Genomic DNA, 111,605 nt, shown 5'->3' with positions numbered 1-111,605 from the left:
CACGGCGGATGCGGTCACGCTGCGCCTCGAGTTGCGGTTTGTCGAGATTGATGACGGCGGCGACCAAGTCCTCCTTCGTCGGGAAGTGACGGTACAGTGTCCCCACGCCGACGCCGGCGGCCTTGGCAATGGCATCCATGGACGCGTCGAGCCCGTCGCTCGCGAATGCCTGGCGCGCGGCGTTGACCAGGAGTTCGCGGTTGCGTAGTGCGTCCCGACGGGGGCTTGCCGTGCGCGATCTGTCTGGCATGCCGCACCCTTCTTGAAAAGTGGAGGCTGTCTCCGTATCGTTTGATCCGGAGACAGCCTCCATTTTAGCTGCAGTCGAGAGGCAGCAGATGTTGTAGCGCGGGAGGAGCCATGGGGATCGGCATCATCGGAGCCGGGGCCATCGGCAGCGCCATCGCGCGCCTGGCCACCGGTGCGGGCATCGACGTCGTCATCGCCAACTCGCGAGGACCGGAGACTCTGGGCGGTCTGGTCGCCGACCTCGGCCCCACGGCCTCGGCGGGGACCGTCGCGCAGGCCGCGCAGGCAGGTGACGTCATTGTCCTGGCTGTCCCGCCCAACGCGATGGACGGCTTTCCGACAGGGCTGTTCGACGAACGGATCGTGCTCGACACGAGCAACTACTACCCCTACCGTGACGGGCGCATCGCGGAACTGGACACCGGTGAGGTCACCAACGCCGAGCGTGCCCAGCGAAAACTGCCCCGAGCACGGCTGATCAAGGCCTTCAGCAATATTCTCGCCCCGCACATCCCACTCCTTGCTCGCGAACACGGCGCCTCCGACCGCAGTGCCCTCCCGGTGGCCGGTGACGACGAAAAGGCCCGCGCGGTGGTGATGGAGCTCGTGGACCGCTTGGGTTTCGACCCGGTCGATGCCGGCACTGCTGCGGACGCCTGGCGCTTCGAACCGGAGACCGCCGCCTACACCCCGATTTACCTCGCAGCGCCCCTCAATCCGGGGGACGACATCTTCACGGCGCCCGTCTCGCCCACCTCCGCGACGCAACTCCGCGACGCCCTCGAACGGGCCGAGCGCGTCGATGTCGCCGCCCGCGTCTACTGACCAGCTCTCTGAATCCTGACGAAGAGGAGACCATCATGAGAATCGGGATCATCGGCACCGGTAACATCGGTGCCAGCCTCGTGCGCAAGCTCAGCGCTGCCGGTCACGACGTCAAGGTCGCGAACTCGCGTGGCCCCGAGACGATCCCGGCCGACATGCTCGCGCACGGCGCCTGTGCCGTCACCGCGCAGCAAGCGGTGCAGGACGTCGACGTGGTGATCCTGTCCGTGCCGCTGAGCGCTATCCCCATCCTTGCGCCGACGCTCTCGGTCCTGCCCGAGGACGTCACCGTCGTCGACACCACAAATTACTACCCGCAACGCGACGGCGCCGGTTTCCTGCCCGACGGCACCATCGAGAGCCAGTGGGTGTCGCAGCAGCTCGGCCGCCCGGTCGCCAAGGCCTGGAACGCGATCGGCTCCGCCTCACTGGCCACCAAGGGCACCTCCGCGGGAACCCCCGGCCGCATTGCTCTGCCGGTCGCCGCGGATCGCGCCCTCGACAAGCAACGCGTCATGGTGCTCGTGGAGGACACCGGCCTGGATGCCGTCGACGCCGGCGCCCTCGCCGACTCCTGGCGCCAGCAGCCCGGCAACCCCGCGTACTGCACCGACCTCACCTCCGACGAGCTTCTGGCCGCTCTCGACCGCGCCGATGCCGAGCACGCACCGGTGAGGCGTGACCTTGTCGTGAGCGTCTTCGCCGACTGGCTCGGGGCGGGAATGAACCCCGATGCCGAGTGGAGCCTCGCCGTCGCCCGCGTCATTTGCAGCGGCCCCGCCAGCAGCGCCAACGGCAACAGCCGCAAGGAGAACTGACATGAAGGCAGTCTGAGTCCACCCCGGAGACCCCACTCGCCTCGTGATGGGCATCGAGGCCGAGCCCGCCCTCGGCCGCCACGACGTGCTCGTCAGGGTTCGTGCCGCATCGGTCAACTACCGCGACCAGTCCCCGTGTGGTTTTCAGCGCGCTCGGCGACCTGGGTACCTGGATCCCCTTGTCCGACGGTGCCGGGGAGGTGGTCGCCGTCGGCGCGGAGTCCGGACTTTCGGGAATCAACGGCCGACAGGGCGGTGAAGGGTGAATCCAGACCGGTGATCAGCGCCGTTCTGCGCGAGAACCAGGCCGAGATCATCGTGGGGGGCCATGCTTCTGCTCGTCCTGATAACCCCGATCGGGCTGCTCTTCCCATGACACGGCAGCAGTGGATGACGGGTTCGGCGGGCTTGGCGCACCGGCGGCGCTCTCGAGCGTGCTCATCGCGATGATCGCATTCCTGCCCGAGGTCATCAGAGGATTCGTGCGGGGCTCAGGAGGTGATCAACTTCGCCCACGGTGCGTTCGTCAACCTGTGTCGGGCTCACCCTGCCTCGTGGTGCTCACCATCGGTCTACTCGTCGGACAGGCCGTGGTTCTGGTCGAGAACACGGCCCATCTCGTCCTGGTCGTGGCGAGCATGTTCCTCACCTCGCCACGCTCAGCGCCCGGCATGTGACCGCCGCCCACGGGGCGACGATCCTGTCCGTCGCCGTCCTCCACTGCGTCGGCCCGTTCCCGCTGTGACGCCGCGGCGGCTTGGCTCAGGCCTCGGTGCCGCTGCCTTCCCGGGTCGGGCCGGTGCGCACCCCGTCGAGGAAGAACGCGAGATGACGCCGGTACAGCTCGGGGGAGTCCGGGTTCGCGTCCATGATCCCCACGAGCGCGATCTGCAGATAGGCGATGTCGAGGGCGGTGCAGTCGGCGCGGAGGGTGCCCTGCTCGTGCGCGGCCTCGACCATGCGCTCGACGTAGGGGTTGATCACCGCCTTGCACTCGCGCACGGTGGGATTGGTCGAGCCGGCCGGGCACATGAGCGCGCGCAGGCCGCGGTTCGAGGCCTGGATGCGCAGGGTGTCCTCGAGGTAGTGCACGAGCCCGTTCCAGGCGTCCTGCTCCGCGGCCCCGGCGCGCGCCCGCTCGATCTCACGATCCAGCTGCTCGGCGAACAGCGCGCTGATGAGCTCGTCCTTGGTCGGGAAGTGCCGGTAGACGGTGCCGACGCCGACGCCGGCGCGCCGGGCGACGTCCTTCAGGGTGATGTCGAGTCCCCCTGCGGTGAACAACTGCTGCGCGGCCTCCAGCAGCCGTGCGCGGTTGCGTGCCGCGTCCTTGCGTGTGGGGGACGCCTGAGTCGTGGGCATGCACCCAGCCTAGCGGATGTGGACCACTTGTTTCGGTTTGTGCTATGGTCTTCAAACGGAACAAATGGTCCGCTTTATTGCTGCCTAGCAACCCGGCTCGTGAAGCGAACCTTGACCCAGACCATCCTGAAAGGTGATCCATGTCCATCGCACTCACCGGCGCCTCCGGCAACCTGGGACGACTCGTCGTCGAAGAGCTGCTCTCCCGCGGCACCCCGGCCGACCAGATCGTCGCGATCGTTCGCAACCCCGCCAAGATCGCCGACTTCGCCGCCCATGGCGTCACGGTCCGCCGGGGCGACTACGCCGATCCGGCGTCGCTGCGTGCGGCCCTCGACGGCGTGGACCGGCTCCTGCTCATCTCGGTCTCCGGCCCGGGGGCGAGCAGCGCCCACCGCAACGTCATCGACGCGGCTGTGGACGCGGGCGTCGGCCACATCGCCTACACCTCGATCCTGAACGCCGACCACACCACCAACCCGCTGGCCCCCGAGCACTACGCGACCGAGGGTCTTCTCGCGGCCAGCGGCATTCCGGTGACGATCCTGCGCAACGCCTGGTACCACGAGCTCTACACCCGCCTCATGCCCGGCTATCTCGCCACCGGCGAGGTGGTCGGTTCGACCGGCGAGGGCAGGATCAGCGGCGCGGCCCGCCCCGACTTCGCCGCGGCAGCCGCCACGGTCCTGCTCTGCGACGAGCTGCCCGAGGCCGGCGCGCCGCGCATCCACGAGCTCGGCGGTCCTTCCTTCACCCTCGCCGAACTCGCGCAGACGCTCTCCGAGGTCGCCGGCCGGTCCATCGCCCACCGCAATCTGACCGACGCCGAGTACACGGCCGAGCTCGAAACCTCCGGGGCTGGGGCGAGCGCTGGTCTCGTCGTCCGGACCGACGCCTCGATCCGCGCCGGCGAGATGCACACCGAATCCGACGACCTCGCCCGTCTCGTCGGACGGCCGTTGCGGCCCCTCGCCGAGTCCCTGCGACTGGCGCTCTGAGGGAGGACATCAGTGGACGCGCTTGAACGATTCGCCGGCAAGACCGTCGTCATTACCGGTGCGGGCGGGAACATCGGCAGCGGGATCTCCCGGAGGTTCTCCGCCGAAGGCGCCAACGTGGTGCTCCTGGGCCGCCGCCGCGACCGCCTCGACGGACTCGTCGCCGAGCTGGGGGAGCGACACACCCTCGCGCTCACGGCTGACGTCACCGTCCGGGACGACCTCGTGACGGCGATGGATGCTGCTGCCGGGCGCTTCGGCGGGATCGACGTGCTGGTCGCCAATGCCGGCACCAACATCCCCCGGCCCTTCGAGGAACTGACCGAGGACGACTGGCACCATCTCATGGACGTCAACGCGGGCAGTGCCTTCACGACGGCGCAGACCGCCCTGCCGTACCTCAAGGAGAGCCGCGGCAGCATCGTCACCATCGCCGCGACGAACGGACTCGGGGGCGACCGCAAGGGCTCGGCCTTCAACGCCGCCAAGGGCGCGGTCGTCAACTTCACGCGCGGCCTCGCCTACGAGCTCGGCGAGTTCGGGATCAGGGTCAACGCCGTCGCGCCGGCGCTCACGGTGTCCGACGAGTTCGCCCAGACGCCGCCCGTCAGCGAATGGGTCCGGCTCTCCGAGTATCGCCAGGCGCTCACGGGGCACGGCAGGCCCGAGGACGTCGCCGCGGCGGTGGCCTTCCTGGCCTCCGCGGACGCGCGCTTCATCACCGGGGCGATCCTCCCGGTCGACGGCGGCATCTCGGCGGCCAGCGGTCTTCCGGAATTCTTCTGACGACACGAGCGAGCCGTGCGGCCGTTCCCGCGATCCATCCCGGCGGTGAGACCCCTCCTTCGGTGGGGATGCGGCGGGTCCCGGCGAGCGGCCGCCGTTGAGGGGCACCGTCACCTGGTGTGTGCGACGGCGGACAGGGGGAGGCCTCCCCCTGTGGTCGGGGGCTCGATTCAGTCGAGCTGCTTGAGGGCTTCGAACATCCGCGGGTCGCGGTGGTCGAAGCCCGCATTGGGCTGCTGACGGTCCAGGCCGGCGACGGCCGCCATCTCGGCGCCGGTCAGCTCGAAGTCGAAGACGTCGATGTTGGCCGCCAGTCGTTCCGCGTGGGTGGACTTGGCTACGGCCGCCACGCCGCGCTGGACGTGCCAGCGGAGAATGACCTGCTGCACCGACTTGCCGTGCGCAGTCGCGGCGTCGACCAGGACGGGGTTCTCGAGGATCTCCTTGTTGCCCTGGCCGACCGCGCCCCAGGCCTGGAGAAGGGTGCCATGGGCCTTCGAGAACTCGAAGATCTCCTTCTGCTGGTTGAACGGGTGGATCTCGCGCTGGTTGACGGCCGGCGCGACGTCGTTGTGGTGTACCAGGTCCAGGTACCTGTCGGTGTAGAAGTTCGATACCCCGATGGCCCGGATCCTGCCCTCGGCGTGCAGCTCTTCCATGGCGCGGTAGGCGCCGTAGTAGTCGCCGAAGGGCTGATGGATGATGTAGAGGTCCAGGTAGTCGGTGCCCAGCTTGTCCAGTGACACCTGGAAGGCCCGCTTGGTGGCCTCGTAGCCGTGATCCTTGAACCACAGCTTGGTGACGAGGAACAGCTCGGAACGGTCGATGCCCGAGGCCTTGATGGCCCGGCCGACGGCCTCCTCGTTGTAGTAGCGCGAGGCCGTGTCGATGAGCCGGTAGCCCTGCTCGATGGCGAGGGGTACCGCCCGCTCGACCTCCTCGTCGTTCATCTGGAAGACGCCGAGGCCGATCGCCGGCATCTCGACGCCGTTGTTGAGGGTGAAGTTCTCCATGGTTCAGGCCTCCGGGATCTCGAAGAGCGGGTTCTTGGTGGACATGGTCGAGGGGTCGGGGCCGTTGCGCGTACCGGTGTCGAGCGCGTCGATCGCCGCGAGCTCCTCGGCGCTCAGCTCGAAGTCGAAGATGTCGAAGTTCTCGGCGATGCGGTGGGGCCTGACCGACTTCGGGATCGCGGAGCGGCCCTCCTGGAGGTGCCAGCGGAGCATGACCTGCGCGACGGACTTGCCGTGCTGCGCGGCGATCCGGGCCAGGACCGGGTTCTCGAGCGTCGAGGTGCGGTTCTCGCCCCAGCCCGGGTAGAACGTGATGCCGCCGATGGGCGACCAGGCCTGGACGACGATGCCGTCGCGCTCCCGGGCGCCATGGAAGTACGGGTGGTACTCGACCTGGTTGACCGCCGGGATGATGTCGGTGGCGGCCAGCAGCTCGTCCAGATCGCGATCCTGGAAGTTGGAGACGCCGATGGCGCGGACCCTGCCCTCGGCGAGCAGCCTCTCCAGCGCCTGGTAGGCCCCGATGGTGTCCGCGAACGACTCGGGGGAGGCGGAGGCCGGCTGGTGGAGGATGAGTAGGTCGATGTACCCGAGCCCCAGCTTGTCGTTCGACTTCTCGAAGCCGTGCCGGGTCTTCTCGAAGCCGTAGTCGCTGATCCAGATCTTGGTCTCGACGAAGACCTTCTCGCGCGGCAGGCCCGACTCGCGGATGGCCTGGCCGACCTCGCGTTCGTTGCCGTAGCCGGCGGCGGTGTCGACGTGACGGTAACCGACTTCCAGTGCGGTGAGGACGGCGTTCTTCGTCTCCGCCGGTTCTGTCTGGAAGACACCGAAGCCGATCTGCGGCATCTCGACGCCGTTGTTGAGTGTGATCATGAGTGCTCCTCCAAACGGAGATTTGATATCCGGTTAAAGTCTATAGTGTAACCGGATGCAGTCAATCCGTTTTGTATGGTGGAGGCATGAGGAAGGATGCCGTCGCCAACCGGGAGAAACTGCTCCGCGCCGGCCGCGAGGTCTTCGGCGGGCGTGGCCTCGGTGCGACGCTCAACGACGTCGCCCACGCCGCGGGCGTCGGCGTCGGCACCGCGTACCGCAACTTCGGCAACAAGCAGGAGCTGCTCGAGGCCATCTTCCTCGTGCAGGTCGACGAGCTGGAGGCCATTGCTCGGGCAGCGCTGGAGGTGGAGGACCCGTGGGAGGGGCTGCGCGCCTATCTCACGCAGGCGACCGCCCTGCAGTACTCGGACAAGGCGCTGGCCCAGATGTTCGCCGGCCGCTTCGTCTCCCGCGTCGCGCTGGACGCGAGCCGCGACCGCGTCGCCCCACTGGTCAACAGGATCGGTGAGCGTGTCGGCGTTCCCGGCACCGACCTCATCTTCATCCAGGTCGGCGTCCTGGCGATCGCCGATCTCGTCGGCGACGGCTACCCGCGCTACCTCGAGATCGCCATCAAGGGGCTGCAATCCGGGGGCGAGCTCGTCGGCCGGGCGCTGAGCACCGAGGAGACCCACGAGATCATGCGGCTGGACGGCGCCCGCGCCTCCACCTGATCCGATGTGGTGCGGATGTCCAGCGCAGTCTCCATGAGGTGAAACGCCCCGGGTCCTGTCTCGTGGGCAGGACGCAACGGGTGCTGCGTCGTGGTCGTGGGTGTCGGCGCCCTCGACCTGCGAGGGGTGCGGCAGTCGAGGGCCTGTGGTGAGCAGGTGTCCTGACCCTCAGGGGGTGTACCGCTGGGACGGTTCCCGATGTCTCCCGAGCCGGCGGGCCGGAACACGGCCCGGCACGCCACCCGTCGGGTTTACGAGTTCTCAGGCCCCATCGATGGAACCCGCCGGGCCCCGCAGTGGCTCCAGCGCCGGATGCTGCAACAGTCCTCCGACGCCGTGGGTCGCCCAGATCACGCTCACCGAGGCGATCAGACTCGCCGGTCCCTGCAGCCGCAGCGGTGAGGTGTCGTTGAACTCCAGGATCAGGGTGTCCTCGTTCAAAGCGGGGTAGACGCCCACGACACCACCGAACCAGAAGGACAGCCATTGGCCATGAGGATGGTGAATGAGAACGCGCTGATCCGTCACCAGGCACCTGGTGATCTGCGCCTCGCGCCACTGGGCCGCGGCTTGGCGCAGGGCGGCATTGCGGCGCGCCTGGTTGCCCAGTGCCGTCGCACCCAGGCCGACGGCTACGAACAGCGGAGAGCCGAAGAAGAAGCTGCTCGACTCGTAGTAGGTGACATCCTGCCCGTAGAACCTCGAGTAGTGCGCTGACCCGTTGAACAGGATTCGCTCGCCGCGGTCGAGGATGACGTCCCAGGCCGGACCGAGGTCGAAGGACTGCGTGGTGGCCAGGTCTGCGGCGACGGCACGCGCGTGTTCCACTGCCGTCTCATGGCCGCGGATCATCGCCAGTGCCTGCGCCTCCCGGCGCGTGGGATGCCCGTGTGCGAAGCGGTACGTACGCCAGTACCGCCAGATGCAGCGAAGCAGCCGACTCACCGTCTTGCAGACCAGGATGAGGAGCAGCAGCAGGGCGGCCAGCGTGAGCAGGTTCCGGCCTCCGTCGTCGGGTTTGGCGCTCACCCACGGGGCCATGACCAGGTTCATCAAGAACCACAGTGCGATTGCGGCCAACGCGTACCCGATCCAGTGGGCGTGATCACGCCAGACCGGGCGGGAGGGGAGCGGGGATCGAGGCGTACGGCGGGAACTACGCATCGGGTACCTCATGGTTGGAGCGGGTGGGGGTCGGGTACCAAGCAGGGATCTGTTGTGTGGACAGGTTCGCATCGTCCAGCACGGGGCAATGCTCACCCTGGCTGTCGTGGGTCGTGATGTCGTCTACGTCGACAACGTCACGACCCACAACAACAGTCGTTCATGCGGTCAGCCGCAGGTGGCGGTCATCTCGAAGCTTCGCAGCGGGGCGGATGGGTCCGTCGCGACCTCGGCGGGGGCCTCGCCGGTGACGGTGTAGGTCGAGCCGTCGACCGTCGCCTCGGCATGGCCCACGCCACCGGCATCCATGAAGGAGAGCACCAATTCGCTCCCCTTGCCGGCATTGACCATGACCACCTGACCATTCTCGTCAAGAGTCACCGTGAAGGAGCTGGGTGATGACGTCATCGACGCGGTGCGGACAGTGGTCATGCCGTCCTCCGAGCCGCACGTCACGACCGGCTGGTCGATGGTGAAGGGCTCGCCGTCGATCGTCGCCGAGAAGTCACCACCAGTCGTCACCTCGGGTGCGCTGCTCGTCGTGGCGGTCTCGGCGGGGGACGAGCTCTCGGTGGTGTTCGACTGGCCGCTGCACGCTCCCAGGCTCAGCGCCAGAGCCGTGGTCAGGGTCAGGGCCATGATGGTCTTCGTGGGGGTCTTCATGATTGCGTCCTCATCTCAACGCGGTCGTGATCGAAGGGGTGTCGGGTCCTGCACCGGGGCAGGACCCGATGACCGACGACGGGCATCAGCCCTCATCAGTATAGGAATCATCGCCCCCATCCCGGAAACAGGCCCAGGACCGCATCGTGATCCCGGCGGCCGGGCTACGGACGAGGCGGGGCCGGGGTTCCGCGCAGCCCTGCCGGCGTGCGCAGGCATGTTGCTGTGCCGGATGATCCGTCCAGCGAGACCACTCGGGCCCCGGCGTCGCCTCCGGGCCGGCTGCTCACGGCACCTCGTGCCCGGCCGCCCGGATGAGCCCGTACCACTCGCCGCGGGTGAGCGGGATGTCGGAGCCGGCTGCCGCGTCGGTGACGCGCCGCGGCGTCGTCGTGCCGAGGATGACCTGGATGCCGGCCGGGTGCCGGGTGATCCAGGCGGTGGCGATGGCCATCGGGGTGACACCGTACCTGGCGGCGAGCCGGTCCAGTTCCGCGTTCAGTTCCGGGTGATCGGGCGCGCCGAGGAAGACGCCGTCCCGGGTGGTCTTCTGGAACGGACTCCACGCCTGCAGGGTGATCCGGTTGATGCGCGCGTACTCGACGATGCCGCCGCCGTCGCGGGTGATCGCGTCATCGGTGGTGGTCATGTTCGCCGCCAGACCCTGGGTGATGATCGATGCGTGCGCGACCGACAGCTGCACCTGGTTGACGCTGATCGGCTGGGTCACCGCCGTGCGCAGCAGGTCGATCTGGCGCGGGGTGTGGTTGGACACCCCGAATGCGCGGACCTTGCCGCTGGACTCCAGGTGGTCGAAGGCCCGGGCGACCTCCTCAGGCTCGACGAGCGCGTCCGGGCGGTGCAGCAGCAGCACGTCGAGGTAGTCGGTGGCGAGCGCCCGCAGCGACTCCTCGACCGAGCCGACGATGTGCTCGTAGGACTGGTCGTAGCCCCACGGGTCGGCGACGATGCCGGTCTTGGTCTGCAGGGTGATCTGCTCCCGCTCGGACGGGCTGAGCCGCAGCGCCTGGGCGAAACGCCGCTCGCACAGGTGGATGCCGTCCGGGTGGTCGAACCCGTAGAGGTCGGCGTGGTCGAAGAAGTCGATGCCCGACTCGCGTGCCACCGCATACAGGGCACGGATCTGTTCGTCGGTGTCATCCGCGATGCGCATCATGCCCGAGATGACGTTGGGGACCATGGTGCCGGTGTTTCCGAAGGGGACGGTTCTCATGGGGTCTCTCCTCGTGCAGGTGACAGGGGCGCCGCGACGCCCATGAGAGGGGCGGTGCCCATTCGCATATATCCTATCCAGAGCGAGCATCGGTCGTCGTCAGGCCGGGAACGAGCCCACCCAGTCCCGCGGGGCCATCCGCCGCCCACCGATCGTGGGGAGCTTCCCGGTGCCCGATCCGGCCCCGGGGCAGAGCCGGTGTCCCTCAGGCGGCATCGGGGCCGCCAAGCCCGTCCGTCGCATCGGGGCTCGGCGCGTGCCCTGGCGCACCACCGCCGGGTGCCGGCTGTTCCCGACATGGCCCGGGCCGACACGCCACGCTACGGCCGGTCCGGGACGCATCCAGCCTCGTGGGCGATGATCACCAGCTGCGGCCGGTCGCGCGCGTCCAGCTTGGTGAGCAGGTGCGCGATGTGCGTCTTCAGCGTGCTGCGCGAGATGAACAGTTCACGCTCGATCTCGGCGTTGTTGAGTCCCCTGCCGATGAGCCCGAGCACCTCGCGCTCTCGGGCCGTGATCTGCGGAAGCTCCCGCACCGGGGCCCGCGCGGTCAGCGACTGCTCGATGACGCGCCGCAGCACCGACGGTGCGAGCAACTGCTCCCCGCCCGCCATCCTGCGGACAGCATCGGCGACCACCTCGGGCTCGGCGTCCTTGAGCAGGAAGCCCGACGCCCCGGCCCGTAGGGCGCCGAAGACGTACTCGTCCAGTTCGAACATGGTCAGCACGCAGACCCTCGTGTGCGCCAAGGCCGGTTCGGCGAGGATGCGCCGGGTGGCCTCCAGGCCGTCGACCCCGGGCATCCGAAGATCCATGAGGACGACATCGGGGCGGGTCGTCAGGGCGACCGCGACCGCCTGCTCACCGTCCGCGGCCTCGCCGACCACGTCGATGTCGGGCTCGGCGCCGATGAGGCTGGCCAGGCTGCACCGGACGAGCGCCTGGTCGTCGACGACGATGACACGGATCATGCGGCCGGCCCCTCGTCGGGGATGCTCGCCTCCACCACGAAACCGTTCCCGGTGGGGCCGTGCGTCAGCGTGCCGCCCACGACCTGGACTCGCTGTCGGAGCAGGCCGAGGCCATGGCCGGCGCCGGGGGCAGATGCTACCGGTCGATGGGGGCCCTCGTCCTCGACGCGGACGACGACGCGGTTTCCGCTGCGCGTGATGCTGCACTCGGCGCTCGTGGGACCGACGTGCCGGGTGATGTTCCGCAGTGCCTCGCGCACGACGTGATGGACGACGAGCCCGGTCGCGCTGCTGCACCTGGCGTCCAGCCCGCTGACCCGCAGCGCCACGCCGTGGCTCCGGGCCTGCTCGATGACCTCGGACAGCTCGGCGATCCCGGCCGTCGGCGACAGGGGAGCGGACGTGCCGGGCTCGCGCAGCACCGTGAGCACCTGGCGCAGTTCGGTCGTTGCCTGCTGGCTGAGCCCGATGACATCGCCGAGCGCCGCGTGCGCCTCGATCAGCTCGTCGCTGCGCGCACCGACCCGGGCCCGCAGCGTGATGGCCCCCAGCCCGTGGCTGATGATGTCGTGGAGCTGACCCGCGATGAGCAGCCGGTCCTTCAGGACGGCCTCGGCCGCGGCGGCCGAGATCATCTGACGGCGGTGTCTCCGCTGCTCTGCGAGCCCCATCATGGCCAGCCAGCAGCCCAGTGCGGCGACGGCAACCACGATGAGCAGGGTCACGACGCTGCCGGCATCGTTGTCAAGAGAGAGCCCGGTGACCATGAGGAAGAACGCGCCGAGGGCGGTGGCACCCAGGGCGAAGGCCCAGCGGCGCCAGGGCCGTTCCCGCTTCTCCATACGGAGATTCTAGGATCCGGCGCCGGGGTGCGCATCGGCCCTGGGGCCGAGTCCGGTGGGCCGATGCGCGCTCGCGCCCGACCGTTGAGCATAGGGGCATGATCACCTTCGACCACGTGGTGAAGCGCAGGGGCCGGGCAACGATCCTCGACGATGTCGGCTTCGAGGCCAGGGCGGGCCGGGTCACCGGTTTCGTCGGACGCAACGGCGCCGGCAAGTCGTCAGCGCTGCGCATCCTGCTGGGCCTCGACCGGGCCACATCCGGTGCGGCGACGATCGATGGCGTCCCCTATGCGTCACTGCGGCGACCACTCACGAGGGTCGGGGCGGCTCTGGGCGGCGCCGGCGCCCACCCGGGACGCACCGCCGCCGGGCATCTCGGCTGGCTCGCCTCGAGCAACGGCATCGCCCGCTCACGGGTCGGGCAGGTCCTCGACGAGCTCGGCCTGGCCGCCGCGGCGCGGCTCAGGGTCGGCGCGTTCAGCCTCGGCATGGCCCAGCGATTGGGGCTGGCTGCGGCCCTGCTGGGGGAACCAGAGGTCCTCGTCCTCGACGAGCCGGTCAACGGGCTCGACCCGGACGGCATCCGCTGGCTGCGAGGGCTCGTCCGCCGCCACGCGGACGGCGGCGGCACGGTGCTCATGTCCAGCCACCTCATCAGTGAACTGGCCGAGGTCGCCGACGACGTCGTCATCATCGACTGTGGACGGATCCGGGCCGCGGGCCCGGCGGCAGGCCTCGCCGCGGACCACGGCGGCCTCGAGGCGGCCTTCTTCGCGGTGACGGGGACGGGGCGGCCGGCATGAGGGCTCTCGTGACGGAGGCCCGCAAACTCCTCGGGCTGCGCCCGGCCGTCGGGGCGGTGGCCGCCGCCCTGCTGCTCACCCTGCTCCTGGCCTGGGTGAATGCGCGCAGCGTCCGGGCGGCGATCGAAGGGGTCCGCAACGATGTGGACCCCGACCCGGCCGGGCTCGGGGTGAGCGAGGCACTGCTGTCCGTCGCCGCGTCCGCCGCGCTCGGGGTCCTGGTGTTCTGGCAGGAGTACCGGCCCATGCCCGAGGACCTCGGTGGCGGACGGCAGGCCGCCACGAGCGAGCTGGCGGTGCCCCGGCGGGTCCGCCGCTGCCTCGCCAAGTACGTGCTGGCCGCCCTCGCCGGCGGTGTCGTGACGAGCCTGGCCATCGCGGAGAGCACCGTGGTCGTCCGGCGCGTCCTCGGCCCGCACGCCCCGCCCATGACCGCTGTGCAGTGGCAGCTGTGCGGGCGGGTGGTGCTCTATGCGACGTTCCTCTCGCTGTTCGGCGCCGGGGTGACGCTGGTCCTGCGCAACGGGCTCATCCCCATGGTCTACCTCGTCGCGAGTTCGACGGTCGTCTCGGTCGGTTTCCTCCTCGCTCTGCGCTGGTCGTGGGCCTGGTACCTGCTGCCGGACGCCCTCGGGCCGGCGGTGGTCCACGCCACCGAGCAACCCGGCATGCCGCCGATCGGGGCCGCGGTGGCGGCGATGACCGGGTGGGTCTGCCTCAGCTGCGGCGCGGGGATCGTGCTCGACAGACGCCGGGACGTCTGATGGCTGCCGTGTTCACCGAGGTCCGCAAGATCGGCACGCTGCGCAGGAGCTGGGTGTTGCTCGCCGCCTCCGTCGCCTGGGCCGTGCTCCTGGGTGCCGCCGTGCGCCGGGTGAACGGGGCCGGCAGTGCGTCCCTGGCCACAGTCATGCCGCTCGCCCTGGTCGGCTGCGTCGTGGGCGGGGCCGGTCTCGCCGGTCAGGAGTACGTCCGCCAGCACCGCAGCACCCTGCTGGCGACGCCCGATCGCCGGCGGTGGGCAGCTGCCCGCGCGGTCGTCCTCGAGGCCACGGTGCTGGGCTTCTCGACGCCGACCGGAACGGCACTCGCCCTCGCGCTGGGCTGCGCCGACCCGCGGCACGCCCTCGGCGCGGTCGCCCATCTGCTCCTCGTCTCGACACTGGCCTGGTTCGCCGCCGAGACGACCCGGTCGACGGTCCGGGGCACCGTCCTCACCCTGGCCGTCGTCTGGATCGCACCGGCCCTCATCCGGACCGCCGCGCCGCGCCTGGCCGGCTGGCTGCCCACCGGGGCGGCGGCCGGGCTCCTCGACGGAAACCGGATCTCGGCACGGGACCTGCTCGTCATGGCCGGCTGGCTCGCCTGCCTGGCCGCTGGGGCCCTCGTCTCGTGGCGGCGAGACTCCTGAGCCGCAGGCCAGCCGACAGGGGCGCCTACGATTCCGTGCCATGGCCAGATCATCTCGCTCTCCCAGCCCTACAGGGTCGAAGTCGGCGTGTCCAAAGAACAAGGTCAAAGCTCCTCAACGTCCGATCGGTCTGAATACCGGCTTGCCTGGCGGCTCTGCTCTTCTCTGCCGTGGGCCGGTCTCTCAGGACTTCTTCCGGAGGTTGTCGGACCGCATGTCCCCTGGGTAGGCCCTGTGCGAAAGGCTTTCCTATACGCGATGGCGCGAGCCCGCTCCCTGCCGACCGGATGAGCTTCTCATCCCACGACGAATACCTTGGATAGGTAAGAAGGGTTGCCTACACTCGCCGCATGCCTCACGACCGTGCTCTGTCCTCGGGTCCCTCGGACGTCGCCGCCGCGGCGGAATGGGACGAGCGCTACAGCCGCTCCGAGCACATCTGGAGCGGCGAACCCAATGGTGCGCTCGTCGACGAGGTCTCAGGGCTGACACCCGGTCGTGCCCTCGACGTCGGATGCGGGGAGGGCGCCGACGCCATCTGGTTGGCCGTCCAGGGCTGGCGGGTGACAGCTCTCGACGTCTCGATCGTCGCTCTGTATCGTGCACTGAAGGCAGCAGCTCAGGCAGGGGCCGAGATCGAGTGGCTGCATGCCGGATTGCTCGACGCCGATCTGGAGCCGGCGACCTTCGATCTTGTCACGGCCCAGTACCCGGCACTGCGGCGTACCCAGGACCAGGCGGCGGAGCGTCTTCTCATGAGTCTTGTCGCGCCGGGCGGGATACTGCTGTTCGTTCACCACGACCTCGGCGACGCGCCCGACCCCGAGCACTTCGCTGGCCATGTCATGCCCGAACAGATGCTCGCTGCAATCGGCCCGGACTGGGTGCTCGAACGGCACCAGAGACGCGAGCGTCGTATCAGTGGGGGAGCCGGCAGCCATCATGGGCGCGACATCGTCGTGCGCGCCCGAAGAATGCGCTGAGGGCCGGCCGCGCCGGACCAGACACGCTGGAACAGAACCGCCCGATGCCGCTGAGAACGCAGGGCGATGCGCCCTCGCTCAGCGGCCCGGACGTTCATCCTGCGCAGTGCGTGTGTCATTGCACAGAGAACGCAGGACTGCCGAACCGGCTGCTCGAACACCCTGCGCTCCTTGCGAAACGTCACGCATGGAACGCGGGGCGACCGATCATGCGGGGGTGGTGCAGACGGCTCAGGACTGCTTGACGGCCTCGATCTCGAGGGTGACCTGAACCTTGTCTCCCACGAGAACGCCACCGGCCTCGAGCGCGGAGTTCCAGGTGAGGCCGAAGTCCTTGCGCGAGAGGGAGGTGCTGGCCTCGAAGCCCAGCCGCTCGGCGCCGAAGGGGTCGGTGGCGGCGCCGAGGAACTCGACGTCCAGCTCGACCGGGCGGGTGACGCCGTGGATCGTCAGATCGCCGGACAGTACGAATGCGTTGTTGTCGCCACTCACGCCGGTGGAGATGAAGGTCCATGCCGGGTGGGTCTCGGTGTCGAAGAAGTCGGCCGAGCGCAGGTGGGCGTCCCGCTGCTCGTTTGAGGTGTCGACCGAGTCGGCCTTGATCATGGCCGAGACGGTCGAACCGGCGGGGGTGGCCAGGTCGGCGACCTCGATCGTGCCGGCGAAGTCGTTGAAGCGGCCGCGGGTCTTGCCGATGCCGGCATGCCGGACGGAGAAGGCGAGGGTGGAATGGCTCGTATCGATCGTGTACGTGGTCATGGTTGCTCCTGTGGCGTTCGTTGTCTGTGTCGGGTCGCCGGCGGTGTGTGCTGCCGGCGTTGTCCACCATAGATCAATTCATTGAATCATCAACTATCTTGCTGCTGGTTGCCCTCTGGACGGCACGGCGCTGACGGCCTGGCCATGGGGGACAGGAGTCTTGCAGCCGTGTCTGAAACGGCTGCGACAAGGTGTGACCCGTCGACGTCCGCGTACTGCGGGTGTGCCCCTCACTGATCCAGGAACGGCGGCACGGGTTTCACGGGGGAATGATCCGGGGCGGTGCCACGTTGTGGCGCCGGAGGTGCCATCTGCTGGCGTCGTACGAGAGAGGACACATCATGCTCATCGCCGGATCGGTCATCGCTGCGCTCGCGGCGCTGCTGCACGTCCTCATCTTCTGGATGGAGTCACTGTCGTGGACGAGTGCGCGCTCCCGCGCAACCTTCGGTATGAGCCGGGAGGAGGCCGAGAACACCCGCGAGATGGCCTTCAACCAGGGCTTCTACAACCTGTTCTTGGCCGTCATGGCGGCGCTCGGGGTGGTGCTGACCGTCTGCGGGGTCCGTGCGGCCGGTGCCGCACTCATGCTCGCCGGGGTCGGCTCCATGCTCGCGGCGGCCATCGTGCTGTTCGCCAGTTCGCCCGACAAGCGCGGCGCGGCACTCAAGCAGGGTACGCTGCCGCTGCTCGCCGTGGCGCTCATCGTTCTCGCGGTCGTCTGAGGGGCGGGGTCCGGCGGTAGCCAGGGGCCACACGTGTGGCACCAGGCTGTCTGCGCCTCGCCGCCAGATCGCCTCATCATGTGGCACTGGCCTGGTTTCGAGGCTCTAGCGGCTGGTGCCCTGCGCCGCCTCGGTCAGTGTCTCGGAGACCGGCCCGCCCGGTGAACCGGGCTCCTCGTCCTCGAGGTAGTACCACCAGAAGGGCGCACCCCAGCACTCCGGACGGCCCAGTGCCGTGCTCGTCAGATGTCGCGCGGTGGCGGTACGAGCCGCGGCGGTGTCGTGCTCGTCGCCGAACCACCAGGGGCCCGCGTCGAGGTCGTCGGCGCCGTAGCCCAGCTCCGTCAGGGCCACGCGCTGGGCGGGGAAGGCCGCTGCGAGGGTCGTCAGTACCCGGTCGGCCCCCGAACCGAGCGGATGCCACTGGGGGTAGACGGACAACCCCAGCACATCGGTGAGGTCGAGCAGTTCGGACGTCAGATTGCTCCGCGCCCAGCTCAGCACGGAGTTCTCCGCCCCGTCCTGGCCGAGCTGATGGTAGAGGGTCAGGACTGTTGTGGCGCCGGTCGTCGACTGGTTCGCGCGCACGGCGCGGGCCGCCTGCAAGGTCCGTTCGATCACGTCGTCCCCGAGCCAGGAGCCGCCGAGCTCGTTGCCGATCTCCCATGCGTCGGCCTCGGGCAGGCCCTGTACGAGGTCCGACACACGCCGGTTCCACTCGTCCTGGTCGAGTTCACCCATCAGCTGCGAGTCGCAGATCTGCACCATGGCGAGAGAACCGCTGGCGTGCAGGGCGGAGATCGTCCGCCGCCAGGAGTCCATTTCGGACGTATCGGAGTCGTCCTCGACGACGATCCGGGCCGCCACCGGTCGGCGCCCGCCGCCGATGCCGGCCGCCCTTGTGAGCTGGTTGGTGTCAGGGGGACGGGTGAACGTGACGCCGATGAGCGCATCGCTGGGTGCCAGGGACAGGCATGTCTCGTCGAGCATCAGCTGGGCTCCGGTGGCGGCTTCCAGGGCCTCGGCCCCGCGCGCTGCGCGCTCGGCCGGTCCGGTGGCGTTCCCACATGCGTCGAGAGCCGTCGAGGTCTTCTGTCTGAGAGTCTCCGCGGCGGTGCGCTCCGGGGAGGCGGGCAGCGCGTCGATGCGGGGCTGCTGGCGCTCGTGCAGGCTTCGGGCGGCGAGTTCGGCGAGGCTGTGGCGACCGGGGCCGGGGATGTCGGCCAGCAGGGCCGAGTAGCCGTGGCTGGTGGGCCACGACAGGGACAGGGTGGCCCCGCCCTCCGGCAGGTCGACTGCGGCGCTGGACTCAGCGTCCTCGTAGAGGGGCGCGTGGTCGAGGACCTCGAGGGTCTCGGGATGCAGCAGCTGGTCGTCCCAGGCGTCCTCGCCCGCGCCATTGGACTGGATGCGACGCAGCCCCGCGAAGTCGAGCAGGCCTCCGTCGGGGCCGGTGACGTCGAGCTGGGCGGTACCCGCAGCAGACGGGCTCGCCTCGGCGACCGGAACGCTGGGGGAGCAGGCTGCGGTGAGCGCGAGTGACGCGCCTCCGCTGCCGACCAGGAGCGCTCGCCGGCTCAGCCGGGGTGAGTGGTGGGTGTCCATGGGGACATCCTCACCCATTCGAAGCCGGCGCGGAAGGGCAGACTGGCAAGGCATCTCTCCGGCTCCGGGTACTCCCGGTGACGCCATGACCAGTAGTGCACTGGGGATGATGGCGCCGGGGTCAAGGCGATCTCTGACCAGGGTCATGTCGATTCCGGTGCTGACGTCGGCTCGAACCTGACGTCCTCGCCCAGCCTGCCGCGCATCACGGCGATGGCCTCGGGATTCTCGTCGATGAGCAGGAAACGCCTGCCCAGGGCTGCTGCGGCGGCGCCCGTCGTGCCGGATCCGGCGAAGAAGTCGAGCACCCAGTCTCCTGGCCGGGAGCTGGCCGTGATGATGCGTCGCAGGACGCCCTCCGGCTTCTGGGTGGGGTAACCGGTCTTCTCCCTGCCAGTCGGCGAGACGATCGTGTGCCACCACACGTCGGTGGGCAGCTTGCCGCGCTCCGCCTTCTCCGTCGTGACGAGTGAGGGCGCCATGTAGGGCTCCCGGTCGACCTCGGACGAGTCGAACCAGTAGGTCTTGGGATCCTTCACGTAGACGAGGATCGTGTCGTGCTTCGGTGGCCAGCGCCGCTTGGTACGGCCCCCGTAGTCATAGGCCCAGATGATCTCGTTGAGGAAGCAGCCCCGGCCGAACAGGGCATCGAGCAGCACCTTCGCGTAGTGCGCCTCGCGATAGTCCAGGTGCAGGTAGAGGGTGCCGGTGCTCGACAGCAGCCGCCAGGCCTCCTCGAGGCGGGGCTCCAGGAAGTCCCAGTAGTCCTCGAAGGCATCGTCATAGCCGAGCACCGAGCCGCGGACCGTCTCATAGCTACGGCCTCGGAACCCCAGACGGGGGCCGTCCTCGGCCGCGACCATCGACGTGGTGTGGCGCTTTTGCGCAGCGCCGGTGTTGAAGGGCGGATCGATGTAGATCACCTGGAACGACTCGTCCGGCAGTCCGCGCAGGACGGGCAGGTTGTCGCCCTCGACGACCATGTCGGGGCCGTCAGCGCTCCACCGCGCCCTGATGCTCACGACTCCCACGGTAAACGGCACCGGCTGCCTCGTCCGCGCTGCCCCGGTGATCAGCGGGTCGGACAGGCCTCGCGGCCAACGTGCCCCTGGCGATGCGCGCGTGGTCTCAGGCCATTCGCCACAGATAGCAGGCCAGGCCGATGCCGGCGACGCCGATGATCCAGCGCAGCGCCCGGTCCGGGATGCGCGCGGCGATGACCGGGCCGAACCAGCCGCCGATCATCGAGCCGACCAGCAGTGCGATGGCCGCCCACCAGGTGACCCTCCCGGCGCAGACGAACCAGACCGACGAACTCAGGTTCGCCGCAGCGATGACGATCGTCTTGAGATAGACGGTCGTCCTCAGCTCGGCTCTCGTGGCGATCATCGTGACCGTCAGGTACATGAGTGCCGAACCCGCACCGAAGTAACCGCCATAGACGAACACCAGCATGATCGCCAGGCCGTAGAACCAGCGCGGCCACTCGTTGCCGTGCTGCAGGTCACGCAGTCGCGGGCTCGCCAGGATCATGAGCGCCGAGGCCAGGACGAGCCAGGGCACGACGACGGCGAAGGTGCTGTCGCCGCCCACCAACAGCAGGCCGGCCCCGACGAGCCCGCCGACGGCGGCCGCGACCGACTGGACGACGACACTGCGTCCATTGCTCCTGGGCAGGAAGGTGCGGGCGCCCTTGACCGCGGAGCCGAGCGCCGAGCCGAGCAGGCCGACCGTGTTCGACGCATTGGCCGTGACCGGGGGAACGCCCAGCAGGATCAGCGCCGGATAACTGACCAGCGAGGCCATCCCGGTGAGATAGCCGACGATTCCGGCGGCGACACCGGCCAGGACCACCATTGAGAAGGCGAACAGAGTCACGGCGCAACGCTACGTGCTGCCGTCCTCTCCGGCGCACCGGAGGCGCTGAAACCACAGGACCCGGCATGCCTGCGGGCCCCCGGTCCTGCCCGTCGTCCAGGGGCGGCCCTCATGCCGAGAACCACAGATAGCAGGCCAACCCGATGCCGCCGACACCGATCACCCATCGCAGCACCTTCTCGGGAAGGAACCGCTGGACGACGGGCCCCAGCCAGCCCCCCGCGAAGAAACCGATCGCCAGGGCCAGCGCCACCGGCCAGTTCACCTCGCCGCTGAAGACGAAGTAGAGCCCCGCCGCCAGGTTGCTGACCGACATGAGCGTCGTCTTGAACCACACCGCCTGGTCGAAGCTCAGCGAGGTGGCCAGCGTCGTCAACGCCATGAAGATGACACCCGAACCGGCGCCGAAGTACCCGCCGTAGATGCACACGAGATAGAGGAGCACGTCGTACAGCCAGACGGGCCAGGTGCCGTCGGACCGGATCCGTTTGATGCGCGGGCCGGCCAGCAGCAGGACAGCGGCCATCAGCACGAGGAAGGGGACGATGTGCTCGAAGACCCCGTCGCCGCTGATCAGCAGCAGGAAGCCTCCGGTGAGTCCGCCGAGCCCGGCGATGAACCCCTGGGCGAGGACCTGGCGGCGGCTCATGCCGGGCATGTACGTGCCGGCGCCCTTGATCGTCGAGCCGAGGCCGACCGAGACCATGCCGATCGTGTTCGTCACATTGGCCGAGACCGGCGGCAGCCCGACAGCCAGCAGCATCGGGTAGCTGACGAGGGAGGCCAGCCCGGTCAGATAGCCGATGAGCCCCGCGACCACGGAGGCGGCGAGGACGACGAGCAGGCTCATGGCGGTCACGTGGCGTGACCTTAGTCGCCTCACGACGCCCTCCGGCTCGACGGTCGGCACGCGGTCACGTGCGAGACCAGCGGCCGGAGCGGTCGCCCGGTGAATCCGCTGGCTCATCGGCGGCCGGCCTAACCTGGGTGCATGACGGACGAGCCGGCCACAGCCCACAGCGGCGACCAGACCAAGGAGGTCCCCTGGGCGATGCAGCTCGTCGTCCTGCGTGACAAGCACGCCATGGCCCGCGAGGTGGACGTCTGCGAGGCCGCAGCCCGGGCCGTCGTCGGACTGCTCGACGACGAACGCTCCGCGCCCGGCGGCCCGTGGCACGAGGCCATCCACACCTGGGCGGACGGCGGTCGCATCCGCAAACTCGTGCGCCGCGCCGACGGCAAACGCTGGGACGACGTGCAGGCGCTGCCCGGCGTGCTCGTCACCCAGGAAGGGCCTGGGGGATTCGGCCCTGCCGGCGTGCGGGCCTTCCCGCCCGGCCCGGTGCACCCACTGCCCAAGGCCCTCAGCAAACTGCAGATGGGCGGCACCGCCTTCCCACCCGAGCACGCCAGCGCGAGCAGCGCGGCACCGGTCGTCATCGAGGTGACTCCGCTCGAGGAGATCACCAGCGGCAAGCTCGCCGCCCAGTGCGCCCATGCCGCGCAACTGCTCTACCAGGCCCTGGACGAGACCCGCCGCGCACAGTGGCGGGCCGCCGGCTTCCGCGTCGAGGTGCGCTGGCCCGACGAGGACCAGTGGCGGGCGAACCCACGTCCGGTGAGCGTCGTCGACGCGGGATTCACCGAGCTCGACGGGCCCGCCGAGACGGCCCGGGCCGTCTGGCGCGCCGATCTGAGCACCTGATCCGCGTCGGGAACGAGCCGGCCCGGATGCACCAGTCAGGTGCGCGCCCCGGAACCACTGGAGCCGGGCGGGGCGCCGGAATTCCGTGCAGCAACTCGGCCCGCGTTCCCCGGATCGCTGGAGCCGGGGTGGGCGTACTGCGGGGCCCTGCCGTCGAGCCGCCGCGTTCCCCGGATCGCTGGGGCCGGGGCCGCGGGGAACCACGGCGGCGTTCGGACGCCTCTGGCCTGGAGCCCGTGCCGGGGGCGCGGGGCGATGCCGCGGCTGCCTCGCGCCGGCGCCGGGGAATGCGCCTACTGCGGCTCGTCCCCAGTGCTCGACGGTGGCCGGCCCCGCCTCGGGATCGGTCCGACTCCCGAGGGGAGCCGTCCGCTGCGGCGCAGGGCCTCGCGCAGGACCACCTCGACCTGGGCGTTCACCGAACGCATCTCGTCACTGGCCCAGCGCTGCAGCGCGTCGTGCACCGCGGGGTCGAGACGCAGCAACACCTGCTTGCGTCCGGGCCTGTGCTCTCGTCCGGACATCTGATCAGGCGTACAGGGTGCCCGTGTTCACCACAGGAGTGGCCCTGGAATCGGAGCACAACACGACGAGCAGATTCGAGACCATGGCCGCCTTGCGTTCGTCGTCGAGGACGACGATGTCCTGGCTCTCGAGCCGGTCGAGGGCATTGCTCACCATCGACACGGCACCCTCGACGATCTTCTCGCGGGCGGCGATGACCGCAGCCGCCTGCTGGCGCTGCAGCATCGCCTGGGCGATCTCGGGGGCGTAGGCCAGCGAACTGATGCGTGTCTCGATGACGGTCAGACCGGCGATGGTGATACGGGCGGCGACCTCGGCCGCCAGCTCGGCGGCGATCGACTCGGTCGAGCCCCGCAGGGTCTCCTCGCCGGGGGCGGCGTTGTCGTAGGGGTGGGCGCCGGCGATGTGGCGCAGCGCCGACTCCGACTGCACTGCGACGAACTCGTGCGCGTCCTCGACCGCGAAGACGGCCTTGGCGGTGTCGGCCACCTGCCACACGACGATGGCGGCGATGTTCACCGGGTTGCCGTCGGCGTCGTTGACCTTCAGCTCGCTCGTCTCGAAGTTGTGCACCTTCACCGAGACCTTCTTCGTCGTCGTCAAGGGCACGGTCATGACCAGCCCGGTGCGGCGGATGGTGCCGATGTAGCGGCCGAAGAACTGAACGACCTTCGTGTCGCCAGGGCTCACGATGGTGAGACCCGTGGCCAGCAGCGAGCCGACGATGACGAGGGCGACCAGGGGCGCGGGATTCTGCGCAGCCGGGTCGGGGAGGATGGTCAGGACGCCTGCGCCGAAGCAGGCCAGGACGACGAGCAGCCCGATCCCGCCGTTGATGGCGGGCGCCTTTCGTTCCTCGACGTCGATGCCCCGGACCAGTTCGCTGAAGGTGGTCTCCGGCTGGGGCCGGGCGTGTGGTGCGGTACCCATGCGAGCACTCCTCTCAAAAAGTGATATCAAATTAATATCACTTTTCTGGGTGCTTCGGAAGGGCCCGGCGAGGTGCCAGCGCCTGGTCCGAGACGAGGCCGCGGGGCCCGTGTCCGGGCGGGCAGGATGGTCGCACCCGGCCGTCACGAGGAGGCCACGGGGCCGGTGAGCAGGTACAGCGAGGGCGCCCCGAAGAAAGACCCGGGGCGCCCTCGCGCGGATCGCGTGCGGTGGTGCGGCTCAGAGCTCCACGTCGTGCACCTCGAGCTCGGGGAACTGACCGAGTGCGGTGGACAGATAGCGGTCGCCGGAGTCTGGCAGGACGGTGACGATGAGCTTGCCCTTGTTCTCGGGACGAGCCGCCACCTGCAGGGCGCCGGCGAGGGCGGTGCCCGAGCTGATGCCGACGAAGACGCCCTCGGATGCGCCGAGGCGGCGGGCCTGTTCGATCGAGTCCTCGTCGGTGATGTCGAGGACCTCGTCGTAGATGGAGGTGTCGAGAGTGCCCGGGACGAATCCGGTGCCGATGCCCTGCAGGCCGTGCGGACCGGCGGGCTTGCCGTTGAGGATGGCGCTCTTGGCGGGCTCGAGACCGATCACCGTGATGTCGGGGTTCTGCTCCTTGAGGTATCTGCCGGCCCCCGACAGGGTGCCGCCGGTGCCGATGCCGGCGACGAGGATGTCGATGGCGCCCTCGGTGTCCGCCCAGATCTCCGGGCCGGTGGTCCGGTAGTGGATGGCCGGGTTGGCGGGATTGTCGAACTGACCCAGCAGCACCGAGTCCGGATCGGCCTCGTGCAGCTGCTTGGCGTAGGCGATGGAGCCCTTGATGGCCAGCGGGCCGGGGGTCAGGATGACCTCGCCGCCGTAGGCCTGGATGAGTGCGCGGCGCTCCACCGACAGGCTTGCCGGCATCACGACCTTGACCTTGTAGCCCCGGGCGGTGCCGATGGCGGCCAGGCCGATACCGGTGTTGCCGCTGGAGGGCTCGATGATGGTGCCGCCGGGCTTCAACAGGCCCTTCTCCTCGGCGTCGGTGATCATGGCCAGGGCGATGCGGTCCTTGACCGAACCGGCGGGGTTGAAGTACTCGAGCTTGAACGCGATGTTCGCGTCCTCGGCATTGTTGGCGGCGAGGAAATGCGGGGCGCGGACGAGCGGTGTGCCGCCGATGAGATCAGTGATGGAGGAATGAATTCCGGGCATGACAAATTCCTTTTGAGGATGGGAGAACAGGGAGATACCGAAACGAGTGGCTCGGGTGAATGTCGCCGACCGACCGTGCCGTGTCCAATCAGGATCCGCGAGTGCAAGCAGGCGGACCGAATGGGGCGAGGTTGACCGGGTGGCCCCGTCGGGCGCGCGGTGGCGGCTACGACGACAGGACCGTGATCAGCGGGAACAGGTACGACACATCGCCACGGAGACGACACGCATCATGTCGATGTGGCGCCGGGCGACGAGATGGACCATGCGTGCAACGGTAACCCATGAATTCGCCGATGACAAAACCCGCAGTCGGGTCAATGCCGTCTCACGGTCCTCGGACAACCCCGGCACAGGTCATTGCGGTCAGTCCCATTTCCGGATGATCGAGGCAGCGAGACGAAGCCAGTCATGCACGGCGGCATCGTCCAGGCCGGTCACCGGGCGGGTGTCGAGAGCGAGCACGCCCTCCGGCCACATGGCGGTGTCGACGGCCCCGGGCCTTGCCCAGTCCATGGGGGAGAAAATGCCGTGGGCCGCCAGTTCGGCGTCGATCGCCGGCGCGTTGACCGTACGGATGAGCAGCGGGCCCGGGACGCCCGGGTTGATCAGCTCGGCACCGGCACCGCGACGGGGCCGTCGTACTCGGCGCGGGCCGTGCGCAGCGAGCCGGCGTCCATGACGAGCCGCTCATCCACCGGGACGAAACGCACCGACAGCCCCTCCAGCCAGAGGGGCGTGACCATCGTGATGCAGCAGAAGGCCGGTGCCAGCACGGTGCGGATGCCCCTGTCGCGGCACCAGCGGGCCAGCAGGCCCAGCCCCTGCCGGCCCGAGCCGAGAGCCACGGCACGGCCCGGCCGTCCCCAGCCCGATTCCACCCAGCCGATCGTCATGCTCCCACGCTATGCCGCACCCCGGTTCTCGTGCCCCGTCGGCCGGCAGGTCGATCCCTCCGGCGCTCATCGTGCGAACATGGACCCATGAGCACCCGGCAGAACGCTTCGACCACGCCCGACTTCCGCGCCATGGGGGCCAGCCTCTCCGACCAGCTCGGGTCCCTGAGGCGGGAACTCCACCAGATCCCCGAACTCGGTTTCGACCTTCCGCGGACGAAGGCACGTCTCCTGCGCGAGTTCGCCGGCATGCCGGTCGAGATCCACGAGTTCGACGGCTGGTCGGCGTTCGTCGTCATCGTCCGGGGCGGCAGGCCCGGGCCGGTGGTTCTCGTGCGCGGCGACATGGACGCCCTGCCCGTCCGCGAGGACTCCGGCGAGGACTTCGCCGCCACCACCGACACCATGCATGCCTGCGGCCACGACATGCACATGGCCGCCCTGGTCGGCGCCGTGAAGATGATCGCCTACCACCGCGCCGATCTGGCCGGCTCGGTCATGTTCATGTTCCAGCCCGCCGAGGAGACCGCCCGCGGCGCCAGGCGCATGCTCGACGAGGGCCTGCTCGATTGTGCCGGCGAACGGCCCGTCGTCGCCTGGGGCGTCCACGAGATGCCCTATCCGGCCGGCACCGTGCACGTCCGGGCCGGCGCCCAGATGGCCTCGAACTGCCAGCTCGTCGCCACATTCCACGGCAGGGGCGGCCACGGTTCGGCCCCGCACACCGCCATCGACCCGGTGCCGGCGGTCCTCGACCTCGGGCAGCAGCTGCAGATGCTCGTCACCCGCGAGTTCAGCGTCTTCGACCCGGTCGTGTGCACCGTCACGCAGCTCGGCGCCGGGAAGATGTACAACGTCATCCACGACCAGGCCAGCCTCGGCGCGACGATCCGCGCCGTCTCGAAGGACACCACCGACCGCTTCGGTGCGCGCGCCACGCAGATCGCCGAACTCGTCGGCCAGATTCATCGCTGCGAGGTGGACATGTCATTCCGGGTCAACTGCCCCGCCACGGTGAACGACCCACGGGCCGCCCGGGTCGCCCTGGACACCGCCCGCGCCCTCTTCGGGCCGGAGCGGGTCGTCGAGATGAGCCAGCCGGTCATGGCCAGCGAGGACTTCAGCTACGTGCTGGAGGAGGTGCCCGGCGCCTTCCTCTTCATGGGCGCGCTGCCCGACGGGGCCGACCCTGCCGGAGCGCCGCAGCTGCACTCACCTCAGGCCCGCTACAACTCGGGGGTCCTCGGCGACCAGGCCGCTCTGCTGTCCGCCCTGGCCTGGACCGGTGAACTGCCTCCGGCCTGACGGATCCCGACCCCGGGGCTCGCGGAGACGTGGCCGCGTCTCCCGGGCCGGTGGGTGCGAGCGGCGTCAGGACCGCCGGGCGACCGGCCCGTCGGCCGACCAGGGGAAGGCGATCCAGCGGTCGGTGCTCCGCCACGAGTAGTCGGGCAGGATGACGGTGGTGGGCTTGGTGTAGAGCACCGCCGAGCGCACGTCGACGCCGTGGCTCCTCAGCAGGTTGATGACGAGTTCCATCGTGCGGCCGGAGTCGACGACGTCGTCGACCACCAGGAGTCGTTTGCCCCTGATCGACTCGGTGTCGAGCAGCGGGGCGAGCAGGACAGGGTCGGGCAGGGTCTGCGCGATGTCGGTGTAGAACTCCACGTTGATGGCGTCGGTGAGCTTGACGCCGAGCGCGTAGGTCAGCGCGCCGCCGGGGATCATGCCGCCGCGGGCCACCGCGATGACGATCTCGGGTTCGAAACCGGAGTCCACGATGGTCTGGGCCAGCTCACGTGTCGCCGTGCCGAAGCCCTCCCAGGTGAGGATCTCCTTCTCGGCTGCCTCGTCATTCGCCATGGGTCGCATCCTAGCGGCCCGTCCCGGCTCCCGTCCTCAGGTATCGGGGGAGTCATCGAGGAGCCTGACGAGCATGGCGACGTCGAGCCAGCGCCCGAACTTGCGCCCCACCTGGGGCAGCACACCGTGGTTCGTGAAGCCGAGACGCTCGTGGAAGGCCAGGGAGGCCGTGTTGTCGGCGTCGACCACGCCCACCATCGCGTGCAGGCCGGCCTGCCTGGCCAGGTCGATGAGTTCGGCCATGAGCAGCAGCCCGATGCCCGCGTGCTCATGGTCCGGTGCCACGTAGACGCTGTGCTCGACCGTCAGGTCGTAGCCGGGCAGCTCACGGAAACGGCCGTAGGCGGCGAAACCGAGCACGGTGTCGTCCCCGTCGACAGCGACGAGGACCGGGAAGCCCTCGCGCTGCTGCCGGGCCAGCCATTCGGCGCGTTCGGCGGCGGTTCCGGGATGCAGCTCGTAGCTGGCGGTGGTCGCCACGCCCTGGGCGTTGTGGATCGCGGTGATGGCGGCGGCGTCGGAGGCAGCCGCGGGCCGGAGCAGAATCGTGCCGGGCATGCCGGTCACGGTACACCTGTCGCGGATAAACTGAACTCCGACCATTCGACACCGTCGACGAATCAACGAAGGGCGCCAGCTGTGACTGTACTCACTTGGACTGAAGAGGACCGCAAGGCGGTCGACATCGCTCGTATCCTGGCGGCTGATGCCGTTCAGAGCACGGGGAACGGACACCCTGGTACGCCGGTGTCTCTGGCCCCGGTGGCCTATCTGCTCTACCAGAAGGTCATGAACACCGACCCCAGGGACGACAAGTGGATCGGCCGTGACCGCTTCGTCCTGTCCGCGGGGCACGCCTCGATGCTCCAGTACGCGCAGTTCTACATCAATGGCCTGGGCCTGGAGCTCGACGACCTCAAGCAGCTGCGCAAGCAGGGCTCGCTGACCCCCGGCCACCCGGAGTACGGCCACACGAAATTCGTCGAGTGCACCACCGGCCCGCTGGGTGCCGGTGTCTCGATGGCCGTCGGCATGGCCATGGCCTCCCGCTACGAGCGCGGCCTCTACGATCCCGACGCCGCGGCGGGCGAGTCGGTCTTCGACCACTTCGTCTACGTCGTCGCCGGTGATGGCTGCATGCAGGAGGGCGTCCAGTCCGAGGCCGCCTCGCTCGCCGGGGCCCAGGACCTCGGCAATCTCATCGTCATCTACGACGCGAACCGCATCACCATCGAGGGCGACCCGGTGATCGCCTTCGACGAGGACGTGCTGGCTCGCTACGCCTCCTACGGCTGGGACGTTGCCGAGGTCGACTGGACCAACGGCGGCGATCACTACGAGGAGAACGTCCAGGCGCTGCACGAGGCCATCGAGGCCGCCAAGAAGGTCACCGACAAGCCCTCCATCATCAAGCTCGACACCATCATCGGCTGGCCGCTGCCCACCAAGCAGGGCACCGAGGGCATCCACGGTGCGGCCATCGGTACCGACGAGATCAACGCCATGAAGGAGATCCTCGGCCTGCCCACCGAGCCCTTCGCCTTCGACGAGTCCGTCGTCGAGCACGCTCGCGCCGCCCTGGCCGAGCGCGCCGCGGACATGCGCTCTGCCTGGGACGGGCGTTTCGAGGCGTGGCGCGCCGCCAACCCGGAACGGGCCGCCCTGCTCGACCGCGTCCGCTCCGGCGCGCTGCCCGCCGATCTCGAGCTGCCCGTCTTCGAGGCGGGCAAGCTGAGCACCCGTAAGGCCTCCGGCAAGGTGCTCACCGCGCTCGCCCCCCAGCTGCCCGAGCTGTGGGGCGGCTCGGCCGATCTCGCCGGGTCGAACAACACGACGATGGATGGCCAGGAGTCCTTCCTGCCCGCCCGCTGCACCACCCCCGCATGGCCGGGAGGCCCCTACGGCCGCATACTGCACTTCGGTGTCCGCGAGCACGCCATGGGCGGTGTCCTCAACGGCATCAACGTCGGCGGCCTGTCCCGCGCCTATGGCGGCACCTTCTTCGTGTTCGCCGACTACATGCGCCCGGCCGTTCGGCTGGCCGCCCTCATGGGCGTGCCGTCGGTCTTCGTCTGGTCGCACGACTCAATCGGTGTCGGCGAGGACGGCCCCACCCACCAGCCGATCGAGCACTTGGCCGCCTACCGGGCCATCCCGGGCCTGGACATCGTCCGCCCGGCCGACGCCAACGAGACCGCCGCCGTCTGGGCCCAGATCCTGGCGAACACAGACCGTCCGGCCGGCATCATCCTGAGCCGCCAGGACCTGCGCACGGTCGACCGCGGCAGCGACGAGTTCGCTCCGGCCGGCGAGGCCGCCAAGGGCGCCTACGTGCTGCGCGACGCCAGGAAGGGTGCCCCGCAGCTCATCCTCATCGCCACCGGCTCGGAGGTGCAGCTGGCCCTCGACGCCCAGGACAGGCTCGAGGACGAGGGCGTCGCAACCCGCGTCGTCTCGATGCCCTGCCAGGAATGGTTCGACGCGCAGCCGGAGGAGTACAAGAACCAGGTGCTGCCCGCCGAGGTCACCGCCCGCGTCTCGATCGAGGCCGGCCTGTCGCTGGGCTGGAGCCGCTACGTCGGCGCCGCCGGCGCCTGTGTGAGCATCGAGAACTTCGGGGCCTCCGCCAGCGGCAACCTGCTGATGACCGAGTACGGCTTCACCACCGACAACGTCGTCCAGGTCGCCAAGGGCGTCCTCTGATCAAACGGGTCGCCAAGGGCGTCCGGTGAGCCGAGGAGCCGTCACGTCACGGGCGTCTCGGCCCTGAACGGAGCCGTTGCCGGCAGATGACTGCGACAGGGGCCGGGGAAGACATCCCCGGCCCCTGTCGCACGCCCGGCAACAGCCCCGCGGGGCCAGTACGATTCGGCGGCCTAAGCTGGGATCGTGGGGGCGGCTGGCGGACTCAGACGGTTCGGGGCACGCACCTTCGCCTCGTTCGCCGTCTGGAACTACCGCTGGTACTTCACCGGGGCGCTCGTCTCCAACATCGGCACCTGGATGCAGCGCACCTGCCAGGACTGGCTCGTCCTCGTCGATCTGACCGATCACTCCTCCACGGCACTCGGCCGCGTCACCGCGCTGCAGTTCGTGGCGATGCCCCTCCTCGCACCGTACGCGGGGGCCGTCGTCGACCGGTTCAGCAAGCGATCGGTGCTGCGCGTCACCCAGGCGCTGCTCGGCCTCAACGCGCTGTGGCTGTGGGCGCTCGTGGCCACCCATGCGGTGGCGCTGTGGCAGGTCTACCTGTTCGCCCTGACCCAGGGCGTCATCATCAGTTTCGACACCCCGGCCCGGCAGGCCTTCGTCTCGGAGATGGTCAGCGATGACCTGATCGCCAACGCGGTCGGCATGAACTCGATGAGCTTCAACGCGGCCCGCATCATCGGCCCGGGCCTGGCCGGCCTGCTCATCGCGGCCTTCGGCGTCGGCCCCGGCATGCTCGTCAACGCCCTGAGCTTCGCCGTCATGCTCGCCGCGCTGACGGTGATGGACACCACGCGGCTGCACCCGGCCAGGTCGCGCAGGGGCCGGGGCGCCACCTGCGAGGGCCTGGCCTACGTGTGGCACCATCGCGAGATCGGCATCATCTTCGTCATCGTGTTCATGGTGGGCACCTTCGGCCTCAACTTCCAGATCACCAACGCGACGATGGCCACGAAGGTCTTCGGGCGCGGCGCCGCCGAGTACGGGGCACTCGGCACGATCATGGCCATCGGCACCCTGGGGGCGGCGATCATCGCTGCCAGGCGCCGCCATCCCCGGGTGCGCACCCTCATGATCGGTCTGGCCGGTTTCACCGTCTTCGACACGGTGCTGGTGCTGGCCCCGAACTACTACGTCTACGCGCTCTTCCTCATCCCGACCGGCCTGTGCGCGCTGACCGTGCTGACCTGCGCGAACTCGGCGGTTCAGCTCGCCTCGGCGCCGCAGCTGAGGGGGCGCGTGCTCGCCCTCTACTCGGCCCTGGTGATGGGTGGGACACTCATCGGCGCCCCGATCGTCGGCTGGGTCGGTGACGTGCTGGGACCGCGCTACTCGCTGCTGGTCGGCTCGGTCGCGACGGGCCTCACCTTCGCCGGCGTGCTCGGTTACGATGCGGCCCGCAAGGGACTGCGGTTCGACGAGCACGGCGCGCACGGGCCGCCGGAGGAGATCGAGCACCCGGACTGAACTCTCGGAGAGGATCCCGGACGCGGCGATGGCGCCCACCCTGGCCAGGTGGGCGCCATCATATGGGCCAGTGGTTCCGTCGGCGCACCGGCGGGAGCTGCCGGAGGATCAACCCATGAGGGGCCTCACCGTTCGGTCGGCCAGTGGCCGACCGTGCCGGCCGCCGTCTCGAGCGTGGCGTGTGCCAGCGCGGTCAGCGAGGAGACCTGGATGCCCGGGTCAAGGCCCGAGGCCCCGAACGCCAGCGGCAGTTCGGTGCACGCCGTCATGAGCGGCAGCTCGTGACGGCTGCGCAGGTGACCGGCGAGCTGCCGGTAGGCCTCGCCCGCCTCGTGGAGACGGCCCGCCTTCACCTGCCCGATGATCCGCATCATCTCGACCCTCTCCGGCTCGGACGGCAGTTCCAGCCGGTAGCCGCGTTCGGCGGCCGCCCGCTGGTACAGGCCGGTGTCCACCGTCCCGGTGGTCGCCGTGAGCCAGGCCCCATCGGGGCTGGCCGCGATGGCGGCTGTCAGCGTCGCGTCGACGATGTGGACGAGCGGGACCGGGAGTTCGGCGGTGAAGGCGTCGATGAAGTGGTGGGCCGTGTTGCACGGCACCGCCAGCACGGATGCCCCCAGCTCGGCGGCCCGCAGCAGATCGGCCCGCAGCATCACCGAGGGCGTGTCGTCGCCCGCCGCGATGCACCTCGTACGATCCGGCACCTTCGTGTCCGACAGGACGAGCACCCGAGGGTGCTCCTGGTCGTGCTCGGCCGGCAGCGCCGCGGCCAGTTCGACGAGGAACTGGCCGGTCGCGGCCGGCCCCATGCCCCCGACGACGCCGATCACGGCGCCGTCGAAGGCATCGGGGGCGAAAGGTCTGCTCATCGTGTCACGCCGGACTCATGTGAAGACGAACGAGCAGATGAGGAAGCCCAGGGCAACGGCCACGGCAACCGAGACGACGCCCGGCAGGATGAACGGGTGGTTGAACACGTACTTGCCGATACGTGTCGAACCCGTGTCGTCCATCTCGATGGCGGCGACGGTGGTCGGGTAGGTGGGCAGCAGGTACAGGCCGGTGACCGCCGGGAACGAGGCCACCATGACGGCCCCGCTCACACCCATCGCCGCGGCGACGGGCATGAAGGCCGCGGTCGTCGCGCCCTGCGAGTAGAGCAGGGCCGAGGCGAAGAACAGCACCACTGCCAGCAGCCACGGCTGGCCCTGAATCACGGACGCGCCGGCACCCTTGATGAGGTCCATGTTGGAGTTCACGAAGGTGTTGCCGAGCCAGGCGACACCGAGGATGCACAGGGCGGCGCTCATGCCGCCCTTGAAGGTGGCCTGGTTCGTGACCTCGCCGAGTTCCATCTTGCAGGTGAGCTTCATGATGAGCGCGGAGGCCATCATGAAGGTCATGATGGCCGTGTTGCGGTTCAGCGGCAGCTCGACGGCCGAGGTGACGGCGGCGTAGACCATGACGATGACCAGGGTGATGCCGAAGATGACCAGCGAGCGGCGGGCGTACGGTTTGATGTCGTAGCTGCCCTCGCCGCGCATCTCCACCAGGCCGGCGGCCATGCGCTCCTGGTAGACCGGGTCGTCCTCGAGTTCGCAGCCCAGACGGGAGGCGACCAGGGCGCCGACCATGCAGCCGGTGAAGCAGATGACGATCGCGACACCGACCAGCGGCAGGTAGCCGATGCCGAGGGGTTCGACCACCCCGGCCATGGCGACCATGGCAGCCGAGATCGGTGAGGCCGCGATGGCGACCTGCGAGGCCACGACGGCGATCGACAGGGGCCGGGACGGACGGATCTTCTGCTCCTTGGCGACCTCGGCGATGACCGGCAGCGTGGCGAAGGCGACGTGCCCGGTACCGCAGAAGACGGTCATGAAGAAGGTGACGACGGGGGCGAGGAAGGTGATGCGCTTCGGATTGCTGCGCAGCATCCGCTCACTGATCTTCACCAGCAGGTCCAGGCCGCCACAGGTCTGCAGACCGGCGATGCAGGAGATGACGGCGAGGATGATGCCGAGGACGTCCGAGGGGATCCCGCTCGTGGGATCCACCTCGCAGCCGAGCAGTCCGAGGACGATGACGCCGGCGGCACCGGCGTAGGCGATACCGATACCGCCGAGCCGGGCGCCGATGAAGATGAAGATCAGGACCACGGCCAACTGGACCCATATCATGATGTGCTCCTTGGTGAATTGGCGAATCGACAGGGATCAATGGGGAGGCGAGCTACTTGGCCGGTGGGGTCAGCCCATCGGGCAGGCCCTTCTCGTCGGGCCCGTAGACCTTGCCGGAGTAGGTGGGCTTGAGGAAGTTCTCGATGGACAGGATCTTGTCGAGCTCGGCCTCGCTGAGCAATCCCATCTCCAGGGTGACCTCACGGACGGACTTGCCGGTGCGTGCGCACTCCTTGCCGATGAGATCGCCGCTGTGGTGGCCGATCACGTCGTTGAGGTAGGTGACGATGCCGATCGAGTTCATGACGAAGTCTCGGCAGATCTCCTCGTTGGCGGTGATGCCGTCGACGCAGCGCGTGCGCAGGGTGTCGAGGGCGTTCGTGAGCAGGTGCAGTGACTCGAACATGGCCTGCGACAGGGCGGGCTCCATGACGTTCAGCTCGAGCTGGCCGGCCTCGGCGGCGAAGCAGACCGTGACGTCATTGCCGAAGACCTTGAAACAGACCTGGTTGACGACCTCCGGGATCACCGGGTTCACCTTGGCGGGCATGATCGAGCTGCCGGCCTGCATCTCGGGCAGGTTGATCTCCTTGAGGCCGGCGCGGGGGCCGCTGGAGAGCAGGCGCAGGTCGTTGCAGATCTTGGAGACCTTCGCCGCGGTGCGTTTCACTGCTGAGTGCAGGGCGATGTAGGCGCCGTTGTCGTAGCTGGACTCCATCAGGTCGGGGGCCGAGACGATGTCGTAACCGGTGACCTCGGCGAGCCTGCGGGCCGCGACCTGCGGGAAGTTCGGCGGGGTGTTGAGGCCGGTGCCGATCGCCGTGCCGCCCAGGTTGATCTCGAGCAGCAGTTTCGTGGCATTGCTCACCCGCTCGATCTCCTCGGACATGTTGTTCGCATAGCCGCGGAACTCGTCGCCGAGCGTCATGGGCACGGCGTCCTGAAGCTGGGTGCGACCCATCTTGAGGACGTGGCTGAACTCGTCGCCCTTCTTGTGCAGGCTCGCGACCAGTTCCTCGACCGCGCGCAGCAGGTCCTGCGCGACCGTGTAGACGGCTAGGCGGAAGCCGGTGGGATAGGCGTCGTTCGTCGACTGGGACTTGTTGACGTGATCGTTCGGGTTGATCACGTCGTAGCGACCCTTGGGCAGGCCGATCAGTTCTAGTGCCAGGTTCGCGACGACCTCGTTCGTGTTCATGTTGATGGAGGTCCCGGCGCCGCCCTGGAACGAGTCGGTGGGGAACTGGTCCATGCAGCGGCCGTTGACGAGGATCTCGTCGCACGCCGCGCAGATCGTGTCGGCGATGTCGGCCTGGATCGACTGCAGTTCCTTGTTCGCCAGCGCGGTGGCCTTCTTCACCTGGACCATGCCGCGGATGAACTCGGGCTCGTCGTTCATGCAACCGGCGGAGATGTTGAAGTTCTCGAGCGCGCGGACCGTGTGGATGCCGTAGTAGTACTCGTTCGGCACCTCTCGCTGGCCCAGCAGATCCTCTTCGATGCGGGTGGTCATGATCGTCTCTCCTCGATGTGCGGGACACAGGACAACGCGGATGGGACCGAGGGCTCCGACGACAATGTCGGTAGACCAGTGGTCTGTCCGGTAAGACCATTTAATCAAGTCACGTTTCCGTGTCAAATCGGGGGCGGGGTTTGGTTCGTCCGACACGGGGCCTGGTTTTGCAAGAATCGGATCATTCAAATTCTTGATCACTGGATGACAGCATTTCGGTAGCCGGCGTCGAGGCTGGAAGAATGAGAGCATGTCCGTTCTCAATGGCGCACCGCTCCGCAAGTCGGAGATGCTCGTCCGTGTCTTCGTCGACCGCATCCGGTCCGGACAGTGGAAGCCGGGCATGCGGCTGCCCTCCGAGCGGGAACTGGCCCGCCAGTTCCAGGTGAGCCGGACGGCGGTGCGCGAGGCGCTCAAGGCGCTCCAGCTCGCCGGTGAGATCGAGACGCGCCTGGGGGAGGGCAGTTTCGTCCTCGAGAACCAGCGCAGCATTGCCGACGAGGACGCCCTGGTGGGGGCCGGGCAGAGCATCGTGAGCAGGCTGCAGGCCAGGCAGGCGCTGGAGATCGCCTCCGGTGTGCTGGCCATCAAGAACGCGAGCGAGTCCGACCGCATCAAGCTGCGAGCCGTGCGGGTCGAGCTCTCGGAGGCGCTCGAGATCGAGGACTATCAGTGGTATCTGGTCGTCACCTTCGACCTTCACGAGCTCATCGCCAAGATCTCCCACAACAGCTATCTCGAAGAGACCACCCGCGACGTCGTCGAGCCCATGCGCAACGACGAGTGGGCGCTGACCGCCAGCTACGACGCCGAGATGGCCGGCTACTCCATCTCGGTGCACCACGCGATGATCGACGCCCTGCTGGCGAATGACGTCGATGCCTTCGTGGCGAGCGTGTGCAGGCACTACGAGGACTACCCGGCGCTGCGCCATCCGGAGCTGAAACGGCTCCGTGCGGTCTCCGAGGCGAGCTGACCGGCCCGTTTCGGCCGGGCGCGTCCCCGCAGCAATCATCACAGCAGGAACGAGCAGCAGGGGCTCTGGGCGGCCGATCGGCCGCCCAGAGCCCCTGCCCTCATGCCGTTCCGGTCAGCCCTCGTCGGCGGCGGACGGATGGGTCATGTCCATCGGGACGACCCACTTGCCGAACTCCTCCTCGGTGACGAAGCCGAGCTCAAGAGCCGATTCCTTGAGGCTGATGCCCTTGTGGTGGGCGTTCTTGGCGATCTTTGACGCCTTGTCGTAGCCGATGTGGCGGTTGAGCGCCGTGACCTGCATCAGGTTGATCTCGAGGTCGTGGGCGATCTTCTCGCGGTTGGGCTCGATGCCGTAGGCGCAGTTGTCGTTGAAGCTCACGCAGGTGTCGCCCAGCAGCTGGATCGACTCGAGGACGCACCAGGCCATGACGGGCTTGAAGACGTTGAGCTGGAAGTTGCCCTGCGAGCCGGCGAAGCCGACGGTGGCGTCATTGCCGAACACCTTGGTGGCGACCATCGTCATCGCCTCGCACTGGGTCGGGTTGACCTTCCCGGGCATGATCGAGCTGCCGGGCTCGTTCTCCGGGATGAGCAGCTCACCGAGGCCGTTGCGCGGGCCGGAGGCGTACCATCGGACGTCGTTGGCGATCTTCATGAGGGCGTCGGCCAGGACGCGCAGCGAACCGGAGACCAGGACCAGGGCGTCGTGGGCGCTCAGGGCGGCGAAGAGGTTGTCGGCCTGCTTGAACTCGATGCCGGTCTCCTCGGAGATCTTCTGGGCGGCGAGGGCGCCGAACTTCGGATGGGCGTTGAGGCCGGTGCCGACGGCGGTACCGCCGATGGCCAGCTCGCGGGCGCGGGACTCGGCGTAGCGGATGCCCTCGAGGGCGAAGTCGATCTGGGCGACCCAGCTGGAGATGACCTGGCCGAGCAGGATCGGTGTGGCGTCCTGCAGGTGGGTGCGGCCGGGCATGACGACGTCCATGTACTCCTGGGCCTTGGCGTCGAGGGTGTCACGCAGCTTCTGCACGCGCGGGAACATGGCGTTCAGCTCGCACACCACGGCGATGTGCATGGCCGTCGGGAAGGTGTCGTTCGACGACTGGCCGCGGTTCACGTGGTCATTGGGGTGAACGGGCGTCTTGCTGCCCCGCTCGCCGCCGGCGATCTCGATGGCACGGTTGGAGATGACCTCGTTGGAGTTCATGTTGGACTGCGTGCCGGAGCCGGTCTGGAAGACGACCAGCGGGAACTCTGCGTCGAGCTTGCCCGCGATGACGTCATCGGCGGCCTGCACGATGAGCTCGGAGATGTCCTTCGGGAGCTCGCCCAGCTCGCCATTGGCCTGTGCCGCTGCCTTCTTCAGGGTGCCGAGTGCCTTGATCATCGGGCGGCCCCACACGAAGGTTTCACGGCCGATGTCGAAATTGTGGAGGCTGCGCTCGGTCTGAGCGCCCCAGTAGTGGTCAGCGGGCACCTCGATCGTGCCCATGGAGTCGGTTTCCGTGCGCGTCTGTGCGCTCGTGTTATCAGCCATGGGGCCAGCCTAGCGGTGGGGGCCGGTGATGTCGGCGGCGCCGTCGGGTTCCCAGGGGCCGATGGGGAGGACGCCCCGTCACGGTGCCATGCCCGGTTCGTGGCGGCGACGATCCGGCCTCGGCCTCACACGGCGCTGGGTGCCGGCCGGCCGGCGAGCACCGCCAGCGCGTTCTCGGCGGCCAGGTCGCACATCGCGGTTCGGGTCTCGATGTTCGCCGACCCCAGGTGGGGGAGCAGGACGACGTTCTCCAGCTCCAGCAGCGCCGGATTGACCCGGGGCTCGTCCTCGTAGACGTCCAGCCCGGCACCCCCCAGGTGACCGCTGGCCAGTGCCTCGGCGAGGGCCTGCTCGTCGATGCAGGCGCCACGGGCGGTGTTGATGACGTAGCTGCCGGGCCGCATGGCGGCCATGCGCTCGGCGTTGAGGATGTGATGCGTTTCCGCGGTGAGCGGGCAGTGCAGGCTGATGACGTCGCAGCCGGCGACGAGTTCGTCGAGCGGCATGCCGGTGGCCGCGAGCTCGCTGGCAGCCGGTTCGCGCATGGGATGCTCCTCGGCGTAGGCGATGGCCATGCCGAAGGCCCTGCAGCGGCGGGCCATGGCGGTGCCGATCTGGCCCGCCCCGATCAGGCCGATGGTCTTGCCCTCGATCGAGCGGCCGAGCATGAAGGTGGTCCGGTAGCGCCAGGGGCGCCCGGAGCGGATGAGGCGTTCACCCTCGCCGAGCCGTCGGGTGACAGCCAGCAGCAGGCCGAAGGCGATGTCCGCGGTGGCGTCGAAGAGCACCCCCGGGGTGTTCGTCACGACGACTCCGCGGGCCCGGCAGGCGGCCAGGTCGATGTTGTTGTAGCCGACCGCCACGTTGGCGACGATCCTCAGCTGGGGGCCAGCCGCGTCGAGAAACTCCTCGTCGACCCCGTCGGACAGCACCGTCAGCACGGCGTCGGCGCCTGCGACCAGCTCGAGCAGCTCACTCCGGGTGGGGGGTTCCGCGCCGTCCCAGATGCTGACCTCATGGTTCGTGGCCCGCAATTTCTCGGCGCTGGCCTCGGGAATTGCGTCGGTGATGCAGATGCGCGCCATGGGATGCCCCTCGTCGGTGAACGGTCCTGTCGGCATGCTACTAAAGACCCGCGGGGCGGGAAAATGAGGTTAGGCTCATCCTCACGGCGCCAGAAAATGTTCCGAGAGGGCTGCTCACGTCGGATTTTCCCGACCCATGACCCGCCCCCGGGCACGGTAGAGTTGCCGATGGCGACCGCCGCTGCGGCGGCCCCACATCACTGTTGACCGTTTCAGGAGCCGTCATGACATACGTCATCTCCTTGCCCTGCGTGGACGTCAAGGACAAGGCCTGCGTCGAGGAGTGCCCCGTGGACTGCATCTACGAGGGCGATCGCACGCTGTACATCAACCCTGAGGAATGCGTCGACTGCGGTGCGTGCGAGCCGGTGTGTCCCACCGAGGCGATCTACTACGAGGATGACCTGCCCGACGACATGACCGAGTGGCTCGACATCAATGCGAACTTCTTCGCCGAGCTCGGCTCCCCTGGGGGCGCGGCCCGCCTCGGCAAGCAGGACTTCGACGAACCGACGGTGGCCGCGCTGCCGCCCCAGGCCTGATGAGCCTCTCACAGACGCTGCCCGCATTCCCGTGGGACTCCTTGGCCAGGGCGAAAGCCCTGGCCGACTCCCACGAGGGGGGCATCGTCGACCTGTCCGTCGGCACACCCGTCGACCCCACGCCGCAGATCGTCCGGGAAGCTCTCGAGGTCTCGTCGCAGGCTCCCGGCTATCCCACCGTGTGGGGCACCCCGGAGCTGCGAGCCGCCATCGTCTCCTACTTCCAGGACCGCTGGGCCAGCGTCGAGCTGGACGAGCACAACGTGACGACCGCCGTCGGCACGAAGGAGCTCGTCGCCTGGCTGCCCACGCTCCTGTCCCTCGGCCCCGGCGACACCGTCGTCCTTCCCAGGGTCGCGTACCCCACCTACGAGGTGGGGGCCCTCATGGCCGGGGCGGCGATCCAGCGCTGCGACGACCCGGACGAGGTCGAGGGCTCGCCACGACTCATCTGGGTCAACTCGCCGGCCAACCCGCACGGCGCCATCGCCTCGCTCGAGCTGCTGCGCCGCTGGGTCGGGTTCGCCCGGGAGCACGGCGCGGTCCTGGCGGCGGACGAGTGCTACGCCGAGTTCGCCTACGACGCCACCGCTCACTCGATTCTCGCCCCGGCGGTGAACGACGGTGACATCACGGGTCTGCTCGCGGTGCACTCGCTGTCGAAGCGTTCCAACATGGCGGGATACCGAGCGGGTTTCATCGGCGGGGACGCCGCCCTCGCCGGCGAGCTCACCGCCGTGCGCAAGCATCTCGGCATGATGGTCCCGGCGCCTGTCCAAGCCGCCATGGTCGCCGCCCTCGGTGACCAGCGGCACGTCGACGAGCAGCGTGCCCGGTACGCCGCGCGCCGCGCGCGCATGCGCGCCGCGCTCGAACGGGCCGGTTTCCGCATCGACCACTCGGAGGGCTCGCTCTACCTGTGGGCCACCCAGGGCCGTCCCGGCCGGGAGAGCATCGACTGGCTGGCCGGGCGCGGCATCCTGGCCGCGCCCGGGGACTTCTACGGCCCCCACGCCACCGACCACGTGCGCGTCTCGATGACCGCCGCCGACGAACGGATCGCTGCCGCCGTGGAGCGCCTGACCCGGTGACCGGTCCTGGTCTGCAGAACTTGCCCGGGCCTCGGTGACCAGTGGCCGGACGCCTCGACCGGATCCGCAGGCGCAGGGCCGGGCGCACTCCCGGCCCTGCGCCGGTGCGGCCGCCGATCCGGTGGTCGTGGGCCGATGCGGCTGGCCGGTGACCGGCCTCTCAGCCGCGCAGCGTGGCGACGACCCGGGCCGCGTCGGATCCGGGGTCGCCCTGCCAGCCTGCCCGTTCGGTGGTGCTACCGGTCCAGGTGGCCTGGCCAACCCTAAGGCCCGTCAGGCCGGCGGCCGAGCCGCGGCACATGAGCAGCTGCGCGAGACCCCAGCCCTGGCGGGAATCGGGGGCCGTGAAGGTGAGTGTGCTGCCCTCCTGGGCGAAACCGATCGCCGAGCCCCAGACGGTGTCGACGAAGCCGGTCAGCGCGTCCGGGTCGGCATCTGACCCGGCGCGGTCGACCAGGGTGACGGCGGCCTCGTCGTAGCCGTACAGGGCACTGGCCCAGAGACGGCCGATGGTCTCGTGCGCGGCGTAACCGTCGGGCACCCCGGAGCGCTGCACGGTCTGGGCCACGTCGTTGATGCTGCCGCTGTCCCAGCCATCGACCTGCACGAGGGCGTCGTAGAAGGCGCCCGAAGAGTACCAGGGATCCATGATCTGCTCCTCGGTGCCCCAGCCCTGGCTGGCGCGCTGCTGGAACAGGCCGAGTGAGTCGCGGTCGCCGTAGTCGATGTTGTAGAGCCGTGACTCCTGGATCGCCGTGGCGAGGGCGATCGTTGCGGCCCGGGCCCTGAGCCCCCGCCGGATCGCCTCGCCGACGATGATCGCCGCATTGGCGGCCTGGTCGAGGTCGAGCAGATCGGTGTTCCCGTCGACGCTCGCCAGCGCCCCCTGGCTCGGCAGCCTCGCCTGGGAGCCGTCCGCGCAGGCGGCCAGCGACAGGCCGAGTGCCCCGGCGCCGAGACCGGCGAGCAGGACCCGTCGGGTCAGGGCCGCCATCTCAGTTCTCGTGAAGAGCCGCGTTGAGTTCGATCCGCTGCCCGGAGCGGGCGAGGACCCGTACCGCACCGGTGACCGAGTCACGGATGAACAGCATGTTGGAGCCTCCGGACAGCTCACGGGCCTTGACCTGCGTCCCGTCCGGCATCGTCACCTTGGTCCCTGCGGTGATGTAGAGGCCGGCTTCGATGACGCAGTTGTCTCCCAGTGCGATACCGCAGCCGGACTCGGCGCCCAGCAGGCAGCCCTTGCCGATCCGCACCCGCTCGGTGCCGCCGCCCGACAGCGTGCCCATCGTGGAGGCGCCGCCGCCGATGTCCGAACCGGCTTCGATGACGACGCCCTGCGAGATGCGTCCCTCGACCATCGAGTCGCCCAGGGTGCCGGCGTTGAAGTTGACGAAGCCCTCGTGCATGACCGTGGTGCCCTCGGCCAGGTGGGCGCCCAGCCGGATGCGGTCCGCGTCGCCGATGCGCACCCCCGAGGGGATGACGTAGTCGACCATGCGCGGGAACTTGTCGATGCTCGTGACGACCAGCGAGCCGCGGTCTGCCAGCAGGGCCCGGCGGATGAGATCGAAATCCGTCGGCGAGCAGGGGCCGGCGCTGGTCCACACGACGTTCGGCAGGACGGTGAAGATGCCGTCGAGGGTGATGCTGTTGGGGACCACCAGGCGGCCGCTCAGCAGGTGCAGGCGCAGATAGGCGTCGCTCACATCGGCCGGGGCCGCGTCCAGGTCGATGACGCAGCGGCGCACCCGGCAGCTCACGTGACGCAGCTCGTCACGGGTCTCGACGAGGTCGTCGGGGGCGGGCTCGTCGGAGGGTTCGCCGAGAGCTGGGGAGGGGAACCAGGTGTCGAGCGTCTGGCCTGAGTCGTGCACGGTGGCCAGGCCCCAGCCCCAGGCGGTACGGGTTGCGTCAGTCATGGCGCCAAGCCTACTGGTGCGCGGCCACGAGTCCCCGGCGCGACAGGTGGGCCCCGGCGACTCGCGTCGCAGCGGGGCGTTCGGGGCCGGGATCGTGCTGTTGTGGGGCCGCATCGGGCGCATCGGCGCCGATCATGACTAGGCTTCAGCCCATGACCACGCTCAACGAGGAACTGGCCCTCTTCGATCTGCACACCCTGTTCCGGCAGATCGTCGATGTCGAATCCGTCAGCAGGGATGAGAGCCGCCTGGCCGATCTGGTCGAGCAGGCCCTCGTCGGCTGCCCCCACCTTGAGGTGCTGCGCCAGGACAACAGTATCGTGGCCCGCACCAACCTGGGCCGTGACCAACGCGTCATCATCGCCGGCCACCTCGACACCGTCCCGGTGACCGGCAACCTGCCCAGCCATCTCGAGGAACGCGAAGGGCGCGCCTTCCTCGTCGGGCGCGGCACCGCCGATATGAAGGGCGGGGTGGCGGTGGCCCTGCACCTGGCCCGGGCGCTCACCGAGCCGGTGCACGACATCACCTGGGTCTTCTACGAGTGCGAGGAGATCGAGGCCACCGCCAACGGCCTGGGCCACATCGCCCAGACCCACCCGGACTGGCTCGCCGGGGACTTCGCCGTTCTCATGGAACCGACCAGTGCCCGCATCGAGGGCGGCTGCCAGGGCACCACCCGCTTCAAGCTGACCACTCACGGTACCGCCGCCCACTCGGCGCGCAGCTGGCTCGGCCACAACGCCATCCACGAGCTCGCCGATCTGCTGGCGGACATCCGCGCGTACCCGGTGCGCGAGGCCGTCGAGGTCGAGGGCCTCGTCTTCCACGAGGGCCTGAACGCCACGATCGTCAGCGGCGGCGTCGCCGGCAACGTCATTCCCGACACCGCCGAGTTGTACGTCAACTACCGCTTCGCCCCCGATCTGGAGGCCGAGGACGCCCTCGCCGCCATGCGCCGCACCTTCGAGCGTCCCGGCGTCGACTTCGAGGTGCTCGACCTGTCGCCCGCGGCCCGCCCGGGGCTCGACCGGCCCGCCGCCCGGGAGTTCTGCGCAGCCGTCGGCGGTGAGCCCCGGCCGAAGTACGGCTGGACCGACGTGGCCCGGTTCTCCGCACTCGGCGTGCCCGCGGTCAACTACGGTCCGGCCGATGCAGGCAAGGCCCATGCCGTCGACGAGTGCTGCCCCCTCGACGACCTCGACGTGACGAGGGACGCCCTCCTCGCCTGGCTCGCCCCGGGGGAGCGGGCATGACCGAGTGGACCCAGCAGCCCCCGCTGATGACCTCCGGTCCGGTGATCCGCCGTGGCGGCCAGGTCACCGAACGCACCACAGACGAGCGTCTGCTCGACAACCGGCCCGGACCGATGAACGACGACCCCTGGCGGGTGCTGCGCATCCAGGCCGAGTTCGTCGAGGGTTTCGGGGCGCTCGACGAGCTCGGACCGGCCATCTCGATGTTCGGTTCGGCCCGCGCCGGCCGTGACACGCCGGAGTACGCCCAGGCCGAGTACATGGCGCGGGAGCTGGTCCGCAGGGGACATGCCGTCATCACCGGCGGCGGCCCCGGCATCATGGAGGCGGCCAACCGAGGAGCCCACGAGGCCGGCGGCTGCTCGGTCGGCCTGGGCATCGAGCTGCCCTTCGAGCAGGCCATGAACCAGTACGTGAACCTGGGCATCAACTTCCGGTACTTCTTCGCCCGCAAGGTGATGTTCCTCAAGTACGCGCAGGGGTTCATCGCCATGCCCGGCGGCTTCGGCACCTTCGACGAGCTCTTCGAGGCGCTCACCCTCATCCAGACCCGCAAGGTGACGAACTTCCCGGTCGTCCTGTTCGGCGCTGCCTACTGGGAGGGCCTGATCACCTGGCTGCGGACCTGTGTCATCGCCGGCGGCTACATCAGCCCGGTGGACGTCGACATCTTCCACGTCACCGACGATCCCGACGAGGCGGTGCGGATCGTCACGGAACGGGCCTGACGGCACACCTCCGAACCGGGCCGGGCGGCCACCGCCGTCCCGCGGCCCTCCCGGCCGGTGGTCGCGCCGCGGCGCTCGGATGCCGGCCGTCCTGCGCCGGTTGCGCGCCGGTCCCTAGGATTGGGCGCATGGTCTGGGCTCTTGGAATCCTCGTCGTCGTCATCATCGTGCTCGGCCTGTGGGCTGCCCGCGGCCGGCTCGGCCAGCTCGGGCCGCAGCTTCCGGACCGTCCCGGCCCTGATCTGCCGGACGGCCCGGTCGGCGCAGCGGACCTGGACGCCGTCAAGTTCGCCGTCGTCCCCCGCGGCTATGACATGGAGCAGGTCGACGCAGTTCTCGCCCGTCTCGCGGAACAGCTGGCCGCCACCGCGACCCCCGCAGGGCGGCCCGGCGGCGACGCCCAGCAGGAAGCAGGTTCGATATCCAGCCGGCCCATGGGAGATAATGGGGACATGAGCACGGCCGGTGGCGTGCAGGACAACCCAGAAGCGAGGAACCAATGGCAGCAATGAAGCCACGTACTGGCGATGGCCCGATGGAGGTCACGAAAGAGGGCCGCGGCATCGTGATGCGCGTTCCGGTTGATGGTGGTGGCCGATTGGTCGTCGAACTCAACGCCGAGGAGGCGGCTGAACTCCTCGGATGCCTCAAGGGCGTCGTCGGCTGACACCCCCAGGAACAGGGCGAACGAAGAACAGACGCAAGTCGGGTCCGGCACAGTGCTGATGCCGGACCCGACTTCCTGTCCAGTGCCGCTGGGTTCAGTGGGCGCGATGAGCGTCGTGATACTCGGCGGCGGCCTTGTAGACGTCGACGGTCTGGGCCGCGATCGCCTCCCAGCTGAAGTGGTCGATGCAGCGCTGGCGACCCGCCTTGCCGAAGACCTCGGCCTTGTCGGGGTTGCCGACCATGTCGTTCATCGCGGCGGCGAAACGATGCTCGAAATCGGCCACGTACTCGGCGTCACCTGCCTGGTCCGGGTCGTAGGCGACGAGCGTCCCGGTGGTGTCGTCGTCGACGACCTCGGGGATGCCGCCGACCGCGGACGCCACGACGGCCGCCTCGCAGGCCATCGCCTCGAGGTTGACGATGCCCAGCGGCTCGTAGATCGAGGGGCAGGCGAAGAGGGTCGCGTGCGAGTAGACCTGCCGGACCCCCTCGCGCGGGGCCATCTCCTGCACCCAGATGACGTCGTCGCCGTGCACCTTCTTCAGGGCGTCCAGGCTCTCGCCGAACTCGGCGGCGATCTCGGGCGTGTCGGGTGAGCTGGCCAGCAGGACGATCTGGGTGCCGGGGGTGAGTTCGCGGGCCGCGCGCACCAGGTGGACGAGCCCCTTCTGACGAGTGATACGGCCGACGAAGACGACCGACGGGCGGGTCACGTCCATGCCGATCCGGTCGCAGAAGTCGTGGTCTTCGGTGGGGTAGAACTCGGTGACGTCGACACCGTTGCGCACGACGTGGATCTTCTCGGGATCCAGGTCCGGGTAGCAGCGCAGGATGTCACCGGCCATGGCGGTGCTCACACCGATGATCGCCGAGGCGCCCTCGTAGGCTGTCCGCTCGGCCCAGCTGGACAGCTCGTAGCCACCGCCGAGCTGCTCGCGTTTCCAGGGGCGCAGCGGCTCCAGTGAATGAGCGGTGACGACGTGGGGAATGGACCTGAACAATCCGCCCAGGTGACCGGCCATGTTGGCGTACCAGGTGTGCGAGTGGACCAGGTCGGTGTCCTCGGGCAGGGCCGAGATCATCGACAGATCGGCGCCGAGCACGCGCAGTGCCGCATTGGCTCCGGGCGGGAAGTCCTCGGCATGGGCGACCGCGCCGTCGCGGGGCTCGCCCATGCACTGCACATCGACGTCGATGAGATCGCGCAGGCGCGGCACCAGCTGGGCCACGTGGACGCCCGCACCGCCGTAGACGGACGGGGGATACTCGCGAGTGAGGATGGATGCATGCATGATCCGATCGTTTCACAACCAGCCGGGGCCGGCTCAGGCGTCCCCGGGTTTTTGCGTCCGGCAGCGTCCGGCCAGGGCAAGATCGACCCCCCCGCCTTGTCGCGGAGCCGCTCCGGGCCGTAGGTTGAGGTCATGGCTACACCCAGCGTTCTCTCCCTCGTGCTGGCGGGAGGCGAGGGCAAGCGGCTCATGCCCCTCACTGCTGACCGGGCAAAACCCGCCGTTCCCTTCGCCGGCTCGTACCGTCTCATCGATCTCGTCCTGTCCAACCTGGCGAACTCCAATCTGCTGAAGATCGCCGTCCTGACCCAGTACAAGTCCCATTCGCTCGACCGTCACATCTCGGTGAAGTGGCGCATGTCGACGATGCTCGGCAATTACGTCACGTCAGTGCCTGCCCAGCAGCGCCGTGGACCCCACTGGTACCAGGGGAGCGCTGATGCGATCTACCAGTCGATGAACCTCATCAACGACGCCGATCCCGACTACATCGTCGTCTTCGGTGCCGACAACATCTACCGCATGGACGTCATGCAGATGCTCGAGGCGCACATCGACTCGGGGCTCGCCGCCACCGTCGCAGGCATCCGGGTGCCACGCTCCGAGGCATCGGCCTTCGGCGTCATCGACTCCGGCGCCGATCACCGCATCAAGGGCTTCCTCGAGAAGCCCAAGGACCCGCCCGGCCTGCCCGACTCGCCCGACGAGGTCCTGGCCTCGATGGGCAACTACATCTTCAGTCGCAAGGCATTCGTCGAGATGCTCGAGGCCGATGGTGTCAACACCGACTCCAAGCACGACATGGGCGGGGACATCGTCCCGGCCTTCGTCGAGGCCGGTGATTGCGGGGTCTACGACTTCAAGGACAATGTCGTGCCCGGCGCCACCGAGCACGACAAGGACTACTGGCGCGACGTCGGCACCATCGACGCCTTCCACGCCGCGCACATGGATCTCGTCTCGGTCGTGCCGCAGTTCAACCTGTACAACGAGCAGTGGCCGATCTGGGCCGACTCGATCCAGGCGCCGGGCGCCAAGTTCACCCTGCACGGCACGGCCGAGTCCTCGCTGGTGTCCGCCGGCTGCGTCATCTCCGGCGGTGACGTCGACCACTCGGTGCTCAGCCCGAAGGTCCGGGTTGAGAAGGGCGCCTCGCTCGACCGCTGCGTCCTGCTGGACGGCGTTCAGGTGGGGGAGCAGTGCATCGTGCGCAACGCGATCCTCGACAAGGGCGTCATCCTGCCGCCGGGCACGCACGTGGGGCTGGATCGTGAGGACGATGAGGCCCGCGGCCTGACGGTCTCGGCCGGTGGCGTCACCGTCGTGCCCAAGGGCTTCACCGTGACCAAGGAAACGGCCTTCCGCACCGACTCATGAGCTCCAGGTGAGGTACAGCACAGCGGCAGGGCCCGGGGACTCCCCGGGCCCTGCCGCTGTGCTGCGTGAGGACTCCACCCCGTGCCCCGGTCATGGGGGCGCGACCGGTCTCAGCGGGCCTTGACCCCGACGAACAGGCCCTCGCCCACGGGGAGCATCGCGCTGGTGAGGGTCTCGTTCTCGATGGCCGCGGCGAGCGTCTCGCGGATGATGAGGGCCTCGTCCTCGTCGTTGGACGGGTCGGCGACCTTGTTCTGCCAGAGCACCTCGTTGAGGACGACCAGGCCGCCGGGGCGCAGCAGGCGCAGGGCCTGGTCGAGGTACTCGGCGTACTCGAGCTTGTCTCCGTTGACGAAGACGATGTCGTAGGCGCCGTCGCGCAGGTTGTTCAGCACGTCCAGCGGGCTGCCGGGGATGAGGCGGAAACGGCGCGTGGGGATTCTCTCGGCGGTGAAGGCGCGGCGGGCCTCCACCTGCCACTGCGTCTGCACGTCGATCGAGGTGAGGACACCGTGCTCGTTCATGCCGGCGAAGAAGGCCAGCCCCGACGCGCCGGTGCTCGTGCCGATCTCGACGACGGCCTGCGCGTCGATCGCCCTGGCCAGCATCGTCAGTGTGGCGCACGTGCCGCTGCTGAGCGCCGGTGCGCCATCGAGGACGGCCTGCTCGCGGGCGGTGCGGACCGACTCGACGGCCGGGATGACATCATCGGCGTAGGACAGGGAACGGGAGTCCAGCCCGTCATGGCCGGGGTTATTGCTGATCCGAGAGGTTGACACGTGCACAGCCTAGCCGCCCGGGTCTCTACCATGGGTTGAGGCATATCGCACTGACGAAAGGCGACGATGATGAGCGAACCTGTTTTCGGGCGACTGTTGACAGCGATGGTCACACCCTTCGACGGCGAGAGGAAGCTCGACCTTGACAAGGCCAAGGTGCTTGCGGCTCATCTGGTCGACGACATGAACAACGACGGCCTGGTCATCTCCGGTACGACGGGTGAGGCCCCCACCACGAGCCCGCAGGAGAAGTTCGACCTGCTCTCCGCGGTCAAGGCCGAGGTCGGTGACCGCGCCAAGCTGGTCGCGGGCGTCGGGACGAACGACACGGCGGCGAGCGTCGAGCTGGCCCGGCAGGCCGAGCAGGCCGGCGCCGACGGCCTGCTGGTCGTCACGCCCTACTACTCCCTGCCCCCGCAGGAGATGATCATCGACCACTTCGTGGCCATCGCCGACGCCACGAGCCTGCCGGTCATCCTCTACGACATCCCGCACCGGACCGGGCGTCCCATCGAGACCGAGTCGTTGATCACGCTGGCGCGGCACCCGAGGATCCGTGCCGTCAAGGACGCGAAGAAGAACTTCGACGCCTCCTCGCGGGTGATGGCCGAGACCGATCTGGCCTACTACGCCGGCGACGACGCCATCACCCTGCCCCTCATGTCGGTCGGCGGTGTCGGCGTGATCGGCACGAGCACCCACTTCACGGGGCGGCGCACCCATGAGTTGATCGATGCCTTCTGCCGCGCCGACACGGCGGAGGCACTGCGGCTGCACCGCATGCTGCTGCCCATCTTCACCGGCGTCTTCGCCACCCAGGGCTGCATGATGGTCAAGGCCGGGCTCGCCCACCAGGGCCTCGACGTCGGGGCCTGCCGCCCGCCGCTGCAGAGCGCCCCGGCCGAACTCGCCGAGGTCTTCGCTGGGCTGCTCGACGCGGCCGATCTGTGAGCCGTGCGCCCGGCGGGGCGGTGACCGCTCCCGGTCCGCTCGCCCCGCCGGGTGTTTCGCCGGGACCGCTAACCTTGGGTCGTGGTCCCCATGAGTTTTTTCGGCATCAACGCCAGCGAGTTCCTCATCCTCGTTGTCCTCGCCGTGATCTTCTTCGGGCCCGAGCGCATCCCCGAGTTCAGCCGCAAGGCTGCGCGCGTGGTGTTCTACGTGCGGAACATCGCCAACGGCGCCACCCAGCAGCTCAAGGACGAGCTCGGTCCCGAGTACCAGGACCTCACTCTTGACGACCTGAACCCGAAGAACTTCGTCCAGAAGCACCTGCTCGACGACATCCAGGCCGACCTCGACGGCATCAAGAGCGATCTCGACGACGTCCGGCGCGAGGTGAACTCGGCGACGAACGCCGCCACCAGCGCGACGAGCACCATGAACCAGGCCGTGCGCGACGCCGGCCCCAGGAAGCCGGCCGCCGGCCAGCCCCGGGCCTCCCACGCCGCGCAGGCCGGCGCCCCGGAGGACGCACCGGCCCAGCAGCCGGCCGCCGCCGCGGTGGCGGCTGCTGCCACCGGCCAGGCCACGGCGACGGCGCTGGACGCCGCCGTGAGCGCCATGAAGGCACGTTACGGCCTCTGCTTCGATCTCGACGCGACCTGAACCGCTGACCGGTTCCCCGCGCCGCCCGGCCCAGGGTGCGCGTCAGCTCACCGAGAGGTTCAGGGGCTTGCCCTTGAGTCCCTTGCGGTGGGAGGTGACGATGGCGGCCAGCGTCTGGATGGCCTGCGTCGTCGGGCTGTTCTCGTCGGTGAGGACGATCGGGCTGCCCGTCTCGCCGCCCGCACTGACCCGGGGGTCGACCGGGATCTGCACCAGCAGGTTGATCTTGCGGTTGCAGCGCTCCGACAGGGCGTCGGCGGTGGCCTGGCCGCCGCCGGTCCCGAAGAGCTCGACCTTGTGGTGCTCGTGGCAGTGCGGGCACTCCACGTCGTAGTAGCTCATGTTCTCGACGACCCCGAGGACGTGCTGGTGCAGCATCTCGGCCATCGTGCCGGCCCGCTCGGAGACCTCCGAGACGTTCGACTGGGGGGTCGTCACGACGAGCACGTCGGAGTTCGGGATCTTCTGGCCGACCGCCAGCGCGACGTCGCCGGTGCCCGGCGGCAGGTCGATGAGCAGATAGTCCAGGTCGCCCCAGAAGACGTCGGACAGCAGCTGGGTGATGGCCCGGTCGAGGATGGGGCCGCGCCAGGCGATGACCTGGTCGCGGGACTGCTTGAGCATGCCCATCGAGATCACGGTGATGCCCGAGACCGGGACGGGCAGGATCATCTCGTCCAGGACGGTGGGCCGGGCCTCACCGATACCGAGCAGATCGGGGATCGAGTGGCCGTAGATGTCGGCGTCGAGCAGACCCACCTTCAGGCCACGCTGGGCCAGGGCCAGGGCCAGGTTGACGGTGACGGAGCTCTTCCCGACGCCCCCCTTGCCGGAGGCGACCGCCACGACCCGGGTGAGGTTGCCCGGCTGGGAGAAGGGGATGACGTTCTCGGCCCTGCCGCCCTGCAGCGACTCGCGCATCGCGGCGCGCTGCTCGTCGTTCATGACGCCCATCTCGACCTCGACGCCCGTGACGCCGCGGATCGCGGACAGGACGTTCGTGACGTCCTGCTTGATGGTCGCGTGCATCGGGCAGCCCGGAACGGTCAGCAGGATCTTCACGGTGACGACACCGTCGTCACCGACGCTGACGTCCTCGACCATGCCGAGATCGTCGATCGGGCGGCGAATCTCGGGATCCTGCACGTTGTGGAGAGCCGCCCGGATCTGGGACAGCAAGGGGCTTGACGCTTCGCTCATAGGCATGTGTCTACGTCACCTTCATGGTGTGTTTCAAATGTGCTGGGAGAACTCTGCTCCCGGCCCCGGCCAGGGCCGGTGGCATCCGCCGTCGGCCCGGGGCGGCGGGGCGAGAACGGGACGGGTCCTACTGGTCGGGTTCGGAGGCAGGGCCGTCCGTGACATCCTCGGGGCTGTTGCCGTGCTCCAGCTCGAACAGCAGCTCACGCAACTGGTCGCGCAGCTCGGAGCGGACGAAGTCCCGGGTCGCCATGTCGCCGACGCTGGAACGCAACGAGGCGATCTCGCGCGCCAGGTAGTCCATGTCCGCCCGCGACTGGGCGTTGACACGCCGGTCGCCCTCGAGGGAGGCCTTGTCGCGGGCCTCCTGCCGGTTCTGGGCCAGCAGGATCAGCGGGGCCGAGTACGAGGCCTGGGTGCTGAACGCCAGGTTGAGCAGGATGAAGGGGTAGGGGTCCCAGTGACGCCACCGGCCGATCAGGTTGAGGGTGACCCAGCCGATGACGAAGATGGTCATCCACAGCAGGAAACGGGGGCTGCCCATGAACCGGGCGATCCACTCGGCGAACTGGCCGAAGCTCTCCTCGTTGAACCGCAGGCGGCGTCTGCGATGAAATCCCGAACGATCCCCGGGCGTGTTGAGACGGTCCTCGGGGCGCTGGCTGTCGGCCATCAACTCACCTCCCGGCCACTGGCCTGCTCATCCGGTTCGATCCCGTCCATCTGGTCGCCGCGCCAGTCGTCCGGCAGCATGTGGTCGAGCACGTCGTCGACGGTGACTGCGCCGATGAGCTGGTGCTCGGCGTTGATGACGGGTGCGATGACCAGGTTGTAGGTGGCGAAGTAGCGTGAGACCTTGTTCAGATCGGCATCCGGGGTCAGCGGCTGCAACGTGGCGTCGATCACCGTCGAGGCCATGAGGCTCGGCGGTTCACGCAGCAGGCGCTGGACGTGGGCGGCACCCAGGTAGCGGCCCGAGGGGGTGTCGGTCGGTGGGCGGGTGATGAAGACCATCGATGCGGCCGCGGGGGTCACCTCGGGGTTGCGCAGCAGAGCCAGGGCCTGGGCGATCGTCGCATCGGGCGCGACGATGACCGGTTCGGGTGTCATCATGCCGCCGGCCGTGAGTTCCTCGTACTGCATGAGGTTGCGCACGTCCGCGGCCTCCTCCGGCTCCATGCGGGCCAGCAGGTCCTCGGCGAACTCCTCGGGCAGGTCGTTGATGAGGTCGGTGGCGTCGTCCGGGTCCATCTCCTCCAGGACGTCCGCGGCGCGTTCGACCTCCAGGGCGCTCAGCAGGGCGACCTGCTCGTCCTCCGGCAGTTCCTGGAAGGCGTCGGCCAGCTGCTCGTCGGCCAGCGCGCGGGCCACGTCGGTGCGCTGCGCGGGCGTCATGTCGTGCAGCTCGCGGGCCACGTCGGCCGGGCGCATGTCGGCCAGCTGGGCGACCTTGCGGTCGGTGGCCTTGTCATCGGCGGCCAGGGAGGGCGCGATCTCGGCCCATGCCACCTGGAAGAGCGTGCCCTTGCGGGAGGCGAAGCCGAACCGCTTCGTCGTGGTCTCCCGCAGGGCCGCCTGAGTGATCTCCCACTGGCGGTTGCGCGTCTCGCGCATGGCGACGTCGAAGATCAGCGCCTTCTTGCCGTCCGTGGTGACGACCGCGCGGTCGAAGAGATCGTCGAAGACCAGGGTCTCGCCCTCCCGCTGCTGGAAACGGCGGGCGTCGATCACCCCGGACAGCGATAGGCGCTCGGCGTCGATCGACTGGACGCGGGCCATCGGGACGAAGATGCGGCGCGCGGCGAGCAGCTCGATGACCAGGCCCTTGACGCGCGGGAGGCGCCCGGGGGCGCGGAACTGGGTGACGAAGTCGCGGACCTTGCCCACCTGATCACCCGAGGCGTCCAGTACCGGCAGGCCCTGCAGACGCGACAGGAAGACTGAGGAGACGACAGGACTCACGCATGAAGATTACCCGCCCCAGGGGTCCGGGGTGCCGTTACGCACCGGTGAGGGCAGCCGGGATCCCCGCGCCGGCTGCCGGCGCGCACGGCCATGGGATCCTCTGTCCGCGGGCGGTCTCCTTGGCGCAGAGCACTGGCTGGTGCCGCCGTGGCGGGCGTTAGCGTTGTGCCATGAGCTATCGACCTCGCCGTTCCGTGCTGTACATGCCCGCCTCCAATGCCCGCGCCCTGGCCAAGGCCAGGACGATCGACTGCGACGCGGTCATCCTGGACCTCGAGGACGCCGTCGCGCCCGACGCCAAGCCGGGGGCACGGGCGGCGGCCTGCGAGGCGGTGCGGAGCGGTCAGTACGGGCACCGCGAGCTGGTCGTGCGCGTGAACGCGCCGGGTACCAGCTGGCACGAGGAGGACCTGGCCGCCGTCTGCGCCGCCGGCCCGGACGCCATCGCCGTGCCCAAGGTCGACTCCGCGGGGCAGGTGCGCTCCCTGGTCGCCGCCATGGAGGCCCTCGGCGCACCCGAGGGCACCGCTCTGTGGGCGATGATCGAGACGCCGCGGGCCGTGCTGGACGCCGATGAGATCCTCGGCGCCTCCGACCGCCTCGAGGTGGCCGTGCTCGGCACGAACGACTTGGTCAACGAGTTGCGTGCCGCCTGGGTCCCGGGGCGGGCGCCGCTGGCCCATGCGCTGCAGGCGGTCGTCTGCGCAGCCCGCGCCAACGGCAAGATCGTGCTCGACGGCGTCTACAACGACGTGCGCGACGAGCAGGGCTTCGAGGCCGAGTGCCGGCAGGGCCTCGAACTCGGGTTCGACGGCAAGACGCTCATCCACCCCGGCCAGGTCGCCATCGCCAACGACGTCTGGGCGCCGGACGAGGCCGCCGTCGCCGAGGCCCGCGAGCTCATCGCAGTCTTCGACGAGGCTCTCGCGGCCGGTTCCGGCGTCGTCACCTTCGGCGGCCGCATGGTCGAGAACCTGCACGTGGCGGCCGCGCGCCGGATCCTCGACGCGCACGAGGCGATCCGGGGGCGCTGAACCGGTCCCCGCATCGGGCCGGGGATGACCGATTCCGAGGAGCCCTTGGAGAGCGTTGCAGGCCCGGTCTCCGCACAACGCCGGGGCTGGCTCACGGTGCCGCAACCTGACGTGGAACTCGCCGCCGGTTTCCGCACAGCGCTGGGGGCTACCCTGCCGGGTTGCGGGACGGGGGAGCCCACATGTGGTTCACAGACGGCGCAATGCCGCGCCCAGGCATGCCGACTAGACTTGAGCCAGATGGACTTAGGTTTCGCTCCTGGGTGGGGCGGGCCATGGCGATACGAGGAGAACTCATGACCTTGACGGGCGGCACGGCTTCAGTCCCCGGTCGCGGCGGCGCGCGCCTCCAGCTGCGTTCCCCCGCGTCCATCGCGATCTACGACTCCTACGAGGACGCCCAGCACGCGGTCGACTACCTGGCCGACCGCAACTTCCCGGTGCAGTTCCTCTCGATCGTCGGCACCGATCTGAAGAGCATCGAACGCATCACCGGCGGCCTCAACTGGGGCAGGGTGCTCATCAGTGCCGCGATGAACGGTCTCGTCTGGGGGGCCATGGCAGCCCTGCTGTTCTACTTCTTCATCCCCGAGGTGAGTCCCGCAGTGATCTTCCTGGGGGCCATTGTCGTCTTCGTCCTCGCCAACGTCATCACCTCGGCGATCAGCTATGCGATGACGGGCGGGCGGCGTGACTTCACCTCCGCCTCCCAGATCGTCGCCACCCGCTACGAGGTGCTCGGCGAGAGCGAGGTGGCCGGGCAGGCCCGCCAGCTCCTCACCGGCGGCCAGCCCGTGCGCACGGTGCCGCATGATCCCGCCCAGCCCGCAGGGGTCCCCGCCGCTCCCACCGATCCCGTCGGCGGCCAGCAGCCGCCCGCGTACGGCCCGCCAGCGTACGGCCAGCCACAGCCCTACGGTCAGGGCGCCGCTCAGGGTGATCTGTCCGACCTGCCGGCCCCCGGGTACCCGGCGGCCACGACCGGGCCCTCCGGCGCCCCGGGCCAGACGCCTCCCCAGGCCGCCGGTCAGGGCGGAGGGACCGGCGACGGAGAGGCCTTCGACCCCACCGATCGCGGCCAGGGCTGACATACCGTCCGGCGCGGATCTGGCGGTAGACAAAGGCCTGTTCGGGCTCTGCGAAGAACGTGGCGATGATGGACACCAGGTCCTTCCCCGGTCGGGCCGTCAACGCCCCGGAGCGGCCCCGCCGGGCGCAGCAACCGGGCTCGGACACGTTCCCCATTGGTCTGGGTAGGGCATGCCGGAACTGACAGGATGTGGCTGTTCTTGACCCGAACAGGCCCAGAACGGCCACATCCTGTGAGAAAAAGCATGCCTGCGCGTCACCCATACCGGCCCTGCCGACCAGCAACGGCGCGGTGTTCACCTTCGGTACCCCGGACACCTACCCCACCATCTTGAACACGTGGCCGTGGGACTCCTGAACCGGTCCGTCACACACGTCAGCCCGTACTCCTTGCTCACATCCCCGGGTGCGGCTGGCGTTGTTGTGCCGACATCGCAGTCAACCGCCGCCAACACGCCCACGTCAGCCCCGCGACAGGTGATCCGCCCGCAGCAACAAGCCTCCCGTCTGCTCAGACCCGCTGCGGCACCCGAGGCGGCGTGTGGGGGTCGAGTCGGGTCTGGCAGTGCACACTATGGAGGGTGACAGGAAGCGTTCGACTGTCTGGTCTTGCCGGGGCGGCCCCGTCAGGGGGCACGCTGCCGGGTGGAGACGCCATCGAGATCACCGAGGTTGAAGTGCTTTCCGCGCCCGACCGGTACTGATCACATGCACCAACGGCAGAAAGAGGCAATCGTGAGACGCTTCGTCACGTGGGTTGTAGACGCCCAGTCGGGTCATCGGGAGCAGTTCAAGGTTCGTCAGAGCCCGGAGATGATCGCCGATGACATTGCACATGATCTGACGTGCCCGACCGTCCTCACTGGGGGGCCGCGTTTTGCCTCGGGTGTCTGGCAGTTGTCCGGGGGGAGAGATGTCCGTGCCGGAGGCGCCTATTTTGCTCTGGGTGTTCAGCCTCTTCCCGAGGGGGTGAGGGTTCCCGATGAGTTGCCTGATGATGATCCTGAACAGATGCGGTACATGCAGGCGGCCGGGTCGAATCGGGCGATGACGATCGAGGCCCGTGTCCCCGACGCGGATGGGAGCTACATGCACTATGTGGTGGCGCGTGAGCCTGTCGTGGATCCGGACTGGTGGGTGCCCCTGTCGTGGGACAACGGGTCGTCCGAGTTGTACACGATCCGGCTGCACCCGGAGGAGGTGTTCACCGGCGAGCAGGCGGTACCGGTGTTCCGTGACTACATCATCAACGGTCAGCTCCCCGGCCCCGAGCTACTGCGCCCCATCGACGTCTGACCCGCTCCCGCAGCCCCTCCCGGTCTTTCTCACGCGCGGGGGACCGATCCCATCCACGACTCGATGTCGGCGCTGTCCCGTGGCAGCTGCTCGCTGAGGATCGAGCAGCCGTCGCCGGTGATGACGATGTCGTCCTCGATGCGCACGCCGATGCCACGCAGCGGCTCGGGGACGAGCAGATCGGTGGACTTGAAGTAGATCCCCGGCTCGACGGTGATGACCATGCCCTCGGCCAGGACACCCTGCCGGTACTGCTCGGCGCGGGCGTGCGCGCAGTCGTGCACGTCGAGCCCCAGATGGTGACTCGTGCCGTGCACCATCCAGCGCCGCCACTGCCCGCCATCGACCGACAGCGCCTCGTCCACCGAGACCGGCAGGATGCCCCAGTCGTGGAAGGCCTGCGCGAGCACCTGCACCGCCGCACGGTGCACGTCGAGGAAGCCTGCGCCGGGACGCGCCGCGTCCATGCCGGCCTGCTGGGCGGCGCGAACCGTGTCATGGACCAGGCGTTGGGTGTCGGTGAAGGAACCGGTGACCGGCATCGTGCGGGTGATGTCGGCAGTGTAGAGCGAGTCGAGTTCGATGCCCGCGTCCATGAGGACGAGGTCACCGGGACGCACCGGGCCGTCATTGCGCACCCAGTGCAGGGTGTTGGCGTGATCGCCGGCGGCGACGATCGAGTCGTAGCCGACGGCGTTGCCCTCGGCGCGCGCGTGCATGCCGAAGACCCCCTCCAGCAGCCGCTCCCCGCGGCGGTGGGCGACGGCCCGGTCAAGGTGGGCGACGACATCGGTGAAGGCCTCGGCGCTGACCCGGCAGGCCTCGCGCAGCTGGCCGAGCTCCCAGTCGTCCTTGACTAGGCGCAGCTCGTCGGCGGCGGTGTGCAGTTCACCGTCGTCGGCGGCACGCAGGCCACGTGCCCGGTCGACCAGCCCGGTGACGGCCGGGTCCGCCTCGCGGATGACACGCAGGGGCGTGTCATTGCGCTCGATGAGCGCGGGCAGCTCGCCGATGTCGGTCGTCCGCATGCCGCACATGGCCGACATCTCCTCCGGCGACTCGCGGGTGCCGACCCACATCTCGCCGTAGCGGGTGTCGGAGTAGAACTCCGGGTCGGTGCGCGGCACGCGCGGATGGAAGTACAGGACCCCCTCGGCGTCGGGTTCGATGACGAGCACGGCGTCGGGCTCCCGGTCCGAACCCAGGCCGCTGAGGTGCGCGAAGGCAGAGTGCGGGCGGTAGGGGAAGTCGCAATCGTTGTTGCGCCGCCGGTAGCCGCCGGCCGGGACGACCAGGCGCTCGCCGGGGAACAGGGCGGCCAGGGCCGCGCGGTGGGCCGTGGCGCTGGGGACCGCCGCCAGCCGGGGCGGGGGCTCGGTGGGATAGGGCGCCCAGTCAGCGGTGATGAAGTCCTTGAACGCGTCCGAGTAGTACGGCCCGCTCCGGGGCTGCTGTGGTTCCTGCTCGCTCATGGGCGCCTCCCATCCGGCTCGTGTCGATACTAGGCCGGGCGGACGGTTCCGGGGTCTCGGCCGCCGAAGACGGTCCATCCCTGCGGCCAGTCGACGGGCTCGTCGTCGAGCACTGCCATTGCCGCGGTCGCGTCGGGAAACGGCCGCCAGTGCGCCAGCTGCACGCCCGGTCGGCGCAGGGTGTCGTTCTCGGACAGGCGTGGGTCGGACAGGAAACCGGTGCCCCGGGCCTTCAGCAGCGCCTCCTTCGCGGTCCACAGGCGCACTGCGTCCGCATCGAGGGGGTGCCTGGCCAGCCATGCTCGTTCGTCGGGGGTGAACACCGAGGTCAGCTCGCGGATGGTCCCTCCGCTGTCCAGGCCCTGCGTGTCGACGCCTGCCGGGACCCGGGAGAACGCGACGACCACGGCGGTGTCGTGACTGATCGAGACCTGCCAGCCGGGCAGGTCGGGCGCGGGACGGCCGGTGCCGTGGTTCGTCCCGCTGGCGCGAAGCCGGACCACGGTGCCCGGCGGGATCAGGCCGAGGCCGGAGGCGATGAGCCCGGCGCGGTGGAGCAGTGCCCTGGCGGTGGCGTAGCGGGAGCGGTCCTGCTCACGGCGCAGCCGCCCCAGACGCAGCCGGTCGGCTGCGGTGAGCAGGCCCGCTGGGACATCACGCCGCCAGTCGGCCAGTGGCCGCGACCAGGTGAGAACGGCTCGTGGGCCGGGCAGGGTGAGTGCGCTGAACGAGTCGTCCGGCCACTTCTCGGCCTCACACATGAACTGCCCCTCACCTCGCGGACGCCCGACCAGTCTATTCAGACCCCCGGCCCGGGTGAGGACGTGGGTTGAGTGCTGGGCGCCGGGACCATGCCGACAGTTCGGGAACGGTTCCAGGACTCTGCGCACACTGGTACGAGGGCATCGGGGCTGCTGCACGACGTTTGACGCGTGGGCTGGGCGCGCGTGCACCAGCGACGGGAGCTGGCGGGCCACAAGCTCTTCCACGCAATACCGCCTCACGTCCGAAGAGCCACGACATCACGAGCAAGCCTGGCAAGTGCTTGGGCGGCATCCGCAGAACTTTCGGCGTTGCGCCTCGGGCACCTGCTTCCACGAGCTCGGCCCGGGCCGGAATCCGCGTGACGTCGATCACTCGCACCATGCCGGGAATCGTGAGTCAGGTCGGTTTCACAGCAGGCGAGCCGGTGGCGCCTCGGGCGACGCGGAATCCCAGATCATCGAACGAGGCGATCGGGCTGGTCCTGCGTCGCACGCCCGCCCGGCAACTCCACTCCGGGTCACTCCAGCCCCCACCGCGAATGATGCGGTACGACCCGTAGACCGTCGGGTCATACAGATCCCAGCACCACTCCCACACGCCGCCAAGCATGTCGAACAGACCCCACGCGTTCGGCTCCTTCGACCGCACCCGGTGAACACTCCCACCGGAGTTGTCCGCATACCAGGCGATATCGTCCAACTGCCCGTACCGTGCGCCCCTGCTACCTGCCCGGCACGCGACCTGCCATTCGGCATCCGTGGGTAGTCGATAGCCGTCGGCGTTGTGGTCCCAGACCACCATCCAGTCGTCGACCGCGGGTTCGCTGTGCGGTCGCCATTGCGTTACCGCGGGGACTTCACGCCGGGAGACCTCGTAGGCCGGCGTCAGCCCTTCTCTCACCGAGAACGCATTGCAGAACATGATCGCGTCCCGCCAGCTCACATCCGTCTTCGGAAGGCTGGCCGACCTGGGATCGCCGGACACGCCGTGCACCTCGTCCCACAGACCGCAGGTCACCACCGCATCCGACAGCCTGAACGGTTCGACCCGAACAGTCCACGTGCCCCCGGAGCGGCGATCCACCATGGGCTCCAGCACAGTAGCGCCTAGCGGGGGAACTGCGACCATGTTCACGCTCATGGTGGCCATTCTGGGTCATCTGGCTGCCAGGGCGCCCATGAACCGTCACGAAGCCAGGCCCCGGCTCGCCAGCGCCTCATCCGGCCAAGGCTCACCCATACCGTCTAGGCTTGGCCCATGCTCGCTGATCCAGCCGCCCAGCGTCGCCTGCTCGACGTTGCCGCCCTCGACATGAAGCTCATGCGTCTTCGTCATCAGGCTGCGAACCTCCCCGAGAACGAGGAACTCAAGGCGTTGCAGGCCGACCGGGCCGCGCTGACCGGGCGGATCACCGAGGCAGCGACCCGCCGCAGTGACGCCCAGGCCGAACTGGACCGTATCGACCGTGATCTCGAGGCCGCCAAGGCGCGTCAGGACCGCAACCAGAGGCGCGCGGACTCCGGTGAGGTTGCCGACCAGCGTGCGCTGCAGTCCCTGCTGGCCGAGATCGAGCATCTCGGTGGTCGGATCAGCAAGCTCGAGGACACCGAGCTCGAGGCCATGCAGGCAGTCGAGGACGCCACGGCGGCGCATGCCGACCTGACCGCCCAGCGCACCGATATCGAGAACAGGATGCGTGCGCTGCTGGCCAGCCGCGAGAAGAAGAAGACCGAGATCACCGAGCAGGGCAGGCAGCTCATGGACGAACTCGCCCTCACCCGCAAGCCCCTGCCCGCCGACCTGCTGGCGCTGTACGACAAGATCGCCCAGCGCACCGGATCCAGCGGTGCCGCCGAGCTGCGCGCCAAACGCTGCGGCGGCTGCGGCCTCGAGATCGATGCCGCTGAACTGCACGCCATCGCCGGAGCCCAGCCGAACACGGTCGTGCGGTGCGAGGAGTGTGGCCGCATCCTCGTCCGCACCGAGGAGTCGGGCCTGTGAGCCGACACTGACCTGCCGGGGCCATCTGCCCTCTCCTGCACCACCGGGATGGGTGATCCGCGCGCTACCCTTTTCTGTGGACGAGTCGGCCGGACGGTCGCGGCGCCTCGGCGCTGAGGAAAGTCCGGGCTCCACAGGGCAGGGTGGTGGACAACATCCACCCGGGGCGACCCGCGGGACAGTGCCACAGAGAACAGACCGCCCGAGTGATCGGGTAAGGGTGAAACGGCGGTGCAAGAGACCACCGCGTCGCAGGTGACTGCGACGGCACGGCAAACCCCACCCGGAGCAAGACCAAGAAGGATGCCCCGGCATCCGCGCAGGTGATCGAGGGCTGCCCGCCCGAGCCTGCGGGTAGGTCGCGCGCCCGTCGCGGAAGCGGCGGGGGAAGGACGCCGGCGACGGCGTTCGCAGATGGATGACCGTCGGCTGTTCGCAGTCACAGAACCCGGCTTACAGGCCGGCTCGTCCTCTCCTATCTGAGGGAACAAACCCGCACAGGCGGAGATTTAGATGAGTCAACTCGGACCCCTTGACAGGCCCGCCATGACGCACCCACAATGGCTAACAAGCTACTGGTGCATTTCACGCATCCGTGCTCACTGTAGGAGTGCGGCAGCAGTGAAAACACCAACCGGCTGATCCGCAGGTTACTTGTCCAAGGGCACCCCCATCCCTACCACACCGCCATCTCATCAGAACTGAACGAACGACCCCGAACCCCTTGGCTACCTCATCCCGAGAAGCTTATCCAACGACTACCCCGTCATGAACTCATTTCGAGTATCAACATTGGACCACACATTCACCCAAGCTGATTTCGCTAACTTCCCAATCAATTGAGGAAACCGGCAATCCTTTGGGTATGTTGGGATCAAAATTCTTTACGCCCCACACTGACAATGAATATACCCAACACATGAACACCATCAAGTAATGTAAACGGAGATCTTTAATGCGAGTACTCATCAGCCCCATCAGTGCTGACGAAGCGGTTATCGCCTACGAGTGTGGCACTGACATTATCGACATAAAGAACACGTCAGAGGGGTCGCTTGGCGCGAGCTTTCCGTGGGTGATTCGCGAGGTCATCGAACGCGTCGGTGATCCTGAAGTGACTTTCAGTGCAACGCTGGGGGATCTTCCTTTCAAACCCGGAACCGCGGCGCTGGCCGCTCGCGGTGCGGTGACCAGTGGCGTCACCTACATAAAGGCTGGCCTTCACGGGCCTTCGACTGTCAACGAGGGTGTGCAGTTGATGAAAGCAGTTGATCGTGCCGCCAAGGAAGTTAACAAAGACGTTTTGGTGGTTACTGCGGGTTACGCCGACTATCGACGTTTCGGCGGTCTCAATCCGCTACAGTTGGTCGAGATTTCAATCGAAGCTGACACGGATCTTGTCATGATGGACACCCTGTTCAAAGATGGCAAGACGCTGTTCGATTCTTGCGATCTGGCAGAGCTCCGAGAGTTCGTCTCGGCAGCTCACGAGAATAACTTGGAGGTCGCGCTGGCTGGATCGATTCGGCTACAGCATCTTGATCAGCTGGCATCCATTGGAACCGACATTGTGGGTGTCCGTGGCGCTGTCTGTGGAGGGCTTGACCGGAAGACGACCATCGACCGCAAAAAGGCTCGCGAGTTCATGATTGTGGCTTCTGCATGCTGATTTCAACGGATCGGAACCAATGGGACTCTGCTGAGTGCCGTGCAGCCATGACTCCGAGGGCTCCAATCGTAGTCAAACTAGGGGGTAGTCTGATATCGAATACTGTGGCTAACTCGGCGATCTTGCTTGAGGAGCGCCTTGCTGACCTCTGTGCGCAGCTACCTCTCGACCGTCCTGTATTTGTCGCCCATGGTACTGGATCATTCGGTAAACCGGCGGCGATCGAGTTCGGATACCTTGATCGTATGTTGTCTGATGATATGGGGAGAGTTGTCTCGCATGTCAATCAGCTACTTTTGGAACTCGAGTTGGCTGTCTATCGGCAGCTAGAGCTTCATGGTCTGAATCCGTTCCGGATCTCACTGCTGGATTGGTCTCATGTGCCGAGTGCTCAAATGACGCGACAGTTGGAGCTGCTCATCATGCGAGGTCACACCCCGGTTGTTGGTGGCGGATTTATCGTCACTGACATCGGATATGAAGTCCTGTCGTCCGATGATATCGCTGTTGGGGCCGCACTTGCTCTGCGGGCTAGTGATGTCGTATTCGCTATAAATGCCCCAGGAGTCTACGATGGCACGACCCCAGATCATCGGGTTTATGAGTCGATCAATGTTGCCGATCTGGCGCGGTTGACCGGGATACCCGACATGACCGGCGACTGCACAGGTGGCATCGCGGCGAAGCTCCGGGTCGCTGCCCGGGCCGCTTCGGCTGGTATCAGGACCCTGATTGTTGATGGCCGGGCACCCCAGAGTCTGAGCGACGCTCTCGCAGGACGATCTTTCCAAGGCACTGAGCTTTTTAGTTTGACGAAAGACACAGCATGTGCGGTGTCGTAGGACTCTTTAGACCGGAAGGCGTTGGTGTCGAGGACGAGCTACTGGCGGCGCGCATGCTGCGCACGGTAGTTCATCGAGGTCCGGACGCACAGACTGTCGGACGAAGCGACAGCGTGGTGCTAGGCAGTGCTCGGTTGGCAATCGTTGATGTGTCTTTCGGTGACCAGCCCTTCAGTGATGAGTCTGGATCGATCTTGGTGGTCTTCAACGGGGAAATAACGAATCATCGTGAACTCTTCTTGCGGTTTCGGGCTTTAGGGCACCGCTTTGCCTCGCACTGCGACGGGGAGGTCATTGCCCACGCTTATGAGGAGTTCGGCATGGCCTTCCCCGAGTACCTCGACGGGCAGTTCGCGATTGCGCTGTATGACCGGCGAAACAACAGGATGGTCTTGGTTCGTGACCGGCTGGGGATTTGCCCTTTGGTCTGGTCCTGGGATGGCACCACCTTGAGTTTCGCATCCGAAGCCAAAGCTCTCTTTGCTGTGAACCTGCCCGATCCCCAGCCAGATCCAAGGGGATTGGCTCAGCTATGCTATTTTGGTACCACCGTCGCACCTCACACGATGTTCGCAGGTGTCAACGCATTGCCAGCAGGGCACTATCTGGTGGTTAACCCGACTGGTTCGCCAAAATTGACTCGTTACTGGCAGTTACGGTGTGCCGAGCCGGGGGCTGGCCGCAGACTTGACTGGGAAGCGGCCCGTGAGGAACTTGATAGTTTGTTGACCAGAGCAGTCGGACGTTGTGCTCAAGGAGAATTTACGCCGGTTGTCTACCTCAGCGGCGGGGTGGATTCGGCCTTTGTCACTGCACTTGCAAGACGGCACGTTCGTGGCCAGCTGACTGCGCTTTCGGTCGGCTCCACCGATCCTAAGCTTGATGAGACCGGCTTGGCAGCCAAGGCTGCGGATTATTTAGGTGTCAGCTTGGTTTCCGAGGTGATGGCGGACAACGAAATTGCCACGGTGTTCTCTTCGTTGATGTGGCACTTGGAAACCCCGACCCTGTCAACCGAGTCGGCCGCCCTGCACGCGCTTGCTTGCCGGGCCAGTGGTTTGAGTAAAGTGATTCTTAGTGGTGAGGGGGCCGACGAGGCCTTTGCTGGTTATCAAGCCTTCAAACAGAGTCGACAACTCAGGTGGATCTGGGACTCGCCACGGCCGATCAGGGGAATGGTTAGTCGTGCGCTTGGGAGTCGGCTTGCATCGAAATGCCTAGTACCGGTCGACGGGCGTTTGGGTCGGATCCGTGATGCCTTCGGTTTCATCCCCGCGCAGGCGGTGGAGTGGGAGTTCTACCGCGAAGTTTTCGCGCCAATCCTCACCGAACCGGCAGGGATATTACTCGAGGCCGATATTCCGCTCGCCACAGTGGATTTCGATCGAGGACTGTTCGCTCGGACGTCCCATTTGAGTGCTTCCTTGGCGGTGTCGTATGAGGTAATGCTGGGCAACTACCTTCTCGGACCGCATGGTGACCGGGTGCTCGCGGGCGCGTCGGTCGAGGGGCGGTATCCCTTTCTTGATCGTGAAGTGGTTGAATTTGCTGCCTCATTGGATGACCAGACCAAGATCGGTCAAGGATGCAACAAGGTGTTGCTCAGGCTTGCGGCCCAGGATCAGGTGGGCCCGGAAGTGGCTTGGCGTCCGAAGAAGCGGTTCACAATGCCGTTTGCCAGTCCATTCACCTCACGGAAGGCGCCTGAGCTTTATCGCTACCTAATGGCTCCGCAAACGATCAATGATTTCGGCTACTTCGACGCCGAACGGGTCGCTACTGTGCTGGATCAATTGGACCGTCCCGTCGTGTCTGGGTCTCGGGGGCGAGAATACTTGGCCAAGTTGCGGCAGGGATTATTGGTGACCTTGGTTGCTACCACCCAGCTTTGGCATCACACCTTCTTTGACACTGTCGCTCGGCCCAGCAGTTTGGAGACCGACCACCTTGACTCGTCAATGGGAGGGAGACATGTTTGAGTCAATCGATCAAGCGGGCGCGGCAGCAGCAAGGATTGAAGACGACCGAATCGAGGTCGACCGCGCCATTGCTGCGCAGATCGACTGGCTGATCCGACGCGGACCGATGGTCGATGACCCCTTCATCGGCGCTATCTACCGCTGGATGGAGCACTATCTCCAAGTAGCCGGTAGGCGATTTCATGGACTCACTACCATCCTTGGTTACCGGGCTGCGGGTGGTACAGACTTAGCGACGGTGCTGCCGATAGCTGCGGCCCTCCAACTCTACCATCACCATACGTTGGTGCACGACGACATCTATGATGGTGATGTCCTGCGGCGTGGGTGGCCGACCAGTCATGTGCACCTCGCCAGCCTGTTTGGTAGCGAACAGGAAGGCGCCAGTGATCCGACGCCTTTCGCCAGCCAGAGTACCCGCAACGGTGTCATCGCTGCCTTCGCCTATGGCAAGATCGGTCGGGCTCTTGCAAATCGAGCGATCTCCTCTGCACCGCTGGATGGTCGGCACGTTCTGACGATTCTCACAATGCTTGAGGAACACGATCTATGGGACAACGTTGGACAGTTGCTTGATGTCTACCATGAAGGCTGTCGGCTGCCATCCTCCGAGGCTTGCCTGCACAATGCCTGGCTGAAAACTGGGCGATTGTTCGAGGTTTGTGCCCGTGCAGGCGCGATTGCCGCAGGTGCGGACGCGTCCATCATCACCGCACTGGTCTCGTGGTCGGGCAACTTGGCGATTGCCTACCAACTCAAAGACGACTTGGAGGATACCGTCGGCGACAGCGAAAAAGGTTTAGGCCGTGGCGTTGGAGTTGATCTGGGAGCCCTGAAACCCACCTACCTGCTGAGCTTGGCGAATGAATTAGCTGATGGTCAAGATCGTGCCATACTTAGTGCTTGGCTCAACCGTGAGCATGGCTACACTGTTGAAGAGTTTTCCGCACTGATTGAACGCACCGGAGCCCGCCGGTTGACCCAGCTCAAAGTTGAAGAACTCGTCTCGGCTGGTGTGGCTGCAATCGGTGCCTTGGGTAGGGTTCGGCCCGATGTATTGGCGGAGATAGCAGAATTGAGCAGATACGCGATCTCCGACGAATACTGGCGTCGGCCACTGGATGGTGGGCGACCGACTGCAGGTAAGGTGGCCAGTGGTGAATAAACACGCGATTGTCGACGTCCACGGAGTTCTGCTTGGCCGGCAGCACTATGATGCTTCGCCGCCGGGAGATCTCATCTCTGGTCTGCGTGAGGCTGGCTACTCGGTGCACATTGTCACCAACTCCAGCAGCATCACTGCTGTTGATCTTGCTAGCGAACTGGTGGCCAACGGTGTCCCAGTCTGCGCGTCCGATGTCGTTACGATGGCTATGGTCGCGGCACATCGGCTGTCATCGATCGGCGTGAGCGAGGTGGCGGTGATCGGCTCAGATGTGCTGCGTGCTGAGCTTGAACGCTTGGTTCCTGACCTTAAAATCGTGGAGGTCGGCGAGTCTGAGGTGCTGCTGGTCACTCGTGATCCTGCTCTCACCGAAGGAACCTTGGATCGCATTCGGCGCCTCCCTCCGCGACGCATTTTTGCAACCTGTAAGGATGCTATATTTGCTGACGCCTCGGGAATCCACGCCGGTCCTGGAGCAACCGTGAGGCGAGTCGAGTTGGCGGCAGGTCGCGAGGCGATTCTTGTCGGTAAGCCGGATCCATACATGATCACCGAATACTTGGGTCTGCGTGGTGACGACCTCGACACCGCCGTGGTCATCGGTGACTCGCTCACTGAGGATGCTGAACTGGCCGAGCGCGCCGGCTGCAGAGCGTTGATCATCGGCACCCCCGAGGTCACCTCATGTGATTTACTTAACGTTGCCCGCCTCGACCAGGCGTTGGACATCCTCAGGGGAATCGAATGACTGCCATCTTCGGTGTGCGGCTGAGGGTTACTAGCGAAATATTATTGACGAACCGATTCCACGCCTTTGTTCTACCGGTCATTCTGACTTCCTTCTGGAATCAGTCGATGCACCTTCCGCTCGACTGGCAGTATTACGTCATGATTACTTCGTCCACCGTGGTTGCCTACGTTTACAACCAGATCACCGACCGTCGCGAGGATTCCGTCAACTATGCTGGCAAAGGCCATTTCTTTGCCAGCAAGCATGTGGCATGGCCGGTCTGTGTGGGGGCGGGATTGGTGGGTGCAAGTTTGGCGTTGCGAGCCGGATGGGATTTCCTGTTCTATTCCTTGATCGTCAATATATTGATGAACTTCTACAGTAGGCCGATGCCATGGCCAACTCTGCCGGGTCTGTCACGGATAAAACAATACCGATACGTCAAGAATGCTTTCGCTGCATTGTGTTGGTCGGTACCGCTACTGGTGACTCCCTACGTCTATGTGGGAAGTTGGCCGCAGTGGCTACAGTTATTGGTCATGATCGTGGTCACCTTCGGGTTCGACTACCTCACGGAATTACTTTGGGACGTCCGTGACGCCAAGGGAGACTTGAGGGCACAGGTGATAACTATCGCAAACACCTATCCGATCCAGATCGTCCACCGGATTGCCCGGGTGGTGATCGCGATCACTTCATTAACTTACCTGATGGGTTTGATTGCCGGCGTGTTGGCGGTTCCACAAGGATGGCTCTTCTTGGTCATGTGGACGCCGTATGTCTGGCTGTTCGTCGACCGCTACCTTAATTCGGATTTGAAGTTACCATTGTCGCATAGATTCGTCATCGTACAGGCAATTATCGCTCTCAGTGCGTTGGTTGTTCAGTTTGTCATCGGGTGATAGTCCCTGCTGGAAAGGAGAAACAAGATGGATCTGACCACTGCGTGGCCGAGGGCTCGTGCGGCGGCCGATGCGGCCTTGGAGCTGACCGTGCCACAGCGAAGGGATGATCAGTGGGTGGTTGCCTATGTGGATGAACCGCGATTTGGATGGGACTGGGATGGACTTGAACGGGGTTTCCTAGCCCCCGTTCATGAATTCAATAGCCAACATCCCGCTGGCTTGCGGACACTCTTGTTGGACCTACTGCTGGCAGGGAAGGAGCCATACCAGCGTCCAGTCGCCCAACTGATCGCGGCAATCGAATGTCAGTACCTCTCGTCGATCATGCTCGATATGGTTACTAATGCGTATGACCTGCCGCGTCAAGACGAATCACTGCCGCTGCCTCCTCCCGTCTGGGTGACGGTTGCCTACAATCTGCGCCAACTCGGCGTCCTGCTTGCATATGAGGGCGATCTCTCCCGCGCACCAGGTACTCGCCTCGGTGAAGCTTTCGGCAAGTATTTGGTACGGCAGGGTCTTGCCCGGTCCGTTGATCTTGGTGCTCACCAGCTGTCGAATGAATTGGAACGCAAAGGGCTGCTCGACTATCTGTTATCCGCGGAGCCTTCCGCGTCATTCGAACTTGTGGGGCTCACGGCTGCTGCTGTTATCGGGCAGCCACAGGCGGGCACCCTGCTGGCCTCGGTTTGTCGACACCTCGGGGTGGCGTTGCGCCTGGAAGCAATCTCCAGATCGGTGCTGGATGCAATCGGGGAGGACCCGGTTGTTTCGACCGAGTCTTGGCTGCCCGAAATGGTCCTGCGAGTGGACGCTGACCCGGCGGCGTTGGCCGCCGAGCAACTCAGTCTGGCCCGCTCGTTAGCCAAGCACTCTCTGCCGGGAGTGGATCAGGCGGTTCTCAAGTTCACCCGGCTTGTTACCCCTAGACTGTATGCAACGATCGGAGTCAAGGCATGAGTGTAACCCTCGCCCCCGGAATGACTGGCTCTTGGGCTGAGCAGTACAAGGCTTGGTTTCCTTTTGCCCGCCAAGCCGTACTCGAGACCGTTGATCGGTGGGACACAGCTGCGGAGATCCGCAAACTGGCCGGAACCGATCTGACCGATGAGATGACTGAGCTGCTACTACGCGACTGGTACCAGCCCTTCCGTTCCTACTTGAATAGGACAGGAAAGATGATCCGGCCAGTGTTGGTCTGCTTGACCGCCCGCTCATTGGGAGTCGATCCTGTGAAGGCCCCCAGTTTTGTGGCGATGGCCGAGATAATCCATTCGGCTTCGCTGGTACTGGATGACATTGCTGACGATTCTGATCTGCGTCGCGGTGGGCCAACCGCGCATCGAATGGTCGGAGTGCGTACGGCGGGAGCGCTCGGGTCATCTTGGTTGAACATGTGCTTTGACATCCTTGCTAATTCCCAGTCGGTACTGCGTGATAATTCGAGGAGGCGGCTGGGGCGTGAGCTTGCCTGGGAACACTGGGTGACCGGTCTCGGCACTACCATTGATACGATGTGGCCGTCTGAGGAGTCCATGGTCCACGACCCGCTCGAATACCTGCAGTCGGTAGTACATCGCTCGACTTCTTACACCTATCGGATGCCATTCAAGATCGGGGCGAGTCTGGCAAATGCTGACGATCGGGCATTCTCGGCGTACTCGAGGCTTGGTGAGGAGATCGGGCTGGCCTTTCAAGTGATCGATGACCAGCTAAACGTGGCTCCCGTGACAGAAGAATGGGGTAAAACCAACGCCGAGGACATCACCGCGGGCAAGGTCACGCTGCAAGTGCTGCTCGCCCTGCGACGGGCCGACCGCAAAAGGGCGGCAGAACTGGTTCGCATCCTGCGGGCCAACACGACCGATCAATCCGAGCTGCGAAGCGCAGTGGACATTATGCGGGAGTGTGGTGCGCTCACCGAGGCGCGGGAAATTGCAGACAAACACTTGGATGCTTGCTTGCGCATCGTCTCCGACATGGATTTCCTCCACAGCGATGATCGTGAGCTGTGGTGCAGTTTCATTTCATATCTGTCGAACCGCGATCGATGAGAGGGAATACCTATGACCACCACAGAAATCGACCGCGGAACTATCCGCGTCAGTTCATTGACCAAAACGTACCCGGGGCCTGTTTGCGATCTGAAGGTGCTTGACGAGGTTTCGGTTACCGCTGAACGGGGCAGTTCCATTGCTTTGCGAGGCGTCTCGGGTAGCGGTAAATCGACCCTGCTTAACATCTTGGGTGGTATCGAAGTGTTCGACTCTGGTAAGGTAGAGGTCAGCGGGGTCGACTTGGGTGCTTTGCCACGCAGACAACGCTCCGACTTCCGAGCTACGACTATCGGGTTTATTTTTCAGTTTTTTAATCTGTTGCCAACCCTCACCGCTTTGGAAAATGTGTCTGCTGCACTCGAACCGCTGAGAAAGCCGACTGTCGAGCGGCGTATGCGTGCGTTGGAAATGTTGGACGCGGTTGGCATCGCACACTTAGCCGATAACTTTCCTGCCCAAATGTCCGGTGGCGAACAGCAGCGTGCCTCGATTGCCCGGGCGATGGTCAAACAGCCCCCGCTGATCCTGGCTGATGAGCCAACTGGTGCCCTTGATCATGCGAATGCGAAGCAGGTGCTCGATTGCCTGACCCGGCTGCAGCAGCAGACCGGCACCACGCTCGTCGTCGCCACCCACGATCCGATCGTCACCAGCTATGCCACTGAGATCTGGGAAATGGGTGACGGTGCCATCAAGGTCTGTGACTCATGATCAAGATCCACAATCCCGCTCACGTTCTTCCGTTCAGCTCGCTGCAGAAGTTCGCCCTCGGTTCGGCCTGGTCGATGGCCGGTCGACTGATGGTGCTGATCGCGGTAGCATCCATGGCCTTCTCGATACTGGTCGGCGAGTACTCGGCCATGTCGAGCATCACGAAGGCGCGAAATAATTGGTATTCTGAGGGGCATCTCGCAGACTTGGAACTGAGGTTCACTCCCTCGCCGAATCAGCCTGCGCCGCGCTTTGATGGACTGTCCGGCTTAGCTGGCAGCACATCTCGCCAGGTCCTGTCCGGACGCACGCAGCTGGCCGAGACCAACGACTTGGCGCTGACCGTGATCTTTTCTGATTCGGTGTGGGCCGGCACTCGGCTCAATATTTTGACGCCCCTTAAGGGGACCCTTCTTACGCGGGACGATGACTCTGGAGCGCTGATCGACCAGAGCATGGCGAAATACCATTCAGTTGATGTCGGTGACTCACTGGAAATTGAGGTCGGTGGCGCCACGCGAACCATTACGGTTCGTGGTATAGTTCGTGATCCTGAGTTCCTCATTGCCCCGCTCAACCCGAGCCTGTTCGTCTCGGCCAAGGGTTCTATGGGGGTGGTCTATCTGTCCCCATCAGAGGCGTCGTCGGTAGCCAACAGCGTTGTCTTCGACTTCGAGTCGGGGCAGGATCTCGACGCTGCCCGGGAGGCCGTGCTTAATGAGGCTGCTGCACAGAATCTGACCGGAGCCTACGCCATGAAGCGCGAAGAACAGTTCGCATACCAGTATGTCGAGAAAAACCTTGACGTTTTCGATGTCGTTATCCCCCTGATGGTGCTTGTGGGAGCGTTATCGGCCGCCTTCGTGTCGATGTTCCTATCGGCGCAGTGGATTGCGAGAGAACGCAAGGGCATTGCGGTGCTTCTGGTCCAGGGGCACCAACCCGCCGCTGTGGCTCGCGCCTACGTGCTGCCTTATATGTGGTTGGTTGGCTGGACCATAATAATGGGTCTGCTGGGATCGGTGCTCGTGGGACATGCCTTCTTGGAGAACTTCGCGTCTTCGGTCGGGTTGCCGAGCGTGCCGTTCATCCTTGACCCCGTGATGATCGCAATCGGTTGTATCGGCACCTTGGCGGTCTACGGACTCGGCGCTGCGCTAACCTTTGAAAGGATCTTCCGGATGACGCCGCGTGATGCCATGACACGCACCATCGATACCGGTCGCAGCGGCCGCGTCAGAGGCGTCCGGCTGGGGGCTCTGGTGCCGAACACCACGGCGCGCCTTTCGATCAGAAATGTTCAGCGCAATCCGTGGGTTTCGGTCCTGACCACGCTGGCCATAGCGATTGGCTTTGGTCTGACGGCAGCCTACTTCCTGTCGTATTCTTCGGTGATCGCCACTTCTCGGTCGGCCGTCGTCGGTAACGAGTGGGACCTGACTGTAGACTTCGCCGAGCCACAGTCAGATGCCCAAGCGGCAGCTCTCATGTCGAAGGCTGGCGTGAGCGAATGGACGCCGACCATCAAGACGGCGGCCCAAGCGACCAACGGTTCGGTTATAGAGAACCTTTTGATCGGCGGCTTCGATCCAAAGAATACCTGGCACAAGGTTACCCTTGTCGAGGGCTCTGACATATCCGAGTCCGACCCGGATGGCGTGGTTCTCGAGGCCGGGCTCGCCCGAAGGTTGGCGCTTGAACCAGGTGACACTTTCACAATCAAAGCGGCGGGAACCGAGCACGAAGCCCGAGTAGTGGGGATTATGTCATCTGCACTGCCCGGTGAAGTTCGCTCGACGGTGGTGTTCACGAGCTCCCTGACTGGTAGTGACCTGTTCTCTGGCGTCCTAGTCAAGGTCTCGCCTGACAAAATCCCCTCAACTACCAATGCCCTGAACTCCGAATCGGGGGTGCAGCAGGCTTTGAATAAGGACGAGATAGTCAAATTGATCGTTGCTTCTTCCGACCAGATCACAGCACTGCTGTGGCTCGGTGCCCTGACGAGCATTGTCGTAGCACTGTTATTCGTGGCAGCGTGCCTTGGCTACACGATCCTGGAACGCAGGCGCGAGTACTTGCTGCTCGGCCTGCTCGGTTTCCGCAACCGGACGATTCGCGGCACGGTTGTCATGGAGGCATCGTTGCTTGGGCTGAGTGGCATCGTGATCGCTTTCCCGGTTGCCTGGCTGGTTTCACGACTGCTCAACGAGCGCATCTCGGATGTGTGGTTCAACATCGATAGCCAACTGTCGGCCCAACCATTCTTGATGACTTTCGGGCCCGGCCTTGTCCTCTTGCCACTTGCCGCGCTGCCGTTGGCTCAGTGGGTGCTGCGAGCCAGTGGTTCGGACAACCGCGAGCGAGGAATCGGCTGACGAGAGTAAGGAGTAATAATGCAGCGCACTTTGTTGACGGTTGTGCGGTGTCCGTCCTGTGGTTCGAAGGTGGAGCTCGCGTCCCCAGAGCTGGGCAGTTCGTTGATTGAAACCGGGATACTAAATTGTTTGGGCTGCGCACGGTCGTACGCTATTGTCGATTCGGTTCCGTGGATGTTGGCTGAAGATAATCTGGATCGTCGCTCAGTTAAAGGGTTCAGCTTCCAATGGCGGATCCGTCAGAGCGGCGCAGGCGAGAGCCCCGGCGTGATCTACGGCTACCGGATTCCGCAACTTGTTGAGTGGATGTCGCAGTCTTTCTTCGATCATCTCGATGCGACCACACAACAGCATTGGATTCTGGATGCAGGTTGCGGTTCGGCTGAAAAATCGGCTGAGTTGGCGATACGCTATCCTCGGCACCAAGTGGTGGCAATTGATCAGTCATCCACGATCGGGCAGACTGCGGCCCGGTTAAGCGGCATCACCAATTTGCATTTCATACGTGGTGATGTGTTACAACCACCATTGCTGACCGGAGCGTTCAGTCAAGTGGTGAGCATCGGCGTCCTCCACCACACGAGGTCAACCCGGACCGCCTTTGAAAGGATCGCCGACCTAGTCGGCCCGGCCGGAGGGTTGCTCGTCTGGTTGTATCCTCGTGAGGGGGAAGATTCCTTCTGGGATGGCCTGTACAGGCAGCGGGACCGTCACTTCGCGGGTTTGGGCAGCAAGCTGCCCAAACCTTTGGTAATGGCGTGGTGTCGCGCCTACGTGAAAGTGTTTTCCAATCAGATCAAGAGTTTCCTTGTGTATGAGCACGAACGCAACTGCCAGATCTTCCCGCCGGAGATCTACCCGGTCTTCCGCAACCGGGCCGAGATGTCTCGTTCGGCAGTATTTCTGTCGTTCGACAATGTCATGCCACGCTACCAGTTTCGACATGACAGACAAGAGGTCGCCAGCTGGTACGAGGCGAAGGGATTCTGTCCCCCGAGTACCAAGTACCCAGGTTTTTTCGCCGCTAGGCGCGGGCAGTCCGGCGATGCGGCGCTGGCAAACGTCAACGCTGTACCATAGTTGACCGGACGGTGAGCCATTTGGTCTTGGTAAAATTGGTTATGTTGGAGATCTGGTCGCCGATTGTCGAGTTTCCAGAGGCGCCCCAGCCGCCAAACGGGGCGCCGACTTGGTAGTCGACAGTGGGTTCGTTCACGTGGACGATTCCGCAGGTTATCTTGGCGCCTAACTCCGCCCCTTGAGTCACGTCGGCGCAGAGGACGCTAGTGACCAAACCTGGCCCTTGCTCGTTGACCAGAGCTGCTACATCTTGGTCGTCGCTGAAAGGTGATATCACCGCTACTGGACCGAAGATCTCTTCCTGCCAAGCTGGAGATCTTCTCGCTGGTTCGATAAGCACCGTTGGTTCGTAGCATAGGCCTGCTGTCGTACCACCCCGCACCAGCTCTGCTCCAGCGGCGATACTGCGGCGAACTAGGTCGTCGACCCGGGCCAACTGCTTGGTGTTGATTAGCGGGCCCAGATCGTTCGTGGGGTCAGCAGGATCGCCGATCTTCAGTCGGTTCGCGTAACCAGTCAGTTCCTGCACGTAGGCGTCAACCTGGCTCTCGTGGACCAGATGACGCCCGGTTGACATACAGATCTGACCCTGATGGTAGAAGCTACCAAATCCGCCGCAACTAGCCGCCAGCTCAACGTCGGCATCCGGTAGCACCACCAGTGCGTTGTTGCCTCCTAACTCGAGCAGCGTGGGCGTTAGTCGCCGAGCTGCGATTTCGGCTATTCGTTCCCCGACTGCGGTGGAACCAGTGAAGGTTACCTGCCCGACTCGGGGATCGGCAACGAGCGCCTCACTGATCTCGGCGTCGCCGGGGATCACGCTCAGCACTCCAGTCGGCAACCCGCTGACTTCGAACATTCCTGCCAGCCATAGCCCCCCGCTGATTGCGGCGCAGGGATGGGGCTTGAGGACCACGGTGTTTCCCAGCGCCAGGGCGGGAGCAATGGCCCGGACGGCTAAGTGGGCAGGGAAATTGAACGGGGCAATGACCGCCACGACTCCGATCGGTTCCCTGTGGACGGTAGATTGGCGCTTACTGCCGGGCTGGGGCTGGGTAAGACTCAGTTTGGCCAGCTCTACGGATTCCTGAAGCTCGGCGATCACGAGATTGACCTCGAGACGGGCCTTGGCTACTGTCGAACCAGTCTCGTGTACCAGCCACGCCACCAACTCGTCACCGTCGGCGCGCAGGTTGTCTGCGGCGGTCGAGAGGACAGCGATACGCGCTTGCCTAGCTGCTGCCCACGTCCGCTGGGCCGTGAGGGATGCCCCCAGCGCTTGGTCTACCTCGTGGGTGGAGCATTCCCCAACAGTGGCGAGCTGGTGTCTGGAGAAAGGACTGGTGACCGCTAGTTCTCCGGTGACCGGTTGCCAACCAGCCACGAACACCGAGCGGGTCCAGCGAGGATCAGGCTGAGGGGCCGGGACAACATATTGCCGGGTCATGGTTTGTCCAGCGCAGCGGGAGCGGCCGGGGCTAGAACGACCGGTTTGATCACTAGACCCGCTGACTGGTCGGCCAGCGCTTGGGACAGATAATCCGATGGGTAAACCTTAACCAGTTTGTCGAGGGGGAAACTGCCGTCACGGCAGAGATCGGCAAGCCGACCGATGGTGCGGTTGATGTCACCGGCTCCCAGCACCCCTTGGACTCGTTTACCCCAAACGAGTCGATTGTGGTCTAAGGATATGGTGGTGCCTGCGCGCGACCCTCCGATGAGTACGCACACCCCACGCGAACCGACGGCGGCGATGGCGGCTTCGGCGAGCTGCGGGTTACCAGTGCATTCGACCACCGCAGCGGGCCGGTGCCCAAGTTGACTGCGGAGCAGCTCGGGCAACTCGGCAGGGTCTTCAATCATGAGCGGATCGGCCCCAAGCTGAGCTGCCAGTTGGAGCTTGGCGGGCTTACGGTCGACGGCCACCACATGTGCTCCAGCCATGCTGGCGGCTATGATCGCGGCACTTCCAACCGAACCGACACCCAAGACTACGACGTTGGTTCCCGGCTGCGGCTCAATCACGTCGTCGACTGCGTGGAACGCGGTTGAGAACCCGCAACCGAGCGGCGCAATTTTGGCCAGTGGGAGTCGGTGGTCGACCGCCACCAAGCTGCTCGCCGCGACGATAGTGTGACTTGCGAGAGAGGATTGGCCAAAAAAATGGCCGCCGAGCTGCTTCCCGTCTAGAAAACGGTAAGCTCCTTGGCCGCTCAGGGGTCCTCCGACGCGGACGCCAGCCTCAGTGGCCCGTCTGGTCTGCTCACAGTATGAGGTTGCACGAGCGGTACAGGCGGGGCAGTCACCACAGCGAGCCCAGCCGAGCACGACGTGCTCGCCAGGGTGCAGATAACTCACGCCCGGCCCCACCTCTTGGACGATCCCAGAACCCTCGTGGCCGACCACACCGGGCAGCGCGAAATGCCGGGTGCCATCGATTACCCGTCGATCAGTGTCACAAATACCGCTCGCAGTGAGCTTGACGAGCACTTCCCCAGGTCCGGGTGGGTCAAGCTCAACAGCTTGCCAGGTAAGATCTGCTCGGCCGTAGGTGACGGCGGCCATGATCAACACTGTGGGTTTCCTCCTCAGAGTTACCACCGATTATTCGGCGAGGCTGGCCTAATGGGGTCTATCCGGTAAGTGGTGTATGCGTGACCAGCAGTTTCAGCGAGTGGTCCTCTAGAACTGTCCGGCGGGGGTGATCACGAACGCGTTCAGCGCAGGTTTCGGCCCCAACACACAGCGTGCCCTCCTGCTGCCAGTGGGGTCAAGCGATCGCGTCACCAAGTACAAGATATTTCAGTGCCGCCTGCTCATTCTGGTGAGTGCCGCGTACCCGGACGGCTCTGCGGTAGTGGGTGCTGATCGGCTCGATGGCGTTGGTTTGCAGATCACAAGCAGGATCTCGGCGTCGTACTCCAGGAACGGCACGGTGCTGCTCCCAGGAACTACCCCAGATGTGGATGATCGCCGGGTAGCGTCCGCTCGCGGCCGTGGCGCGGGCAGCAGGGGTGTCGCGGCAGACGGCGATCAACTGGCTCAAGGACAAGGGCTGAGGCTGCCGCTCCGCGGCTGGTTGCAGGCCTCGGTGCACTGCGGCGGTGACAAGGCGGCTCTCGGTGGGGCAGCCGTGAGGTCGGTCAGTCTGACGCGCCTGACAGGCGTCCCCTGACCGGTGCGGGGGAGGGATATGGCGATGAGTCGTAGAAGATTCACGGTCACGGCTGAGCGCGGCCGTGGCGCGTGGTGGGTGACCGAGTGCGCCGAGGTCGGCGCCGTCTCCCAGGTGCGTCGCATCGATCATGCCGCCGATGACATCCGGGAGGCGGTGGCGTGGCTTTCCGGTCTGCCGCCGGAGGACTCGTTCGACATCGACATCGTTCAGGCGCGGCCAGACGAGCGCTGAGGGGCAGCGAAGACCCCGAGGACCACCGTTCACAGGGGTGGTTTCGACCAGGGCCAAAAAATTACGGAAGCCCCGACGAGGACCACCGTTCACAGGGGTGGTTCGGTCCGGTGGCCATCCCGGCTCGCCCGTCCTCCACAGTCCCTCTCCGGTCCGGTGGCACCATGGAGGGCATGGCGGACCAGGACCCGATCGGCGCGAACGAGCTGAGGCCCGGTTATCTCGTCTCGCTGGCCGTCAAGACCTTCCTCCTGGTGGGTGTTGTTCTCGTCGTCGTGTGCTTCACCATGCTCACCGGCTTCTCCTACAGCTACCAGCAGCAGAGTGCTGGCGGGAGCCTCGGCGACTGGAGCGGGTGGATCCTTGAGCGCGCCTTCCTCGACGGCCTCGACCCGCGCCTGTCGGCCGGTGAGCTGGTCGGTGCAGCCCTGTGGACGGGGATGCGCACCTTCGGCTTCTTCCCCCTGTCCCTGGCCTTGATGGCCAGGCATGTCTCCCGCGAGATCTGGGCCGAGCCGAGGCACCACATCATCAGGCTCGTCGGTCTGGGCATGTTCGTGCTGGCCCTGCTCAACCCCGACGACCTCATGCGCTCGGCTCTGCCCTACGGCCTGAACATCGAGGCCATGACGTGGGGTCCGGCGCTCACCGTGATCGGCGGGTGCCTCGACCGGCAGCTGTTCGGCGCCGAGAAACCCGCCTGGCAACGCGACTGGGCCCCCGCCTCGCGTGGTCTTCCCCAATCCGGCTGGCCGCAGGGGGGCGCCCAGTACCCGTACTGATCCCGGCGCCGGGGAGTGCCGGGACGGTGCCCCTGCCGCCAGGGCGTCAGGCGACGGGCCGGCCGATGGCCGACAGGTCGATGGCGGCCGGGTCCCCGCCAAGGATCGGTTCGCCGCTGCTGGGCAGGGTGAGGATCTCGGCGCCCTGCTCGGTGATCACCAGCGTCTGCTCGAACTGGGCGCAGCGCGAGCCGTCCTGGGTCAGGACCGTCCAGCCGTCGTCCCACTGCGTGGTGCTGGCGCTGCCGATGGTCAGCATCGGCTCGATCGTCAGCGTCATGCCCGGCGCCATCGTGCGGTCGTAGCGCGGCTCGTCGTAGTGGAAGATGACGAGGCCCGAGTGGAAGGCGGTGTGCACGCCGTGGCCGGTGTACTCGCGCACCACGTCGTAGCCGAAACGCCTGGCGTACTTCTCGATGACGCGGCCGATGACCGACACCGAACGGCCCGGCTTGCAGGCCTTGATCGCCCGGTACATCGCCTCGCGGGTCACCTCGGTGAGGCGCTTGGACTCCTCGTCGACCTCGCCCACGTAGAAGGTGGCGCAGTTGTCGCCGTGCACGCCCTCGGCGTAGGCGGTCACGTCGATCTTGACGATGTCCCCGCCCTCGAGGGGCCGCGTGTCGGGGATGCCGTGGCAGATGACCTCGTTGACGCTCGTGCAGATGCTCTTGGGGAACCCCCGGTAGTCCAGGCTGGCCGGCCACGCATGGTGGTCGCACATGAACTCGTGCGCCACGGCGTCGAGGTGATCGGTGGTGACGCCGGGTGCGATCTGGCTGGCCGCCACGAGGATGGCGTCGGCGGCGATCCGGCCGGCGACGCGCATCCTCTCGACGATCTCGTCGCTCTGGATGTCGGAGCCCTCGTAGTTCTCAGGGCCCATCTTCCCCACATAGGGCGGTCGGGCGATGTTGGCGGGGACGGAACGTTTCGGGCTCTGAGGGTAAGGCTTCATGGCAGTCACGGGCACAGTCTAGGACCCGGCCCGCGCCCCGCCCACCTGAATTGCGAGTGGTTCTCGAAAATGCTCAGGGGACCACCTTCATCTGGTCCATGCACTCCTGCGCCTTGGCCATGCGGTCGGCATCGCCCAGATTGATGCTGGAGATGAAGACGCCGAGGTGGTCGTCGGAGCCGACGTCGACGACGTAGATGTCGACGACGTCGCCCCTGACCTGGGGCAGGGACTCCTTCTGGACGTAGACCTCGGAGCGGATGTGCCAGGCCTGGTGCCCGTCGACGGTGGCCTCCTCGTCGATCAGATCCTTCTGCCCCGTGTATCCGTCGTAGTAGCCGCTGGAGGCGTAGCACTCGAGGGTCTGGCGGGCCGAGGTGCTCAGATCGGTGAAACCGTCCTCGAACAGCAGGGCGCCGACGGCGATGTCCGCCACCCAGCCAGCGTAGATCTGGTCATAGATGGCGTGGAAGTCGGCGACCCAGCCGAGACGCTTGAAACTCTCGTCCCAGCCCTCGACCGTGGGGACCCGCAGGTTGCCACCGGTCAGTGAGCCATTCACCTGAACGGTCGTCGTCCCGCCATCCGTGACGGGGCAGCGTTGGCTGGATTGGTTGGAGCTGTCCTCGGGGGTGGGGGTGCTGGTTTCGTCCCAGACGGGTCCGGTGGGTGCTGCGGTGTTGGTGTCCTCGGGGACGTCGGTGTGTCGGTTGAGTCCGCCGCGGGTGAGGGCGATGGCTGCGATGACGGCGACGATGGCGATGATCGCGACGATGGCGATGATGGGGCCCTTGTGGCTTCGGGTGGTGCTCGTCGTGGTGGGTGTGGTGCCTGGTGGTGGTGTCGTGGCGGGGTCTGTCGTCGTGACCTCGGACCAGGTGTGGCCGTCCCAGTAGCGGTAGCTGCCGGGGGTGCCTGCTGGGTCGGGGTACCAACCGGGGACGGGCATGCGCACTCCTCAACGACGGCGGATGAAGACGGCTCTAGGAGGTGACCTTGAGCCCGGCGATGCAGTCGCGCACCTTCTTGTCACGATCCGAGTCGCCGATCGTGACGCTGGAGATGAAGACGCCGAGGTGGTCGTCGGAGCCGACGTCGACGACGTAGATGTCGACGACGTCGCCCCTGACCTGGGGCAGGGACTCCTTCTGGACGTAGACCTCGGACTGGATGTGCCAGGCCTGGTGCCCGTCGACGGTGGTCTCCTCATCGACGAGGTTCTTGTGGTCTGTGTACCCGGAGTAGTAGCCGCTGGAGGCGTAGCACTCGAGGGTCTGGTGGGCCGAGGTGCTCAGATCGGTGAAACCGTCCTCGAAGTTGAGGGCGCCGACTGCGACGTTCGACATCCAGCCGACGTACACCGTGTCCATGAGCGAGTGCGTGTCGGAGACCCAGTCCAGGTAGAAACTCGAGGTGTTCTGCCAGCCGGAGATGTCCGGTGCCTTCAGGCCGCCCCCGGCGATGCCCTTTGCCGGCTGACTCGACTCGGTCGTGACGGTGGTGACGGGGCAGCGTTGGCTGGATTGGTTGGAGCTGTCCTCGGGGGTGGGGGTGCTGGTTTCGTCCCAGACGGGTCCGGTGGGTGCTGCGGTGTTGGTGTCCTCGGGGACGTCGGTGTGTCGGTTGAGTCCGCCGCGGGTGAGGGCGATGGCTGCGATGACGGCGACGATGGCGATGATCGCGACGATGGCGATGATGGGGCCCTTGTGGCTTCGGGTGGTGCTCGTCGTGGTGGGTGTGGTGCCTGGTGGTGGTGTCGTGGCGGGGTCTGTCGTCGTGACCTCGGACCAGGTGTGGCCGTCCCAGTAGCGGTAGCTGCCGGGGGTGCCTGCTGGGTCGGGGTACCAACCGGGGACGGGCATGCGCACTCCTCAACGACGGTGGACCGGCGGAGCCTCGCGCCCGCGCGGTACGGCCTGCCATGGCCGAGACGGTTGCTCACTGTGGAGTTTATCGCTTCGAGACCCGGTCGCGTCGGCGATGGGTGGCGTGCGCTGGCAGACTTGGGGCATGGATCGTCAAACCGAGTTCGTCCTGCGCACCGTCGAGGAACGCAACGTCAAGTTCATCCGGCTCTGGTTCTCCGACGTGCAGGGTTTCCTGAAGTCCGTGGCCATGGCTCCGGCCGAGCTCGAGAGCGCCTTCGACGAGGGCACCGGTTTCGACGGCTCGTCCATCGAGGGCTATGCCCGCGTGTACGAGTCCGACATGATCGCCCATCCCGATCCGTCCACCTTCCAGCTGCTGCCGTGGCGCACCCACGCCAACACGGCACGCATGTTCTGCGACATCACCATGCCCGACGGCTCACCGGCGATGGCCGACCCCCGCCAGGTGCTCAAACGAGCCCTGGGCAGGGCTGCCGACATGGGATTCACCTTCTACTGCCACCCAGAGATCGAGTTCTTCCTGCTCGAGAAGCTGCGCCAGGGCGAGTACGAGCCCAGGCCGCTCGACAACGCCGGCTACTTCGATCACACGACGATGGACGACGGCACCGACTTCCGCCGCGACGCCGTGATGATGCTCGAACAGATGGGCATCTCGGTCGAGTTCAGCCACCACGAGAGCGCGCCGGGCCAGCACGAGATCGACCTGCGCTACGCCGACGCCCTGTCGATGGCCGACAACATCATGACCTTCCGGGTCGTCGTGCGCGAGATCGCCGCCGCCCAGGGCATTCAGGCGTCCTTCCTGCCCAAGCCGTTCACCGACGCCGCCGGCTCGGGCATGCACACCCACATGAGCCTGTTCGAGGGCGACCGCAACGTCTTCTTCGACGCCGCCGACGAGGTGCGCCTGTCAAGGACGGGCCGGCGTTTCGTGGCCGGGCTGCTGGCCCACGCCCGCGAGATCACGGCCGTCACCAACCAGTTCGTCAACTCCTACAAGCGCCTGTGGGGCGGCGGCGAGGCCCCCGCCTACATCTGCTGGGGCCGCAACAACCGCTCGGCACTGGTTCGGGTGCCGCTGTTCAAACCCAACAAGCAGTCCAGCGCCCGCATCGAGTACCGGGCCATCGACTCGGCCTGCAATCCCTACCTCACCTACGCCCTGCTGCTCAACGCCGGGCTGGACGGCATCGAACGCGAACTGCCGCTGCCCGACGAGGCCGAGGACGACGTGTGGGCCCTGTCCCACAAGGAGCGTCACGCCCTCGGCATCGCCCCGCTGCCGCGCAGCCTCGACGAGGCGATCGAGGCCATGGAGTCCAGCGAGCTGGTCGCCGAGACCCTCGGTGAGCACGTCTTCGACTACTTCCTGCGCAACAAGCGCGCCGAGTACTACGAGTACGCCCAGCAGGTCACCCCGTGGGAGCTCGAGCGGGGCATTGGCCGGATCTGAGTCGGCGAACAGAACAGATGAGGGATGACGCCATGATGTTCGCCTGTGCCGCGTGCGGGGCCCGGGAGCCCGCCGCCACCCGGGAGCCGCGCTGCGCCTGCGGCGGCCTGTGGGACCTGGCGTACGAGCACCGGCCGTTCAGCCTCGGCGCCGTGGACCGCGGCGAGTGGAGCATGTTCCGCTATCGGGCCTTCATGGGACTCGACGACGACACCGCCTGGCGGTCCGTCACCATGGGCGAGGGCATGACGCCGATCATCGACTTCGACGCAGACCTGGCGCTGAAGATGGACTACCTCATGCCGACCCTGTCGTTCAAGGACCGCGGGGCCGCCGTGCTCGTCGCGCACTGCGCGTCGATCGGGGTCGAGAGCGTCGTCCAGGACTCCAGCGGCAACGCCGGGCACGCCGTGGCCGCCTACTGCGCCCGCGCCGGCATCGGCTGTGAGATCTTCGTGCCCGAGGGCACCTCCCCGAAGAAGATCGACCTGATCAGCGCCGCCGGCGCCACGGTCAACGCCGTGCCGGGCAACCGCGACCACTGCGCCGAGGTCTGCCGCGCCAGGGTCGCCGACGAGGGCGTCTACTACGCCAACCACGTCTACAACCCGGTCTTCTACGAGGGCACGAAGACCTTCGCCTACGAGATCTACGAGCAGCTGGGCCGTGTCCCCGCGAACATCCTCGTACCGGTCGGCAACGGTACCCTGTTCCTCGGCCTGGTGAAGGGCCTGGAGGACCTGCTGCGCGCAGGACTCATCGAGGCGATGCCGCAGATCATCGCCGTCCAGGCGCAGGGCTGTGACCCGCTGCTGCGCGCGGCCGAGGCCGGCGCCGCGCAGCCGGCTGCGGTCACGCCCGAACCCACCCTCGCCGAGGGCATCGCCATCGGAGCGCCGGCCCGCGGCGCGCAGATCCTCGCCCGCGCCCGCAGGCACGGCGTGCGGTTCATCCACGCCCCCGAGGACGAGATCCTTCGCGCCCGCGCGGCGCTCGCCGCCAGGGGCGTCCACTGCGAGCACACGACCGCCGCGAACCTGGCCGCCTACTGGCAGTACTGCCGCCAGTGGGGGCCCACCCCCGACTGCCTCACGACCATGTGCGGGGCCGGCCTCAAGTCAGACCACTGAGCCGGGCAGGGGGCTCACTTCGGCGCTCGGGTGTTGGCCGCCCCGTGCCGGCCTGGGCCGGTACCTCACTCTTTCCCAGACCAGCCCGGGGAAGGCCGGCGCGACCAGGCACCGCCTCGCATGTTTCGCGTTCCTCCCCAAACCGCAGGGTAGGGCGGACCAGCCCGGATCAGCGCGGGGCGATGACCGGCAGCATCTGCTCCAGCTCGGTGGCGTGCACGCCCGAGACGCGCAGCAGGCGCTGCTCGCGCGCGGCGGGCCAGTCCAGCGTTCCGGTGCACAGGGCCCAGAAGGTGTCCGGGTCGGTCTCGACGACGTTCGGCGGGGTGCCGCGATGATGCGTCGGGCCGCCGGTGAGCGCGCCGAGCTGCACGGCCGTCACCGGGGGCACCCGCAATTCGATGCTGCGGCCCGGGTGGCGTTCGCTCAGCGCCTGCGCGCAGGCCCGCAGCGCCTGGGCCGCGCCGGCCTTGTCGAGGCCCGCCCCGCACCGCTCGGCCAGCAGGCGTGCCTCGATCGTGGCGGCCCTGATGACGTCGGGCAGCCGGACGGGCCCCTGTCCGGTCTCGACGACGCCCGTCCCGGCCCCGGCCAGTGCCCGCTCGCACCCGCCGACGGCCTCACCGGCGTGAGCGGCCAGCTGCTCCGGCGACTCGTCGGCGACGAGACGATTGATCCGCTCTTCGCGGGCCGGGCGATCCTTCTCCAAGGCGGCCAGGTGGTCGGCCAGCGACATCGGGGTCGCGCGCAGCGGGCTCGTGGCCGCCCGCCCGACGACCTCTGCCTGCCAGATGAGTTCTGCCAGCGCGCGGGCACCGTGGGCTTGTGCAGGGTCCCTCAGCGCCCCCAGCTGGGTGAGGTAGATGCTTGCCGATCTGCGTGCCGCCGCTTCTGCGCGGGTTGCCATGCGACCCCTCCCGCCTCGTTGGTCCTCGTCAGCCGGGCGCCCGATCCGCGGCCGGCCGGCGTTGCGAGACTATCCGCTCCTCGGTGCTGAGATGCCAGAGCCGTCGCTCCCTCCTCGCGTCTCCACTAGGCTCGGGTGCAGCGGACCGCGACACGGGTGTGCGGTGACGGGGAGGGGCCATGGCAGCACGCAGGATGACGCTGGCGGGTATCCTGGCGCGGCGCGGGTTCACCGGCGCCGCCCACGCCGCCGAGGTTCTCGAGTCGCTACCGGTCGACCCGGCCGGGCTCATCGACGAGTTGTCCGCCACCGCCGACCCGGACCTCGCCCTCACCGCCTTCGCCGAACTCTTCGGCAAGGACCCCGAGCTCATCAACGAGGTCATGGCCGACCAGGACTGGCGCCGCCGCCTGGTCGCCGTCATCGGCTTCAGCCAGGCCCTCGGCCGGCACCTGAGCGCCCACCCGCAGGACGTGCGGGTCCTCGCCGGCGAGCCGGAACGGTGGACCGCCTCGCGGATCCGCGCCGATCTGCTCACCGACATCGGACTGGGTGAACTGGCCGGCGCCGGCCCCGGCGAGCTGGCCCGGGCCGTGGCCTGCGAACCGGAGGCCGCCGACCGCCTGCGCCTGGCCAACAAGCGTCACCTCGTGCGGATCGCCGGCCGTGATCTGTCGGCGGACGAGCCTCGGGACGTCGTGAACTCGATCGGCTCCGAACTCGCCGACCTCGCGGACGCCATCATGGGCTGCGCGCTCGCGATCGCCCGCGGGCAGGTCGCCGACCAGGCGAAGGCCAGGCTGGGTGTCATCGCGCTCGGCAAGTGTGGCGCCCAGGAACTCAACTACCTGTCCGACATCGACGTGCTCTTCGTCGCCGAACCCGCCGACGACTCGGTCCCCACGTCGGAGGCCACCGCGGTCGGCAATCTCATCGCCGCCGCCATGACGCGCATCTGCTCGGCCCACTCCTCCTGCGGCACCATCTGGCAGGTGGACGCGGCCCTGCGCCCCGAGGGCAAGAAGGGCCCGCTCACCCGCACCCTGTCCGGGCACCAGGCCTACTACGAGCGCTGGGCCCGGAACTGGGAGTTCCAGGCCATGCTCAAGGCCCGCCCCATGGCCGGCCACCCGGAACTGACGGCCGGTTTCTGCCGGATCGTCGAACCCCTCGTGTGGCAGGCCGGGGGCCGCGACGACTTCATGAGCGAGGCGCAGGCCATGCGCAGGCGGGTCGTCGACCTCATCCCCGCCAAGGACACCGAGACCGAGATCAAGCTCGGTGCCGGAGGCCTTCGCGACATCGAGTTCAGCGTGCAACTGCTCCAGCTCGTCCACGGCCGCGTCGACGAGCGCCTGCGCCTGCGCGGCACACTGCCCGCCCTCCGCGCCCTGGCCCAGCACGGCTACATCAGCCGCGGGGACGCCTCCGAGCTCGACCGCGCCTACCGTTTCGAGCGCGTCGTCGAGCACCGCATCCAGCTGTTCAACCTGCGCCGCAGCCACCTGATGCCGCCCGGCGACGACGACCGCCGTCGCATCGCCCGCTCCCTGGGCATGCGCGAGGGCGAGGAACTGTGGCGCGCCTGGCGCAGCACGGCCCGCGACGTCGAGCACCGGCAGCGCCGCATCTTCTACTCGCCGCTGCTGGAGGCCGTCTCGCAACTGTCCGACGAGGAACTGCGGCTGTCCCCGCAGGCCGCCCAGGACCGCCTCAAGGCCCTCGGATTCGCCGACTCGCGCTCGGCCCTGGCCCACATCGAGGCACTCACCAAGGGGGCCAGCCGCACCGCGGACATCCAGCGCCAGCTCATGCCCGCCATGCTCGGCTGGTTCGCCGAGGGCCCCAACCCGGACCTCGGCCTGCTCAGCTTCCGTCAGCTGTCCGAGGCGATGGGCGGCACCAGCTGGTACATGCGCGCCCTGCGCGACGAGGGGCAGATGGCCGAGTCCCTCGCGATGATCCTGTCGAGCAGCCGCTACGTCATCAAGATGATCGGCTACGTGCCCGGGTCGGTGCAGATGCTCGCCGACAGCTCCCAGCTCGCCCCGCGCAGCCGCGAGAGCCTCTCCGAGACGATGAGCGCCGCCGCCCGCCGCCACGACGACACCGAGGAGGCGATCGAGGCCCTGCGCACCATACGCTGCCGCGAACTCACCCGCCTGGCCCTCGGGGACGCCCTCGGCCTGATCACCACCCAGAACGTGGGCGCCGGGCTGTCGTCGGTCATGGGCGCGACGATCGACGTCGCGCTGGCCATCATCGGCCGCGAGCAGACCGACCCGGTGCCGCCGATCGGGGTCGTCGCCATGGGCCGCTGGGGCGGCGCCGAACTCAGCTACGGATCGGATGCCGACGCCATGTTCATCGTCCCCGACGGCACGAGCAGCGAACAGATCGCCACCGCCACCCGCGTCATAGCCCGCCTGCGGGCCCTGCTCAACGCGCCCGGCCGCGGCCCGGCCCTGCAGATCGACGCGGACCTGCGGCCCGAGGGCAAGGAGGGGCCGATGGTGCGCACCCTGTCCGGCTTCCTCACCTACTACGAGCGCTGGTCGAGCACCTGGGAGCACCAGGCCCTCGTGCGCGCCGACTACGGAGCCGGCGACCGGGAGGTCGTCGACGCCCTGCTGGACGGCATCACCGGACTGCGCTACCCGGCCGGTGGCCTCCGCCCCGATCAGGTGGCCGAGATCCGCAAGCTCAAGGCCCGCATGGAGCGCGAACGCATCAGGCGCGGCACCGACCCGCACCGCAACCTCAAACTCGGCCCCGGCGGCCTGTCCGACGTCGAATGGACCGTTCAGCTGCTCCAGATGCAACACGCCGGCGCCATCGAGCAACTGCGCACGCCGACGACGATGATCGCCCTGGCCGCCCTGCGCGAGACCGGCCTGGTGGACGAGCACGACGCCCACGTGCTCGGGCGGGCGTGGCGCCTGGCCAGCGCGCTGCGAGACCACACGATGCTGGTCAGCGGCCGCTCCAGCGACCTGCTGCCCTCCGACCCACGCGACCTGGCGGCCATCGCCCTGCAGATGCACCGGGACATGAAGAACGCCTCCGAACTCATCGAGGACTGGGAACGCACCTCGCGCCGCGCCTCCAACGTCGTCGACCGCATCTTCTGGGAGCGTGACGCATGAGGCACCCGAGACTTCCGCAGGGCGCCCACCGGCGCCATGGCGCCGGGCGAGCGGTGACGGATCCGAGCGAGCAGCCCCGGCCGGACACCGAACCCGGTGCCCTGGTCGTCTTCGGTGGAACGAGCGACATCGGCCTGGCCATCGCGGCAGAGCTGCTCGCGAGAACACCGCGACCCGTCGTCCTCGTGTGCCGGGCTGGGGCGGCCCGAGTGCCCTCAGCCCGCCGGGTGGTGCTCGACGCGGGCGCGAGCCGCGTGAGAGTCGTCGACCTGGACGTCACCGACCTGGACGCCCACGAGGCGGCCGTCGACGAGGCCTTCGCCGAACCGGTCGACCGCGTCATCCTCGCCTTCGGCGTCCTGGGTGACCAGGAGCGCGCCTGGCAGGACGCGGATGCGGCCGTCAACGTCTTCACCGTCAACGCGACCGCTGCGGTGAGCATCGGCGTGCTCGTCGCCCAGCGGCTCCGCGGGCAGGTGTGGGCGACCGGCCGGCGTGGCCGCATCATCGCGATCAGCTCGGTGGCGGCCGAGCGGGTGCGGCGCTCCAACTTCGTCTACGGCGCCTCCAAGGCCGGTATGGACGGCTTCTTCACCGGCCTGCGGGAGGCACTGCGACCCGACGGCATCGGCGTGCTCCTCGTCCGCCCCGGCTTCGTGCGCAGCGCGATGACGGCGGGGCGACGCGTCGCGCTCGCGGTCGGCCCAGAGCAGGTCGGCCGGGCCGTGGCCGAGGCCGACGAGGCCGGCCGCGAGCTGGTGCGCGTGCCGGCCATCTTCGGGCCGCTCATGGCGGTCTTCACGGTGATGCCGTCGGCCCTGGCTCGCAGACTGCCCTGGTGACCGTGTGCGTGGGCGAGGAGGCTGTCAGCGCCCGGCCGCGATGCCGTCCAGCAGCAGCTGCACCCCGGCGCGGAAATCCGTCTGCTCATCCGCAACGAGCGCGGCGGTCTCGTCGCCGCCGGCCAGCGGGGACAGCTGAGCGCGCTGCTGCTCCTCGTTGACGTGCCCGATGACGAGATGGACGAGCGTGCGGGCGCCCAGCCCGGCCCGCGCCCGGCTGAGGCCCGCTGCGGTGAGCGCCGCTGCAGGACCGTCGGCCAGGTCGGTGGCCGCCATGCCGATGGCCCGCATGCTGGCGAGCAGATCGGCGGAGTCGCGGTGGGCCAGCAGCCGGGCACGCAGCTCGTCGGCCCAGGCCGACAGGGACTGCCGCCACGGCCCGGCCGGGACCTCGAGGCCGTCGAGAATGGTCGCGACGAGCTTGGCGAGCAGGGTCTGCTTGTTGGCGACATGCCAGTAGAGGGCGCCGGGTTTCACATCGAGGACGCCCGCCAGACGGCGCATCGTCAGGTCGGCCAGGCCGTACTCGTCGAGGATGGCCAGGGCCGCGTCGATGACGTCCTTCTCGGTCAGTGCCATGGCGTGTTCAGCCGAGGGCGGCGTAGAGTTCGTTGGTGAAGGCGCCGAGGTCCTCGGCGGTCGTGTCGGTGGCGGTGACCTGGATCAATCCGCCGGTGAGTTCACGGGTGCAGGTGACGGCATCCGGAACGTCCTTGGGCGTGCCGCAGTAGGAGGCGCCGATCGTCGTCGAACCGGTCGTCTTCTTGCGTTGCGACTCCAGGTAGCCCTTGTCCCTGGTCGCTACGAGGGTCACGAGGCGGGTGCCGGTGCCGTCGGAGTAGAGGCCGGTCTGCAGGACGGCCGACGAGTTGCCGATGGTCGTCGGCGCCGGTGTGGGGGACTCCTGAGTGCTCCAGCCGGCGATCTGTGCGGGAAGGAGGAGTCCCTCGGCCGCCAGGGGGGAGGGACTGCCCGAGGCGCTCGAAGCCGGGCTGGAGGGGCTCGCTGAGGTGGAGCTCGCCGAGGGCTCCGGTGCCGGCGGATCCGCGCACCCGGCGAGCCCCAGCACGGCCAGTGCCGTGCCGCCGATCGCGAGTGAGTGCTTCAGGAAGCCCATGGGCCAAGTATGGCAGTCATCGCCGAGGTGCAGTGGGCGAAAGCGCGGGTTGATGCGGGACGCTTCCAGGCCCGCCTCGCTGAAGGAGGCGGGCCCGAAGACACGGACATGCGATGTGCCAGATCAGATCTGGTAGTACAGGTCGAACTCGTAGGGGTGCGGGCGCTGCTGCAGCTCGGCGATCTCCTCACGCTTCATGTCGATCCAGGTGTCGATCAGGTCGGGCGTGAAGACGTCACCGGCGAGCAGGTACTCGTTGTCCTCCTCGAGGGCGTCGAGCACCTCGGCCAGGGAGCTTGGTACCTGGTCGACCTGGTCGTACTCCTCGGGTGGCAGCTCGTAGAGGTCCTTGTCGATCGGGGCCGGGGGTTCGATCTTGTTCTGGATGCCGTCGATGCCGGCCATCAGCTGGGCGGCGAAGGCCAGGTACGGGTTGGAACTCGGATCGGGGCAGCGGAACTCGATGCGCTTGGCCTTCGGACTCGGACCCGTGACGGGGATGCGGATGCAGGCCGAACGGTTCCCGTTCGAGTAGACCAGGTTGACCGGGGCCTCGAAGCCCGGCACCAGCCTGTGGTAGCTGTTCACCGTCGGGTTGGTGAAGGCCAGCAGGCTGGGGGCGTGCTTGAGCAGGCCTCCGATGTAGTAGCGGGCCATGTCGGATAGTTGCGCGTAACCGTTCTCGTCGAAGAACAGGGGTTCCCCGTTGTTCCAGATGGACTGGTGGCAGTGCATGCCCGAGCCGTTGTCGCCCGCGACCGGTTTCGGCATGAAGGTGGCGCTCTTTCCGTGCCGGTAGGCCGTGTTCTTCACGATGTACTTGAACTTCATCGTGTTGTCGGCGCTGGGGAGCAGCTCGTCGAAACGCCAGTTGATCTCGGCCTGGCCGGCCGATCCGACCTCGTGGTGGGCGCGTTCGATGTCGAGGCCGGCCTCGAGGCAGTACATGACCATCTCGTCGCGCAGGTCGACGTAGTGATCGGTGGGGGCGACGGGGAAGTAGCCGCCCTTGACGCGGACCTTGTAGCCCTGGTTGCCGCGTTCTTCCTCACGTCCGCTGTTCCAGGCGGCCGCCTCGGCGTCGACCGAGTAGAAGGACTGGTGGCCGTTCGTCTCGTAGCGCACGTCGTCGAAGACGTAGAACTCAGCCTCGGGCGCGAAGAACGCGGTGTCGCCGATGCCCGTGGTGCCGAGGTAGGCCTGGGCCTTGCGGGCGATGTTGCGGGGATCGCGGCTGTAGGGCTCCTTCGTGATGGGGTTGTGGACGAAGAAGTTGATGATGAGTGTCTTGTGCTCGCGGAAGGGGTCCAGCCAGGCGCTGGAGGGGTCGGGCATGAGGGCCATGTCGGACTCGTTGATGGTGGCGAACCCCTTGACGGAGGAGCCGTCGAAGGCCAAGCCCTCGGTGAAGGCCTCGGGCCCGAAACCACTGGCCGGGACGACGAAGTGCTGCATGACGCCGGGCAGGTCGCAAAAACGCACGTCGATGAACTCGACGTGCTCGTCCTCGATGAACTTCAGCAGGTCGTCGGCGCCTTTGAACATGATTTCCCTCCGGGAGAGTCGAGCGCGGCCGGGTGCCGTGCTCGTTCGGTGACAGGGATCACGCTACTAGCAGTCGGGTCCCCTGTGTTGCACGTGTGTTTCAGGAAGATCACGGTACCGGCTCGGTCCGGGCCGCTCAGGCGAGCCCCCGACCAGCGCCAGGTGTGCTGTCGCGGTGAAGGCGGTGCCGGCCCCGGCGGTCTGCTCGACGGAGCCGACGCGCGAGGCGCCGATGGCCTGGCCGAGTGCGATGTCAAGTCCTTGCATCTGTATAGCGCGGAGACGAGGCCTTTGACCCCAGTCGAGGGATCGGGCCCAGACGATCAGGTCGTTGGACGACGTGTTCTAGGACCCTGTGGGCGGCGCCCGTCACAGCCAGGACGGCCGAGCCGGGGACGATGCGGATCTCCGGCTCCGACCATGACGATTGAAGAGTGCGTGCACGGAGCTCCGTCAGTGCAGACGGGATGATTTCTTCACCGATCTCGGCGACGATGCCGCCCAGGAGTATTTCAGGGATGTCAACCGTGTTGACGACAGCTGAGAGGGCGCGCCCAAGAGCCGTACCCCCTTCATGGATTGCGGCGCGGGCGGCGGAGGAACCTGCTCGCGCGGCAGAAACCACGTCGGTCGGGGTGGAGCCTTCAGGTAGACCAGCACGTCGAGCGAGTGCGCGCAGGCCCAAGAACGCTTCGAGGCAGCCGGACGCGCCGCATGAGCACGGTGGTCCAGAGGGATCGGTGCAGATGTGTCCGATCTCGCCAGACCATCCGTGGGCGCCGATCAGGGGACGGTGGTCGACGATGATGCCCGCGCCGATACCGACCTCGCCCGACACGTAGATGAACGATGCCGGGCCGTCGGATGCGCCAGGCCTTGGATTCGCGACGGCGAAAGCTGCGAGGTCGGCTTCGTTGGCGACGATCAAAGGATTGAGGTCTGCCAGCGGCCTCAGAAGATCGTCCAACGGAAGATCCCGCCAGCCCAGATTGGGGGCCAGGGCGAGGGCATCGCCTGAGACCAGACCGGGCAATGCGAGCCCAGACCCGATGACGTGGGCGCCTTCGACGGCGTCTCCAGTAGTGGCCTCGTCAAGAGCGCCTCGCCCGAGGCCGGCCAAGAGCGTCAGCGTCGATATCGGGTCCGAGTGGGCGAAGTCTCCGGCTTGGGAGGCCTCGGCGAGCACCTTCCCCGTGAGGTCGACGGCCCGCACAGCCAGGTAGCTGATGTTGACCTCGAGCCCCAGAGAGATGACCGAGCCAGGGCGAGGCGCCAGACGGACGGCAGGTCTACCACGTGTCGTCTCGGGGGAGGGGCCGAGCTCACTGACCAGGCCGATGTGGACCAGCTCGTCGACGAGCCGTGACACCGTGGCGCGTGTAACGCCTGTACTGGCGGCGATGTCTGCTCGCGAGACTGCCCCGGGAGTCTCCAGGATGTGACGCAGTACCACGGAGAGGTTCATGGCACGCAAGCTTTCTGCCTTGAATCCGGTGTGAGCATGAGGATGCCTCGCCCCCCGCCCAGAAGCCCTAGTAGAAGGCCTGTGAGATGAGGCCTCGGCTGTGCTTGCCAGGCGTGCGACGGTCATGGCTCGACTGTACGTGGGCCCGAGCTCATGCTCGGCGTCGCCACGTAGACATCTGGTGCACTCACAGCTAAGGGACATCGGATCGTACGAACCCCTGGACAAGCCGGCCACGATCGCTTATGTTTTGTTTAGAAACAAAACTAACGTGAGGCTCCTGCCCTCACGGCATGCACACGGAGGTGCCAGCGATGAGTGACCTGTGGGACGTCGATCCGATTCCGTTCGTCGGGACAGCAGACCCGCACCAGGGCTTGGGGTTCCGGTACTACCAGCCGGAACGTATCGTCGCTGGACGACCGATGAGGGACTGGCTGCGTTTCGCGGTCGCCTACTGGCACACCTTCGAACAGCGACTGGTCGATCCCTTCGGAGACGGAACCGCACAGCGGCCCTATGATCGCTTCACCGATCGGATGGACCGTGCGCTGGCCAAGGTGGACTACGCGTTCGAGTTCTTTACGAAGCTGGGTGTCGAGTACTTCTGCTTCCACGACCGTGATCTGGCTCCTGAGGGGAACACGCTGCGCGAGACGAACGCCAATCTGGACCGTGTCGTCGATCGTATCGAAACCCTTCAGCGCGACACCGGCGTGAAGGTCCTGTGGAACACATCCAGTCTCTTCACAAATGCTCGATTCGTTTCAGGTGCAGCGACAGCACCGTTCGCCGAGATATACGCATACGCAGCCGGTCAGCTCAAGCATTCCTTGGAGATCTCGAAGCGGCTGGGGGCCGAGAACTATGTCTTCTGGGGTGGCCGCGAAGGATATGAGAATCTCTGGAACACCGATCTCAAACGAGAGCAAGATCATCTGGCTCATTTCTTTCACATGTGCGTCGACTACGCTCGGGAAATCGGATTGAACGCTCAGTTCCTCATTGAGCCGAAGCCGAAGGAGCCGACCACGCACCAGTATGATTTCGACGCCGCCACGGCCATAGCCTTCCTGCAGAGCTATGATTTGGCTGCCGATTTCAAACTCAACCTCGAGGGGAATCACGCGAATCTGGCGGGGCACACCTATGTTCACGAAATTCGCGTGGCGCGCGCGGCCGGGATGCTGGGATCCCTTGACGCCAACCAAGGCGATAAACTGATCGGATGGGACATGGACGAATTCCCTTCCGATCTCACCGAATCAACGGCGGTGATGTGGGAGATCCTTGATGAGGGCGGCATAGGTCCTCATGGCGGGCTCAATTTTGATGCGAAACCGCGCCGGACATCCTTCTTGCCCGAAGATTTGTTCCGCAGTCATATCGTCGGTATGGATTCCTATGCCGCAGGCCTGCTGGTGGCCGCAAAACTTCACGAGGACAATGTCATCGAGGATCTGGTTGCGCAACGTTACAGCTCCTTCGACTCCGGGATCGGCGAGACAGTCGAGAACGGCACCGCCTCGCTGGCTACTCTGGAAGCCCACGCCTTGGACGTACCCCAGGAAAAGCTACTCGATGCAACGAAGTCAGATCATTTGGAGTCGGTCAAGGCAACCCTCAACAATTACTTGATCGCTGCGCTGGCTGAGACCCGAGGACACTGATCATGGCCATGATGAAGCAGTCCGCAGACGGTGCGTCACGACGCCCTTACGTGGCGGGTATCGACTCGTCGACGCAGTCGTGCAAAATTCTCATCGTCGATCCCTCGAGTGGAGTTGTCGTGCGTGAGGGGCACGCACCACATCCGGAGGGGACAGAGGTCAGCCCTGACGCTTGGTGGGAAGCTTTCCTTCAAGCCGTGGAGCAAGCCGGCGGGCTGGACGATGTGGCAGCAATGTCTGTAGGCGGTCAACAGCATGGCATGATCTGCTTGGATGCCGAAGGACAAGTCATCCGTCCCGCAATTCTTTGGAATGACACCCGCTCAGCGGAAGCGGCAACAACTCTCATCGAGGAAGCGGGAAATGGGGATCCGCAGGCAGGGATGACTTGGTGGGCAGCTGCTACAGGATCCGTTCCGGTGGCTTCGTTGACCGTTACGAAATTACGCTGGCTGGCGGACAACGAGCCAGAGAACGCGAAGCGGATTGCCGCGGTGTGTCTACCCCATGACTGGTTGACGTGGCGTATTGCCGGCACCGGGTGTCTGGAAGAACTGGTCACAGATCGTTCCGACGCATCCGGAACCGGGTACATGGCTCGAGAGGGAACTGGTTCGGGCGGGCCAGGTGCCGGCGAGTACAGGGGAGACATCCTCGCCTCGGCCCTCAAGATCGACGAAGCTGCCGCTGCTGCCATCCGCCTGCCCAGGATCCTGGGTCCCAAGGACATCGCTGGGCATGGAGACCCGCGTCGTGGCTGGGAACACATAGTGCTCGCGCCTGGGTGCGGCGACAACGCCGGCGCGGCCTTGGGATTGGGATTGAAACCCGGAGAGGCCATGTTGTCATTGGGCACATCAGGAGTGGTGGCTGTCGTCTCAGAGCGCTCAGTGGTCGATCCGTCAGGTCTCGTTGCGGGATTCTCGGATGCGAGCGGCCGATGGCTGCCATTGGCTTGTACACTCAATGCCGCACGGATCATTGATGCGATAGCGGCTGCGATCAATGCTGATTACAATGAATTCGATGATCTGGCCTTATCTGTGCCATCGGCAGGCGGTCTCGTCCTCACCCCTTATTTCGAGGGCGAACGCACTCCAAATCTACCCAACGCCACGGCTTCATTGACTGGAATGACCCTTGCCAATACCGATCGTGCGCATATCGCGAGGGCGGCTGTCGAGGGACTGCTTGCGTTGATGACTGGAGCCTTGGAGGCAGTGCGAACTGTGGGTGTTCCTATCGAGCGGGTTCTCCTGGTTGGGGGAGGAGCGAAATCAGCAGCAGTACGGCAACTCGCTGGTGAGGCACTAGGAGTGCCAGTAGAAGTGCCGACCCCAGGAGAATATGTGGCATTGGGGGCAGCCAAACAGGCAGCATATGTCGGCAGGCAAGTAGCGGAGGTGCCGGATTGGCCTCGCTAGCATTATTGCCGACTCAAAATGGCTCGCTGAATCGGTAAATTATTTCGAATTATTTCGCGAGAGATCTTGATGGGCATTAAGTGAACAAAATATCAGCAGATGCGATGGTGTAGCAAGTACTTTTGAAAATATTTAGTTCACATCGTTCAACGGGGACATGATGTGGACGGGGTCGATGACCTCTGCTCGGGTGACCTTCACCCAGATCCCCTCAAGGTGGATGATCAATCATGGAACTTGCACCGAACATTGAACTTCTGTTCACAGAAGCAGGAGAGAGCTATGCGGATCGAATTCGCGCTGCACACCAAGCCGGTTTCACTGCAGTTGAAATGTGGGGGCCGACTGGGAAAGATTTTCCAGCGCGACCAAAGGACATCGACGCACTCAAGGCGGCGTTGGATGAAACCGGCGTGCGAATAGTTGCCCAACTGGCTGAGCCTCGTACCAATTATACGACGCCGCCGAAAGACCTGGGCGCGTTTTTCGTTGGACTCGACGCGGGAGTGGAGATCGCTCATCGACTGGGCGTGCCGCGGATTGTTTTGGGCTGTGGAGCTGGATTCGCAGGATCGAGTCGTCAACATCAGCTCGATGAACTTATCGATGTGTTCAGTCGAGCAGTGGAGCGTACAGAAGGATCTGGCGTGACACTGGTTGTTGAGCCTGTCAACACGCGAGTTGATCACCCGGGATCCCTGTTGGATTTTACTGAAGATGCAGTGCATGTTGCACGACAAGTCGATTCTGATCGTTTCGGGATCCTCTATGACCTGTACCATTCCACGGCTCAGGGGGAGGATCCTGCGCGTGAGATCAGCGCCGCTGCAGAAACAATCAAGTACGTGCAGATAGCAGATTTTCCAGGGCGGGGCGAACCGGGATCAGGAGCGATTGATTGGGCAACTCGATTGAGCGAGATGGTTGCAGTGGGTTACCAGGGTCCGATCGGCCTGGAATATTTTCCTACGATCGAATCAGTGGCGTCCACGCGTTTCATCAGTGAGCTCTCAGAACGGTTCTGACGCGACTACCATCTGCGGCCAAGTCCGGATGACGTGGTTCGTTTCGTTCGGCGCCCCCGGATATCCCGGGTGCGGAAAATCTCGAGCATGAGAAATCAAGTGACAATGTGCATATCGGTACGTTAGTGCCGCCTGCGCATGACTGTCTTGGAATAACGAATTGTCGATCAACCGGTTGGTTCTGATCGGTTGAGGTTGGAAAGAAAAGAAAAACAATGAACAGAAGCAAGTTCAAGTGGTCCTACATGGATCATTGGGTGACGCAGACTCCGCAAGGGCCTTTGGCGCCGACATTCAATAGGTATTACATGGATCAGTACGTTCAGCAGCTCTCAGCACTTGGGTTTCGCGGGTTTGACACGTTCTTCTATGTCTTGCCGCAATTGGCTGGAATGTATGGCTCGGTCAAGGCGTTCCAAGATTATCTTCAGGATAATGGTTTCGACAAGATTAGTGGCGTGTTCTACGCCTATCCATATTCGACGAAGTTCACTGCGCCTCATGTCAGGGAGACTCATGATCGAATTCTGGAGGACTGCAAACGCACAGTTGGAGACGTTGAAGGCTTGAGCGTGGAGTCTTTCATTGTTGAGCCCTCGAGCACCTGCTTCCAGGTGGAACCAGTGACCGAGGACAAGATCAAGACAATCGCGGACTGCTGGTCACGTGTTGGCGAGATGACCTCGGCTCATGGGATGAAGACGACCTGTCATTTCGAATTCTGGGGAGCGGTTCGTACCGTGGAACAGCTCGAAACATTCATGACTCATACGGACCCTCGTTATGTCAGTTTGTTCATCGACACGGCTCAGCAGACGATCTCTGGTGTCGATCCAACCGACTTGTTCTTGCGATACCGCGATCGAGTGAGCGGATTCCACTTCAAGGACACCCACGACATTGACACCAGCGATGTCTATCGGACGCCACCGGATGCAGAAGTGATGGCGGACGGTGTTCGACGCTGGTTCTGGGAGATGGGTACGGAGGAAGGGCTGGTCGATTTTCCCCGACTGATGCGAGAAATTGTCAAGAGCGGATGGGATGGCTGGTTGACCGTTGAGCATGATAAAGCCGACATCGGTGGTGGCAATTATGCGGAGGCGACCGCTGTCGCTAAATGGTACATCGAAAACGTGCTGACACAGGTGGAACAGGACGCTCGTGAAGACGAAGACGAGGTGGAACGATGAAAGATACCCTGAAATGGTCATATGCGCTCAATCAGTGGGACGTGCGGATGGATGTCTTCGTGCGACATGAAGACCAGATCCGAGGGCTTAAAACGATTTCCGCTGCCGGATTCGATCACGTTGAGCTCGCGTCAGCGACAGGACGATGGGGAAACATTGGCCGTCCTGAGATAATCCTTCTCAACCATGGTTCACACCAAGGGTTCAAAGATTTTCTGGCGCGTGCTGGAATCAGTGGAGTATCCAGTATTTACTGGGACATGACGGCTCCGGCAGAGGAAGAAGGATATGCATTCCATGACGCCTTGGACTCGGGCCGGCACAGCGACATTGTCGAGGCCGCGAAAGTTTACCTTGATTTTCTCTCCTCGATCGGAGGAGACACGCTTGCTGCTCGTCCGGTTGGTTCGGCTTGGCGGTCAGGTCCACTGGGCGACGATGCAATCAAATGCATCGCGTCGCTGTGGAACCTTGTGGGAACCGAGGCACAGAGAAGAGACGTCAAGCTCGCCATTCACTACGATTGCCTCTCCGGTCTGCATACCGTTGACCAGTTGAGATTGTTCTTGGACGCGACTGATCCTGATCTTGTCGGCCTAACAATTGACACGGCTGAGATGACGATCGGCGGGATCGATCCCGTTCTCTTCTATGAAGAAAACAATCGGCGGGTCTCACACATCCATCTCAAGGATACCCGATACCGGGACAGCGGAAGCGAGTATCTGATCCCCAATGCCGAGATTGCAATGCTCCGAGGCGGCGCCGGGAGGCGCATCGAGCGATGGTTCTATGAACTGGGGACGGAGGGCGGTCTCGTTGATGTGCCTGGTTTTGTCGCTACACTCCGCAAACACAACTTCGAGGGCTGGGTAGTCGTCGAGAGCGATCATGGCCGGCTTCCGGCTGAACTCACACTGCTGAACAGCTGGTATCTCCAGCGGAGGCTCGGTATTGCCCTGTGATGGGATCTCTGGCCCGATGCCGAGTGGTGGTTGCTGCTGGCGGCTTGTCCGTGGGGATCCATTCCGTAGCCGATGAAATATGCCTGGCAGTGCTGAATGCCATTTCGGGAGATCGAAGTTTCATGTTCTGCTGGTCGGATTGACGAATACGAAAAGCATGCAACGTATGCGATGAGGCTTATTCACAGAGGCTCAGAAGGCGCTGAAATCACTGGTCATAGCCTGATTCATTGGGGCTATGAATAAGCCTCAATGAGGTCACTGGCGGAATCGACAGATGCGGAGCCGACAAAGGGTGGTGCCCGGGTTCGACTCCCAATGAACTTGAATGAGCTGCAACATGAAGAAGAGAGGCTTTTATGAGTACCGAACGTCGATTCGATGCGATCGTTGTCGGATCAGGTATGAGTGGCGGTATCGCCGTCAAGGTTTTAACGGAACGAGGAATGGAGGTGTTGCTCCTAGAGGCTGGAAAAGAATTTCCGAAAGAAGACTTCATCCCTGACCCTCCGGGTGAACCAAAAGATTTCGGAATGGACATCTTGCCTCGTGCTCAGGACATGCTCCTGAAAGGGCAGTGGTATCAGGCCAGGCGCGCTTTCTTTGACCCGTCGGTGAGCAAATTCATGGTCAATGATTTAAGTGATCCGTATATCTACAAACTGGGTCATCCCTATATCTGGTTCCGATCGAAGATGATTGGTGGTCGGATGCAGACCTATGGCCGTGTCCTGCAGAGAATGTCTGATCTTGATTTCAAGGCGGCGAGTTTGGACGGATACGGCGAGGACTGGCCGTTCTCATATTCGGACCTGGAGCCCTACTATGACTCAGTCGAGGAGTTTGTCGGAGTCTACGGTGACAGAGATGGACTTGAGGCGCCGGCCGACGGTCGCTATGTCGGGCCTGGGTTCCTTTCCGCTGTTGAACGTGAACTCAAGGCGAAGGTAGAGGAGCGCTGGCCAGAACGGAAGGTGATTTCGTGGCGAGTCCAAGCTCCATTTGCTGACCGGATTCCTCCCGGTGTGGCTGCCGCACGACGAACTGGACGACTGACTGAGCGGACGAACGCACAGGTCACGAAAGTGACTGTGAACGTGCGCACCGGACTGGCAAACGGTGTGGAATTTGTTGATCGAGAAACCCGACGCAAGCATCGCGTATTCGGGGATGTCGTGGTACTGGCTGCATCTGGTATCGAATCAATCAGGATCTTGTTCAACTCCGCAACATCGCGTCACCCAGATGGTCTTGCCAATTCCTCAGGGCTGCTCGGAAGATATTTCATGGACCAGACCGATGTGCTGTGCTTTGCCGATGCTCCTGGTCACGATGGTGAATGGGAGCCAGACCCTCACCAGCCGAAGGACGACCCATACTTCCAGCCTGCTGGCGGTATCGTAATACCGAGATACCAAAATATTGGTGGCCAGTCTGAAAGCTATCTCAGGGGGTTTGACTTTCAAGGCACCGGAGGACGTTTCCCTGTCCCAGCGGGTTCGCCGTCAGCAATCGGTGGACACTCCATGGGAGAGATGCTCGCACGCTATGACAACGTAGTTCGAGTCAGTCGCAGAGTGAAGGACAGGTGGGGTGTTCCGGTACCCTTCATCGATATTTCTTTCGGCGCCAATGAGAGAAAGATGATTGAAGCCCAGAAGGTGTTCATGCGAGAAGTTATGGAGACTGCAGGCTGCCGTGTGAACTTCATCGCGTCAACCGTGGGCCTTGAATCGCGAAACGTCTGGCCCGGCTGGAACCCGTTGAAACGACAAATGTTCAGGCTTGGCATCAAAATGGCGGAGCAAAGGATTGGTCCGGCTATTCACGAGTGCGGTGGGGCCAGGATGGGCACGGATCCTGGACGCTCAGTGCTCAACGGCGTGAATCAGTCCTGGGATGTGCCAAATTTGTTCATCACGGATGCAGCGTCCTTCGTGACCAATGGAACGGTCGGTCCAAGCTTGACGATCATGGCGTTGACCGCTCGTGCTTGTGAATTCATTGCAGACCAGTACCAAACGAACAAACTATCAAAGCCAACTGAATCTGTTGTGGGTTCTTGGAAAAATGATTTAAGTGCGAAGGAGGAATCATGACGACAGAGAAGCATCAGCTGAATGTGGCTCTTGTGGGATATGGTTTTATCGGCAAGGCTCATTCACATGCATGGCGCACCGCACCTGCATTCTTTGATTTGCCTCTCGATGTTCACATGTCCGTTTTGTGCAATAGGAACAGTGATCGCGCAGCGGACGGGGCACGCAGATTCGGATGGCAAGAAATCACCACGGATTGGCGCGAGCTCATTGCCAGGGATGACATCGATCTCATCGATGTGTGCACCCCGGGTGGTGTGCATCCAGACATCGCAGTTGCAGCTCTTCAGGCGGGCAAGCATGTCCTGTGTGAGAAACCGCTGGCCAACGGACTCGCAGAGGCACGTCACATGGCAGAGGCTGCTAGCGCGGCCCAAGAACAGGGTGTGTTTTCGCTCGTGGGTTTCGCCTACCGCCGAGTACCAGCCGTGGCGCTGGCCAAGCAAATGATTCAAGAAGGTCGCATCGGCCAGGTTCGGCAGATCCGAGCCGCCTACCAGCAAGACTTCATTGTGGATCCTGAGGCCCCCCTGGCCTGGCGCCTTCAAAAAGATAAAGCAGGATCAGGACCGCTGGGCGATCTGGGAGCACACTTGATTGATCTGACCCATTACCTGGCTGGCGGCACCATCACTCAAACGTGCGGATCATTGGAAACATTCATCAAACGCCGTCCTCTTCCAGGATCTGGAGTAGGCCTAGGCGGGGTGGTCGCTGGCGAAGGTTTTGGGGAGGTCACCGTCGATGACGCCGCATGGTTCCTTGGGCGGCTCGATAATGACGTGCTGGCATCCTTCGAGGTGACACGGTTTGCCACAGGACGCAAGAATGCGTTGAGTATCGAGATCAGTGGGTCGCAAGGGGCATTGCTCTGGAATCTTGAAGACATCAATGTCCTCAATTTTTACGACAACACGGTCCCCGCTGTGGAGGCGGGGTTCAGGCGCATTCTTGCGACGGAACCCCAGACTCCCTACTACGCGGCTTGGTGGCCGGCTGGTCACGTTATCGGGTGGGAGCATTCGTTCACGCATGAGATTGTGGATCTGGTGGAGGCAATTGCTCAGGGCACGCCCCCTGCTCCATCGTTCGCCGATGGCTTGGCCGTTCAGCGAGTGCTGGACGGTGTCGAACGGTCTGCCACCACATGCAACGGCGCATGGGTGACGCTGTGATCACTCATCCGATCATCCGAACCTGTCATTGAATTTTGAAGGAGTTGTATCGTGAACCGAACCTTGTCGCTGCTGACTATTCAGTGGGCCGACCTTCCTTTTGAAGAAGTCGCCAAACTGGCCTCGCAATGGGGCTTTGACGGCTTGGAGATTGCCTGTGCGGGTGACCATCTTGACCCTTGGCGAGGCGCCACCGATGACAATTACATCCAGGAAAAACTGAATATCTGCGAGAAATATGGTCTCAAGATCACGGCGATTGCGAACCACTTGAAGAGCCAGGCGGTCTGCGACGATCCAATCGACGAGCGGCACCATCGCATCCTACCCGCGAAAGTGTGGGGCGACGGTGACCCGGAAGGTGTCCGGCAAAGAGCCGCTGAAGAGGTGGTGAATACGGCGCGTACGGCTCAGCGCATGGGCGTCACGACGGTCGTCGGGTTTACTGGCTCATCAATCTGGAAATACGTCGCCATGTTCCCGCCGGTTGACGATGATCTACTTGAAGCAGGCTGGGAGGACTTTGCTAAACGCTGGAACCCGATCCTGGATGAGTTCGCTTCACTGGGAGTCAGGTTCGCGGCCGAAGTGCATCCCAGTGAGCTCGCCTACGACTACTGGACCACCAAGAAGATGCTTGAGACCATAAACCGTCCTCAGCTTGGTATCAACTGGGATCCCAGTCATCTGAACTGGATGGACATCGACCCAGCTGCCTTCCTGTATGACTTCGCCGACAAGATCTACAATGTTCATGCGAAGGACTCGAAGAAGAGACTCGATGGGAGGAATGGCCGTCTTGGTTCGCATCTTCCATGGGCAGATCCGCGTAGAGGATGGTCCTTCGTCTCGGTCGGCCATGGCGATGTTCCATGGGAATCCTGCTTCCGGGCCCTGAATTGGATTGGATATGAAGGCCCGGTGACGGTCGAATGGGAGGATTCCGGTATGGACAGGTTGTTCGGTGCGCCGGAAGCCCTGGAATTTGTTCGAAGGAACCAATGGGCGATTCCTGCCGCGGCGTTCGATAAGGCGTTTGCGGTACACGAATAATACTAAGCGCTCATCCGTGGTGTGCGCCAATGCGCTGCGGGTACAAAGCATTGGCGCCTCCACGGGTGAGGCAACTAATATCGCTGAGGCTTATTCACAGCCTCAATGAATCAGGTCATGACTAGGGATTTCATTGCCCTCTGAGCCTCTGTGGACAAGCCTTATTGTATCTCACTTCACCGTTGCGATGTCAGGAACCCCCTAGTCAGAGAGTCTTTGAGGTGGAATCCTGAACGAGCCCCTTGTCTTGCAAGCGAAATCGTATCGGTTTCACCAATGACATGATCGGATATTATCAAAGGAGATGAGATTATGTCCGAAAATGGTATTTCGGGTCAAGGAATAGTGTCAACATCGAGGGTTGGATCGTCGCTCGAACCCGAGGATAAGTTGTCGTTTACAACCAAACTGGCTTATGGGGGAGGTGATGTCGGCTTCCAGCTGGCATGGAGCCTAGGTGGATCCTATCTGGCGTTGTTCTATACGGACAATGTTGGACTCAGCGCCGGTGTGGCTGCCATGGTAATTCTTATCGCGCGGATTCTTGATGGTATCCTCAATCTGGTGATAGGTGGTGTATCGGAGCGGACACAGACGAGATGGGGGCGATTCCGGCCGTATCTGCTGTTCGGTACCCCGTTCGTTGCCCTGATGACCGTGCTGACATTTACTGCGCCATTCCAATCCAATGGAGCCAAGTTTGTCTGGGCGGTGGCCACCTACTTTATTCTCGGAATAATCTATGCATTGGTGAATCTTCCCTATGGCGCCCTTGCGACAGTGATGAGCAGGAGTACGGAGGAACGGTTATCCTTGAACTCGTATCGCATGGCGGGTACGAACATCGGCGCATTACTGCTATCCCTGGTGACAATGCCCTTGATCTTGTACTTCTCCGGATTTGGTGACGGTGAGACGACCTCTGTCCATGGCTATACAATGACGGCATTGATTATGGCGGTGTTGTCGGTTCCGCTGTTGTACATGGTTTTCTTCACGAGCAAAGAAGTAATCAAACCGGTTCAGAAAACCCGTACTTTTTCGCTGGGTCAGGAGATCAGAGTCGTTCTCGGGAATAGAAATCTCTGGATGGCGTTCCTGGCGTATCTCTTGGCTTTGATTGGTTACTTTGGACGCATGGCCACTCAGCTTTATTACTACATCTATGTCTTGAACAGAACTGATCTGGTGCCGATCCTGATGGCGATCACGCCACTGATGGGAGCGGTTGGCATCATGCTGTTCACGCGGTTCGCAAGAGTCCTCGGAAAGCGTTATCTCGCTATGATCTCGATGGTTCTGGCTGGGATTTCCCTTTTTGTGCTCTTCCTCGTTCCGTATGACAACATACCTGGGGTCATGATAATGACGGCGATTTTTGGTTTGGCTAATTTTGCTGGTCCGATAATCATGTCGATGGTCCCAGACAGTATTGACGAGGCTGAGGACAAGACGGGTATCAGGGCGGATGGCATGAGTTACTCCGTCATCACGGTGTCATACACGGTCGCACAGGCTATCGGGGGTGCGCTGGGAGTCGCTCTGATTGGCGCACTGGGATACGTGCCGAATGCTGCACAGACTCCTCAGGCCATGGATGGGATCAATTTGGTGACGAACGTCGTGCTGGGAAGCTTCTTCATGCTCGGTTTGATTCCTTTGTTCTTCTATAAGCTCCCGGAATCTGAGTACAAGAAGATTCGCGCGCGTCTCGATGCAAAAGCTCAAGATGCGGTGGGGCGTGATTGAGACTTATTCACAAGAGGCTCGGCGGGGATGAGACCCCTAGCCATAGGCCTGATTCATCGAGACTGTGAATAAGTCTCATTGTTCCACGTAAATCAAGTAAGTAGGTCGTGTGATACCTGGCCGTGATCCGCCGATCGTATGGCGGATCACGGCCAGGTTGACACGAAGAATTATTGTGCCGTAGGACGGAGCAGGCTTTCCCAGTTGTCAGGGGCGCTGCTGCTCCGAAGGCGGAGCGGGCCTCGACGGCCTACTCGACGGCGTCGACGAGCGGGACGCCCATGGCCTGGCCGAGCGCGGTGAGCTGAGAGGCGAGTCCGACGTCGGCGGCCGGGGCGTGCGGATAGACTTCGGTGCCCCAGACCAGCAACAGACCGGTGAGCGCGATGTAGGCGGCGCCGCACACCGCCGCAGCCGTCCAGGCGACCGCTAAGTTGCCCGGGAAGACGGCGAGCGACCAGCTCGCTGCGGCGAGAACCACCATTGTCACCGGCCATGCGGTCCGGATCCCCAGGCGCTCGACGACATCGCCGGCCGTTGCGCCGAGCATCCCGAAGACGCCCAACAGGATCCAGGCGATCGTCGAGAGCTGCTCACTCATGCCGCCCCTGGAGACGAGCACGTCACGTCCGAAGGTCCACACCGCGGCACTCGCCGCGCCCATCAGCCCGGCGGCGGCGAGCAGCCGCCCACTCCCGGCGGGCAGCGGGGGATGGGGCAGCAGCGCCGGACCCGTCCCGCGTATCCGGGGCCCGGCGGGGACGGCCGTTCCGGCCCAGAGCGTGACCAGGGCACAGAGCACTGCGAACACCAGCCACGCGGCACGCCACTGCTCGTGGCTGAGCAGGGCGACAGGGCCTGCGACGGCGACCCCGAGGCCGGTGCCGGCATTGATCACCGTCTGCGTCCTGGCCCTGCGCGCCTCGGCGACATTGTGCGCGACCGCGTACGCGAGGGGCGGCGAGGCGACACCGGTGCTCGAACCTGCGATGAGCACACCAGCGGCGAGTACGGCGACGCCGGGTGCCGCCGCAATCATCAGGACGCCCCCGGTGGCGATGCATCCCGCCGCGACAGCCACGGCACGACCCCCGTAGCGCGGCGTCAGCACCGTGGAGGTGACGATGGCGACGCAATAGGCGGCGTACGAGCCCGAGGCGATCGTCCCCGCCACGGTGGCGTCGAGGGCGAACTCGGTGCGGAAGACGGGGACGAACAGTCCATAGGCGAACCGGGCCAGGCCGTAGCACACCGCGATCAGAGCTGCACCCGCCCCGGTGAGCTGCAGCGTCCCGCCCCTGGAGAGCACGGCGCCTGCACCCCGGCCGGCCGACTCGGCGCGCGAAACGCCGCGCTACCTCGAGAACCGTCTCATCCGAGCCTTCTCCAGCACGGGGCACCGTCCCGGTAACGCCTCATGCTATGACCGTGCCCCCTGGCCTGCGTCACGCGGGCAACCGGCCGGACGCCGGCCCGGCGGCGCGTTCCCGCCGGTGTTTCGGCGCCCGTGGCGGGAGAGCCGGTCGTCTCCCCTTCTTGTTTAGGAGAGCCTTCCTATGCCAGGGGTCCAGGTGCTAACGTCACGTGCCGGAAACCTCGGCAACGGCCACCGCCGAAGCCGCACCCGTCCCGTAGCAGTGACGGGGGCGCGGCGCCAGTCCCGGCCCCTGCGACCGCGTGGGCACTGGTCGCCGACCCGCGGCGAGGCTGCCGTGCCGGTGCCGTGGGTCCAGGGTACGAGCCATGAGGAACACGAGGAAGATGATGGACAACGACGCGCGCGAACAGCAGGCCCCGACCGAGCTCGGCACGCCGTCCCGTTCCGACCCGCGCGCCAGTGCAATGATCATTCTGCGACGCTTCGTGAGACCTGTGATGGGCGCTGTTGTCCTCGGCGTGCTGGCAACGGCTGCCTCCTCGGTCTGCACGTTCATCCCCTACCTCGTTGTCACGCGCATCGCCCAGCAGGCCCTGTCTAACGGGATCCCGTCGGTCGGCTCGCTCGCCGGCCCGCTGGTCCTCGCAGCCATCGCAGCGCTGGGCGGCCGCGCTCTCTTCGGCATCGGCACCGGCGTCTGTCACCTAGCCGACGCCAGTTTCCGCGTCGCGGTGCGTGAGGAACTCACCAAGCACCTGTCCCGGGTGCCGCTCGGCTGGTTCTTCGACAACTCCTCCGGGCAGGTCAAGCAGGCCGCGTCCGACGACGTGCTGTCCATGCACCAGGCAGTCGGCCACGCACCGGCGGACATCACTGCCACCGTGCTGTCACCGCTGATCCCACTGGTGTACCTGTTCACCGTCGACTGGCGTTTCGCGCTGCTCCTGCTCGGCTACGTCTTGGTCGGCCTGGCCCTGTCACTCATCCCCATGACTAGGGGGGGCGACAAGATGGGCCGGGAGTACAACGACGCGGTCGTCGAACTGTCCGCAGCGACCGTCGAGATGATCGATGGCATCGAGGTCGTCAAGACCTATGGCACGGCGTCCCGCGCCAACCAGCGTTTCAAGCGGGCTGTCGCCGCCCTATCTGACATCGCCTACTACTGGGGCATCCGGACGGCTGCCCCGTTCAGCGTCGTCATGGCACTTTTCTCGCCGGCCGTCATGCTAGTCCTGCTGTCGGCGCTGACCGTCCTGTTCGTCTCCAGCGGCTGGCTCGGACTCGTCGACTGCGTCCCCTTCCTCATTCTCGGCACCGGGGTCCCTAGCGCTCTCATGAACCTGTCCTCCTCGATGGGCTTCCTGCGTCTGGCCCTGCAGGGCGGGGAGCACCTGAGCGACGTTATGGCGGCCGAACCCCTCGCCGAGCCGCAACACCCAACCGACCTGCCTGACGACGACCTGGACGTGCAGGTGGACGGCGTGGGCTTCACCTACGGACCCGCCCTGGCGCCAGTGCTCACTGACGTCGACGTCACCTTGCGCCCGGGCACGGTGACGGCGCTGGTCGGGGACTCGGGCAGCGGCAAGACGACGCTCGCCAGGCTCATTCCACGGTTCTGGGATCCGACCTCGGGGGCTGTCAGGCTCGGGGGCATCGACCTGCGCGAGACGACGACAACGCAGGTGCTGTCGAAGACGGCGGTGGTGCTGCAGGACAGCATGCTGCTGCACCAGAGCGTCCGCGACAACATCCGCCTGGCCCGCCCCGACGCAGGCGATGACGAGGTCGTTGCGGCGGCGCGGGGCGCCCAGATCCACGACCGCATCATGGAACTGCCACACGGCTACGACACCGTCATCGGCTCTGCGGACGGCAACTTGTCTGGCGGCGAGGCCCAGCGCGTGGCCATCGCCCGCGCCATCATGCAGGACGCGCCGATCCTCATCCTCGACGAGGCCACCGCCCACGCCGACCCCGAGAACGAGGTGGCCATCCAGGACGCGCTCGCGCACCTGGCCCGGGGCCGTACGACCGTGGTCATCGCGCACCGGCTCAACACCATCACCCACGCCGACCAGATCCTCGTCGTGGAGCGCGGGCGCATCGTCGAACGCGGTACCCACGATGAACTGCTCGCCAGAGGCGGACGGTACGCGGCGCTGTGGGACAAGCAGCAGATCAAGGACGAGGAGGGACTGGTGCGATGATCATCGACCAGATGGACCGGCTCGCCGCCGGCCGTACCGGTGTCCTGCCGCAAGCCGGGATCTACGTCGGCACCGCCCTGCTCGAGGCCACTGTTTTCGCGCTGCTGTTGCCGCTGTTGCGCGTCCTCGTCGGCGGCGATTTCGCCCGGGCGCTCGTCCTACTCGCCGTGGGGGCCGGGGTGGCCCTCGTCTACGGCATCGTCCTGTTCTGGGCCGACAACCGCGGCTACCGGATCGGCATCAAGCACGTCATGGGCCCGATCCAGGACCGGATCGGTGACCGCATGGTCGAACTGCCACTCGGCTGGTTCACCAAGGAGCGCAGCGGCCAGATGTCGACGCTGCTGTCCCACGACATGCAGATGATCATGAACATGCCCAGCATGTTCATGCGCCAGCTCATCTTCGCCACGGTGACCCCGGCCGCGGTTGCCGTGCTGTACTTCGTCGTGGACTGGCGGATCGGCCTCTCCTTCGTCGTCCTCATGCCGCTCATGTACGCCACCTCGCGTTGGATGGCGCGGGCCGCCGGCGACGGGCACCGCGAGGAGGAGCGGACCGGGGCCGAGCTGTCCTCACGCATCCTGGAGTTCGCCCAGGCCCAGCCGGCCCTGCGCTCGGCCAACCGCAACGAGTCGGCCTGGGGCGCCCTGCGGGAGGCCATCACAGCAGACCGCAAAGCGACAGTGCGCACCCTGCGCATGGCGAGCATGCCCATATGGTTGCACACCCTGCTTGTTCAGGCCATCTACGCGCTACTGCTCGTCGTCTCGGCGCTCGTCCTGGCTTCCGGGGGCATCGGCGTCGCCGACTTCATCTTCGTTGCCGTCCTGGGGCTGCGGGCCGTCGACTCGCTCAACACGGTCGGCCAGCAGGGCATGAATCTGCGCGTCTCGCAGAACGCCCTCGACGCCGCGCAGCGCGTCCTCGACGAGGTATCTCTTCCCCAACCGCTGAATCCCGCGGTGCCCGAGGGGGCGGGCATCGAGTTCGACCATGTGAGTTTCTCTTACGACGGTCAACGCACCGTACTGGACGACGTGACGTTCTGTGTGCCCGAGCGCACCCTCACAGCGCTGGTCGGCCCTAGCGGCTCCGGGAAGACGACGCTCACCAGGCTTGTCGCGCGGTTCTGGGACGTCACCGGCGGCAGCGTGCGCATCGGCGGCACCGACATCCGCGACATGAGCACCGAGGACCTCATGGCGCGCATCGCTTTGGTGTTCCAGGACGTCTACCTGTTCGACGGCACCATCGAGGAGAACATCCGTCTCGGCAGGCCCGACGCCGACGACGAGCAGGTACGCCGCGCCGCGCGCCTGGCCCGGCTGGACGAGGTGGCCGAGCGGCTGGAGGACGGCTGGGACACCCGGGTCGGCGAGGGCGGCAACCGCCTGTCGGGTGGCGAGCGTCAGCGCGTGTCCATCGCCCGCGCGCTCCTCAAAGACGCGTCCATCCTGCTGTTCGACGAGGCGACCGCTGCGCTCGACGCGGAGAACGAGGCGGGGATCGTCGCGGTCATGCACGAGCTGGCGCGCGACCGCACCGTCGTGGTCATCGCGCACCGCATGTCCACCATCGCCGCGGCCGATCAGATCGCCGTGCTCGAGGACGGCCGCATCACCCAGCTCGGCACCCACGACGAACTCGTCGGCCGGCCAGGCCGCTACGCGGCGTTCTGGAACGAGCGGGTGAGGGCGCAGGGCTGGCGCATCACCAACGAGTGACCCCCGCCGCGTCGGCGTCGTTCATCGTGCGCCCGGGGGAGAGCAGACTCCGTCAGACCGTACGAAGAGCAGGCCACAGCCCACCAGACGCCGGACCATCTCGCGACGCGGGGTCGTCGACGGGACTCTCCGGGGCCGTGCGCGGTCAGTTGGTGAAGGCGCCGGCGAGTTCAGCCACGATGCCGGCGCAGGAGTCGATGCTCTTGATGAGGGATGCCAGATTGCTCACCGTGCTGACGCCCGCGTCCAGGTCGCCTCGGTGGATGCCTTCGAAGTAGCTGCCGACCGACGCGTTGAGGTTGCCTCGCGCGTTCGCCCCTAGGGGCTCTTCACAATCCAGGGTGTAGGTGTTGTCTGAATCCGCCGGTTTCGAGGAGGCTTCGGGTGATGTAGTGGGTGAGGTTGCGGAAGCCGAGGGCGGTGCCGCGGAGGTGTTCGAGGCGTCCGTTG

107 protein-coding genes, 1 other RNA gene and 1 pseudogene (1 of these 109 running past the window's edge) are annotated in these 111,605 nt (G+C 65.9%); 59 read left to right on the top strand and 50 right to left on the bottom strand.

What is annotated here, in order from left to right; all coding sequences use genetic code 11:
- A protein-coding gene (locus D9T14_RS00515; protein ID WP_170175658.1) for a TetR/AcrR family transcriptional regulator crosses the window boundary here: on the bottom strand, positions 1–250 show its beginning. It extends 338 nt beyond the left edge of the window; only the first 250 of its 588 coding nucleotides appear in the window; it begins with the start codon at positions 248–250; the stop codon falls past the left edge of the window.
- Positions 251–360: 110 nt separating this feature from the next.
- Between D9T14_RS00515 and D9T14_RS00510 the strand changes: the two genes are divergently transcribed.
- The 3 genes from D9T14_RS00510 (at position 361) to D9T14_RS14045 (ending at position 2,569) form a co-directional block, all read left to right on the top strand.
- Positions 361–1,074 (top strand): NADPH-dependent F420 reductase, encoded by a 714-nt coding sequence (locus D9T14_RS00510; protein WP_119161915.1) that lies wholly within the window; start codon positions 361–363, stop codon positions 1,072–1,074.
- 35 nt (positions 1,075–1,109) lie between these two features.
- On the top strand, positions 1,110–1,892 hold the full coding sequence (locus D9T14_RS00505; RefSeq protein ID WP_119161914.1) for an NADPH-dependent F420 reductase: 783 nt from the start codon (positions 1,110–1,112) through the stop codon (positions 1,890–1,892).
- Positions 1,893–2,446: 554 nt separating this feature from the next.
- Positions 2,447–2,569: a hypothetical protein gene (locus D9T14_RS14045; protein ID WP_259340976.1), complete on the top strand. Its 123-nt coding sequence runs from the start codon at positions 2,447–2,449 to the stop codon at positions 2,567–2,569.
- 85 nt (positions 2,570–2,654) lie between these two features.
- Here D9T14_RS14045 and D9T14_RS00500 read toward each other — a convergent pair whose 3' ends face one another.
- Complete coding sequence (locus tag D9T14_RS00500) at positions 2,655–3,254, bottom strand: TetR/AcrR family transcriptional regulator (RefSeq protein ID WP_119161913.1); 600 nt, start codon at positions 3,252–3,254, stop codon at positions 2,655–2,657.
- Between the two features lie 140 nt (positions 3,255–3,394).
- Here D9T14_RS00500 and D9T14_RS00495 point away from each other — a divergent pair, with 140 nt between their 5' ends.
- On the top strand, positions 3,395–4,252 hold the full coding sequence (locus tag D9T14_RS00495) for an SDR family oxidoreductase (protein WP_119161912.1): 858 nt from the start codon (positions 3,395–3,397) through the stop codon (positions 4,250–4,252).
- Positions 4,253–4,264: 12 nt separating this feature from the next.
- Entirely contained in the window at positions 4,265–5,038 is a 774-nt protein-coding gene (locus D9T14_RS00490) for an SDR family NAD(P)-dependent oxidoreductase (RefSeq protein ID WP_119161911.1), read from the top strand.
- A 170-nt stretch (positions 5,039–5,208) separates the two neighbouring features.
- Here D9T14_RS00490 and D9T14_RS00485 read toward each other — a convergent pair whose 3' ends face one another.
- Both D9T14_RS00485 and D9T14_RS00480 read right to left on the bottom strand, forming a co-directional pair.
- On the bottom strand, positions 5,209–6,051 hold the full coding sequence (locus D9T14_RS00485; RefSeq protein ID WP_119161910.1) for an aldo/keto reductase: 843 nt from the start codon (positions 6,049–6,051) through the stop codon (positions 5,209–5,211).
- Positions 6,052–6,054: 3 nt separating this feature from the next.
- Positions 6,055–6,927: an aldo/keto reductase gene (locus tag D9T14_RS00480; protein WP_119161909.1), complete on the bottom strand. Its 873-nt coding sequence runs from the start codon at positions 6,925–6,927 to the stop codon at positions 6,055–6,057.
- A gap of 86 nt (positions 6,928–7,013) precedes the next feature.
- Between D9T14_RS00480 and D9T14_RS00475 the strand changes: the two genes are divergently transcribed.
- Positions 7,014–7,604, top strand: coding sequence for a TetR/AcrR family transcriptional regulator (locus tag D9T14_RS00475; RefSeq protein ID WP_119161908.1), 591 nt, complete (start codon positions 7,014–7,016; stop codon positions 7,602–7,604).
- A 261-nt stretch (positions 7,605–7,865) separates the two neighbouring features.
- Here the strand turns inward: D9T14_RS00475 and D9T14_RS00470 are convergent, their stop codons facing one another.
- From D9T14_RS00470 to D9T14_RS00450, 5 genes are all read right to left on the bottom strand, one after another.
- Positions 7,866–8,684, bottom strand: coding sequence for a hypothetical protein (locus D9T14_RS00470; protein ID WP_126464183.1), 819 nt, complete (start codon positions 8,682–8,684; stop codon positions 7,866–7,868).
- A 252-nt stretch (positions 8,685–8,936) separates the two neighbouring features.
- Positions 8,937–9,431, bottom strand: coding sequence for a lipoprotein LpqH (locus tag D9T14_RS00465; protein WP_119161906.1), 495 nt, complete (start codon positions 9,429–9,431; stop codon positions 8,937–8,939).
- Between the two features lie 286 nt (positions 9,432–9,717).
- Positions 9,718–10,665, bottom strand: a complete 948-nt coding sequence (locus tag D9T14_RS00460) for an aldo/keto reductase (RefSeq protein ID WP_119161905.1) — start codon at positions 10,663–10,665, stop codon at positions 9,718–9,720.
- Between the two features lie 320 nt (positions 10,666–10,985).
- Positions 10,986–11,636 carry a response regulator gene (locus tag D9T14_RS00455; RefSeq protein WP_119161904.1) on the bottom strand — a complete coding sequence of 217 codons (651 nt, stop codon included), beginning with the start codon at positions 11,634–11,636 and terminating at the stop codon, positions 10,986–10,988.
- Complete coding sequence (locus tag D9T14_RS00450) at positions 11,633–12,478, bottom strand: sensor histidine kinase (protein WP_119161903.1); 846 nt, start codon at positions 12,476–12,478, stop codon at positions 11,633–11,635. Before D9T14_RS00450 ends, D9T14_RS00455 begins: the two co-directional genes overlap by 4 nt.
- A gap of 98 nt (positions 12,479–12,576) precedes the next feature.
- On the opposite strand from D9T14_RS00450, the gene D9T14_RS00445 reads away from it, so the two are divergent.
- The 4 genes from D9T14_RS00445 (at position 12,577) to D9T14_RS00430 (ending at position 15,678) form a co-directional block, all read left to right on the top strand.
- Positions 12,577–13,284 carry an ATP-binding cassette domain-containing protein gene (locus D9T14_RS00445; protein ID WP_119161902.1) on the top strand — a complete coding sequence of 236 codons (708 nt, stop codon included), beginning with the start codon at positions 12,577–12,579 and terminating at the stop codon, positions 13,282–13,284.
- Positions 13,281–14,048, top strand: coding sequence for a hypothetical protein (locus D9T14_RS00440; RefSeq protein ID WP_126464184.1), 768 nt, complete (start codon positions 13,281–13,283; stop codon positions 14,046–14,048). Before D9T14_RS00445 ends, D9T14_RS00440 begins: the two co-directional genes overlap by 4 nt.
- Positions 14,048–14,695 (top strand): hypothetical protein, encoded by a 648-nt coding sequence (locus D9T14_RS00435; protein ID WP_119161900.1) that lies wholly within the window; start codon positions 14,048–14,050, stop codon positions 14,693–14,695. Before D9T14_RS00440 ends, D9T14_RS00435 begins: the two co-directional genes overlap by 1 nt.
- A 350-nt stretch (positions 14,696–15,045) precedes the next feature.
- Positions 15,046–15,678, top strand: a complete 633-nt coding sequence (locus D9T14_RS00430; RefSeq protein WP_119161899.1) for a class I SAM-dependent methyltransferase — start codon at positions 15,046–15,048, stop codon at positions 15,676–15,678.
- Positions 15,679–15,909: 231 nt separating this feature from the next.
- Here the strand turns inward: D9T14_RS00430 and D9T14_RS00425 are convergent, their stop codons facing one another.
- Positions 15,910–16,437 carry a YceI family protein gene (locus tag D9T14_RS00425; RefSeq protein WP_119161898.1) on the bottom strand — a complete coding sequence of 176 codons (528 nt, stop codon included), beginning with the start codon at positions 16,435–16,437 and terminating at the stop codon, positions 15,910–15,912.
- Positions 16,438–16,778: 341 nt separating this feature from the next.
- Here D9T14_RS00425 and D9T14_RS00420 point away from each other — a divergent pair, with 341 nt between their 5' ends.
- Positions 16,779–17,162 (top strand): DUF1304 domain-containing protein, encoded by a 384-nt coding sequence (locus tag D9T14_RS00420; RefSeq protein ID WP_119161897.1) that lies wholly within the window; start codon positions 16,779–16,781, stop codon positions 17,160–17,162.
- A 105-nt stretch (positions 17,163–17,267) separates the two neighbouring features.
- Here D9T14_RS00420 and D9T14_RS00415 read toward each other — a convergent pair whose 3' ends face one another.
- The 4 genes from D9T14_RS00415 to D9T14_RS00400 form a co-directional block, all read right to left on the bottom strand.
- On the bottom strand, positions 17,268–18,767 hold the full coding sequence (locus tag D9T14_RS00415; RefSeq protein ID WP_119161896.1) for a Tat pathway signal sequence: 1,500 nt from the start codon (positions 18,765–18,767) through the stop codon (positions 17,268–17,270).
- 143 nt (positions 18,768–18,910) lie between these two features.
- Positions 18,911–19,789: a DNA-methyltransferase gene (locus D9T14_RS00410; RefSeq protein ID WP_119161895.1), complete on the bottom strand. Its 879-nt coding sequence runs from the start codon at positions 19,787–19,789 to the stop codon at positions 18,911–18,913.
- A gap of 106 nt (positions 19,790–19,895) precedes the next feature.
- The gene (locus tag D9T14_RS00405) at positions 19,896–20,645 is read right to left on the bottom strand and encodes a sulfite exporter TauE/SafE family protein (protein ID WP_119161894.1); all 750 of its coding nucleotides are present in this window, start codon (positions 20,643–20,645) and stop codon (positions 19,896–19,898) included.
- 109 nt (positions 20,646–20,754) lie between these two features.
- Entirely contained in the window at positions 20,755–21,612 is an 858-nt protein-coding gene (locus tag D9T14_RS00400) for a sulfite exporter TauE/SafE family protein (protein WP_197720641.1), read from the bottom strand.
- 84 nt (positions 21,613–21,696) lie between these two features.
- Between D9T14_RS00400 and D9T14_RS00395 the strand changes: the two genes are divergently transcribed.
- Complete coding sequence (locus tag D9T14_RS00395; RefSeq protein ID WP_197720686.1) at positions 21,697–22,350, top strand: aminoacyl-tRNA hydrolase; 654 nt, start codon at positions 21,697–21,699, stop codon at positions 22,348–22,350.
- Between the two features lie 293 nt (positions 22,351–22,643).
- On the opposite strand, the gene D9T14_RS00390 is transcribed toward D9T14_RS00395, so the two are convergent.
- The 5 genes from D9T14_RS00390 to D9T14_RS00375 form a co-directional block, all read right to left on the bottom strand.
- Entirely contained in the window at positions 22,644–22,874 is a 231-nt protein-coding gene (locus tag D9T14_RS00390; RefSeq protein WP_119161892.1) for a type II toxin-antitoxin system antitoxin, read from the bottom strand.
- Positions 22,875–22,878: 4 nt separating this feature from the next.
- On the bottom strand, positions 22,879–23,805 hold the full coding sequence (locus D9T14_RS00385) for an SPFH domain-containing protein (RefSeq protein WP_119161891.1): 927 nt from the start codon (positions 23,803–23,805) through the stop codon (positions 22,879–22,881).
- A gap of 240 nt (positions 23,806–24,045) precedes the next feature.
- Entirely contained in the window at positions 24,046–25,011 is a 966-nt protein-coding gene (gene cysK / locus D9T14_RS00380; RefSeq protein ID WP_119161890.1) for a cysteine synthase A, read from the bottom strand.
- Positions 25,012–25,377: 366 nt separating this feature from the next.
- A complete protein-coding gene (locus tag D9T14_RS13560; protein ID WP_170175659.1) occupies positions 25,378–25,527 on the bottom strand; it encodes a hypothetical protein in 150 nt (49 codons plus the stop codon).
- A 92-nt stretch (positions 25,528–25,619) separates the two neighbouring features.
- Positions 25,620–25,907, bottom strand: coding sequence for a hypothetical protein (locus D9T14_RS00375; RefSeq protein ID WP_119161889.1), 288 nt, complete (start codon positions 25,905–25,907; stop codon positions 25,620–25,622).
- 87 nt (positions 25,908–25,994) lie between these two features.
- Here D9T14_RS00375 and D9T14_RS00370 point away from each other — a divergent pair, with 87 nt between their 5' ends.
- Positions 25,995–27,212 carry a M20 metallopeptidase family protein gene (locus D9T14_RS00370; protein ID WP_119161888.1) on the top strand — a complete coding sequence of 406 codons (1,218 nt, stop codon included), beginning with the start codon at positions 25,995–25,997 and terminating at the stop codon, positions 27,210–27,212.
- A 66-nt stretch (positions 27,213–27,278) separates the two neighbouring features.
- Here D9T14_RS00370 and D9T14_RS00365 read toward each other — a convergent pair whose 3' ends face one another.
- On the bottom strand, positions 27,279–27,770 hold the full coding sequence (locus D9T14_RS00365; RefSeq protein WP_232012469.1) for a phosphoribosyltransferase: 492 nt from the start codon (positions 27,768–27,770) through the stop codon (positions 27,279–27,281).
- A gap of 36 nt (positions 27,771–27,806) precedes the next feature.
- On the bottom strand, positions 27,807–28,328 hold the full coding sequence (locus D9T14_RS00360) for a GNAT family N-acetyltransferase (RefSeq protein ID WP_182482069.1): 522 nt from the start codon (positions 28,326–28,328) through the stop codon (positions 27,807–27,809).
- A gap of 81 nt (positions 28,329–28,409) precedes the next feature.
- Between D9T14_RS00360 and tkt the strand changes: the two genes are divergently transcribed.
- Positions 28,410–30,473, top strand: coding sequence for a transketolase (gene tkt, locus D9T14_RS00355; protein ID WP_232012471.1), 2,064 nt, complete (start codon positions 28,410–28,412; stop codon positions 30,471–30,473).
- Positions 30,474–30,659: 186 nt separating this feature from the next.
- Positions 30,660–31,946 (top strand): MFS transporter, encoded by a 1,287-nt coding sequence (locus tag D9T14_RS00350; protein ID WP_232012473.1) that lies wholly within the window; start codon positions 30,660–30,662, stop codon positions 31,944–31,946.
- A 125-nt stretch (positions 31,947–32,071) separates the two neighbouring features.
- Here the strand turns inward: D9T14_RS00350 and D9T14_RS00345 are convergent, their stop codons facing one another.
- The 3 genes from D9T14_RS00345 to aspA are packed head-to-tail and all read right to left on the bottom strand — an operon-like array spanning position 32,072 to position 35,639.
- Entirely contained in the window at positions 32,072–32,815 is a 744-nt protein-coding gene (locus tag D9T14_RS00345) for an aspartate/glutamate racemase family protein (protein WP_119161884.1), read from the bottom strand.
- Between the two features lie 15 nt (positions 32,816–32,830).
- Positions 32,831–34,126 (bottom strand): anaerobic C4-dicarboxylate transporter, encoded by a 1,296-nt coding sequence (locus D9T14_RS00340; protein WP_119161883.1) that lies wholly within the window; start codon positions 34,124–34,126, stop codon positions 32,831–32,833.
- 52 nt (positions 34,127–34,178) lie between these two features.
- On the bottom strand, positions 34,179–35,639 hold the full coding sequence (aspA, locus tag D9T14_RS00335) for an aspartate ammonia-lyase (RefSeq protein ID WP_119161882.1): 1,461 nt from the start codon (positions 35,637–35,639) through the stop codon (positions 34,179–34,181).
- A gap of 250 nt (positions 35,640–35,889) precedes the next feature.
- Between aspA and D9T14_RS00330 the strand changes: the two genes are divergently transcribed.
- Positions 35,890–36,615 (top strand): FadR/GntR family transcriptional regulator, encoded by a 726-nt coding sequence (locus tag D9T14_RS00330; protein WP_119161881.1) that lies wholly within the window; start codon positions 35,890–35,892, stop codon positions 36,613–36,615.
- Between the two features lie 114 nt (positions 36,616–36,729).
- Here D9T14_RS00330 and fumC read toward each other — a convergent pair whose 3' ends face one another.
- Together fumC and D9T14_RS00320 are read right to left on the bottom strand one after the other, a co-directional pair.
- Positions 36,730–38,154 (bottom strand): class II fumarate hydratase, encoded by a 1,425-nt coding sequence (fumC, locus tag D9T14_RS00325; protein WP_119161880.1) that lies wholly within the window; start codon positions 38,152–38,154, stop codon positions 36,730–36,732.
- Positions 38,155–38,279: 125 nt separating this feature from the next.
- Positions 38,280–39,239 carry a 2-hydroxyacid dehydrogenase gene (locus tag D9T14_RS00320; protein ID WP_119161879.1) on the bottom strand — a complete coding sequence of 320 codons (960 nt, stop codon included), beginning with the start codon at positions 39,237–39,239 and terminating at the stop codon, positions 38,280–38,282.
- Between the two features lie 224 nt (positions 39,240–39,463).
- On the opposite strand from D9T14_RS00320, the gene fdxA reads away from it, so the two are divergent.
- Both fdxA and dapC read left to right on the top strand, forming a co-directional pair.
- Positions 39,464–39,781: a ferredoxin gene (fdxA, locus tag D9T14_RS00315; RefSeq protein ID WP_119161878.1), complete on the top strand. Its 318-nt coding sequence runs from the start codon at positions 39,464–39,466 to the stop codon at positions 39,779–39,781.
- The gene (gene dapC, locus D9T14_RS00310; RefSeq protein WP_119161877.1) at positions 39,781–40,872 is read left to right on the top strand and encodes a succinyldiaminopimelate transaminase; all 1,092 of its coding nucleotides are present in this window, start codon (positions 39,781–39,783) and stop codon (positions 40,870–40,872) included. Before fdxA ends, dapC begins: the two co-directional genes overlap by 1 nt.
- 160 nt (positions 40,873–41,032) lie before the next feature.
- Here dapC and D9T14_RS00305 read toward each other — a convergent pair whose 3' ends face one another.
- Together D9T14_RS00305 and dapD are read right to left on the bottom strand one after the other, a co-directional pair.
- On the bottom strand, positions 41,033–41,866 hold the full coding sequence (locus D9T14_RS00305; protein WP_119161876.1) for a hypothetical protein: 834 nt from the start codon (positions 41,864–41,866) through the stop codon (positions 41,033–41,035).
- Between the two features lies 1 nt (position 41,867).
- Positions 41,868–42,794: a 2,3,4,5-tetrahydropyridine-2,6-dicarboxylate N-succinyltransferase gene (gene dapD / locus D9T14_RS00300; RefSeq protein ID WP_119161936.1), complete on the bottom strand. Its 927-nt coding sequence runs from the start codon at positions 42,792–42,794 to the stop codon at positions 41,868–41,870.
- On the opposite strand from dapD, the gene D9T14_RS13555 reads away from it, so the two are divergent.
- The 5 genes from D9T14_RS13555 to D9T14_RS00280 all read left to right on the top strand — a co-directional run bounded on the left by D9T14_RS13555 (position 42,793) and on the right by D9T14_RS00280 (position 45,445).
- Positions 42,793–42,936, top strand: a complete 144-nt coding sequence (locus tag D9T14_RS13555) for a hypothetical protein (RefSeq protein WP_170175660.1) — start codon at positions 42,793–42,795, stop codon at positions 42,934–42,936. The genes dapD and D9T14_RS13555 overlap by 2 nt on opposite strands.
- Before the next feature lie 10 nt (positions 42,937–42,946).
- A complete protein-coding gene (gene dapE, locus D9T14_RS00295) occupies positions 42,947–44,050 on the top strand; it encodes a succinyl-diaminopimelate desuccinylase (protein WP_119161875.1) in 1,104 nt (367 codons plus the stop codon).
- Positions 44,047–44,778: an LOG family protein gene (locus D9T14_RS00290; protein ID WP_119161874.1), complete on the top strand. Its 732-nt coding sequence runs from the start codon at positions 44,047–44,049 to the stop codon at positions 44,776–44,778. Before dapE ends, D9T14_RS00290 begins: the two co-directional genes overlap by 4 nt.
- Positions 44,779–44,906: 128 nt before the next feature.
- Positions 44,907–45,290: a DivIVA domain-containing protein gene (locus tag D9T14_RS00285; protein ID WP_119161873.1), complete on the top strand. Its 384-nt coding sequence runs from the start codon at positions 44,907–44,909 to the stop codon at positions 45,288–45,290.
- The gene (locus D9T14_RS00280; protein ID WP_081660596.1) at positions 45,278–45,445 is read left to right on the top strand and encodes a DUF3117 domain-containing protein; all 168 of its coding nucleotides are present in this window, start codon (positions 45,278–45,280) and stop codon (positions 45,443–45,445) included. Before D9T14_RS00285 ends, D9T14_RS00280 begins: the two co-directional genes overlap by 13 nt.
- A gap of 94 nt (positions 45,446–45,539) precedes the next feature.
- On the opposite strand, the gene glgA is transcribed toward D9T14_RS00280, so the two are convergent.
- On the bottom strand, positions 45,540–46,739 hold the full coding sequence (gene glgA / locus D9T14_RS00275; RefSeq protein WP_119161872.1) for a glycogen synthase: 1,200 nt from the start codon (positions 46,737–46,739) through the stop codon (positions 45,540–45,542).
- A 132-nt stretch (positions 46,740–46,871) separates the two neighbouring features.
- Here glgA and glgC point away from each other — a divergent pair, with 132 nt between their 5' ends.
- The gene (glgC, locus tag D9T14_RS00270) at positions 46,872–48,116 is read left to right on the top strand and encodes a glucose-1-phosphate adenylyltransferase (protein WP_119161871.1); all 1,245 of its coding nucleotides are present in this window, start codon (positions 46,872–46,874) and stop codon (positions 48,114–48,116) included.
- Positions 48,117–48,226: 110 nt separating this feature from the next.
- Here the strand turns inward: glgC and D9T14_RS00265 are convergent, their stop codons facing one another.
- Positions 48,227–48,895 carry an O-methyltransferase gene (locus D9T14_RS00265; protein WP_232012475.1) on the bottom strand — a complete coding sequence of 223 codons (669 nt, stop codon included), beginning with the start codon at positions 48,893–48,895 and terminating at the stop codon, positions 48,227–48,229.
- A 69-nt stretch (positions 48,896–48,964) separates the two neighbouring features.
- Between D9T14_RS00265 and dapA the strand changes: the two genes are divergently transcribed.
- Entirely contained in the window at positions 48,965–49,846 is an 882-nt protein-coding gene (gene dapA / locus D9T14_RS00260; protein WP_119161934.1) for a 4-hydroxy-tetrahydrodipicolinate synthase, read from the top strand.
- 90 nt (positions 49,847–49,936) lie between these two features.
- The gene (locus D9T14_RS13815; RefSeq protein WP_232012477.1) at positions 49,937–50,503 is read left to right on the top strand and encodes a sec-independent translocase; all 567 of its coding nucleotides are present in this window, start codon (positions 49,937–49,939) and stop codon (positions 50,501–50,503) included.
- A 42-nt stretch (positions 50,504–50,545) separates the two neighbouring features.
- Here D9T14_RS13815 and D9T14_RS00250 read toward each other — a convergent pair whose 3' ends face one another.
- The 3 genes from D9T14_RS00250 to D9T14_RS00240 form a co-directional block, all read right to left on the bottom strand.
- Entirely contained in the window at positions 50,546–51,703 is a 1,158-nt protein-coding gene (locus D9T14_RS00250) for an Mrp/NBP35 family ATP-binding protein (RefSeq protein ID WP_119161870.1), read from the bottom strand.
- A 127-nt stretch (positions 51,704–51,830) separates the two neighbouring features.
- Positions 51,831–52,376 (bottom strand): DUF1003 domain-containing protein, encoded by a 546-nt coding sequence (locus tag D9T14_RS00245; RefSeq protein WP_119161869.1) that lies wholly within the window; start codon positions 52,374–52,376, stop codon positions 51,831–51,833.
- A complete protein-coding gene (locus D9T14_RS00240; RefSeq protein ID WP_331852343.1) occupies positions 52,376–53,665 on the bottom strand; it encodes a magnesium transporter MgtE N-terminal domain-containing protein in 1,290 nt (429 codons plus the stop codon). The genes D9T14_RS00245 and D9T14_RS00240 overlap by 1 nt, the downstream gene beginning before the upstream one ends.
- A gap of 173 nt (positions 53,666–53,838) precedes the next feature.
- On the opposite strand from D9T14_RS00240, the gene D9T14_RS00235 reads away from it, so the two are divergent.
- The 3 genes from D9T14_RS00235 (at position 53,839) to D9T14_RS00225 (ending at position 57,087) form a co-directional block, all read left to right on the top strand.
- Entirely contained in the window at positions 53,839–54,702 is an 864-nt protein-coding gene (locus D9T14_RS00235) for an HpcH/HpaI aldolase/citrate lyase family protein (RefSeq protein WP_119161868.1), read from the top strand.
- Between the two features lie 296 nt (positions 54,703–54,998).
- Entirely contained in the window at positions 54,999–55,790 is a 792-nt protein-coding gene (locus D9T14_RS00230; protein WP_119161867.1) for a YflT domain-containing protein, read from the top strand.
- A gap of 736 nt (positions 55,791–56,526) precedes the next feature.
- Positions 56,527–57,087 (top strand): NTP pyrophosphohydrolase, encoded by a 561-nt coding sequence (locus D9T14_RS00225; RefSeq protein WP_119161932.1) that lies wholly within the window; start codon positions 56,527–56,529, stop codon positions 57,085–57,087.
- 29 nt (positions 57,088–57,116) lie between these two features.
- Here D9T14_RS00225 and D9T14_RS00220 read toward each other — a convergent pair whose 3' ends face one another.
- The 3 genes from D9T14_RS00220 to D9T14_RS00210 all read right to left on the bottom strand — a co-directional run bounded on the left by D9T14_RS00220 (position 57,117) and on the right by D9T14_RS00210 (position 60,464).
- Positions 57,117–58,559, bottom strand: a complete 1,443-nt coding sequence (locus D9T14_RS00220) for an aminopeptidase P family protein (protein WP_119161866.1) — start codon at positions 58,557–58,559, stop codon at positions 57,117–57,119.
- A gap of 29 nt (positions 58,560–58,588) precedes the next feature.
- Positions 58,589–59,320 (bottom strand): 4'-phosphopantetheinyl transferase family protein, encoded by a 732-nt coding sequence (locus D9T14_RS00215; protein ID WP_119161865.1) that lies wholly within the window; start codon positions 59,318–59,320, stop codon positions 58,589–58,591.
- A 400-nt stretch (positions 59,321–59,720) separates the two neighbouring features.
- The gene (locus D9T14_RS00210; RefSeq protein ID WP_232012478.1) at positions 59,721–60,464 is read right to left on the bottom strand and encodes a formylglycine-generating enzyme family protein; all 744 of its coding nucleotides are present in this window, start codon (positions 60,462–60,464) and stop codon (positions 59,721–59,723) included.
- Positions 60,465–60,581: 117 nt separating this feature from the next.
- On the opposite strand from D9T14_RS00210, the gene D9T14_RS00205 reads away from it, so the two are divergent.
- From D9T14_RS00205 to D9T14_RS00145, 13 genes are all read left to right on the top strand, one after another.
- Complete coding sequence (locus tag D9T14_RS00205) at positions 60,582–61,325, top strand: zinc ribbon domain-containing protein (protein WP_119161864.1); 744 nt, start codon at positions 60,582–60,584, stop codon at positions 61,323–61,325.
- Positions 61,326–61,406: 81 nt separating this feature from the next.
- An RNA gene (gene rnpB, locus D9T14_RS00200) (RNase P RNA component class A) lies at positions 61,407–61,797 on the top strand.
- 483 nt (positions 61,798–62,280) lie between these two features.
- Positions 62,281–62,994, top strand: a complete 714-nt coding sequence (locus tag D9T14_RS00195; RefSeq protein WP_119161863.1) for a (5-formylfuran-3-yl)methyl phosphate synthase — start codon at positions 62,281–62,283, stop codon at positions 62,992–62,994.
- On the top strand, positions 62,988–63,836 hold the full coding sequence (locus tag D9T14_RS00190) for an amino acid kinase family protein (protein ID WP_119161862.1): 849 nt from the start codon (positions 62,988–62,990) through the stop codon (positions 63,834–63,836). Before D9T14_RS00195 ends, D9T14_RS00190 begins: the two co-directional genes overlap by 7 nt.
- Complete coding sequence (asnB, locus tag D9T14_RS00185) at positions 63,821–65,815, top strand: asparagine synthase (glutamine-hydrolyzing) (protein WP_119161861.1); 1,995 nt, start codon at positions 63,821–63,823, stop codon at positions 65,813–65,815. Before D9T14_RS00190 ends, asnB begins: the two co-directional genes overlap by 16 nt.
- The gene (locus D9T14_RS00180; protein ID WP_119161860.1) at positions 65,808–66,980 is read left to right on the top strand and encodes a polyprenyl synthetase family protein; all 1,173 of its coding nucleotides are present in this window, start codon (positions 65,808–65,810) and stop codon (positions 66,978–66,980) included. The genes asnB and D9T14_RS00180 overlap by 8 nt, the downstream gene beginning before the upstream one ends.
- Positions 66,970–67,728, top strand: coding sequence for an HAD hydrolase-like protein (locus tag D9T14_RS00175; RefSeq protein WP_170175662.1), 759 nt, complete (start codon positions 66,970–66,972; stop codon positions 67,726–67,728). Before D9T14_RS00180 ends, D9T14_RS00175 begins: the two co-directional genes overlap by 11 nt.
- Positions 67,725–68,612, top strand: coding sequence for a UbiA family prenyltransferase (locus tag D9T14_RS00170; RefSeq protein ID WP_119161858.1), 888 nt, complete (start codon positions 67,725–67,727; stop codon positions 68,610–68,612). Before D9T14_RS00175 ends, D9T14_RS00170 begins: the two co-directional genes overlap by 4 nt.
- Positions 68,613–68,639: 27 nt before the next feature.
- Positions 68,640–69,575: a hypothetical protein gene (locus D9T14_RS00165; RefSeq protein ID WP_119161857.1), complete on the top strand. Its 936-nt coding sequence runs from the start codon at positions 68,640–68,642 to the stop codon at positions 69,573–69,575.
- Positions 69,572–70,669: a polyprenyl synthetase family protein gene (locus D9T14_RS00160; RefSeq protein WP_119161856.1), complete on the top strand. Its 1,098-nt coding sequence runs from the start codon at positions 69,572–69,574 to the stop codon at positions 70,667–70,669. Before D9T14_RS00165 ends, D9T14_RS00160 begins: the two co-directional genes overlap by 4 nt.
- Positions 70,670–70,681: 12 nt before the next feature.
- A complete protein-coding gene (locus D9T14_RS00155) occupies positions 70,682–71,383 on the top strand; it encodes an ABC transporter ATP-binding protein (protein WP_119161855.1) in 702 nt (233 codons plus the stop codon).
- A complete protein-coding gene (locus tag D9T14_RS00150; protein ID WP_119161854.1) occupies positions 71,380–73,758 on the top strand; it encodes an FtsX-like permease family protein in 2,379 nt (792 codons plus the stop codon). Before D9T14_RS00155 ends, D9T14_RS00150 begins: the two co-directional genes overlap by 4 nt.
- A gap of 174 nt (positions 73,759–73,932) precedes the next feature.
- Positions 73,933–74,838 carry a class I SAM-dependent methyltransferase gene (locus tag D9T14_RS00145; protein ID WP_182482068.1) on the top strand — a complete coding sequence of 302 codons (906 nt, stop codon included), beginning with the start codon at positions 73,933–73,935 and terminating at the stop codon, positions 74,836–74,838.
- On the opposite strand, the gene D9T14_RS00140 is transcribed toward D9T14_RS00145, so the two are convergent.
- The 3 genes and pseudogenes from D9T14_RS00140 to D9T14_RS13550 form a co-directional block, all read right to left on the bottom strand.
- Positions 74,822–76,285, bottom strand: a complete 1,464-nt coding sequence (locus D9T14_RS00140) for an aldehyde dehydrogenase family protein (RefSeq protein ID WP_119161852.1) — start codon at positions 76,283–76,285, stop codon at positions 74,822–74,824. The genes D9T14_RS00145 and D9T14_RS00140 overlap by 17 nt on opposite strands.
- A complete protein-coding gene (locus tag D9T14_RS00135) occupies positions 76,282–77,403 on the bottom strand; it encodes an alcohol dehydrogenase catalytic domain-containing protein (RefSeq protein ID WP_126464185.1) in 1,122 nt (373 codons plus the stop codon). Before D9T14_RS00135 ends, D9T14_RS00140 begins: the two co-directional genes overlap by 4 nt.
- 117 nt (positions 77,404–77,520) lie before the next feature.
- A pseudogene (locus D9T14_RS13550) lies at positions 77,521–77,935 on the bottom strand (transposase).
- A gap of 102 nt (positions 77,936–78,037) precedes the next feature.
- Here D9T14_RS13550 and D9T14_RS13545 point away from each other — a divergent pair.
- Both D9T14_RS13545 and D9T14_RS00125 read left to right on the top strand, forming a co-directional pair.
- Complete coding sequence (locus D9T14_RS13545; RefSeq protein ID WP_170175602.1) at positions 78,038–78,247, top strand: hypothetical protein; 210 nt, start codon at positions 78,038–78,040, stop codon at positions 78,245–78,247.
- 173 nt (positions 78,248–78,420) lie between these two features.
- Positions 78,421–79,029 carry a hypothetical protein gene (locus D9T14_RS00125; protein WP_119161849.1) on the top strand — a complete coding sequence of 203 codons (609 nt, stop codon included), beginning with the start codon at positions 78,421–78,423 and terminating at the stop codon, positions 79,027–79,029.
- A gap of 46 nt (positions 79,030–79,075) precedes the next feature.
- Here D9T14_RS00125 and map read toward each other — a convergent pair whose 3' ends face one another.
- From map to D9T14_RS00110, 3 genes are all read right to left on the bottom strand, one after another.
- Positions 79,076–79,996 (bottom strand): type I methionyl aminopeptidase, encoded by a 921-nt coding sequence (map, locus tag D9T14_RS00120; RefSeq protein ID WP_182482067.1) that lies wholly within the window; start codon positions 79,994–79,996, stop codon positions 79,076–79,078.
- Positions 79,997–80,060: 64 nt separating this feature from the next.
- Positions 80,061–80,936 carry a DUF2510 domain-containing protein gene (locus tag D9T14_RS00115; protein WP_119161848.1) on the bottom strand — a complete coding sequence of 292 codons (876 nt, stop codon included), beginning with the start codon at positions 80,934–80,936 and terminating at the stop codon, positions 80,061–80,063.
- 34 nt (positions 80,937–80,970) lie between these two features.
- Positions 80,971–81,849 carry a DUF2510 domain-containing protein gene (locus D9T14_RS00110; protein ID WP_121588158.1) on the bottom strand — a complete coding sequence of 293 codons (879 nt, stop codon included), beginning with the start codon at positions 81,847–81,849 and terminating at the stop codon, positions 80,971–80,973.
- A 148-nt stretch (positions 81,850–81,997) separates the two neighbouring features.
- Between D9T14_RS00110 and glnA (D9T14_RS00105) the strand changes: the two genes are divergently transcribed.
- Both glnA (D9T14_RS00105) and D9T14_RS00100 read left to right on the top strand, forming a co-directional pair.
- Positions 81,998–83,332 carry a type I glutamate--ammonia ligase gene (glnA, locus tag D9T14_RS00105; protein ID WP_119162852.1) on the top strand — a complete coding sequence of 445 codons (1,335 nt, stop codon included), beginning with the start codon at positions 81,998–82,000 and terminating at the stop codon, positions 83,330–83,332.
- A 32-nt stretch (positions 83,333–83,364) separates the two neighbouring features.
- On the top strand, positions 83,365–84,462 hold the full coding sequence (locus D9T14_RS00100; protein ID WP_119162851.1) for a threonine synthase: 1,098 nt from the start codon (positions 83,365–83,367) through the stop codon (positions 84,460–84,462).
- 169 nt (positions 84,463–84,631) lie between these two features.
- On the opposite strand, the gene D9T14_RS00095 is transcribed toward D9T14_RS00100, so the two are convergent.
- Entirely contained in the window at positions 84,632–85,369 is a 738-nt protein-coding gene (locus tag D9T14_RS00095; RefSeq protein WP_119162850.1) for a sterol carrier family protein, read from the bottom strand.
- A gap of 179 nt (positions 85,370–85,548) precedes the next feature.
- On the opposite strand from D9T14_RS00095, the gene D9T14_RS00090 reads away from it, so the two are divergent.
- Both D9T14_RS00090 and dprE2 read left to right on the top strand, forming a co-directional pair.
- Positions 85,549–88,515: a bifunctional [glutamine synthetase] adenylyltransferase/[glutamine synthetase]-adenylyl-L-tyrosine phosphorylase gene (locus tag D9T14_RS00090; protein ID WP_119162849.1), complete on the top strand. Its 2,967-nt coding sequence runs from the start codon at positions 85,549–85,551 to the stop codon at positions 88,513–88,515.
- The gene (gene dprE2 / locus D9T14_RS00085) at positions 88,512–89,357 is read left to right on the top strand and encodes a decaprenylphospho-beta-D-erythro-pentofuranosid-2-ulose 2-reductase (protein ID WP_119162848.1); all 846 of its coding nucleotides are present in this window, start codon (positions 88,512–88,514) and stop codon (positions 89,355–89,357) included. The genes D9T14_RS00090 and dprE2 overlap by 4 nt, the downstream gene beginning before the upstream one ends.
- A gap of 24 nt (positions 89,358–89,381) precedes the next feature.
- Here dprE2 and D9T14_RS00080 read toward each other — a convergent pair whose 3' ends face one another.
- From D9T14_RS00080 to D9T14_RS00065, 5 genes are all read right to left on the bottom strand, one after another.
- Positions 89,382–89,936 (bottom strand): TetR/AcrR family transcriptional regulator C-terminal domain-containing protein, encoded by a 555-nt coding sequence (locus D9T14_RS00080; protein WP_119162847.1) that lies wholly within the window; start codon positions 89,934–89,936, stop codon positions 89,382–89,384.
- A 7-nt stretch (positions 89,937–89,943) separates the two neighbouring features.
- Entirely contained in the window at positions 89,944–90,474 is a 531-nt protein-coding gene (locus tag D9T14_RS00075; RefSeq protein WP_119162846.1) for a hypothetical protein, read from the bottom strand.
- 123 nt (positions 90,475–90,597) lie between these two features.
- Positions 90,598–92,019 (bottom strand): type I glutamate--ammonia ligase, encoded by a 1,422-nt coding sequence (glnA, locus tag D9T14_RS00070; protein ID WP_119162845.1) that lies wholly within the window; start codon positions 92,017–92,019, stop codon positions 90,598–90,600.
- A gap of 66 nt (positions 92,020–92,085) precedes the next feature.
- The gene (locus tag D9T14_RS13810) at positions 92,086–92,286 is read right to left on the bottom strand and encodes a hypothetical protein (RefSeq protein ID WP_126464186.1); all 201 of its coding nucleotides are present in this window, start codon (positions 92,284–92,286) and stop codon (positions 92,086–92,088) included.
- Complete coding sequence (locus D9T14_RS00065; protein WP_197720645.1) at positions 92,273–93,484, bottom strand: ROK family transcriptional regulator; 1,212 nt, start codon at positions 93,482–93,484, stop codon at positions 92,273–92,275. Before D9T14_RS00065 ends, D9T14_RS13810 begins: the two co-directional genes overlap by 14 nt.
- 314 nt (positions 93,485–93,798) lie before the next feature.
- On the opposite strand from D9T14_RS00065, the gene xylA reads away from it, so the two are divergent.
- The 9 genes from xylA (at position 93,799) to D9T14_RS00020 (ending at position 105,837) form a co-directional block, all read left to right on the top strand.
- Positions 93,799–95,154, top strand: a complete 1,356-nt coding sequence (xylA, locus tag D9T14_RS00060) for a xylose isomerase (protein WP_119162843.1) — start codon at positions 93,799–93,801, stop codon at positions 95,152–95,154.
- A gap of 2 nt (positions 95,155–95,156) precedes the next feature.
- On the top strand, positions 95,157–96,578 hold the full coding sequence (locus D9T14_RS00055) for a xylulokinase (RefSeq protein ID WP_232012479.1): 1,422 nt from the start codon (positions 95,157–95,159) through the stop codon (positions 96,576–96,578).
- 230 nt (positions 96,579–96,808) lie between these two features.
- Positions 96,809–97,603, top strand: coding sequence for a TIM barrel protein (locus D9T14_RS00050; protein ID WP_197720646.1), 795 nt, complete (start codon positions 96,809–96,811; stop codon positions 97,601–97,603).
- Positions 97,604–97,911: 308 nt separating this feature from the next.
- Positions 97,912–98,796 (top strand): sugar phosphate isomerase/epimerase family protein, encoded by an 885-nt coding sequence (locus D9T14_RS00045; protein ID WP_197720647.1) that lies wholly within the window; start codon positions 97,912–97,914, stop codon positions 98,794–98,796.
- Positions 98,793–99,761: a sugar phosphate isomerase/epimerase family protein gene (locus D9T14_RS00040; protein WP_119162840.1), complete on the top strand. Its 969-nt coding sequence runs from the start codon at positions 98,793–98,795 to the stop codon at positions 99,759–99,761. Before D9T14_RS00045 ends, D9T14_RS00040 begins: the two co-directional genes overlap by 4 nt.
- 359 nt (positions 99,762–100,120) lie before the next feature.
- Complete coding sequence (locus D9T14_RS00035) at positions 100,121–101,860, top strand: GMC oxidoreductase (RefSeq protein ID WP_119162839.1); 1,740 nt, start codon at positions 100,121–100,123, stop codon at positions 101,858–101,860.
- A complete protein-coding gene (locus D9T14_RS00030; RefSeq protein ID WP_119162838.1) occupies positions 101,857–103,035 on the top strand; it encodes a Gfo/Idh/MocA family protein in 1,179 nt (392 codons plus the stop codon). The genes D9T14_RS00035 and D9T14_RS00030 overlap by 4 nt, the downstream gene beginning before the upstream one ends.
- Positions 103,036–103,086: 51 nt before the next feature.
- Positions 103,087–104,088: a sugar phosphate isomerase/epimerase family protein gene (locus D9T14_RS00025; protein ID WP_119162837.1), complete on the top strand. Its 1,002-nt coding sequence runs from the start codon at positions 103,087–103,089 to the stop codon at positions 104,086–104,088.
- Positions 104,089–104,400: 312 nt separating this feature from the next.
- Entirely contained in the window at positions 104,401–105,837 is a 1,437-nt protein-coding gene (locus D9T14_RS00020; protein ID WP_119162836.1) for an MFS transporter, read from the top strand.
- A 250-nt stretch (positions 105,838–106,087) separates the two neighbouring features.
- Here D9T14_RS00020 and D9T14_RS00015 read toward each other — a convergent pair whose 3' ends face one another.
- Positions 106,088–107,146: an MFS transporter gene (locus D9T14_RS00015; protein ID WP_119162835.1), complete on the bottom strand. Its 1,059-nt coding sequence runs from the start codon at positions 107,144–107,146 to the stop codon at positions 106,088–106,090.
- A gap of 434 nt (positions 107,147–107,580) precedes the next feature.
- Between D9T14_RS00015 and D9T14_RS00010 the strand changes: the two genes are divergently transcribed.
- Both D9T14_RS00010 and D9T14_RS00005 read left to right on the top strand, forming a co-directional pair.
- On the top strand, positions 107,581–109,428 hold the full coding sequence (locus D9T14_RS00010) for an ABC transporter ATP-binding protein (RefSeq protein WP_119162834.1): 1,848 nt from the start codon (positions 107,581–107,583) through the stop codon (positions 109,426–109,428).
- Positions 109,425–111,155, top strand: a complete 1,731-nt coding sequence (locus D9T14_RS00005) for an ABC transporter ATP-binding protein (RefSeq protein WP_119162833.1) — start codon at positions 109,425–109,427, stop codon at positions 111,153–111,155. The genes D9T14_RS00010 and D9T14_RS00005 overlap by 4 nt, the downstream gene beginning before the upstream one ends.
- Positions 111,156–111,300: 145 nt before the next feature.
- Here the strand turns inward: D9T14_RS00005 and D9T14_RS13540 are convergent.
- A partial coding sequence (locus tag D9T14_RS13540; RefSeq protein ID WP_220667475.1) for a hypothetical protein occupies positions 111,301–111,605 on the bottom strand: 305 nt, incomplete at its 5' end.

This window comes from Propionibacterium australiense, assembly GCF_003666605.1.
Taxonomy (GTDB): Bacteria; Actinomycetota; Actinomycetes; order Propionibacteriales; family Propionibacteriaceae; genus Propionibacterium; species Propionibacterium australiense.
The sequence above is the reverse complement of the archived record's forward strand: the minus strand, read 5'-3'. Positions and strand labels throughout refer to the sequence as shown.

Excerpts from the sequence above, each read along its gene's own strand:
- D9T14_RS00510 (WP_119161915.1), top strand. The coding sequence starts at position 361 with ATGGGGATCGGCATCATCGGAGCCGGGGCCATCGGCAGCGCCATCGCG.
- D9T14_RS00505 (WP_119161914.1), top strand. The coding sequence starts at position 1,110 with ATGAGAATCGGGATCATCGGCACCGGTAACATCGGTGCCAGCCTCGTG.
- D9T14_RS00500 (WP_119161913.1), bottom strand. The coding sequence starts at position 3,254 with ATGCCCACGACTCAGGCGTCCCCCACACGCAAGGACGCGGCACGCAAC.
- D9T14_RS00495 (WP_119161912.1), top strand. The coding sequence starts at position 3,395 with ATGTCCATCGCACTCACCGGCGCCTCCGGCAACCTGGGACGACTCGTC.
- D9T14_RS00485 (WP_119161910.1), bottom strand. The coding sequence starts at position 6,051 with ATGGAGAACTTCACCCTCAACAACGGCGTCGAGATGCCGGCGATCGGC.
- D9T14_RS00480 (WP_119161909.1), bottom strand. The coding sequence starts at position 6,927 with ATGATCACACTCAACAACGGCGTCGAGATGCCGCAGATCGGCTTCGGT.
- D9T14_RS00475 (WP_119161908.1), top strand. The coding sequence starts at position 7,014 with ATGAGGAAGGATGCCGTCGCCAACCGGGAGAAACTGCTCCGCGCCGGC.
- D9T14_RS00465 (WP_119161906.1), bottom strand. The coding sequence starts at position 9,431 with ATGAAGACCCCCACGAAGACCATCATGGCCCTGACCCTGACCACGGCT.
- D9T14_RS00460 (WP_119161905.1), bottom strand. The coding sequence starts at position 10,665 with ATGAGAACCGTCCCCTTCGGAAACACCGGCACCATGGTCCCCAACGTC.
- D9T14_RS00455 (WP_119161904.1), bottom strand. The coding sequence starts at position 11,636 with ATGATCCGTGTCATCGTCGTCGACGACCAGGCGCTCGTCCGGTGCAGC.
- D9T14_RS00450 (WP_119161903.1), bottom strand. The coding sequence starts at position 12,478 with ATGGAGAAGCGGGAACGGCCCTGGCGCCGCTGGGCCTTCGCCCTGGGT.
- D9T14_RS00445 (WP_119161902.1), top strand. The coding sequence starts at position 12,577 with ATGATCACCTTCGACCACGTGGTGAAGCGCAGGGGCCGGGCAACGATC.
- D9T14_RS00440 (WP_126464184.1), top strand. The coding sequence starts at position 13,281 with ATGAGGGCTCTCGTGACGGAGGCCCGCAAACTCCTCGGGCTGCGCCCG.
- D9T14_RS00435 (WP_119161900.1), top strand. The coding sequence starts at position 14,048 with ATGGCTGCCGTGTTCACCGAGGTCCGCAAGATCGGCACGCTGCGCAGG.
- D9T14_RS00430 (WP_119161899.1), top strand. The coding sequence starts at position 15,046 with ATGCCTCACGACCGTGCTCTGTCCTCGGGTCCCTCGGACGTCGCCGCC.
- D9T14_RS00425 (WP_119161898.1), bottom strand. The coding sequence starts at position 16,437 with ATGACCACGTACACGATCGATACGAGCCATTCCACCCTCGCCTTCTCC.
- D9T14_RS00420 (WP_119161897.1), top strand. The coding sequence starts at position 16,779 with ATGCTCATCGCCGGATCGGTCATCGCTGCGCTCGCGGCGCTGCTGCAC.
- D9T14_RS00415 (WP_119161896.1), bottom strand. The coding sequence starts at position 18,767 with ATGGACACCCACCACTCACCCCGGCTGAGCCGGCGAGCGCTCCTGGTC.
- D9T14_RS00400 (WP_197720641.1), bottom strand. The coding sequence starts at position 21,612 with ATGAGCCAGCGGATTCACCGGGCGACCGCTCCGGCCGCTGGTCTCGCA.
- D9T14_RS00395 (WP_197720686.1), top strand. The coding sequence starts at position 21,697 with ATGCAGCTCGTCGTCCTGCGTGACAAGCACGCCATGGCCCGCGAGGTG.
- D9T14_RS00390 (WP_119161892.1), bottom strand. The coding sequence starts at position 22,874 with ATGTCCGGACGAGAGCACAGGCCCGGACGCAAGCAGGTGTTGCTGCGT.
- D9T14_RS00385 (WP_119161891.1), bottom strand. The coding sequence starts at position 23,805 with ATGGGTACCGCACCACACGCCCGGCCCCAGCCGGAGACCACCTTCAGC.
- cysK (WP_119161890.1), bottom strand. The coding sequence starts at position 25,011 with ATGCCCGGAATTCATTCCTCCATCACTGATCTCATCGGCGGCACACCG.
- D9T14_RS13560 (WP_170175659.1), bottom strand. The coding sequence starts at position 25,527 with ATGGACTGGGCAAGGCCCGGGGCCGTCGACACCGCCATGTGGCCGGAG.
- D9T14_RS00375 (WP_119161889.1), bottom strand. The coding sequence starts at position 25,907 with ATGACGATCGGCTGGGTGGAATCGGGCTGGGGACGGCCGGGCCGTGCC.
- D9T14_RS00370 (WP_119161888.1), top strand. The coding sequence starts at position 25,995 with ATGAGCACCCGGCAGAACGCTTCGACCACGCCCGACTTCCGCGCCATG.
- D9T14_RS00365 (WP_232012469.1), bottom strand. The coding sequence starts at position 27,770 with ATGGCGAATGACGAGGCAGCCGAGAAGGAGATCCTCACCTGGGAGGGC.
- D9T14_RS00360 (WP_182482069.1), bottom strand. The coding sequence starts at position 28,328 with ATGCCCGGCACGATTCTGCTCCGGCCCGCGGCTGCCTCCGACGCCGCC.
- D9T14_RS00345 (WP_119161884.1), bottom strand. The coding sequence starts at position 32,815 with ATGAGCAGACCTTTCGCCCCCGATGCCTTCGACGGCGCCGTGATCGGC.
- D9T14_RS00340 (WP_119161883.1), bottom strand. The coding sequence starts at position 34,126 with ATGATATGGGTCCAGTTGGCCGTGGTCCTGATCTTCATCTTCATCGGC.
- aspA (WP_119161882.1), bottom strand. The coding sequence starts at position 35,639 with ATGACCACCCGCATCGAAGAGGATCTGCTGGGCCAGCGAGAGGTGCCG.
- D9T14_RS00330 (WP_119161881.1), top strand. The coding sequence starts at position 35,890 with ATGTCCGTTCTCAATGGCGCACCGCTCCGCAAGTCGGAGATGCTCGTC.
- fumC (WP_119161880.1), bottom strand. The coding sequence starts at position 38,154 with ATGGCTGATAACACGAGCGCACAGACGCGCACGGAAACCGACTCCATG.
- D9T14_RS00320 (WP_119161879.1), bottom strand. The coding sequence starts at position 39,239 with ATGGCGCGCATCTGCATCACCGACGCAATTCCCGAGGCCAGCGCCGAG.
- fdxA (WP_119161878.1), top strand. The coding sequence starts at position 39,464 with ATGACATACGTCATCTCCTTGCCCTGCGTGGACGTCAAGGACAAGGCC.
- dapC (WP_119161877.1), top strand. The coding sequence starts at position 39,781 with ATGAGCCTCTCACAGACGCTGCCCGCATTCCCGTGGGACTCCTTGGCC.
- D9T14_RS00305 (WP_119161876.1), bottom strand. The coding sequence starts at position 41,866 with ATGGCGGCCCTGACCCGACGGGTCCTGCTCGCCGGTCTCGGCGCCGGG.
- D9T14_RS13555 (WP_170175660.1), top strand. The coding sequence starts at position 42,793 with ATGGCGCCAAGCCTACTGGTGCGCGGCCACGAGTCCCCGGCGCGACAG.
- dapD (WP_119161936.1), bottom strand. The coding sequence starts at position 42,794 with ATGACTGACGCAACCCGTACCGCCTGGGGCTGGGGCCTGGCCACCGTG.
- dapE (WP_119161875.1), top strand. The coding sequence starts at position 42,947 with ATGACCACGCTCAACGAGGAACTGGCCCTCTTCGATCTGCACACCCTG.
- D9T14_RS00290 (WP_119161874.1), top strand. The coding sequence starts at position 44,047 with ATGACCGAGTGGACCCAGCAGCCCCCGCTGATGACCTCCGGTCCGGTG.
- D9T14_RS00285 (WP_119161873.1), top strand. The coding sequence starts at position 44,907 with ATGGTCTGGGCTCTTGGAATCCTCGTCGTCGTCATCATCGTGCTCGGC.
- D9T14_RS00280 (WP_081660596.1), top strand. The coding sequence starts at position 45,278 with ATGGCAGCAATGAAGCCACGTACTGGCGATGGCCCGATGGAGGTCACG.
- glgA (WP_119161872.1), bottom strand. The coding sequence starts at position 46,739 with ATGCATGCATCCATCCTCACTCGCGAGTATCCCCCGTCCGTCTACGGC.
- glgC (WP_119161871.1), top strand. The coding sequence starts at position 46,872 with ATGGCTACACCCAGCGTTCTCTCCCTCGTGCTGGCGGGAGGCGAGGGC.
- dapA (WP_119161934.1), top strand. The coding sequence starts at position 48,965 with ATGAGCGAACCTGTTTTCGGGCGACTGTTGACAGCGATGGTCACACCC.
- D9T14_RS13815 (WP_232012477.1), top strand. The coding sequence starts at position 49,937 with ATGAGTTTTTTCGGCATCAACGCCAGCGAGTTCCTCATCCTCGTTGTC.
- D9T14_RS00250 (WP_119161870.1), bottom strand. The coding sequence starts at position 51,703 with ATGAGCGAAGCGTCAAGCCCCTTGCTGTCCCAGATCCGGGCGGCTCTC.
- D9T14_RS00245 (WP_119161869.1), bottom strand. The coding sequence starts at position 52,376 with ATGGCCGACAGCCAGCGCCCCGAGGACCGTCTCAACACGCCCGGGGAT.
- D9T14_RS00235 (WP_119161868.1), top strand. The coding sequence starts at position 53,839 with ATGAGCTATCGACCTCGCCGTTCCGTGCTGTACATGCCCGCCTCCAAT.
- D9T14_RS00230 (WP_119161867.1), top strand. The coding sequence starts at position 54,999 with ATGACCTTGACGGGCGGCACGGCTTCAGTCCCCGGTCGCGGCGGCGCG.
- D9T14_RS00220 (WP_119161866.1), bottom strand. The coding sequence starts at position 58,559 with ATGAGCGAGCAGGAACCACAGCAGCCCCGGAGCGGGCCGTACTACTCG.
- D9T14_RS00215 (WP_119161865.1), bottom strand. The coding sequence starts at position 59,320 with ATGTGTGAGGCCGAGAAGTGGCCGGACGACTCGTTCAGCGCACTCACC.
- D9T14_RS00210 (WP_232012478.1), bottom strand. The coding sequence starts at position 60,464 with ATGAGCGTGAACATGGTCGCAGTTCCCCCGCTAGGCGCTACTGTGCTG.
- D9T14_RS00205 (WP_119161864.1), top strand. The coding sequence starts at position 60,582 with ATGCTCGCTGATCCAGCCGCCCAGCGTCGCCTGCTCGACGTTGCCGCC.
- D9T14_RS00195 (WP_119161863.1), top strand. The coding sequence starts at position 62,281 with ATGCGAGTACTCATCAGCCCCATCAGTGCTGACGAAGCGGTTATCGCC.
- D9T14_RS00190 (WP_119161862.1), top strand. The coding sequence starts at position 62,988 with ATGCTGATTTCAACGGATCGGAACCAATGGGACTCTGCTGAGTGCCGT.
- asnB (WP_119161861.1), top strand. The coding sequence starts at position 63,821 with ATGTGCGGTGTCGTAGGACTCTTTAGACCGGAAGGCGTTGGTGTCGAG.
- D9T14_RS00180 (WP_119161860.1), top strand. The coding sequence starts at position 65,808 with ATGTTTGAGTCAATCGATCAAGCGGGCGCGGCAGCAGCAAGGATTGAA.
- D9T14_RS00170 (WP_119161858.1), top strand. The coding sequence starts at position 67,725 with ATGACTGCCATCTTCGGTGTGCGGCTGAGGGTTACTAGCGAAATATTA.
- D9T14_RS00165 (WP_119161857.1), top strand. The coding sequence starts at position 68,640 with ATGGATCTGACCACTGCGTGGCCGAGGGCTCGTGCGGCGGCCGATGCG.
- D9T14_RS00160 (WP_119161856.1), top strand. The coding sequence starts at position 69,572 with ATGAGTGTAACCCTCGCCCCCGGAATGACTGGCTCTTGGGCTGAGCAG.
- D9T14_RS00155 (WP_119161855.1), top strand. The coding sequence starts at position 70,682 with ATGACCACCACAGAAATCGACCGCGGAACTATCCGCGTCAGTTCATTG.
- D9T14_RS00150 (WP_119161854.1), top strand. The coding sequence starts at position 71,380 with ATGATCAAGATCCACAATCCCGCTCACGTTCTTCCGTTCAGCTCGCTG.
- D9T14_RS00145 (WP_182482068.1), top strand. The coding sequence starts at position 73,933 with ATGTTGGCTGAAGATAATCTGGATCGTCGCTCAGTTAAAGGGTTCAGC.
- D9T14_RS00140 (WP_119161852.1), bottom strand. The coding sequence starts at position 76,285 with ATGACCCGGCAATATGTTGTCCCGGCCCCTCAGCCTGATCCTCGCTGG.
- D9T14_RS00135 (WP_126464185.1), bottom strand. The coding sequence starts at position 77,403 with ATGGCCGCCGTCACCTACGGCCGAGCAGATCTTACCTGGCAAGCTGTT.
- D9T14_RS13545 (WP_170175602.1), top strand. The coding sequence starts at position 78,038 with ATGAGTCGTAGAAGATTCACGGTCACGGCTGAGCGCGGCCGTGGCGCG.
- D9T14_RS00125 (WP_119161849.1), top strand. The coding sequence starts at position 78,421 with ATGGCGGACCAGGACCCGATCGGCGCGAACGAGCTGAGGCCCGGTTAT.
- D9T14_RS00115 (WP_119161848.1), bottom strand. The coding sequence starts at position 80,936 with ATGCCCGTCCCCGGTTGGTACCCCGACCCAGCAGGCACCCCCGGCAGC.
- D9T14_RS00110 (WP_121588158.1), bottom strand. The coding sequence starts at position 81,849 with ATGCCCGTCCCCGGTTGGTACCCCGACCCAGCAGGCACCCCCGGCAGC.
- glnA (WP_119162852.1), top strand. The coding sequence starts at position 81,998 with ATGGATCGTCAAACCGAGTTCGTCCTGCGCACCGTCGAGGAACGCAAC.
- D9T14_RS00100 (WP_119162851.1), top strand. The coding sequence starts at position 83,365 with ATGATGTTCGCCTGTGCCGCGTGCGGGGCCCGGGAGCCCGCCGCCACC.
- D9T14_RS00095 (WP_119162850.1), bottom strand. The coding sequence starts at position 85,369 with ATGGCAACCCGCGCAGAAGCGGCGGCACGCAGATCGGCAAGCATCTAC.
- D9T14_RS00090 (WP_119162849.1), top strand. The coding sequence starts at position 85,549 with ATGGCAGCACGCAGGATGACGCTGGCGGGTATCCTGGCGCGGCGCGGG.
- dprE2 (WP_119162848.1), top strand. The coding sequence starts at position 88,512 with ATGAGGCACCCGAGACTTCCGCAGGGCGCCCACCGGCGCCATGGCGCC.
- D9T14_RS00080 (WP_119162847.1), bottom strand. The coding sequence starts at position 89,936 with ATGGCACTGACCGAGAAGGACGTCATCGACGCGGCCCTGGCCATCCTC.
- D9T14_RS00075 (WP_119162846.1), bottom strand. The coding sequence starts at position 90,474 with ATGGGCTTCCTGAAGCACTCACTCGCGATCGGCGGCACGGCACTGGCC.
- glnA (WP_119162845.1), bottom strand. The coding sequence starts at position 92,019 with ATGTTCAAAGGCGCCGACGACCTGCTGAAGTTCATCGAGGACGAGCAC.
- D9T14_RS13810 (WP_126464186.1), bottom strand. The coding sequence starts at position 92,286 with ATGCAAGGACTTGACATCGCACTCGGCCAGGCCATCGGCGCCTCGCGC.
- D9T14_RS00065 (WP_197720645.1), bottom strand. The coding sequence starts at position 93,484 with ATGAACCTCTCCGTGGTACTGCGTCACATCCTGGAGACTCCCGGGGCA.
- xylA (WP_119162843.1), top strand. The coding sequence starts at position 93,799 with ATGAGTGACCTGTGGGACGTCGATCCGATTCCGTTCGTCGGGACAGCA.
- D9T14_RS00055 (WP_232012479.1), top strand. The coding sequence starts at position 95,157 with ATGGCCATGATGAAGCAGTCCGCAGACGGTGCGTCACGACGCCCTTAC.
- D9T14_RS00050 (WP_197720646.1), top strand. The coding sequence starts at position 96,809 with ATGGAACTTGCACCGAACATTGAACTTCTGTTCACAGAAGCAGGAGAG.
- D9T14_RS00045 (WP_197720647.1), top strand. The coding sequence starts at position 97,912 with ATGGATCAGTACGTTCAGCAGCTCTCAGCACTTGGGTTTCGCGGGTTT.
- D9T14_RS00040 (WP_119162840.1), top strand. The coding sequence starts at position 98,793 with ATGAAAGATACCCTGAAATGGTCATATGCGCTCAATCAGTGGGACGTG.
- D9T14_RS00035 (WP_119162839.1), top strand. The coding sequence starts at position 100,121 with ATGAGTACCGAACGTCGATTCGATGCGATCGTTGTCGGATCAGGTATG.
- D9T14_RS00030 (WP_119162838.1), top strand. The coding sequence starts at position 101,857 with ATGACGACAGAGAAGCATCAGCTGAATGTGGCTCTTGTGGGATATGGT.
- D9T14_RS00020 (WP_119162836.1), top strand. The coding sequence starts at position 104,401 with ATGTCCGAAAATGGTATTTCGGGTCAAGGAATAGTGTCAACATCGAGG.
- D9T14_RS00010 (WP_119162834.1), top strand. The coding sequence starts at position 107,581 with ATGAGGAACACGAGGAAGATGATGGACAACGACGCGCGCGAACAGCAG.
- D9T14_RS00005 (WP_119162833.1), top strand. The coding sequence starts at position 109,425 with ATGATCATCGACCAGATGGACCGGCTCGCCGCCGGCCGTACCGGTGTC.